Origin of the sequence: Pseudomonas sp. PDM21 (assembly GCF_014852505.2) — a bacterium.
Classification (GTDB): domain Bacteria; phylum Pseudomonadota; class Gammaproteobacteria; order Pseudomonadales; family Pseudomonadaceae; genus Pseudomonas.
The window spans coordinates 3,749,453-3,861,416 of record NZ_CM181223.1 but is presented as its reverse complement, the minus strand read 5'-3'; the positions used below and the strand labels follow the sequence as shown (position 1 = coordinate 3,861,416).

Here is a 111,964-nt window from a genome sequence, read left to right as displayed (position 1 = left end):
CGCTCTGCGATGCCTTGTCCGGGGTCAAGGCCGACGAGCAGCGCAGCGGAAAGGAAGAGGTACCACATGGGCTGGATGTATTCTGAAAATTGCAGCGTCAGTGCAATTCAATTCATTTAAAACCGTTTCGCGAGACGGTCTAGGATGGGCCTTCGCGATGACCTGGGGGCGTCATGTCCGACGATCTGATTGACTGGTTGCAGACCTTGATGCGCGCCGAGCGCGCTGGTGCACGGGTGATGCTTGACAGCCTGCGGCAGGCCGACGAGGCCGTGGCACGCAACCGCCTGGAACGTTTGCACCAGGGCGAGGCGGAAAGCTGCCGGCGCCTGCGTCGTTGCCTGGAACGACTGGGCGCCACACCGGATACCGGCGTGGGCGATTTCCATGCCAGCGCCATGGCCATCGACGACCTGGAGCTGCGCTTCGACTTCATCGGCCGTGGCCAGCGCTGGGTTGCCCGGCAGATCACCCAGCGCCTGCCCCAGATTGACGAACCGTGGCTGCGCGAAGAACTGGAGGCGGTGCTGCGGTTGCATCAGTGAAGCCCTGCAGATCGCGGCGGAATCGGCAACTACCGGGAAACTCCGGCGCTCCTACAGACGGAACACGGGAGCAGGAGAGAGTCATCACACAACGGCTCGGCCATGGCCGCGCGCCATCCCGATGTTGTACGATGACCGCCACTTCATCCATTCCAGCGACCACCATGCCGACCAGCCCGCTTCCCCGCAAACGTTCCCGCAGCCTCGCCCATGACGTGGTCGCCGAGCTTTCCGCGCGTATCCGCGATGGTCGCATCAAGCCCGGCGACAAACTGCCCACCGAGTCGGCAATCATGGCCGAGCAGGGCGTCAGCCGCACCGTGGTCCGCGAGGCGATCTCCCGGCTGCAGGCCGCGGGGCTGGTGGAGACCCGTCACGGCATCGGCACCTTCGTGCTGGACACGCCCAAGGACGGCCCGTTCCGCATCGACCCGGCGACCATCGTCACCCTGCGCGACGTGCTGGCCGTGCTGGAACTGCGTATCAGCCTGGAGGTGGAGTCCGCCGGGCTCGCCGCCCAGCGCCGCAGCCCCGAGCAACTGCAGGGCCTGCGCGATGCCCTGGATGCCCTGGAGGAGAGCCAGGCCAACGGCCGCGACGCGGTGGCCTCGGACTTCCAGTTCCACCTGCGCATTGCCGAAGCAACCGGCAACCCGTACTTCACCGACATCATGAGCCACCTGGGGGCGAGCATCATCCCGCGCACCCGCCTCAATTCGGCGCGCCTGGCCCATGACGACCAGAGCCACTACCTGGCGCGGGTCAACCGCGAGCACGAAGACATCTTCGACGCCATCGCCCGCGGCGACACCGACGCCGCCCGCGCCGCCATGCGCCTGCACCTCACCAACTCCCGCGAACGCCTGCGCCGCGCCCACGAATCGGCCGAAGAAAAACTCGGCTGACGAGCGGACGGAAGAAAAGGTTGTCTGACGACTTGTCGGCTTTTGTTTGTAGTTGTACGATGACAGACAACATGACGCCATAAGCCGATTGTCGTTGCACCTCTTCCTATAAAAATTCGCTTTGCAGGGTGATCGCCAATGAATCCACAAGAACTGAAGTCCACCCTTTCGTCCGGTCTGCTGTCGTTCCCCGTGACGGACTTCGATACCCAGGGCAACTTCCGCGCGGACACCTACGCCCGCCGCCTGGAGTGGCTGGCCCCTTACGGCGCCAGTGCACTCTTCGCGGCCGGCGGCACCGGCGAGTTCTTCTCGCTGGAGCCCAATGAGTTCTCCTCGATCATCAAGACCGCGGTGGATACCTGCCGTGGCCAGGTACCGATCCTCGCCGGCGCCGGCGGCCCGACCCGCCAGGCCATCGCCTACGCCCAGGAAGCCGAGAAGCAGGGCGCCGCCGGCATCCTGCTGCTGCCGCACTACCTGACCGAAGCCAGCCAGGAAGGCCTGGTGGCCCACGTCGAGCAGGTCTGCCGCTCGGTGGACTTCGGCGTGGTGGTCTACAACCGCAACGTCTGCCGCCTCAATGCCGACAGCCTGGAAAAGCTGGCCGACCGCTGCCCGAACCTGATTGGCTTCAAGGACGGGATCGGCGAGATCGAGCCGATGGTTGCCATCCGCCGCCGCCTGGGCGAGCGCCTGACCTACCTCGGCGGCCTGCCGACCGCCGAAGTCTACGCGGCGGCCTACAAGGCGCTGGGCGTGCCGGTGTATTCCTCCGCTGTCTTCAACTTCATCCCGAAGACCGCCATCGACTTCTACAACGCCATCGCCAGCGACGACCACGCCACGGTCAACCGCCTGATCGACGACTTCTTCCTGCCGTACCTGGCCATCCGCAACCGCTGCGAAGGCTACGGCGTGAGCATCATCAAGGCCGGCGCCAAGCTGGTTGGTCATGACGCGGGCCCGGTGCGCGCACCGCTGACCGACCTCACCGGCGAAGAAGTCGAGATGCTCGACGCGCTGATCAAGAAACTCGGCCCGCAGTAAGCCGGAGGTCCCCGTGGCACATCAGTATTCGCACTACGTCGACGGCCAGTGGCTGGCCGTCACCGACGCAACCCCGAACCGCAACCCGTCTGACCTATCCGACGTGGTCGGCGACTACGCGCTGGGCGACGCCGCGCTGGTCAACCAGGCAGTGGAGGCGGCCCGCGCCGCTTTCCCGGCCTGGTCCAACAGCAACGTGCAGGCCCGTGCCGACGCGCTGGACAAGGTCGGCAGCGAGATCCTCGCCCGCCGCGCCGAGCTGGGCGCGCTGCTGGCTCGGGAGGAGGGCAAGACCCTTCCCGAAGCCATCGGCGAAGTCGGCCGCGCGGGGAACATCTTCAAGTTCTTCGCCGGTGAATGCCTGCGCCTGGCCGGCGACCTGCTGCCCTCGGTGCGCCCCGGTGTCAGCGTCGAGGTGACCCGCGAAGCCGTGGGCGTGGTCGGCCTGATCACGCCGTGGAACTTCCCCATCGCCATCCCGGCGTGGAAGATCGCCCCGGCCCTGGCCTACGGCAACTGCGTGGTGATCAAGCCTGCCGACCTGGTGCCCGGCAGTGCCTGGGCGCTGGCGGAAATCATCTCCCGCGCCGGCTTCCCCAACGGCGTGTTCAACCTGGTGATGGGCCGTGGCAGCGTGATCGGCGAAGCGCTGGTCAACCACCCGCAGGTGGACGCCGTGAGCTTCACCGGCTCGGTCGGCGTCGGCCGGCGCATCGCTGCGCAGTGCGTGGCTCGTGGCGCCAAGGTGCAGCTGGAGATGGGCGGCAAGAACCCGCAGATCGTCCTCGATGATGCGGACCTCGCCAGCGCCGTGGAGTTGTCGGTGCAGAGCGCCTACTACTCCACCGGTCAGCGCTGCACCGCGTCGAGCCGGCTGATCGTCACCGAAGGCATCTACCCGCGCTTCGTCGAAGCCATGGTCGAGCGCATGCGCCGGATCAAGGTAGGCAACGCGTTGCAGGACGGCATCGACATCGGCCCGGTGGTCTCCGAAGCGCAGTTGCGCCAGGACCTGGACTACGTCGAGATCGGCCGCAACGAAGGTGCGCGCCTGCTGTTCGGCGGCGAGCGCCTGTCGCTGGCCACCGAGGGCTACTACATGGCTCCGGCGCTGTTCGACGAGACCACCCCCGACATGCGCATCAATCGCGAGGAAATCTTCGGCCCCGTGGCCAGCATCCTCAAGGTGAAGGACTACGACGAAGCGCTGGCCCAGGCCAATGCCACCGAGTTCGGCCTGTCCGCCGGCATCGCCACCACCTCGCTCAAGCATGCCGCGCACTTCAAGCGGCACGCCCAGGCCGGGATGGTGATGGTCAACCTGCCCACCGCCGGCGTGGATTACCACGTGCCGTTCGGCGGTCGCAAAGGCTCGTCCTACGGGCCGCGCGAGCAGGGCCGCTATGCCCAGGAGTTCTACACCACGGTGAAGACCGCCTACGTCGGCGCCTGACCGATAGCAGTACCCGCGGGTGGCGCCTGCCAGCGCCATCCGCTGCACAAGACATGACCCGAACCCCGACACAAGAACAAAGCAGGGGAAATACCATGACCATCGACTGCCCGCCGTCGACACGTACCCGCGAACCCAGGCGCTGACCGCGCCCAGAGCTGTCCCACTCCGCTCAACTTCGCAGGTAGGTCGTCATGCAGAACCGTCCGATCTCACATCGCCGCGCCACCGTGCGCCGGCTTTCCCCGCGCCAGTTCCCTGGCCGCGCCGTGTCGTCTCGCCTGCCCGCCAGGCGTCCGGCGGGGCCCTTTTCTTCGCTCCACGCTCTCTCGCTGTACGCCATCCGGCTGCCTGCCGGCCGTGGCGCGCTATCTGCTGTGTCGCTCGCCGCTGTGCCCAGCGCGCGAGTCGGAACGGACGTACCGGCCGCGCCCGCCGTACGTCGGCAAGGAGGCGGTAACGGCTCGCTACGACGGGCCGGCTGATAATCTGGCCGGCCTGCGCCGGTCGCTCCCATAACAACAAGACACGAGACGCAATCGATGAGCCAAGCAACCGCCAAACCGACGCATGTGCGTTACCTGATCCTGCTGATGCTGTTCCTGGTAACCACCATCAACTACGCCGACCGCGCCACCATCTCCATCGCCGGCTCCAGCCTGCAGAAGGACCTGGGCATCGACGCGGTCACCCTGGGCTACATCTTCTCCGCCTTCGGCTGGGCCTACGTGGCCGGGCAGATTCCCGGCGGCTGGCTGCTCGACCGCTTCGGCTCGAAGAAGGTCTACGCCGCGGGGATCTTCATCTGGTCGCTGTTCACCTTCCTGCAGGGCTTCGTCGGCTACCTGCCGGTAGCCAGCGCGGTGATCGCACTGTTCCTGCTGCGCTTCATGGTGGGCTTCGCCGAGGCGCCGTCCTTCCCGGGCAATGCGCGCATCGTCGCCGCCTGGTTCCCTACCGCCGAGCGCGGCACGGCCTCGGCCATCTTCAACTCTGCGCAGTACTTCGCCACCGCGCTGTTCGCGCCGATCATGGGCTGGATCGTCTTCCACTTCGGCTGGGAGCACGTGTTCGTGGTGATGGGCGTGCTGGGCATGGTCTTCGCCGGTATCTGGATGAAGACCATCTACAACCCCAAGGAACACCCGCGCACCAACGCCGCTGAAATCGCCGCCATCGAAGCCGGCGGCGGCATGGTCGACATGGACCAGAAGCGCGCCAGCGACGGTCCGAAATGGCACTACGTCAGCCAGTTGCTGCGCAGCCGCATGCTGCTGGGCGTGTACCTGGGGCAGTACTGCATCAACGCCATCACCTACTTCTTCCTCACCTGGTTCCCGGTGTACCTGGTGCAGGAGCGCGGCATGTCGATCCTCAAGGCCGGCTTCATCGCCTCGCTGCCCGCACTGATGGGCTTCCTCGGCGGCGTGCTGGGCGGGATCATCTCCGACTACCTGCTGCGTCGCGGCCATTCGCTGACCTTCGCCCGCAAGCTGCCGATCGTCTGCGGCCTGCTGCTGTCTACCACCATGGTGTTCTGCAACTACGTTGACGCCGAGTGGATGGTGGTCGGCTTCATGACCCTGGCGTTTTTCGGCAAGGGCCTGGGCGCGCTGGGCTGGGCGGTGGTGGCGGACACCTCGCCCAAGCAGATCGCCGGTCTTTCCGGTGGCCTGTTCAACACCTTCGGCAACCTCGCCTCGATCACCACGCCGATCGTCATCGGCTACCTGATCAGCGCCACCGGCTCGTTCAAGTGGGCCCTGGTGTTCGTCGGCGCCAACGCGCTGGTGGCCGTGCTGAGCTACCTGTTCATCGTCGGCCGCATCGAGCGTGTGGAGCTGCGCGAAGAAGACCCAAAGGGTCGCCAGGTGCCTGAAAAACGTCTGGCCCCGGCCAATTCCTGAGCAGTTCCGGGGGTATTTCGGAGATGAGTGTCATGCAGTTGATCCCGCACCAGGACTCGCCGCGCTACGTGAAATTACACGCGGACGATAACGTCGCCATCGTCGTCAACGACCAGGGCGTCGCCGCTGGCGGTCGCTTCCCGGATGAGCTGGTGGCCGCCGAGTCGATCCCGCAGAGCCACAAGGTGGCGCTGGTGGATATCGCCGAAGGCGCGCCGGTGCTGCGCTACGGCACGGTGATCGGCTACGCCCTGGCGCCCATCGCCAGGGGGCGCTGGGTCACCGAGCAGTTGCTCAGCCTGCCGGAGCCGCCGGAGCTGGACGTGCTGCCGCTGGCCACCGAGGTGCCACCCACTGCCGAGCCGCTCACCGGCTACAGCTTCGAGGGTTACCGCAACGCCGACGGCAGCGTCGGCACGCGCAACCTGCTGGGCGTCAGTACCACGGTGCAGTGCGTGACCGGTGTGCTGGACCACTGCGTGGAGCGCGCCCGCCGCGAGCTGCTGCCCAGGTACCCGCACGTCGACGACGTGGTGGCGCTGACCCACAGCTACGGCTGCGGCGTGGCGATCAACGCTCCGGACGCGATCATCCCGATCCGCACGCTGTACAACCTGGCGCGCAACCCCAACCTCGGTGGCCAGGCGCTGGTCATCGGCCTGGGCTGCGAGAAGTTGCAGCCGGTGCAGCTGATGGACGGCGACGCACTCACCGCCGGGCAGGACGAAGCGCAGTGGCTGTACCGCCTGCAGGAATCCGGCAACGGCTTTCAGGGCATGGTCACGCAGATACTCGAACTGATCGAGGAGCGTCTGGTGGTCCTCGACCAGCGCCGCCGCGAGACGGTGCCGGCCTCGGAACTGGTGGTGGGCATGCAGTGCGGAGGCAGTGACGCCTTTTCCGGCGTCACCGCCAACCCCGCGCTGGGCGTCGCTGCCGACCTGCTGGTACGGGCCGGCGCCACGGTGATGTTCTCCGAGAATACCGAGGTGCGCGATGGCATCCACCTGCTCACCGCACGAGCCGCCAACCGCGAGGTGGCCGAGCAACTGGTCGCCGAGATGGACTGGTATGACCGCTACCTCGCCCGTGGCATGGCCGACCGCAGCGCCAACACCACGCCCGGCAACAAGAAAGGCGGGCTGAACAACATCGTCGAGAAGGCCATGGGTTCCATCGCCAAGTCCGGCAGCAGCGCTATCGCTGGTGTCATCCCACCGGGCGCACGGGTGAAGGGCAGGGGGTTGCAGTACTGCGCCACCCCGGCCAGCGACTTCATCTGCGGCACCCTGCAACTGGCTGCGGGCATGAACCTGCATATCTTCACCACCGGGCGCGGCACGCCCTACGGGCTGGCCATGGCGCCGGTGATCAAGGTGGCGACCCGCACCGAACTGGCCGAGCGCTGGCCGGACCTGATCGACGTCGACGCCGGCCGCGTCACGTCCGGGCGCATGACCCTGGACGAGCTGGGCTGGGAAATCTTCCAGCTCTACCTCGACGTGGCCAGCGGCAAGGTCCACACCTGGGCCGAGCGGCATCACCTGCACAACGATCTGGTGCTGTTCAACCCAGCCCCCGTGACTTGATGCAACAGCTGGGCTGATCCACCCCTGATCGTGATCGACGGCGCCTCCCGGCGCCGCCGGCCTCCCTTTGCCTGAAATCCCGCGCCTGCCCGCACCACTGGGACGGGTGGCGCTCACCCTGAAATCCACGACCCGGAGACAACAATGAAAAACTCCACCCTGGGCGCTGCCATCGCCTGCGCCGCCCTCGGCCTTCTCGTGCCCGCCGCCCAGGCTGCCGGCTTCATCGAAGACAGCAAGGCCAGCCTGACCCTGCGCAACTTCTACATCAACAGCGACAACCGCAATGGCACGGCCGAGCCGAGCCGCCAGGAAGAGTGGGGCCAGGGCTTCATCCTCAACTACGCCTCGGGCTACACCCAGGGCACGGTTGGGCTGGGCGTCGACGCCATCGGCCTGCTCGGCATCCGCCTCGACAGCGGCGGTGGCACCCATTACGAATCGGCCAGCCAGCAGGCGGGTACGGTGTTTCCGTCGAAAAGCAACGGCGAGGCGGTGAACGACTTCAGCAGCTTCGGCCCGACCCTGAAGGCGAAGATTTCCGGCACCGAACTGCGCTACGGCACCCTGATGCCCAAGCTACCGGTGGTGACCTACAACGACGGTCGACTGCTGCCCGGCACCTTCGAGGGCGGGCAGGTGACCAGCGCCGATATCGACAACCTCAGCCTGGTGGCCGGCAAGCTGGAGCACACCCGTGGGCGCAACTCCAGCGACTGGCGCGGCATGTCGATCCAGGGCGCCAACAGCGGCGCCACGGCTCGCGACAGCAACGAGTTCTACTACGCCGGCGGCGACTACAAGCTGAGCAAGGACCTGACGCTGCAGTACTACTACGGCCAGCTCAGCGAGTTCTACCAGCAGCACTTCCTCGGCCTGCAGCACAGCCTGAACCTCGGCCCCGGCGTGCTGAAGACCGACCTGCGCGCCTTCGACAGCGACTCCGACGGCAAGAACGGCAGCGCCTCCGGCCGCGCCGACGGCTACCTCTCCAGCGGCTACTACGGCAATCGCGTGACCAAGGGCGAAGTGGACAACCGCGCCTACAGTGGGATGTTCACCTACAGCCTGTCCGGGCACAGCCTTGGCGCCGGCTACCAGGTCATGAACGGCGACAGCGACTTCCCCTACCTGAACCGTGGTGATGGTGCCAGCGGCAGCGCCTACCTGATCACCGACGTGCAGATCGGCAAGTTCCTGCACGCAGGCGAACGCACCTGGGTGGCGCGCTACGGCTACGACTTCGCCCAGGCCGGCTTGCCGGGCCTGACCTTCGCGGCGATCTACCTCAAGGGCGACGACATCAAGACCGCCAGCGGCGACCAGGGCGAATGGGAGCGCGACCTGACGCTGTCCTACGTGATCCCCGAAGGCACCCTCAAGGGCCTGGGCTTCTCCTGGCGCAACGCCATGCTGCGCAGCGGCCTGCCCGCCAGCGGCTCCGGCACCCCGACCCAGCGCGACCAGGATGAGAACCGGCTGATCGTCAGCTACACCTTGCCGCTGCTGTGAGTTCAGTAATGCAGAGGCCGTAGGGCGGATAACCTGGAACAGGTTATCCGCCGTCGCCTCCACCAGTGGCGGATAACGCTGGCGCGTTATGCGCCCTACGAGACTGAGGGCGGACGAAGTCCGCCCCTACGTCAGTTGCATCCTCCGCGCGATGCCTTCCAGCGACGTATCACCAGCTTCTCCAGTTCCACCGCGAAGAACACCGCGATACCTATCCCTAACGAGATCAGCCAGCCGCTGAAGGGCAGGGCGACGGTGTGGAAGGCGGTCTGCATGAAGGGCACGTAGATCACGAAGCACTGCAGCAGGATCAGCGCCAGGGTCACGGTGAGCAGCGCGCCGTTGCGCAGCAGCGCGGTGTTCAGCGAAAACTCCTCCTGCAGGCGGCAGTTGAACAGGTAGGCCCACTGCGCCGTGACCAGGGTGTGCAGGATCATGGTGCGGATGTGGTCGGTGTCCTGGCCGTTGCTGACCATCCAGGCTTCCAGCAGGAAGGCCGCGGCGGTCAGCAGGCCACCCACGTAGAGCACCCGCCAGACCGCGAAGCCGTTGAGGATCGACTCCTTCGCGTTGCGCGGCGGGCGGCGCATCATCCCCGGCTCGCCAGGCTCGAAGGCCAGGGCGAAGGACAGGGTGGTGGAGGTCGCCATGTTCATCCAGAGGATCTGCAGCGGCGCCAGCGGGATCACCGCGCCGGCGAGGATCGCCATGACGATCAGCAGACCCTGCGCCATGTTGGTCGGCAGGATGAACAGTACGGTCTTCTTCAGGTTGTCGTAGACCCGGCGGCCTTCGCGCACGGCGCCGGCGATGGTGGAGAAGTTATCATCGGTGAGCACCATGTCGGCGGCTTCCTTGGTCACCTCGGTGCCCTTGATGCCCATGGCGATGCCGACGTCGGCCTGCTTCAGCGCCGGGGCGTCGTTGACCCCGTCGCCGGTCATGCCGACCACTTCCTCGTTGGCCTGCAGCGCGCGCACCAGGCGCAGCTTGTGTTCGGGGCTGGTGCGGGCGAACACCGAGTACTGCATGGCGAGGGCTTTCAGTTGCGAGTCATCGGCCTGCTCCAGCTCCTGGCCGGTCATGGCGCGCAGGTCGTTGCCCATGCCGAGCATGCCGGCGATGGCCACGGCGGTATCCGGGTGGTCGCCGGTGATCATCTTCACCTGGATGCCGGCGCGCTTGCACAGCGCGATGGCCTCGATGGCCTCTGGGCGCGGCGGGTCGAGCAGGCCGGCGACGCCGAGGAAGATCATGCCGTCCCGCACGTCCTCGTGGTCGATCACGCCGTCATCGGGCTGCACTGGCTTGTACGCGGCGGCGAGCATGCGCAGGCCTTGCCCGGCGATGAAGCTCATCTCGCGCTCCCAGTACTCGCGGTCCAGCGGCTCCACGCCGTTGGCGCCGAGCTGTTGTTGGCACATGCGCAGCAGCACGTCGGGTGCGCCCTTGAGGTAGACCAGGCTCTGCCCGGCAACGTCGCAGCGCCGCGCCATGTACTTGTAGGCGGAGTCGAAGGGAATCTTGCCGAATTTCTGGAACTCTATTTCCGGCAGGTTCGCCTTGCGCGCCAGGACCTTCAGCGCGCCCTCGGTGGGGCCGCCGACCACGCCCCAGCGTCCTTCCTCGTTGAGTTGCAGGCTGCTGTCGTTGCAGATGTCCACCGCGCGGATGAAGTCGGCCAGCGCGGCGTGTTGCGACCAGTCCAGCTCATCGCTGGTGCTGCCGAAGGTGATGCGGCCCTTGGGCTCGTAGCTCTGGCCCTCCACCGCGTAGAGACCGTTGGCGAGCAGCACGCTCTTCACGGTCATCTCGTTCATGGTCAGGGTGCCGGTTTTGTCCGAGCAGATCACGCTCATGGCGCCCAGGGTTTCCACGGTGGGCAGCTTGCGGATGATCGCCTTGTTCTGCGCCATGCGCTGCACGCCCAGCGACAGAATGATCGAGACGATCGCCGGTAGGCCCTCGGGCACCGAGGCCACCGCCAGGCTGATCAGCGACAGCAGCAGCTCGCCGAAGGGGTAGTCGTGCCAGAAGAAGCCGATGACGAACAGCACCACCATCATGCCGATGATGAGCTGGAAGATGCGCTTGCCCAGTTCGGCGATCTGCCGCAGCAACGGGGTTTCGCCCTCGTCGACGTTGGCGATCAGCTTGTTGATGCGCCCAAGCTCGGTGGCCGGCCCGGTCTCGATCACCACGCCGCGGGCGTTGCCGGCGCTGACGTTGGTGCCGGAGAAACCGAGGTTGGTGCGGTCGGCCAGCAGCGCTTCCTTGTCCAGCGCGTCGGCGTGCTTGCCCACGGTGAGGGATTCACCCGTGAGCATGGATTCCTCGACCTGCAGGTGGTGCACGTCGAACAGGCGCACGTCGGCGGGAATCTTGTCGCCGGGGCGCAGGATGACGATGTCGCCGGGCACCAGCTGGGCGGCGTCCATCTCGATCTTCTTGCCGTTGCGCACCACATGGGCGGTGCTGCTGAGCATGCCGCGCAGGGCGGCGAGGGACTTCTCCGCCTTGTTCTCCTGGAAGAAGCCGATGCCCGCGTTGATCACTGCCACCAGCAGGATGACGAGAGTGTCGGTCCAGTGGCCCATCAGCGCGGTGGCCACGGCGGCAGCCAGAAGGATGTAGATCAGCACGTCGTTGAAGTGCCGGGCGAAGCGCAGCCAGAGGGGGTCGACCTCCTTGGCCGGCAAGGCATTGGGGCCGACGCGCAGCAGCCGCGCCTCGGCTTCGTCGGGGGAAAGGCCTTCCGCGCTGGTCTGCAGGTCGGCCAGGGTCTGGTCGACGCTCTTGCGGTACCAGTCGGTGCCTTTGGATTCGGTGTTTCGCGGTTTGCCGTCGGTGGTTTGCGGTGCAGTCATGCGCTGACTCCCGGCTCCTGCCTGTTGGGAAAGTGGGACTGCCCCCAGACTAGACCGCGGGAATTACACCGGAACTGTCATACCTCAAAGTTCTTCGATTCCTAGCTGAACGCTTCCTGAACGGCGTAGGAATTGCTCGGAAACCTGTAGGAGCGGGCCATGCCCGCGATCGCGGACAAGGTCCGCGCATCAACCCGGCGAAGAATCCGCCGCCATTTCCTCCGTCCCACCCACCCGACTGGCCTGCCGCCAGCGGTTCGGTGTGCAGCCCACCAGCTTGCGGAAGCTGCGGCAGAAGTGTGACTGGTCGGCGAAGCCGCATTCCTGGCCGACCTGGGAGATCGGCGCATCGCCGCTGGCCAGCAACTCGCGGGCGCGGTCGATGCGCAGGCGCAGCGCCCATTCCCGTGGCGCAAGTCCGGTGGCCTGCTTGAAGGCACGGGAAAAATGGCTGCGTGACATGCCGCATTGCTCGGCGACATCGGCGATGTACAGGCGGCTGAGCAGGCTGCCGGCGAGAATGTCCTTGGCCTTGCGCTCCTGCCAGGGGGCGAGGGCGAGGCGTTCACCCGTGTCCGCCCCGTCGTTGCAGGGCTCGGGCACCCGGTAGTGTTCCAGCAGATGCTGGCAAAGGCGCTGGCTGGCTTGCTGTACGCCGTCGCCCTGGTTTTCCAGCTCCTCCATGAGCTGCCGGACGAGGCGGTGGGTCTGGGGGGCGAGCATGGTCGCTACCTGGTGGGCAGGTGCGGGCATGGCGTCTCTCTTCTCGTTCTAATGGCGGCCGAAATGCCGCTCCGGAATGTAAAAAATTCAAGGTAAATCAAGGTGATCCGATGCTCAATCGGATTAAGCCAAACGGTACGCGAATGAGCACACACGTCCAAGAAAAAAGCCCAGTTTCATGATCGACTGGCGCGACCCTTGTCTTGTGCAAAGATGCCGACTCCCACAGCCCCGAGCGACCAGCCATGAACCGAAACGACCTGCGCCGCCTGGACATGAACCTGCTGGTGATCTTCGAATCCCTGATGCTGGAGCGGAACCTCACCCGCGTCGGCGAGAAGCTGTTCATCACCCAGTCCACCGTCAGCGCCGCCCTGGCGCGCCTGCGCGACCTGTTCGACGACCCGCTGCTGGTGCGCGCCGGCCGCGCCATGGAACCCACCAGCCGGGCGCTGCACATCTTCGAGGAGCTGCGCCCGGCGATGGACGTGATCTCCGCCGCGGTCAGCCGCGCCAAGACCTTCGAACCCGAGAGCAGCTGCAATATCTTCCGTCTGGGCCTGTCCGACGACGCCGAGTTCGGCCTGTTCCCCGCGCTGCTGGCACGCCTGCAGCAGGAAGCGCCGAACATCACCGTGGTGGTGCGCCGCGCCAATTTCCTGCTGATGCCGGCGCTGCTGTCTTCTGGCGAAATCACCGCCGGCGTCAGCTACACCACCGACCTGCCGGCCAACGCCAAGCGCCGCAAGCTGCGCGATATCGGCGTGAAGGTGCTGCGTGGCGATGATCGCCCCGGCCCGCTGACTCTCGACGAATACTGCGCACGGCCGCACGTGATGGTGTCCTTCTCCGGCGACCTGAACGGCGCCATCGACCTGGACCTGGAGCGCATCGACCGCCGCCGTCGCGTGGTGCTGGCCGTGCCGCAGTTCGGCAGCCTGCGCGCGCTGCTGCGCAACACCGAGATGATCGCCACCGTTCCCGACTACGCCGCCTGCGCGTTGGTGGAAGACAGCTGCCTGCGCGCCGAGGACCCGCCGCTGGAGATCAAGCCCGCGGAGCTCTCGCTGGTCTGGAGCGCCGCCCACGACAACGACCCGGCCGAGCGCTGGCTGCGCGAGCGGATGGTCGAGTACATGAGCGCGCCGGTGCCCTGAGGCCCGAGTTTCGGCCTTTGTAGGATGGGTGGAGCCTGAGCGATACCCATGCTGCTGGTGCATGGGGTTGATGGATATCGCTGCGCTCCACGCCATCCTACGGTGTGTTTCTCCTGAAGACTTACCAGGCGCCCTTGTAGCTCGCAGGGCGGATATCCTGGAACAGGCTATCCGCCGGCTCAGCTGCGGCGGACAACGCTGGCGCGTTGTGCGCCCTGCGAACTGAGCAGAGCACCCTTGCAGGTGCGGGCCAGGCCCGCGATCGCGGACAAAGTCCGCGTCCAGCGGAGTGCGTCAGTGCCGGGCATATCCCGCTCCTGCAATGGCTGCTCGCTACGGCGCGACGGCGCTGAACGCCCGGGCGATGGCGTCGATCACCGCCCGTACCCGCGCGGTATGGCGCACGTCCTTGTGGGTCACCAGCCACACGTCGTAGGGCTGGGGCGGGCGCTCCGGCCACAGGCGGACCAGTCCGTCCGCCTCGCCCATCGGCAGCGGCAATTCCCCGACGCCAAGGCCGGCGGCCAGGGCGCGGCGGACCATGAAGCCGGAAGTGCAGGTCATGGCGATGCGTCCGTGGATGATCGGCTCGCAGGCGAGAAATACTTCCTTGCCCGCGTCGATGTACGGCTGATAGACCACCAGGTCGTGCCCGGCGAAGGCGCTCCCCGGTTCGGGAGCCCCGCGTTGCTCGACATACTGCGCGGAGGCGAACAGCCCGCTGCCCCAGCGTGCCAGGCGTCGTACGATCAGGTCAGGGTTTTCCGGCTGGTGGGTGCGCACGGCGATGTCGGCTTCGCGCTTGCTCAGGTTGAGCATCTGCGTGGAGGTCTGCAGTTGCACTTCGATGCCCGGTTCCTCGCGGTGCAGGGCGGCGACCGCAGGGATGATGAAATCGGCGGCGAAGGAGTCGGTGGTGGTGACCCGCACCTCGCCGCTCATGCGGTCGTCCATGCCGAGGATCCGCCGTTGCAGCTCGGCAGCGGACGACTCCATGGCCTGCGCTGCCGCCAGGGCGATCTCGCCGGCGGCGGTCAGGCTGTAGCCGGCCGAGGTGCGCAGGAACAGCGTCGCCTCCAGCGAACGTTCCAGCGACGCCAGGCGCCGGCCCACGGTCGCCTGGTCCACCGCGAGCACGCGGGCGGCGCCGCGCAGGGTCTGTTCGCGGCACAGGGCGAGGAACACCCGCGCGTCGTCCCAGTTCATCATGGCGAAATCCTCTTGATGCAGAAATGCAGCTCTGGCATGAAAACAAGCTGCATTATTTCATCTCTGCGCGACTTTATGATCCCCTCATCACCACTCAACGGCGCCGCCCTGACGGCGCGATAGGGGTTGTCATGAATACCGATGCTTCCCGCCTCGCCAGCCGAGGCTCCCTCTGGTTGCCGATCTGGGCGGGCCTCTGCGCCAGCCTGGTCGGCATCGGCCTGGCGCGTTTCGCCTACACGCCGCTGATCCCGGCGCTGATCGAGGCGCACTGGTTCTCGGCTTCCGCCGTGGTTTATCTGGGCGCCGCCAATCTCGCTGGCTACCTCGTCGGGGCGCTGGCCGGGCGCCCGCTGGCGGCGCGCTGGTCGAGCACGGCGGTGCTGCGCGGCATGATGCTGCTGGTGACGCTGTCGTTCTTCGCCTGCGCCTGGCCGCTGAACCAGGCGTGGTTCTTCTTCTGGCGGCTGGTCTCGGGGATTTCCGGCGGGGTGATCATGGTGCTGGCCGCCAGCACCATCCTCCCGCACGTGGCCGCCAATCGGCGTGGGCTGGCGAGTGGGGCGATCTTCCTCGGCATCGGCCTGGGCATCGCCGCCTCTGGCACCCTGGTGCCGCTGTTGCTGGCGCTGGGGCTGGTGCAGACCTGGCTCGGCCTCGGTTTGTTGGCCCTGGTGCTCAGCCTGAGCAGCTGGTTCGGCTGGCCACAGGAGCAGGCTCATCCCCAGACGCACAGCGTTGAGGGCGTGCGCGCCTCCGCGGGCATCTACGTGTTGTTCGCCCAGTACGCGCTGATGGCCGCGGCACTCGTGGCGCCGATGATGTTCCTGGTGGACTACGTGGCCCGGGGCCTCGGCGCCGGTACCCACGGCGGCGCGATGATCTGGACGCTGTATGGTGTCGGCGCCATCGTCGGGCCGGTGGTCTACGGCTTCCTCGCCGACCATCTCGGTGCGCGGGCGGCGATCCGCCTGGTGCTGGTGGCGCAATGCATTGCCCTCGGCCTGTTGCTGGAAACCGGCGACCTGCGCCTGCTGGGCGTGGCGAGCGTGGTGATCGGTTCGTTCCCGCCGGGCATCGTGCCGCTCGCGCTGGCGCGGGTGCATCAGCTGGTGCCCGGTCACGCCGCGCAGAACGCCACCTGGAGCCGCGCGACGGTGTCCTTCGCCAGCTTCCAGGCCATCGCCGGCTACGCCTACTCGGCGCTGTTCAGTGCAAGCCACGGCCATTACGCGCTGCTCTTCGCGGTGGCAGCGGGCGCCATCGTGCTGGCCCTGCTGATGGAAACAGCGCTGCTGTTCAAGGCGGCGCCGGAAGCCGGCGCCCCGGCCAGCGTCTGACTCAGAACACACCCTTGAGCGGGTACTCGACGATCACGTAGATGCGGTCGATATCCGCGCCACCCTGGGCGTCGTTGGCGCGGTGCGAGACCTGCGCGAAGCTCAGCGCCAGGTCCTTGGCCGGGCCGGACTGGACCACGTAGCGCAGGTCGAGATCGCGCTCCCAGTGGCGCCCGCCGTCGCCATAGGCGGGCTGGCAGGCGCCGCCCTCCATGGGGTTGTAGGCGCCGCCGCACGGGGCGTGAGTGCCGTCGATGCCGCTGCCGCGCACGTAGCGCGTGGAAAAGGTCAGGCCGGCGAGACCGGCGCTGGCGCCGTCCCACTGGTAGCGCGCCTGCCAGGAGTGTTCGCCGGGGCCGTTGAAGTCGGCGTACTTGATCGAATTGGCGAGGTAGATGGAGTCGCCGCCGACGAAGTCGAAGGGCGTATCGCCATCGATCTTCTGGTAGGCGAGGCTCAGAGCATGGCTGCCCAGGGCGACCTTGCCCTGCAGGCTCCAGGCCAGGGTGTCGATCTCGCCGGCGCGGGCGCTGCCGGTATCGCCGGTCTTGTACAGGTTGGCGTCCACCGACCAGCGACCGAAGTGGCCGTTGAGGTTGGCGTAGGCCTGGCGCCAGACGTCGTCCAGCTGGCTGGCGTAGAGCGCGCCGCCCCAGTTGGTGTCGGGCGCGCTCCAGGTGGCGCCAGCCAGGCTCAGGCCGCCGAAGCGGGTGCTGGCGCCGTAGCCTTCGAACTCGCCGTGGCTGGAGCTGGAGTCCTGATTCTTGAAGGCAGTGAAGCGCCCGGCCTGCAGGCGCAGGTTGGGCAGGCTGCGGTCGTCGAGGAACCAGCCGGTGGCGTACTCGGGTTGCAGGCGCTTGTCACCGGTGTCGAACACCGGGGTCTCCACTTCCATCTCGCCCCAGGCGAGGGAAGTCTTTTCATGCACCAGGCGCAGCGCGGCGCCTGCGTCGGAATACTCGCTCTCGCTGCGGCCGTGGCTGTCCAGTGGTAACAGGCCGGTGCCGGCGTGGCCGTGCCCGCCGTCGAGCTTCAGGCCGAGGAAGGCATGGGCATCGACGCCCAGGCCGACGGTGCCGGGTGTGACGTCGCTGCTGAACTTGCCGATGAAACCCTGCGCCCATTCTCGGCGCAGGCTCTGGCCGTTGGGACCGGGGCTGCGGTAGTCGTTGTCGAGAAAATAGTTGCGTGACAACAGCGACCAGTCGGCGGCGTGGGCCTGGACGCAGGCAAGCGCCAGTGCGCAGGGGAGCAGGAGGTTTTTCACGGTCTGGGCTCCGTACGAAGTTCACCCAGGCGGGGCAGGGCGAGGCGATAGCTGCCAGGGCCGGCCATCGCCAGGCCGGCGAAGAGGATCAGCATCCACCAGGCGAACTGGCCTTCTTCCAGCGACCATTGAGGGTGTACGAACAGCAGTGCCACCAGCAGCACGGCGATTACCGGCAGGCAGGCGAGGCGGGCGAACACGCCGAGGATCAGCAGGATCGGGCAGAGCACTTCGGCGAACACCGCCAGTGCCAGGGTCGGCGTGGCGCCGAGGCCGAAGGGGTCTTCGATGTGCTGCAGCTCGTTCTGCCAGTGCAGCAGCTTGGGCAGCCCGTGTACCTGGAGCAGCAGGAGGGCGGCGGCTACGCGCATGAACAGCAGCGCCAGGGCGCCGGAACGGTCTTGGGTCGGCATGGTGGGTATCCCGGAAATGAAAAAGGGGCGGCAATGCCGCCCCTTTCTGCTGCTCAGGCTCAGTGGCCTTCGCTGGCGTTGAACATGGTCTTGGCGTAGATCAGGCCGAGGCCGTAGGCGCCGCCGTGCTCGATGGAGGTCTTCACGGTCGCGTCGTAGGTTTCGCCGCGGGCCCAGTCGCGTTGCAGTTCCAGCAGGTATTGCAGGGAGGTCATGGGGCGCGCGCCCAGCTGGATCATTCGTTGCAGGGCCATCTCGTGGGCTTCGGTGGACACGTCGCCACAGGCGTCGGCGATCACGTAGACCTCGAAGCCCTGGTCGATGGCCGACAGGGCCGGGCCGACGATGCACACGGAAGTCCAGAGGCCGGCCAGGACGATCTTCTGCTTGCCGAACTTGTTTACCTCCACGGCGATGCGCGGGTCTTCCCAGGTGTTCATGCTGGTGCGGTCGATGACGTTGTGTTCGGGGAAGACCGACTTGATCTCGTCGAAGATCGGGCCGGAGAAACTTTTTTCGGCAACGGTGGTGAGGATGGTGGAAACGCCGAATTCCCTGGCCGCCTTGGACACCAGCGCCGCGTTGTTGCGCAGGGTCACCGCGTCGATGGACTTGGTCGCGAAGGACATCTGCGACTGGTGGTCGATCATGATCAGGGTGTGGTCGGTGGGGTTGAGCAGGGTCTTGCCGGGAACGGCTTTGGCGATGGCGGTCATGGTCGGATTTCCTGGTGGATTGCGTGGGGTGGGAAGTGGGCGTCTGGAGTGTTTTTTCGGCCTGCAGGACTTGGCTGCAAACCGTGGACACATCTTTGCCGAACACTGCGAGGCGCGGAACAGACAGCCTTGCAGGGTGGTTTTGCAGTTCTGCAAGGGTGTCCGGGGCGCTTCGATGGGCAGACTATGGTTTTGCCGCCACGGCATTTATTGGACCTGTGTGCTCGGCCCGCGCGGCGCAGAATGATGCAAACGTGCGATTCGCCGGCGCGGCGAATGGGTACAGTGGTTTTTTCCTATACCGGGGCACGCGAGACCGCCAAGCCCCGTTTGCGTGCGAGTAGAAGAATGAAAACAGTGGCCATGGTGCTGTACGACGATGTGCTGGCGCTGGATGTGACGGGGCCGATGGAGGTGTTCTCCATGGCCAACCGCTACCTGCCGCCGGAGCGGCATTACCGTTTGCTCACGGTGGCGGCGAAGCCCGAGGGCGTGCGCGCCTCCAGCGGCCTGAAGATGAGCGCCGACCTGCCGCTGGAAGCGCTGCTCGCCGGCGTGGACCTGCTGCTGGTGCCCGGCGGGCCCGGTGCCTACAACGGCAACAACGAGGCGCTCAACGCCTGGTTGCCGGCGGCGGCGCGCGCGGCGAAACGCTACGGCGCGGTGTGCACCGGCGCCTTCCTGCTCGGCGCCGCCGGGCTGCTCGACGGCTACCGCTGCACCACCCACTGGAACTACCTGGACCGCCTGGCACAGCTGTATCCCCGCGCCGAGGTGCAGGCCGAGCGCATCTACGTGATCGACCGCAACCTGATCACCTCCGGCGGCGTTACCGCCGGCATCGACATGGCGTTGGCGGTGGTCGCCGAGGACCACGGCAAGGACGTTGCCCTGGAAGTCGCCAAGGTGCTGCTGGTGGTGCTCAAGCGCCAGGGCGGGCAGACGCCGTTCGGCCCGCTGCTGGTCTCGGTGGTGCGCGATGGCTCGGTGATCGCCCGCGCCCAGGCCCACGTGGTGGACCACATCGACGAGCCGCTGACAGTGAATCGCCTGGCCGAGCTGGTGGCCATGAGTCCGCGCAATTTCGCCCGCGCCTTCCAGCGCGAGACGAGCATGACGCCCATGCAGTACGTGCAGAGCGCGCGGATCGACCATGCGCGCAAGCTGCTGGAAAGCAGCGACCTGCCGCTCAAGCAGGTGGCCAGCCGCAGCGGCTTCGGCAGCCCCCGGCACATGCGTACGGTTTTCGGCGAGCGGATCGGCATGACGCCGAGCCAGTACCGCGAGCAATTCGGCTTCGCCTGATGGCAGTGCGCCGCATTTTCAGCCGGATGACCGTCCGGCGCACCCAAGTTGGCCGAATCCTTCCCCCCGCGGGAATTGCGCTGTCACACGAGGGCGGGAAAATACCCTGACCAATAATCAGGGGCGCGTCACCTCGGTACTGGCCAGATCGCCTGGAAGACCCGTTGTAGAGCGATCCGTCAGATCCGCAGACGTGAGCAGGACATGAGCGCAAGCACGGAAAACCGCACCGAGACCATCCTGCAGTTCGGTCGCTTCCAGTTCCACCCCTACAAGCGCCAGTTGCTGCAGGGGGATCGCCCGGTGCGCATCGGTAGCCGGGCGCTGGACATTCTCCAGGTGCTGATCCGCCAGCCCGGCGAGATCATCGGCAAGGACACGATCATCGCCCAGGTCTGGGGCGATACGGTGGTCGAGGAGATCAACCTGCGCGTGCACATCGCCGCCCTGCGGCGTGCCCTTGGCGAAGGCCGCACGGGTGAGCGCTATATTGCCAACGTGCCGTTGCGCGGCTACGGCTTCGTCGGCGTGGTGGAGAGCGTGGTCGCTCCGGCGCAGGCAGTAGCGCTGCCGTGCGAAGTGCGCGCCAGCAACCTGCCGGTCCTGCTGATGGGGCTGGTCGGCCGCCAGGTGCTGCTTGAGCGGGTGGTGAAGCAGATGCCCGCCACGCGCCTGATCACCCTGGTCGGTCCCGGCGGCATGGGCAAGACCTCCCTGGCGATCCACGCCGCCGAGCAGCTCGGCAGGCATTTCAGCGAGGTGCGCTTTCTCGACCTGTCCGCCGACCCGGACGGTGTCTCCCTCAGCCAGAGCCTCGCCGTTCTCCTGCGCGAGCCGGCCTATGAACCGACCCTGCTGTTGCTGGACAACTGCGAGCACCTCGCCGACCGCTGCGCCGAGTCGGTGGAGCACCTGCTGCGCCTGCACCCGGCACTGAGCATCCTTGCCACCAGCCGCGAGCCGCTGCGCGCGGAAGGGGAACGCGTGGTGCGCCTGCCGCCGCTGGAGGTGCCCGCGCAGGACGATACGCCACTGGCGCTGGCCATGTGCAGTTCGGCGGTGCAGTTGTTCGTGATGCGCGCGCGGGAGGTCTGCGACCGCTTCGAACTCAAACCGGGCCAGGTGCGCGCAATCATCGATATCTGTCGGCGCCTGGACGGTATTCCCCTGGCCATCGAGATGGCTGCGCGGCAGGTGGGTATCCTCGGCCTCGCCGGGCTGCCGGCGCTGCTGGACACCCCCATGCAACTGCTGATGCCTGGCCGCCGCACCGCCCCAGCCCGACAGCAGAGCCTGCGGGCGACCTACGACTGGAGCTATGCGCTGCTGGACGTCGTCGAGCAGCGCTGCCTGGGCTTGCTCGCGCAGCTGGCAGACGGCTTCACCCTGGACACCGCCGTCGCCTCGCTGGACGACAAACGCTGGTGCCGCGAGAGCGTGTTCGCCGCCGTGCGGCAATTGGCAGACAAGTCGTTGTTGTGGGTGGAGCAGGGCGAGAGCGAGGTGCGCTACCGCGTACCCCATACCGCGCGTGCTTACCTGCGCCAGGTGACCTTGCCCGAGCCGGTCATCACTGCCGCCTGAATCGCTTTCTGCTGCAGGGCGTAGGGCGCATAACGCGCCAGCGTTATCCGCCGGGGCACCGATCCAGCACATGCGTCCAATAGGACGACCGTTGCCGCCGCCATAGTGACCGGACCTCAATCATGAGTCCGGAACACCCATGAGCGCCGAAACCATCGATCTGAACAGCGTGGTGACGCTGGTGGTCCACCACAAGGTGCGTTGCGAAGCCCTGCCCAGCTACGAGGCCTGGCTGCGCCGCACGGTGTCGGCCGCGCGCCGGCAGCCGGGGCATCTGGGCGTCAACGTGATCCGCCCGGACGGCGAGGGCGCGATGTACACCACCGTGGTGCGTTTCGCCGCCGCCGCGCAGCTGCAGGCCTGGATCGACTCCGCCGAGCGCGCCGAGCTGATCGACGAGGTTTCGCCGCTGCTGGAAGAAGGCGACCACCCGCTGATCCACAACGACGCCGAGTTCTGGTTCACCCCCGAACACGGCAACGTGCGCCAGCCACCGAAATGGAAGCAGGCGCTGCTCACCTACCTGGTGATCAGCCCGTTGACCATGGTCATTCCGCCACTCTGGGGACCTGCGTTCGAGCGCTTCCCGGTACTGGCCGGGGTGGTGCCGAGCAACCTGCTGGTGACCCTGTGCATCGTCCTTCCGGTGGTCTACCTGATCATGCCCTGGGTGACCCGTCGCTGCGCTGGCTGGCTCAACGCCGATTGATCCTTTCCCTTGACGTCCCCTCCCGCGGCGCCCGCGTGGCGCCCGTACCCACATCGTCCTGCATGGCAGGCAGAGGAGTTTCCATGAGCACTTTCGTTACCCGCGACGGCACCGAGATCTATTACAAGGACTGGGGCAGCGGCAAACCCGTGCTGTTCAGCCACGGCTGGCCGCTGGACGGCGACATGTGGGAATACCAGATGCAGTACCTGAGCAGCCGCGGCTACCGCACCATCGCCTTCGACCGCCGCGGTTTCGGTCGTTCCAGCCAGCCGTGGAACGGCTACGACTACGACACCTTCGCCGATGACATCGCCGGCCTGATCGAGCATTTGGACCTGCGCGACGTCACCCTGGTCGGTTTCTCCATGGGCGGTGGCGACGTCAGCCGCTACATCGGCCGCCACGGCACCTCCCGCGTCGCCGGGCTGGTGCTGCTGGGCGCCGTCACGCCGATCTTCGGTCAATCCGCCGACTTCCCGCAGGGTGTGGACACTGCCGTGTTCGACGGCATCAAGGCCGGCCTGCTGCAGGACCGTGCGCAGTTCATCGCCGACTTCGCCGCGCCGTTCTACGGCACCAACCACGGCCAGAAAGTCTCCGACGGCGTGCTCACCCAGACCCTCAACATCGCCCTGCTGGCGTCGCTCAAGGGCACCGTGGACTGCGTCAGCGCCTTCTCGGAAACCGACTTCCGCGCCGACCTGGCCAAGGTCGACGTGCCGACCCTGGTGATCCACGGTGACGACGACCAGATCGTGCCGTTCGAGACCACCGGCAAGCTGGCCGCCGAGCAGGTCAAGGGCGCCGAACTGAAGGTCTACGCCGGCGCTCCCCATGGCTTCGCCGTCACTCACACGCAGCAACTCAACGAAGACCTGCTGGCCTTCCTGCAACGCTGAGGGGCATGAGCATGAGCAACGCAGAGCGCAACGCAGACCTGATCCTGTTCAACGGCAAGCTGCACACCGTCGACCCGGAACGCCCCCACGCCACCGCCGTGGCCATCGCCGACGGCAAGTTCCTGGTCGTCGGCACCGACGCTCAGGCGATGGCCTACCGCGACGCCGCGACCCAGCTGGTCGACCTCAATCGCCGCACCGTCATCCCTGGCCTCAACGACTCGCACCTGCACCTGATCCGTGGTGGCCTGAACTACAACCTCGAACTGCGCTGGGAGGGCGTGCCGTCGCTCTCCGACGCGCTGGAAATGCTGCGCCTGCAGGCCCAGCGCACGCCCTCGCCGCAGTGGGTGCGGGTGGTCGGTGGCTGGAACGAATTCCAGTTCGCCGAGCGTCGCCTGCCGACCATCGAGGAGCTGAACAAGGCGGCGCCGGATACCCCGGTGTTCGTCCTGCACCTGTACGACCGCGCGCTGCTGAATCGCGCCGCGCTGCGAGTCGTCGGCTACACCAAGGACACGCCGAACCCGCCCGGCGGCGAGATCGTCCGCGACAGCAACGGCGAACCCACCGGCATGCTGATCGCCCGCCCCAACGCGATGATTCTCTACGCGACCCTGGCCAAGGGCCCGAAGCTGCCGCTGGAGTACCAGGTCAACTCGACCCGCCAGTTCATGCGCGAGCTGAACCGCCTCGGCCTGACCAGCGTGATCGACGCCGGCGGTGGTTTCCAGAATTACCCGGACGACTACCAGGTGATCCAGCAGCTGGCCGACGCCGACCAGCTCACCGTGCGCATTGCCTACAACCTGTTCACCCAGAAGCCCAAGGAAGAACTGGCGGACTTCAAGAACTGGACCTCCAGCGTGACCTACGGCCAGGGCACCGACTTCCTGCGCCACAACGGCGCCGGCGAGATGCTGGTGTTCTCGGCCGCCGACTTCGAGGACTTCCTCGAACCGCGTCCCGACCTGCCCGGCACCATGGAAGCCGAACTGGAGCCGGTAGTGCGCCACCTCGTCGAGCAGCGCTGGCCGTTCCGCCTGCACGCGACCTATGACGAGTCCATCTCGCGCATGCTCGACGTGTTCGAGAAGGTCAACCTGGATATCCCGTTCAACGGCCTGCCGTGGTTCTTCGACCACGCCGAGACCATCACGCCGAAGAACATCGAGCGGGTGAGGGCGCTGGGCGGCGGTATCGCCATCCAGGACCGCATGGCGTTCCAGGGCGAGTACTTCGTCGACCGCTACGGCAAGCAGGCCGCCGAGGCCACGCCGCCGATCAAGCGCATGCTGGCCGAAGGCGTGCCGGTCGGCGCCGGCACCGACGCCACCCGCGTGTCCAGCTACAACCCGTGGACCTCGCTGTACTGGATGGTCAGTGGCAAGACCGTGGGCGGCCTCAGCCTGTACCCGGAGGGCCTGTCCCGCGAGGTGGCGATCCAGCTGTTCACCCACGGCAGTGCCTGGTTCTCCAGCGAGCAGGGCAAGAAGGGCATGCTCAAGGCCGGCCAGCTGGCGGACCTGGCGGTGCTCTCGGAGGACTTCTTCAGCGTCGAGGAAGAGGCGATCAAGACCATCGAGTCGGTGCTCACCGTGGTGGGCGGCAAGATCGTCCACGGCGACCGCGAATTCGACAAGCTGGCCCCGCCGAGCATCCCGGTGGTGCCGGAATGGTCCCCGGTGGCCATGGTTCCCGGCCACTGGCGCCCGCAGGCGCCGCTGCAGCAGGCCGTGCACCAGTGCATCGGCTCCTGCGGTGTACACGGCCACAGCCACGAGCGAGCGCGCACCAGGGATGTCCCGGTGAGTGACTTCGCCGGGTTCTGGGGCGCCTTCGGCTGTTCGTGCTTCGCGTTCTGATGTTGACCTGAGCGCAGGAGCGGGCTTTGTCAGCGATCCCTTTTCGGGTTCGCGGGCGTGGCCCGCTCCTGAAAAAGCGAGGGCGCCGACGCCAGGACTGCAGGAGCGGGCCATGCCCGCGACCCTCCCCGCGCCAATCCTGCCGGCACACCCCTCTGTAACACGGCTTTTCGCCATCCCCGCATCGATAGCCTTTTACCGCTCGAGCCGATCAATAACTGCAATAGCAGCCCGTCCCGTTTGATCTATCTTCTGATGGGTTGTGCGTATACGAAGCGCCACGCCAGGCGCTCACAAGGAGCCTGCAATGAGTGAAGAAAAGAAAGGTAGCTGCCCCTTCCACCAGACCGCCGGTGGTGGCACATCGAACCGTGACTGGTGGCCGAACCAACTGCGGCTGGACCTGCTGCACCAGCATTCTTCCAAGTCCAACCCCATGGGTGAGGACTTCAACTACGCCGAGGCCTTCAAGACCCTCGACCTGGAAGCGGTCAAGGCCGACCTGCGCGCCGTGATGACCGACTCCCAGGACTGGTGGCCGGCCGACTTCGGCCACTACGGCCCGCTGTTCATCCGCATGGCCTGGCACGCCGCCGGCACCTACCGCATCGGCGATGGCCGTGGCGGCGCCGGGCGTGGCCAGCAGCGCTTCGCCCCGCTCAACAGTTGGCCGGACAACGTCAGCCTGGACAAGGCCCGCCGGCTGATCTGGCCGATCAAGCAGAAGTACGGCGCCAAGCTGTCCTGGGCCGACCTGATCGTCCTCACCGGCAACGTCGCCCTGGAGTCCATGGGCTTCAAGACCTTCGGCTTCGCCGGCGGCCGCGAGGACGTCTGGGAACCGGACATGGACGTGTACTGGGGCGAAGAGACCACCTGGCTGGGCGGCGACAAGCGCTACACCGGCGAGCGTGACCTGGAAAACCCCCTGGCTGCCGTGCAGATGGGCCTGATCTACGTGAACCCCGAAGGCCCCAACGGCAACCCCGACCCGGTGGCTGCTGCCCGCGACATCCGCGAGACCTTCGCGCGCATGGCCATGGACGACGAGGAAACCGTCGCCCTGATCGCCGGCGGCCACACCTTCGGCAAGACCCACGGCGCAGGTCCGGCGGATAACGTCGGCGCCGACCCGGAAGCCGGCGGCCTGGAAAGCCAGGGCCTGGGCTGGGTCAGCACCTTCGGCACCGGCTCCGGTGGCGATGCCATCACCAGCGGCCTGGAAGTCACCTGGACGTCCACGCCAACGCGCTGGAGCAACAACTTCTTCTGGAACCTGTTCGGCTACGAATGGGAGCTGACCAAGAGCCCGGCCGGCGCCCACCAGTGGCAGCCGAAGAACGGTGCGGGTGCCGGCAGCATTCCCGATGCCCACGACAAGTCCAAGCGCCGCGCGCCGTCGATGCTCACCACCGACATCTCGCTGCGTGTCGACCCGATCTACGAGAAGATTTCCCGTCGCTTCTATGAAGATCCCGACGCGTTCGCCGACGCCTTTGCCCGCGCCTGGTTCAAGCTGACCCACCGCGACATGGGCCCGCTGGCTCGCTACCTGGGGCCGGAAGTGCCAAAAGAGGAACTGATCTGGCAGGACCCGATCCCTGCGGTCAACCACCCGCTGGTGGACGAGCAGGACATCGCCTCGCTCAAGGCCAAGGTGCTGGCCTCGGGCCTGTCGGTTTCCGAGCTGGTCTCCACCGCCTGGGCCTCGGCCTCGACCTTCCGTGGCTCCGACAAGCGAGGCGGCGCCAACGGCGCACGCATCCGCCTGGCGCCGCAGAAGGACTGGCCGGTGAACCAGCCCGAGCAGTTGGCCAGGGTGCTCGGCGTGCTGGAGGAAATCCAGGCCGAGTTCAACGCATCCGCCGCGGGCGGCAAGAAGATCTCCCTGGCCGACCTGATCGTCCTGGCCGGCGATGCCGGCGTGGAAGAGGCCGCGCGCAAGGGTGGCCACCAGGTCAGCGTGCCGTTCGCGCCGGGCCGCATGGACGCCAGCCAGGAGCAGACCGACGTGCACTCGGTGGGCATGCTGGAGCCGGTGGCCGACGCCTTCCGCAACTTCCAGAAGGCGAAGTTCGCCGTGCCGGCCGAAGCGCTGCTGATCGACAAGGCGCAGCTGCTGACCCTTACCGGACCGGAAGTCACCGCGCTGATCGGCGGCCTGCGGGTGCTGGGCGCCAACACCGGCGGCTCGCAGAACGGCGTGTTCACCGCGCGCCCCGGAACCCTCAGCAACGACTTCTTCGTCAACCTGCTGGACATGGGGACCGTGTGGAAACCGACCTCGGCGGACAACACCGAGTTCGAAGGCCGCGACCGCAAGACCGGCGAAGCCCGGTGGACCGGCAGCCGCATCGACCTGCTACTGGGTTCAAACTCTCAGCTGCGGGCGCTGTCGGAGGTCTATGGTTGCTCGGACGGCGAACGCAAGTTCGTCCATGACTTCGTCAAGGCCTGGACCAAGGTGATGAACCTCGACCGCTTCGACCTGCCGCGCTGATCGGGTAGACGCAAGCAAAGGGCCCGCGGGCGAGCGATCGTCCGCGGGCTTTTTCATTGGGTTTCGGGTCTGGTCGCAGGTAGCGAGCCTGGAGATTGGAGCATTCTGCTCCAGATTTCGTCCTCTGCTTTGGTCGCGATTGCAGTGAATTTGTAGTTCGAGGCATCAGTGACGAAGAAGTAGCGCTTGAGCACCACTCGATAAGGAGAGGGATCGGCAGGGAATTCGAGGCTGGAGGCGACATAGGCCTGCAGTCCTTGCTGTGATACGGCCAGGGCGAAGGCGGGGTAGCTGGATTCGGCCAATACGCCGAGCACGACTCCGGAGCGTGGCTCGTAGGCATAGTAAGCCTGCACCTCACCCTGGACGTGGCGTAGCAGCGCTTCGCGGGGGAAATTCGGCTTCGGAAACGCCACATCATAGGGATTGAGTGCCTGACGTGCCAGGTGCATTGGCTCTGGTTCCCGGTACGGCACTGGTGGTGGCCTGTGGTCGGGTTGCGGTACCGACAGCTGTAGCGGAGTGGACAGATGAGCCAAGTCGGCAGCGTGATCATCAATGAGCCGGTGGGGGCCACCGTTGGGCTCACTGCTGACACTGCATCCTGCAAGTGCGCAAGCGAGCGCGCAGATGTTCCCTGTTTTGGTCGTTAGCATGAGGCTCGTCGTGGCAGTTTGATGGCGAGCGCTTTTATAAAGTAGTTCGCCTACGCTGCCAAACGGTCACGGTAAAACGGACGGAATTACGCCAGGCGACCAGAGTCCTACGCTCGTGGCCCGATACAGGTCCCTTGGCACCGATCGCACAAGGTTCATGCTCCAGCGCCAGACTGATCCGCTTTTTCGTAACCCATCGAAGGGGTTTCGCACATGCGCCGTCGCATCATCGCTTTACTGGGCACCATCGTACTGGCCGCCTCCAGTTTCACCGCCAGCGCCGAGGACTCACCCGGCCGCGCCCTCAGCGAGGCCGCCGGCGTTCCCTGGCCGACGGTGATCGCCCACCGCGGCGCTTCCCACGATGCGCCGGAGGAAACCGCGCCGGCCTATCTCGCCGCCCGTGACCTGGGCGCGGACTACCTGGAAGCGGACCTGCAGCGCACCAGCGACGGCGTGCTGGTGGCGGTGCATGACGACACCCTGGAGCGCACCACCAACATTGCCAAGGTCTTTCCCGGCCGCGAGAAAGACCCGGTGAGCAAGTTCACCCTGGCCGAACTCAAGCGCCTGGACGCCGGCAGCTGGTTCAACGCCACCTATCCCGAGCGCGCCCGCTCCAAGTACGCGGGGCTGCGCATCCTCACCCTGGATGAGCTGATCGACATCGCCGAAGGTGGCGCTGAAACCCCCGGCCTGTACCTGGAAACCAAGGCGCCGGGGCAGTTCCCCGGCATCGAGGAAGACCTGCGCAAAACCCTGGAGAACCGTGGCTGGCTCGATGCGCAGGGCGAACCGCAAGGCAAGATCGTCCTGCAGACCTTCGAGAAGAGCAGCCTCGAGCTGCTGCACAAGAGCATGCCGAAGGTGCCCAAGATCCTGCTGCTGTGGACCGGTGACGGCTACATGGCGGCGAAGAGCCCGACGACTTTTGCCCAGTCCGGCGAGAAGATCAAAGCGGACTTCTATGCCCGGCAGGAGGTGAAGTCCAGGGAAGAGTTCTTTGCCTGGCTGGACTGGGCCAAGGCCCATGGCGCGCTGGGCACGGGCCCTTCGGCGACCCTGACCGCCCGTGGCGACCAGAGTTACATGGACCTGGTGCAGCCGTGGATGAACCAGGCCGCCCACGAGCGTGGCCTGTTCGTGCATGCCTACACCGTCGACGACTCGGTGGACTTCGATAAGCTCACCAAGGCTGGCGTGGACGGCTTCTTCACCAACCGTACCGACCAGCTGCTGATGTTCCTCGGCCGGCCGCCGAGCCTCGACGTGGACGAGGTACTGAAGTCGGTGGGCTACTGAGCCGACTTCAATCAGGCTGCCGTAGTCGGGGCCAGCGGCAGGGGCAGGTGTACGCTGACCGACGGGCCCTGGCCCGGAGGGCTGGCCAGGACCAGTTCGCCCAGCAGCAGGTTGACCAGGCGCTTGGCGACGATCAGCCCGACCGGGGCATCCTGCAGCAGTTGCCGCGCAGCGTCGGCAGCCAGTTCCTCCAGCGAGTAGAGCGCCAGTGGATCCTGCTCCGGCGTGCCAGGGCCGGCGGCGTTCAGCCGAACCGCCACACGGGACTCCTCGACCTGTCCGTGCAGGCTGATGCGCAGCGGACCGGCAGCGGTCTCCCGGATCAGGTAGGCCAGCAGGTATTCGAGTACTCCCCGCAGCAGGGCGGGGTCGCCCAGCAGGGTGCAGCCCAGCTCGGGCGCTACGTGCAATTCCAGCGCCAGGCCCTTGCCGTGTGCCGAAGGGGTTGCGGCATCGATGGCTTCGCACAGCAGTTCGTCCAGCCGGAGGGGCACTGCCTGCGGTCGCTCCTCGCCACTCTCCAGGCGCGCGACCTGGCGCAGGTCGGCGGTGAGCTTGAGCAGGCCGCAGCTGGTGCTGTCGATCCACTCCAGCGCCTCGCGGTCCGCCGCTGCCAGCGTCGCACGCTGCAGGACCACCTCCAGCATGCCGTGCATGGCGCCCAGGGGCAGGCTGAACTCGTTGCTCGCGCGCACCAGGAAATTGAGCTTCTGCCGGTTGCCCAGTTCGGCCTGCAGCTTGTCCGCCTCGATGGCGCGCAGGCGGTCCTGGCGGCCGGTGATGTCGGCGCTGCCGCAGATCATGCCGAGCAGCCGCCCGCTGGCGTCGCGGTAGGGCTTGCCCCAGTGGTGCAGCACCCGCCGGTGACCATGGATGCGCAGTTCGATGTCGCGGGCGAAGGGCTGCTCGGTCGCCACCGCCTGGAGGAAGTACTGGTGCAGCAATTCCGCCTGTGCCGGCGCGTACCAGTCCACGTCCATGGCGCGGGTGCCCAGTACGTCGCCCAGTTGCACGTCGTACAGACGCAGGAAGGCCAGGTTGGCGTGAACCAGGCGGCCGCCGGTGTCGCGCACGTAGAGGGCATCGGGAAGGCCGTCGACCAGGCTGCGCAGCATCACCAGCTCATCGTTCTCCGGCGCCGCCGGTGCGGGCTCGGCCTGGGGCGCGGCGACGAGTGCGTTGCGCCGGGCAAAGTCGATCAGCTCGGGCAGGCTGCGCAGGTTGAGCTTGTGCTGCAGGCGCGTGCGGTAGGTGCTGACGGTTTTCTCGCTGATGGTCAGTTCGTGGGCAATCTGGTGGTTGTTGCGCCCGCTGGCGAGGAAGTACAGCACCGACAGCTCGCGGTTGGACAGGCTGGCAACCCGCTCGCGCTCGCCACTGCGTACTTCTGGCAGGTTGACGTTGCCCAGCAGGCGCATGGGGAAGTAGCTGCGCCCGCGCAGCAGCATTGCCACCGCCAGGCTCAGCTCGCGCAGGTCGTCGTGCTTGCTGACGAAGCCGGAGGCGCCACCCTGCAGGAAGCGCCCGACGATGTGCTCCGAGTCCTGTGCGCTGAACGCCAGCACCGGCAGGTTCACCCCGTGCGCCCTGAGCCGCGCCATGACGTCGAGGCCGTTCAGGCGCGAAAGGTCGATGTCCAGGATCAGCAGGTCGGCCAGCTGCTCCAGGCCCAGGCGCAAGGCTTCCAGGCCGTCCTCGGCCTCGCCGACGATGGCGTGCCCCTCGCTTTCCAGCAGCATGCGCACGGCATGGCGGGTGACGGGATGTCCGTCGGCGATCAGCACCTGGCCCATGGCAATGCCCTTAATCGAAGTCCCGTTCAACGCTAGGTCATTTTCTGTAGGTCTGCAGGATTTGTGTAGGAAGTTTCCTACTTAACGCTAAATGCTTTCCCATCTTCGTGGAGCCTGGCTCCGCGAAAAATTGCCCCCAGAGACCGGCTCACGCGCCGGCCGGACATGGATTCTGGAGGGCAACCAGATGAACACCCGCACTACGCAACCGGCGGCCCGGCATGCGCCGCCATTCCTCCCCACGCTACTGGCGGCCGTGATCACCGCACTGGCGGGGCTGCCGGCGGAAGCCGACGACTTCGACACGCCGCAGGTCTTTTCGCCGTGGGAAAACAACACCAGCGAACTCAATGATGCCCATATCGATGTGAACGCCGGGCAGTCCGCCGTCACGGTCAACGACATGGTCTTCAGCATGGACGGCGGCTGGGTGCACAACACCGGCAATGGCGGCGGCCTGCTGTTTTACCTGTGGAGCGGCAGCCAGGATCAGTTGCTCCACCTGGAAGTCGACAGCGCCGGTAGTTTCGGTGTGCAGACCAACGGCGGCACGGTTCGCATCCTCGACTCGCAGGTGCACACCCAGGGTGGTGGCGCGGCGGGCCTGGATGCCCAGAGCAACGGCCAGTTCGAGTTGAGTGGGAGCAGCGTCGCCACGGATGGCGACAATGCTGCAGCGGTGCATGCGCACAACAACGGTGGCGCCTGGGTCCGTGACAGCAACCTGAGCACGCTGGGCGATCAGAGCGCCGGGGTGCTGCTGGACAACAACGGCAGCCTGGTGCTGAGCGATAGCCAGCTCTCCACCCGAGGCAACGGCAGCACCGCTATCCAGGCCAACAACGGTGCCGCGCTGCAGATCAGCGGAGCCACCCTGGAAACCTCCGGGCAAGGCAGTCATGGCGTGCACGTCTCCAGCAATGGCGCGGACAACGTCATCGCAGGTTCCAGCATCCTCACCCACGGCGCCGGCAGCATCGGCGTGATCGTCAACAACGCCAGCGGCACCGTGGCCGTACGCGCCAGCCGGGTCACCACCGAAGGCGAGGGCAGCCATGGGCTCTATACGCGCCAGGGCACCCATATCGACCTGAACGACGGTAGTCATGTGCAGACCAGCGGCGCCAACGCTGACGGCGCGTGGACGGCCGAGGGCGGCACCATCACGGTGGCCGGCAGCCGCCTGGATGCCACTGGTGCAGGTTCCGCAGCGGTGCATGCGGCAGCTTCGGGCAGCATCAGCGTCGACGCCAGCCAGCTGTCCAGCAGTGGCAGCCAGGGCGCGGCGCTGCATCTGGACAATGGCGGGAGCATCGACGTCGGCGATAGCCAGGTGGATGCGCGCAATGGCTCGGCGATCCTCTTCAGCCAGGGCGAGCAGCCCTATGGCTCGGCGCAACTGGAGATGACCGACAGCGAGGCGGCCAGCGATGCGGCGCTGCTCAGCGCGCAGGTCGGCAGCGTCGGCACCTTCAACGCCAGCGGCAGCCAGCTGCGCTCTGGCAACGGCATCGGCTACGCGATCGCCGAAGGCGCCAGCGTGGACTCCACCCTTACCGATTCGAGCCTGGACGTAGGTGACAGCGGCCTGCTGGCGGACGTGGCCGGCAATGGCGCGCTGACGCTGACCAGCCAAGGCAGCGATCTGCACGGTGACACCCGGCTGCAGGACGGCGAGCTGGGCACCCTGGACCTGAAGCTTGGCAACGCACACTGGCAACTGAACGCCGACTCCAACCTGAGCCGGCTCGACCTGGACAACGCCCGCGTCTCCTTCGGCGCCAATGGCTACCACACCCTGTTCGTGAGCGGCGACCTGACCGGCTCCGGCACCTTCGACATGCACACTGATCTGTCCAGCCTGCAGGGCGACCTGATTCTGGTGGGCGGGCAGGCTTACGGTGAGCACACCCTGGTCGTCGCCGACAGCGGCAAGGACGCGGGCGGCGACCAGCTGCGGGTGGTCGGCACCCAGGGCAGCCCCGGCACTTTCGGCCTCTATGGCGAACACGTGGACGCTGGCGCCTACCGCTACACCCTCGAACAACAAGGCAACGACTGGTACCTGGTCGCGGCCGGCAAGAATGTGGTCGACCCGGGCGAGCCGACCGATCCGGAGGAACCGGATCAGCCCTCCACCGGCCCCGGTGACGGTGGCGAGCCCGGGACGTCCACCCCCGACCCCGACCCCGATCCGCAGAACCCTGGCGGCTCCGGTGGCAGCGAGGAGGGCAACCAGGGCGGCAGCGAAGGCAGCACCGGGGGCGGCAATGGCGGCGGCGTCAGCCAGCCCGACGTGATCTCCAAGGGCTCCAACGTGGCGCTCGGCATGCAGAGCGCCGCGGCCAGCCTGTACTACGCCGAACTGGGCACCCTGGTACAGCGCCTCGGCGAGCTGCGCCTGAGCCAGGACGAGGGCGGCGTCTGGGTTCGTGGCATCGGCAAGCGCCTGCGCCTGGGCGAGCACTACAGCCGTGCGTACGAGCAGAACCTCGACGGTGTCGAGATCGGCGCCGACAAGGCGATCCACCTCGACGGCGCGCGGCTGTACGTAGGTGCCATGGTCGGCGCCAGCGAGTCGCGCATCCGTTTCACCGAAAACAGTCGCGGGCATATCGACAGCACCAGCGTCGGCGCCTACGCCACCTACCTGCGGGACGACGGCTGGTACCTCGACAATGTCATCAAGTACAGCCACATGGACGGCGACGTGAAGGTGCCGACCAACCTCGGGCAGCCGGTGAAAGGCGACTACAAGGCAGATGCCTGGGGCGCCAGCGTCGAGGGCGGCAAGCATATCGACCTGCAGGACCAGTGGTTCGTCGAGCCGCAGGTGCAACTCAGCGCCACACACTTCGAAGGCCCGCGCTACACCAGCAGCGATGGCCTCAAGGTGCGCGCCAGCGACACCGACTCGCTGCAGGGGCGCGTGGGCCTGCGCGGCGGCAAGGAAATCCAGCTGGACCGCGAAATGCGCCTGCAGGCCTATGCCGTCGCGTCGTACATCGACGAACTGGCCGGCAACACCCAGGTGCGCGTCAACGGCGAAAAACTGACCAACCAGCTGCCCGGCTCGCGCGGCGAACTGGGCGCCGGCGCCGCCCTGCAGGTCAGCCGCCAGCAGAAGGTCTCGCTTGAAGTGGACTACGCCAAGGGCGACCACCTCGAACAGCCCTGGGCCGTGACCCTGGGCTACCGCTACCTCTGGTAGGCGGCCTGACAGCGGGGAGGGCGGTGACGTCCTCCCGACCATTCCCCAACCTCACCGACATTCCACGGCGAACCGCAACCGCGGTTCCACGGAGGTAATCATGTACAGGAAACTTGCGGCCGAGCTGATCGGCACCTTCTGGCTGGTCCTGGGCGGCTGCGGCAGCGCCGTCCTCGCCGCCAACTTCGGCGGCCACGGTATCGGCCTGCTCGGCGTGGCACTGGCGTTCGGCCTGAGCGTCGTCACCATGGCCTACGCGATCGGGCCGATCTCCGGCTGCCACCTCAACCCGGCGGTGAGCGTCGGCCTGATGTTCGGCGGGCGCTTCCCGGCGGCACACGTGCTGCCCTACATCCTTGCACAGATCGTCGGCGGCCTGCTGGCCGGTGGCGCGCTGTACCTGATCGCCAGTGGCACTGCGGGCTTCGATGCGGCCGCAGGGTTCGCCGCCAATGGCTACGGCCAGCATTCGCCGGGTGGCTACAGCCTGGCGGCGGTACTGCTCTGCGAAGTGATCATGACCGCCGTGTTCCTCTTCGTGATCATGGGCGCCACCGACCGTGACGCCCCGGCGGGTTTTGCGCCGCTGGCCATCGGCCTGACGCTGGCGCTGATCCACCTGATCAGCATTCCGGTCAGCAATACCTCGGTTAACCCGGCCCGCAGCCTGGCCGTGGCCTTCTACGCCGCCCCCTGGGCTATGGAGCAGCTCTGGGCCTTCTGGCTGGCCCCGCTGGCCGGCGGTAGCCTGGGCGCGCTGGTCTATCGGGTAGTCCGTGGCCGTTGATGTCTACACTCGCAGTGGCGCTTCGTGCCGCGTCGGACGCAACCAGGAGCGCCCCATGAACAGGAGAATCCCATGAATGCCCGCAAACTGATTCCCGCAGTCCTCACCGCCGCGTTGCTGCCCTGGTCGATGACCCAGGCCGCCTCCCTCGGCGATGTCGCCGGCCAGCTCGGCGGCCTTGGCAGTCTGCCATCCGCGTCGTCCAGCAGCAGCAACGTTGCCGGCTTGCTGGAGTATTGCGCGAAGAACAATTACCTCAACGCCGACGCTGCCACCCAGGTGAAGGACAAGCTCCTGGGTAAGCTGCCGGGCAACACCACCACCAGCGACAGTGGCTACAAGGATGGCGCCAAGGGCATCCTTACCGGCAGCGACGGCAAGAGCCTCGACCTGTCCGGCAGCGGCATCAAGGAAAAGGTCACCAAGCAGGTGTGCGACAAGGTCCTCAGCCAGGGCAAGTCGCTGCTCTGAACGGTTGCAGGGGAGGCCCTGCTGTAGGAACGGGCCACGCCCGCGCACAGCACCGGTAAGGCGCTGTCTGGAAACAATGATGACGTTCGCCTGACATTCAGCTGTTTGATCCGCCGCCTGACCTGCTGGCGGATCGCGGGCAGGGCCGGCTTCTACAGTGAGAGTTCAGGCTCAGACTCGAGACTTCTCGTACCGTACATCCCGTTCATCCACGCGCTCGGTGACTTGCCAGCCGTGGCGGCGGTAGAAGGCGTTGGCGCGAATGCCGTCGCCGCCATCGGTCACCAGCCAGATACTCCCGTGCTCGCGGAACAACTGCTCCTCGGCCGCCGCCAGTAACAGGCGACCCATGCCCAGGCCCTCGCACTCCGGGCGAACGAAGAGGGCGAAGAGTTCGCCCTCTTCGGTATCCACCATGGCGAAGCCGCCGGTAATACCGTCGACCTCGGCGACCCACGCGCAAGGCGCAGATTCAATGGCCTCGGCCAGCACCTGCGGCGTGATGCCCAGCTCGGCCATCTGCTCGCGGCTGAGGTGGTTTTCCCGCACGCTGGTGCGGATATCGAAGAGGGTGTCTATGTCCGCCGGGGTGGCGGGGCGGATCGATAGCGGCATGCGACTGTTCTCGTCTTCAGGTGGCGGAGAAACCGCTGTGGTAGGCAACCTGTCCGGCGGCTTTCGAGCCGTCCAGCGACAGTGCCATGAAGTATTCCGGCGGCACGCCCGCGTACTGGATCGCCGGGTCCCGGCGGAAGCCGAAGCGCGGGTAATAGGCCGGGTCGCCGAGTACCACGCAGCCTTTCGCGCCCATGGCGTTAAGGCGCTCCAGTCCGGCGCGAATCAGCGCCGCACCGATGCCCCGGCCGTGCAGGTCGGGCCGTACCGAGACCGGCCCCAACCCGTACCAGCCGAGGTCCGCGCCGTCCAGGGTGACGGGCGAGAAAGCCGCGTGGCCGACGACCTCGCCATCCACCGTGGCGACCAGGGAAATACTCAGCGCACCGGCTGCGCGCAAGCCGTCGATGATGGCGCTCTCGGCACCGTTGCTGTGCTCGGCCACGGCGAAGGCGGAGGTGGTTACTTCGGCAATGACGGCGGCGTCTTCGGGCCGTTCCAGGCGAATCTCGTAAGGCATGGTGTAGTTCCCTTGTGCAGGTGGCCGGGCGCGCGAAGCCGGCCCGGCCATTGGTGGGTCAGCGGTTGTCCAGTTGTGGGCGCACGGCGCCCAGGCCTGTGGCGTTGATCCGGTAGGGTGAGCCGCCACGCGAGATGATCAGGCGCTTGTCCCTGAGCTTCCTGAAGACAGCCAGGGTGCAGTCGGCCAGTACATACCCGTCACGGGTATAGCACTCGACGAAGACGACGCGCCCGGCGTCGTCGCGCTGGAAGGAAATGTGGCCGCCCTTGGCGAGGACGTGCAGAGTCCGTTGTTCCGGTCTGGAAATATTCATGATGGAAACCTGAATGCAGTAGGTGCGTAGAAACCGCAGACACGAGGTGGTGTCTGCCAGTGTTTGTGCGCATCGATAACCGGCCCGCCTTGTCGGCAAGGCGAAGGGGTTATCGGGTTACTGCTATCTCCAACATGAAGCCTGTCTCAACGGATCAGAAAGGATGCCCGGTAATCGAGCCCGGTGATTCTAGGTGCGACGGCCGAGGCCGATCAACCCGGCGTTTGTTGCCACGTCTTTCAAACAGGCTGCTCGTCACCGGCTCTGGAGCGCGCGGGCGACGAGGCTGCTGCGGATCGGCTGGCCACTCAGCGCTTCCAGAAACCGGGCGGACCCTTTGGCTTGTCGTTGACGCGAGTGAGGGTTGGCAGGTCGTCCAGCGGAACCCAGACTTTGCCCTGCCAGTTCGAGCACGGTGACGAAGCCGTCCAGCCAGGTCATGCGCATTCGCCGTGGCTGGTGCGGGCATTGCGTGTGCTCGTCGCGCAGCTGCGGGATCGCCTCAGGGAGGCGGACCGCGCGGGGTTGGTGAACCAGAACCAGAGCCGGCAGGCCCGACGTCAGGTCTTGCGCCAAACGCTCGCCAGCCAGGGCTGCTGCTCCCGCGGCAGGCCCGCCGGGCGATAGTAATGCTCCAGCTCTCGAAAACCGGCGTCTTCCAACAGGCGCGTCCAGTTCTGCAGGTCGTGGTAGGAGCCGTAGCGCCCGCCATTCCAGCCTTCCTGGTTCTCCCCGCGCGGATTGGAGCTGAACAGCACGCCACCCAGCTTCAGCGCCCCATGCAGTTGGCGCAACACACGCGACAGCTCGCTGCGCGGTACGTGGAACAGGCTGGCATTGGCATAGATGCCGTCGAAGCGCTCGACGGGCAGGTCGAGAGCGAGGAAATCCTGCTGCCAGACTTCGCAGCCGCTGGCCTCGCGCGCCATGGCGACGAAGTCGGCGCAGCCGTCCAGGCCGACCGGTGCATGCCCCATGCGTTTCAGCTCGCACAGGTCGCGCCCCGGACCGCAACCAAGATCGAGCAGCACGAACGGCGCCTCGCCCTGGATGTGCCGCAGCAATGCGGCGATGTTCTGGGTGACGTCGTGGTTCCAGGTACCCTCACGAAAGGACTGGGCGCTGTCCTGATAGTGCTGCAGGGTGACGCGCGAGATATCGCGCAGGATCGGGTCTTCGGTGCTCATGGCAGTCGTCGGTCTGGGGGGGATGCCTGTGATTCTACAATGCGTCACGGTAAGCGGCCCGCTCCTACAGGGAAGTTTGAAAGTCGGTTCTGGGGCGCGGATGGCAAGGGGGCGGTCCCAGACTGGGGCATCGCCATCATGGATCGCCAGAATGTCCCTCTCCCGAACTCCGTGCGCCCTGGATTGGCCCGTACTCACCCGCCAACTCGACGCCGATGGCCATGCGCTGATCCCCGGCCTGCTCGACAAGTCCCAGTGCGAGGCAATTCGCGCGTTGTACGACCAGGACGCGCCGTTTCGCGGCCGCGTGAACATGGCCCGGCATAACTTCGGCCTCGGTGAATACCGCTACTTCACCTATCCCTTGCCGGCACCGCTGCAGGAGCTGCGCGAAGCCTTCTATCCGCCGCTGCGGGCCATCGCCAACACCTGGCAGGAGCGCATGGGCACCGGCATCCAGTACCCGCCGGAGCATGCCAGCTTCCTCGACCAATGCCACGCCGCCGGCCAGCGGCGGCCGACGCCCCTGCTGTTGCGCTACCGTGCTGGCGACTACAACTGTCTGCACCAGGACCTCTACGGGGAACTGGCCTTCCCCCTGCAGATGGCAATCCTGCTGTCTCGGCCGGGCGAGGAGTTCTCGGGCGGCGAATTCGTCCTCACCGAGCAGCGCCCACGCTTGCAGTCGCGGGCGACCGTGGTGCCGTTGTGGCAGGGCGATGCCGTGGTGTTTGCCGTGGCCCAGCGCCCGGTGCCCGGCTTGCGTGGCTATTACCGGGTCAACCTGCGCCATGGCGTCAGTCGCCTGCCTACCGGCGAGCGCTTCACCCTCGGGGTGATCTTCCATGATGCGCTGTGAGGAGTAGCATGGATCGGTCCAGGGAACCGGGAGATCGACATGCACTACGAAGTGATTCAGCGTCACCGCAGCGAGTACCCCGCGCCCATCACCTTCGCCAAGGGCGCACCGCTGTTCGTCGGTGAACGTTATGAAGGCGCCGAGGGCTGGGAAGACTGGTACTTCTGCTCCACGCCCGGCCAGCGCGAGGGCTGGGTGCCGGCGCAGGTCTTCAACATGACTGCGCCGGGCGCGGGGGTGGCGATGGAGGACTACACCGCCCGCGAACTCGACGTCGAAGTCGGCGAGCGCCTCGAAGGCGGCCGCGAGCTGGGCGGCTGGCTCTGGTGCGTCCGCTCCGGTGGCGAGGCCGGCTGGGTGCCGCTGGATTGCCTGCAGGAAGTCAGCGCCTGATCTGGCAACGCCTGATCCGCAATGGAGTCAGGCCTTGTAGCGGCGTCCGGTGTGCTGCTTGAGCCAGGCCATCAGCCCGCGCTGCTGCACCACCGTGGGTTGCTCCACCAATAGCGCGGCGCTGGCCTTCTGGCGGAAGTCCAGCAGGCGGCCCATGGCCTCGGCGATCTCCTGGCGCGCCTCCATGCAGGGGGCGAGGGTTTCCTTGTCGATGTAGTAGGCGGCGCCATCGCTGATCGCGGTGAACTCAGCCTGCCAGGCCGAACCAGTCAGCACGCCGGCCTCGCCGAACACTTCGCCGGGCCCCATGCGGCCGGCCTCGATGGTCTGGCTTTCGTGGGGCAGGGTGACGCTGACCACGCCGGAGTCGATGATCAGCAGGCGGTCGCTGACATCCCCCGGCGCCAGCAGTACTTCCCCGCGCTTGAAGGGCCGGCGCTGCATGCGGTTCGCCAGTTCGTCGCGCTCCTCGTCACGCAGCGCATCGAACAGGCCCGAGCGCACCAGTAGCGCTCGTGCCCGCGAGGCGCTCTCGCGCATCGGCGCGTCGGCCTCGGCCAGCAGGTTGATGCCTGCGGCCTGCAGGTGGCGGTAGGCGAGGTCGAACAACTGGTTGCGCACCTCGCGCTTCTCGCCCATGGCGGCGACGAAGCCATTCATTTCGTACTCCGCGCCATCGGGTTCGGATTTGCGCATGCTGACCGTCGGCGCAGGGCTGGCGAGCAGGGCGCGACAGCCGCCCAGAGCGTGTTCGAGGGCATCCAGCACCTTGCGCGGACGGATGTGCGGGCTGACCGTCAGGCTCACGCTGACGCCGTAGAGGTTCGCCGGACGGCTCAGGTTGAGCACCTTGGCCTTGGCGGCGAGGGAGTTGGGCACCACCGCCAGCGTGCCCTGGGAGGTCTGCAGGTAGGTGGAGCGCCAGTCGATCTCGGTGACCTTGCCTTCGATGCCGTCGATGGAGATCCAGTCATCCAGCTGGTAGGGCTTGGTGGTGTTCAGCACGATGCCGGAGAACACGTCGCTCAGCGTGCTCTGCAGCGCCAGGCCGAGGACGATTGCAACCACTCCGGAAGTGGCCAGCAGGCCCTTAACCGGCAGCTCCAGCACGTAGCCGGCGGCGGCGATGATGGCGACCAGGAAGATCAGCGCGCCGACCACGTCCTGCAGCAACCGACCGCCGTGGCCAATGCGTTGCACCAGCAGGAAGCCCAGCACCACCGTCAGGCAGCGCGCGGCGAACAGCCACCAGAAGATCTGCACGGCAGTGGCGACCATGTGGCTGGGCAGGTCGTCTGGCCAGGGTGCGGCGCGCAGCGGGTTCATTCCGGCGTTGAACAGCAGCAGGCTGAACAGCAGGAAGCACAGGATGCGCGTGGCCAGCCGCCAGTGCGGATGGGCCGGGCCGACCAGCCGCCAGAGCAGCAGGTCGATCAGCAGCAGGACGGGGGCGGCGAACAGCGGGTGGGCAGTGAGCAGGGCGGGCATCGAGCCTCTCCTTGGAACGATCGCAAGAAGATGGCACAGAAAGCGTTTTCTGGCAGCGGCCTCAGCTCGGGTTGTGCGAGTCCACCAGCGTCAGCCACTCATCGGTCTCGACTTCACCGGCGATCCGCAGCTTGGGTTCGCTCTCGTCGAAAAGCACCAGAGCGCTGCCGTACTCGGGGGTGTCGGTCTCGCGCACCTTGAGGTTCTCTCGCAGGAGGTCGAAGCATTCGCTGTGGGTGACCAGTACGAGGTTGCGGTGCGCGGCCTTGTGCTGGCGGATCTGCTCGGCGAGGTCGCCGTCCTTGCAGGTGAGTAGCCAGTCCTGGCGTGCCACGTTGCGGTCGAACATCAGGTCGGCGGTCTGCACTGTGCGGTTGGCCGGGCTGCTGTAGATGTCGGTGGCGGTCAGGCCCAGGCGGGTGATGCTCTCGCCCATGCTCCGGGCGAGGGCGGCGGCGCGGGCGGTGATGCCGTCGGCGGCGCCCAGGCATTCGGCGGTGGAGCGGTCGCAGCGCTCCATGTGACGCACCAGCAGGACGACCCCGCCGCGGGCCCAGTTCTGCGCGAACAGGCTGCTGCTCGGCACGTCTTCCAGTGGCGTGGGCAGCGAGCGCCAGGCCACCAGGGCGAGAGTGGTGCAGGTCAGCAGGGAAGCGGCCAGAAGGCGAAGGCGGGGCAAGGGTCATCCTCGTGCGCAGGCGTCCGCGCGGGATGCGGGAAGCTGAATGCATGCTGCACCGGGCGGGTGACAATCACGCGATGGGTTGATGACGGGGCGGTGATGAAAGTTCCCCCTGCCCATCGGAAGATCGGGGTCTAGCGAGCGCCTTCGACCACGCTGACGGTGGCAGTGGTGCCGGCGCGCAGGCGGTCGCGGCCCTTGTAGTCCGGGGCGATGGCGATGCGCACGGGGATGCGCTGGGCGAGTTTCACCCAAGTGTAGCTTGGGTTGATGTTGGCCAGCAGCCGCGCGCCGGCGACGTTCTCGCGGTCGGTGATGGCGAAGGCGATGCTCTCGACGCGACCGTCGAAGCGCTCGCCACTCATCAGCTGCACGTCCACCCGATCCCCCTCGCGGATACGCGGCAGCTTGGTCTCCTCGAAGTAGCCGCCGACGTAGAAGGAGTCGCTGTCCACCAGCGCCACCAGTGAATGGCCGGCGGTTGCGTAATCGCCGGCGCGGGTCAGCAGGTTGGTCACGTAGCCGTTCACCGGCGCCACCACCTGGGTGCGCTCCAGGTCCAGGCGTGCCTGCTTCTGCGCGGCCTCGGAGAGCGCCACATTGGCCTGCGCCAGGCCCAGGTTGGCCTGTTCGCGCAGCAGCTGGGCCTCGGCCACGGTGACGTCGGTCTGGGCCTTCTCCCATTCCTCGTTGGAGATCGCCGAACGCGCCTTCAGCGCCCGGCGGCGGACTTCCTCGCTATGGCGCTGCTGCAACAGCGCCTGGTTGGCAGTGATGGCCGCCTGGGACTGGCCGAGTGCGGCGCGGGCAACTTCCACTGCGCGGTCGGCGTGCAGCACCGCCAGCTCGTAGCGCGCCGGGTCGATGCTCAGCAGCAGTTCGCCCTTGCTGACGTGCTGGTTATCCTTCACCCGCAGTTCGACGATACGCCCGGTGACGTCCGCCGAGAGCGTCACCACGTCGGCGCGCACGCGGGCGTCGCGGGTCCAGGGCGCGCGGGTGTAGTAGGTCCAGGCGAAGTAACCGAGGATCAGGGCGAGGGCGACCACGGCCAGGGTGATCAGCGGCGGCAGGGCTTTGCGCAGGCTGGCCATTCAGTGCAGGGCTCCCATGAGCAGGATCAGGCCTGCGCAGATGCAGGCATAGAGCGCGCCTTCGAACAGCGCTTCGTGCCAGACCAGACGCAGGACGCCGAGGCGACGCAGACTCCAGTCCAGCAGTAGGAAGATCGGCAGGGCCAGCAGCAGCGCCTGGGCCAGCGGCGGCAGGTAGACCCCGCCCAGTTCGATATCAACGGGCATGCAGCGCGGCTTCCCCGTGGTCGTCGTGGAGGTCGGCGGATTCGCCGTAGAGGTCACGGAAGCGTTCCAGCAGGTCGGCGGCCACCAGCAGTGCGACGCCGCTGACGAACACCGGGCGCATGGCATCGCCGCTGGGGTAGTTGCCGTGGCTTTGCAGCTCGTCCAGCTCGTTGCCCAGCTCGCGGATGGCCGGCAGTACCCGGTGCAGCGGCGCGGCGGGTGGCTGGTCGAGGCAGGCGGCAAGTTCATCCAGCAGCAGCGACAGCCGCTCGCGCAGGGCTTGCGGCAGGCCGTTGGGGTTCAGGCTCTCGCGGCGCAACTGATGCAGCACCACGCCCAGCGTCATGCTCGCCAGGCTGCACTGGAAGCGTTCGCCGGACTGGCTGTCGCGCGCCGCCGGCAACAACCCGAGCATGATCGCCAGGCGATCCACCATGCGGCTCTCGAACAGGAAGCGGCGAGCTTCGCTGGGCTTGGACAGCAGTACCGAGCGCACCTCGGCGCGGGTGCGGCGCGACTGGCGGCGCAGACGCGCATCGGCGTCAAAGGGGAACACCCAGGCGTAGACCAGCAACGCCAGCACACCGGCACTGACGTAGCCGCCGGCGAACTCGAACCATTGCAGCGAGGTGTTGATCCACGCGCCCTGGTTCTGCGGGCCGACCAGCAGGAAGGTCGATAAGCCCAGACCGATGCCGATCCCGGCTGTCTGCGGGTTGGCCAGCCCGACTGCGATCACGTACAGCAGCGGCGTGAGGAACAGCGCGAGCATCTCGAAGTCGCCAACGCTGGGCAGCAGCAGGAACTGCAGCAGCGCCGCCGCCACCAGCGCCATCGCCAGCCCGCGCATGTAGGCCAGGCTCGCCATCAGTGGGCGTGGGAAGGTGGCGAGCAGGGAGCAGAGGATGCCGATCAGGATCATCCCGGCGCGGGCACCGTCCCAGGCGGTCTCGATCCAGATCCAGCCCGCGCAGCACAGCGCGACGAAGGCGCGGGTGGCGTTCATCGCGGCGAGGTGAAAGTCCAGGTGCAGGGCGTGGGCCTGGCTCTGCGGATAGGAGCTGCTGCCGGGGCGGCCTTCCTGAATCGCCTCGCTCAGCTCGATCATCTCATCGAGTTGCTGCATCAACCGCGCCTGCTCGAAGCGCAGCGCCCAGGCCAGTGAACGCAGTGACGTGGGCAGGCCGTCGGCCAGTTCTTCCGCCTGCCGAGCGGCGGCGTCGAAGCGCTGGCGCAGCTGGGTGATGCGCTTGCGGGTGGCGCCGGGCAGGTCGCGGCCGAACTCGGCCAGCTCGGCAAGGCAGGCCAGTTCATCCTCGCGCAGGCGCCGCACGGATTCGGGCAGCGGGCCGCTCAGGCGCGCTTCGATCAACTTGCGCTGGCGCCGCAGGATGGCCAGGCGCGAGGTCATCAGCACCAGTTGGTTGGCCAGTTGCTGCACCAGTTCATCGGCGCCGCGCAGGCGCGGGGCGTCGAAATACAGGTGGCGGCGCAGCATTTCCAGGGCTGCGATCTCGCCCAGCAGTTGCTTCTGCCGTTGCTGGAAGTCTTCCTCCAGCTCCTCGCCACGGATCACCGCGGCGGCGTGCACGGCAATCAGGCGGATCAACTGGTCGACCTTGGCGAAATAGCCGCGCGCCACACTCTGCGGGCGGGCAAAGAACAGACTGACCAGGGTCACGCAGGCAACGCCCAGCAGGGTTTCGGTGACGCGGGTGATGGCCAGGGTGTAGGTGGATTCGGGCGCCGGCTGGGCCAGCAGCGCGACGATCACCGCGGTGAAGCCGCTGAGGACGAAGGCGTGGGAGTAGGTGAAGCGCATCAGGGTGCCGCCGGCCGTACAGAGCGCCAGCCAGAGCGCGAGGGTGACGATGAAAGGCAGTGGCGCCTGGGGGAACAGCGCCATGATGGCCACGGCGACCATGGCGCCGATGGTGGTGCCGATCACCTGGGCGAAGCTTTTCTGCAGGGTCATGCCGGCCAGCGGGGTACTGATGATCACCACGGTCATGGTCGCCCACTTGGGCTGGTCGAGGTCGAGCAGGAACGCCAGGTACAGCGTCAGCAGCCCCGCGAGCACGGTGCGCAGGGCGAACAGCAGGGTATCGCGGCCAGGATGGATGATGGCGCGCAGGTACAGCAGCATGGGTGACATGCCAGGCCCTCGATCTCTGCGGGAAGACGCCCCGGCGGTGGAGCGTCGCGAACCCTGTTGAGTGTGGTCGAGGTTTTCCGGCTGTGGGAAATTTCTTGGCTTAGCCGGTGGCGTGCAGCGACTGCGCCAGACGCTCCTGGATGAAGTCGAGGAAGCACTGGATGCGCAGCGCCAGCTGCGAGTTGCGGTAGTACACCGCGTGGATCGGCTGGCGGCGCTCGCTGGTCATCTCCGGCAGCACGCGCACCAGCCGCCCGGCGCGGATGTCGTCACAGGTCATGAAGCTGGCGAGGCAGGCGATGCCCTGGGCGCCGATGGCCAACTGGCGCAAGGTCTCGCCGCTGGAGGCGGACAGCGACGGGTCGACCGTGAGGGTGTCGCCCCCTGCGTGGCGGATCGGCCAGACGTTCAGTGCCTCGGGCTGGGTAAAGCCCAGCAGCGAGTGGCCGAGCAGCTCTTCCAGGTTGGTCGGGGTACCGTGGCGCTCAAGGTATTGGGGAGCAGCGAGCAGGTTCAGGCGGCTGCTGCCCAGCGGACGGGCGTGCAGGCTGGAGTCGGCGAGATGGCCGATGCGGATGGCGATGTCGGTGCTCTGTTCCAGCAGGTCGATGTTGAGGTCGTTGGTGTTGAGCTGCAGCTCGATGTCCGGGTAGCGCTCGCGGAAGGCGCCGATATGCGGCACTACCGCGTGGAGCATGAAGGGCGACGCCGCGTTGATCCGCAGGCGCCCGGCCGGGGATTGCTGGCGCAGGGCCAGGCGTTCTTCCAGGGCGTCCATCTGTTCAAGGATGTGGCGGGCGTTCTCGAGAAAGAATTCGCCTTCCTCGGTCAGCTTCATGCGCCGCGTGGTGCGGTTGAGCAGGGTGGTGCCGAGCTTTTCCTCCAGCTTCGACAGCGCCCGGCTCACCGCCGAGGGCGTCAGCCCCAGCTGTTCGGCGGCGGCGGTGATGGAGCCGCAGTCGATCACCGTGGCGAAGGTCTTGAGTTCGTCGGAGTGGGCTTTCATCGGCAGGCCTGTTCGGGAGCGGCGGGGGAATTGTAGAGCTTGGGGAAGTGATCGCAGGAGCGAGCTTGCTCGCTCCTGCGAAAAGCAACCGGTGCGGGATATTTCAGTAGGTGCCCGGATAAGCGCCGCCATCGAGCAGCAGGTTCTGCCCGGTCAGGTAGCCGGCATGGGCGCTGCAGAGGAAGGCGCAGAAAGCACCGAACTCCTCGGCGCTGCCGAAGCGCCCCGCGGGGATTTCCTGTTTGCCCGCATCCACCAGTTCGCCTTCGTCGCGGCAACTGAGGGTCGCCGCGCGGTGGAAGCCGCTGCGCAGGCGGTCGGTGTCGAAGGAGCCGGGCAGCAGGCCGTTGATGGTCACGTTGTTGCCCGCTACCTGCGGCTGACGTGCAACGCCGGCGACGAAGCCGGTCAGGCCGCTGCGCGCACCGTTGGAGAGACCCAGGGTGGCGATCGGCGCTTTCACCGAACCGGAGGTGATGTTGACGATGCGTCCGAAGCCGCGCTCGGCCATGCCGTCGATGGTGGCCTTGATCAGCTCGATGGGCGTGAGCATGTTCAGCTCCAGGGCGCGCAGCCAGTCTTCGCGTTCCCAGTCGCGGAAATCCCCGGGCGGGGGACCGCCGGCGTTGTTGACCAGGATGTCCACCTGCGGGCAGGCGGCGACCAGTGCGGCGCGCACCTCCGGCTGACTGATGTCGCCGGCCACTTCGCGCACTTCCACGCCCAGCTGGCGCAGCTCGGCGGCAGTGGCGGCGAGGGTGTCGACGTCACGGGCGTTGATCGCCAGGTTCACGCCCTCGCGGGCCAGCGCCAGGGCGCAGCCCTTGCCGAGGCCCTTGCTGGCGGCGCAGACCACGGCCCAACGGCCCTTGATGCCCAGATCCATGATGTTCTCCTGTTCGTTCTGAGGATTGTCCGGGGAGCGCTCTTGTAGCATGGGTGGAGCGCAGCGATACCCATGCGGCGGGTGCACGGCATCGATGGGTATCGCTGCGCTCCACGCCATCCCAAGACGTGTTCATCCTGCCAGATGGAGATTCGGCTTTACCCCGAAGCGGTCCGGTCAGGCAATGACCATCGGTGCCGGCAGGCGACTGATCGATTTACCGCTGCCTGCGCCGGACTTCAAGTGGCGAAGTGCTTCTGGCAGCTCGGCGAAGTCGAAGAACCGCTTCGCCGGCGCCTGCAACTGGCCGCTGGCGACGCTTTGCATCAAATGCTCTGCGCCGGCGCGCAGCTCTTGCCAGTCGAGGGTTTCGCCGTGGGCGTGGATGCTGTTGAGCGCCACTTCATGCAGCGAGATGGCGGTGCTGAAAGCCGGCAGCGGGGCGCCTTCCTGGCGGTCCTGGATGCACACCAGGTGGCCGTTGTAGCCCAGCAGCGGGGCGAGGCTGGCGGCGTGGTTACCGCCGATGGTGTCGAAGATCCCGTGCAGGCGACGCGGGCCGAGGGCTTCGAGCAGGTGCTGGGTCCACTGGCCGTCGCGGTAGTCGAAGACTCCGGCGACACCCAGTTGCAGCAGGTGCTCGCGGCGTTTCGCCGAGGCCGTCACCCACACGCGCAGGCCGCGTTGCAGGGCGAGTTGCGCCAGCAGGTAGCCGACTGCACCACCGGCCCCGGTCACCAGCACGTCGCGGTTGTTGCAGGCCGGCAGCTTGTCCAGCGCCTGCCAGGCGGTGAGGCCGGGGCAGGGCAGGCTGGCGGCGGTGGCGTCGTCCAGCGAGTCCGGAACCGGGTAGACGGCGCGGGCGCGCAGCAGGGTGTATTCGGCAAAACTGCCGCCGCGGGTCAGCGCCTGGTGATAGGCGACGCGGGTACCGGCGCGCAGGTTTACCTCGCTGCCCACTGCGATGACGATGCCAACACCATCCACGCCGGGCACCTGGCCTTGCTGCCAGTCGTCGCGGCCCCAGTCGATCATCTTCCAGTCCACCGGGTTCAGTGCGATGGCGGTGTTGGCCACCAGCACTTCGTCCGGACCCGGCGTGGGCACCGGCAGGCGGGCGAGGCTCAGCCCGTCGAGGCTGGCGCCGGGCGTCCAGGTCCAGGCGGCGTAGTCGTTTGCACGGGTATGGTCGGGGGCGCTCATGAGTACTCCTTGGAAACGGGACAGCCGCCCCGAAGGGCAGCTGTCAGGCAGCGATGAATCAATCCCAGGCCGGTGCCAGGCTTTCCGGGCTGGTGATGCGCTCGTTGCGCTCCAGCGCGGCGATAGCGGCCATGTCGGCGTCGGTCAGGCGCAGGTCGACGGCGCGCAGGTTGCCTTCGAGGTTCTCGCGTTTGGTGGACGAGGGGATTACCGAGTAGCCCAGCTGCATGGCCCAGGCCAGGGTGACCTGTGCCGGGGTGACGCCGTGGCGCTGGGCGATCTCGATGATTACCTCGTCGCTGAGCACCTTGCCGTAGCCCAGGGTCATGTAGGAGGTGATGTGGATGCCCTGGCTTTTGGCGAAATCGACGACCTTGCGGTTCTGCAGGTACGGGTGCAGTTCCACCTGGTTGGTGGCGATCTGGCCGGCGCCCACGGCGGCGACGGCTTCCTGCATCAGCGCGATGGTGAAGTTGGAGACGCCGATCTCGCCGGTCAGGCCCTGGGCCTTGGCTTCGGCCAGGGCGCCCATGAATTCGCCGACCGGGACTTCGCCCTTGGGCGAGGGCCAGTGGATCAGGGTCAGTTCGACGCGGTCGGTGCGCAGCTTGTGCAGGCTGTCCTTGAGGCTGGGGATCAGCTTGTCGGCAGCATAGTTCTCGGTCCAGATCTTGGTGGTCAAGTACAGCTCGTCACGCTTGACCCTGGCGCCGGCAATGGCCTCGCCGACGTCGGCTTCGTTGCCGTAGATCTGCGCGGTGTCGATGGCGCGGTAGCCCAGGTCCAGCGCGGTGCGGATGGAGTCGATGACGGTCTGGCCCTTGAGGCGGAAGGTGCCGAGGCCGAATGCGGGAACGCTCATGGGAAGTCTCCTTGGTCGATCAGTGAGTGGGAACCGCGCCAGCGGCGGCCGGTTCCATGGAATTTCTGCGGTCCAGACGGCCACTCAGGGCGGTCAGGCCGAAGGCGGCGAGGGTGACGACGGCGGCGATCCAGGGCGTGTGGCCCAGCCCCAGGTGGCTGACGACCAGACTGCCCGCCCAGGAACCGCCAGCCACGCCGAGGTTGAACGCGGCGATGTTGAAGCCGGCGGCCACGTCCACGGCATCCGGCGCCACGCGCTCGGCCTGTTGCACGACATACACCTGCAGGCCGGGCACGTTGCCGAAGGCCACTGCGCCCCAGGCCAGCACGGTCAGCACCACCAACCACGGGTTGCCGGCGGTGAAGGTCAGCACCAGTAGTACCGAAGCGAGCAGGCCGAAGATGATCTTCAGGGCGCTGACCGGGCCGCGCTTGTCGGCCAGGCGGCCGCCCCAGATATTGCCGATGGCCACCGAGACACCGTAGGCCAGGAGCACGGCGCCGACCATGTTCGGGCTGAAACCGGCCAGGTCCTGGAGGATCGGCGCGAGGAAGGTGAAGGCGATCAGCGAGCCGCCGTAGCCCACTGCAGTCATCGCATAGACCAGCAGCAGACGCGGTTGCAGCAGCACGCGGGCCTGGCGCAGCAGTGGTGCCGGCGGGGTATGCTGGATGCTCTTCGGCACGAACAGCAGGCTGCCCAGCAGGGCGACCACGCCGAAGGCGGCGACTACCAGGAAGGTCACGCGCCAGCCCAGGTGCTGGCCGATGAAGGTGCCCAGCGGGATACCGGTGACGAAGGCGACGGTCATGCCGCTGAACATGGTGGCGATGGCGCTGGCGGCCTTGTCCTTGCTCACCAGGTTGGTGGCGATGATCGATCCGACCGAGAAGAACACACCGTGGGCCAGGCCGGTAAGGATCCGCGCGATGATCAGCGATTCGTAGCTGGGTGCCTGCCAGGCCACCAGGTTGCCGAGGGTGAACAGTGCCATCAGGCCGACCAGCAAGGCCTTGCGCGGGATGCGCCCGGTCATGGCGGTGAGCAGCGGTGCACCAATGGCGACGCTCAGGGCGTAGAGGCTGACCAGCAGGCCGGCGGAGGGCAGGGTGACGCCCAGGTCGGTGGCGATGGTCGGGATCAGGCCGACGATGACGAACTCCGTCGTGCCGATGGCGAAGGCGCTGAGCGTCAGCGCCAGGAGTGCGAGGGGCATGGTGTGGGGCTCCGGACGAATGGGATGCGATGGGAGGCATTGTCCGGAAGTCAGTCATTGAGAAAAACGTGGTAAACAGCAAAGGATAGTTGAGTCGGAGTCACGAATACTCGGGTGTCTACGCTGATGTATTCATGAGGGGCAGCGATGAAGGGCATCCCCGAGGAGGATTCAGCCATGCATTACACCGGCACCTGCCACTGCGGCGCGGTGGCTTTCGCCTTCGACTCGGAGCTCGATGAGCTGGTGCGCTGCGACTGTTCGCTGTGCGGCAAGCGCAACGCCCTGATGGCGACCGTGCCGAAGGACAGCTTCCGCCTGACCCGCGGTGATCAGGCCTTGCACCTGTACCGCTGGAACAGCGGCGTCGCGCTGCATTACTTCTGCGGAACTTGCGGCATCTACGTCTACCACCAGCGCCGCAGTAATCCGGCGCTGCTCAGTGTGAATGCCTGCTGCATCGACGGCTTCGACCCGGAGTCGCTGCCGTTGCGGCGGGTAGACGGCAAGAGCATGACTACCGTGACCGGTTAGAGCCTGCAGCGGGCTTTGCCCGCAAGCAGATTCCCCGCTTGCACCGGTACTGCGGCGAAGCACCAACGCAGGATGGCGTGGAGCGCAGCGATACCCATCGATGTCCCTGCATCTGCAGCAGGGCCGGAGGGCATATAACGCGTCAGCGTTATCCGCCTTGAGGCAATCGGCGGATAACCCGTTCCGGGCTATGGGCCTACGTTCTGTGCGAGGCGGATGCCCACAAAAAAACCCCGCACAAGGCGGGGCTTCTTCTTTATCTATTGCGTGATCAGTTGGCAGCGGCAGCGGCGGCCATCTCCGACACGCTCTCGCCACGGTGCTGGCTGAACTGCGGGGCCAGGGAGCCGGCGATCATGCCCAGGGCGCTGCAGATCAGGCCCACCAGCTGCGGCGGCCAGAAGTCGCCTTCCTGGTGGCCCAGTTCCAGCGATACCCAGCCGATCAGGCCACAGGCGATGGCGGTCAGGGCGCCCTGGGTGGTGGCGCGCTTCCAGAACAGGCCGAAGAACAGCGGCACCACGGCGGCGACCAGGGTCACCTTGTAGGCGTTGCCGACCATCTCGTAGATGCTGGCGTTGGACAGCAGGGCGAACAGGCAGGTGGCGACGGTCATCGCCAGTACGCTGCAACGCATGGCCAGCAGGGCCTGGCGGTCATTCATGTTGGGCAGGAAGTGCTTGACGATGTTCTCGGTCAGGGTCACCGACGGGGCCAGCAGGGCGCCCGAGGCGGAGGACATGATGGCCGAGAGCAGGGCGCCGAAGAACATGATCTGGGCGAACAGCGGGGTACGCTCCAGGATCAGGCGCGGCAGGATCTGCTGGGAGTCTTCGGTCAGCCAGTGCTTGACCATCTCCGGCTCGATCATCTGCGCGGCGTAGATCAGGAAAATCGGCAGCATGCAGAAGACCAGGTAGCAGCAGGCACCGGTCATGGTGGCGCGCTTGGCGATCGTCTCGGTCTTGGCCGACATCACGCGGGCATACACGTCCTGCTGCGGAATGGAGCCGAACATCATGGTCACCGCGGCGCCGAGGAAGGCGACGATGTCCTTGGCCGAGGTGCCGTGCAGGAAGGTGAACTTGCCTTCGCTGGCGGCGTGGCTGATCACGTTGACCGGACCGCCGGCCATGTCGCCGATCAGCCAGACCAGGTAGAACAGACCGCAGACGATGATGATCATCTGCAGGAAGTCGGTCAGCGCCACCGACCACATGCCACCGAACAGGGTGTGCAGCAGGACGATGATGGTGCCGATGATCATGCCCTGGGTGGTGGTGATGCCGCCGTCGGAGAGCACGCTGAAGACCACGCCCAGCGCGGTGATCTGCGCGGCGACCCAGCCCATGTAGGAAATGATGATCACCAGGCTGGTGAAGATTTCCACGTGCTGGCCGAAGCGCTTGCGGAAGAAGTCACCGATGGTGAGCAGGTTCAGGCGGTACAGCGGGCGGGCGAAGACGACGCCGACCAGCATCAGGCAGCCGAAGGAGCCGAAGGGGTCTTCGATGATCCCGGCGAAGCCTTCTTCGAGGAAGGTGGCGGGAATGCCCAGCACGGCTTCGGAGCCGAACCAGGTGGCGAACACCATGGTCACGACGAGGGGGAAGGACATGCTCCGGCCAGCGGCGGCATAGTCCGAGGAGTTGTGCACGCGGGTGGTGGCGTAGAAACCGACAGCTACGGTGATCACCAGATACACCGCTACAAACCAGATCAGCATTTGTTCGTTCCGTTGGCTCGCCGGGAACCGTACTGCCGAGACGAAGCTCGGGCAGGTGGGCCACGACTGACAAAGTTGTTTTTGTTGGGTTGCGCGGCCGAGGTCATCCGGTGCACCAGGCAGTGGGAGCCGGAAAAACGTAACCAGTTGCGACAACGGGCCGCAGTCTGCCAAATCCGTCAAATATGTCAAACACTTGAATTGCTCATGAGCGAAAAAAATTACATCTCAAGACGAATGGCGCAGTTAAAGGATTGATTTGATTGGTTGCTAACGATCCTGACTGACCAGTTAGTCGTTTATTTTTTACAGACCATGTTCGATAAGCAGAACATTCGCCAGGCCGCTAGGCTCTTGGCACAGCACGTTTTCGAAGGACCTTCATGTTCGAGCATCTCGACCTCGCTCAACTGCTTTCCAGCTACGGCTATCCGGTGCTTTTCCTCGGTTGCCTGCTGGAGGGCGAATCCATGCTGCTGTTGGCGGGCATCGCGGCGCACCAGGGGCTGCTCGGCTTCACTCCGGTAGTGGTCTGGGCGACGCTGGCTGGCACCCTGGGCGATCAGTTGCTGTTCTGGGGCGGCCGCCGGGCGGGCGACCGTGCCGTGCCCTGGCTGCAACGGCATGGGCTGGCCATCGAACGGGCCACCGGGTTGATCGAGCGTTATCCGCACCTGTCGATCTTCGCGGTGCGCTTTCTCTACGGCATGCGCCTTGCCGGGCCGTTGCTGATTGGCGCCAGCCGGGTAGGGCCACTGCGTTTCCTGCTGATCAACCTGCTCGGCGCCTTCTGCTGGGCGCTGCTGTTCGCCAGCGTCGGGTACTGGGCCGGCGAGTTGCTGGAACAGTGGCTGGGCAACCTGCGGCCGTACCGTCTGCCGGTGTTCGTCGCGGTGCTGCTGGTGTTCGGCGGCCTGGCGTTGTGGCGCTACGGGCGGCATCGGCACAAGCGCAAGCAGGGCACATCCGCGAACTGATCGCCAAGTCCTTGATACAGAGCGGTTTGGATTCGCGCGCAGCGCGATTAGAATCGCCGCTCTTTCGTTCAAGGACGCTGTCATGAGCCTTTACCAGCCCGGCATTCTCGCCACCCCGGTTCCCGCCCACGCCCGCCATCTGTTCTTCGATCTGAAGTCGCTGCAGGACCTGCCCGCCGCGCTGGATCGCCTGATGCAGTTCGCCGATGGCGAACGCGCGGTGGTCGGTTTCGGCGAGTCGCTGGTGCGTGCGCTGGGCCGCCGCATCGACGGGCTTCGCGAGTTCCCGGCGATCTCGGGCGTGGGCGTCGACAACCCGTCCACCCCGCATGCCCTGTGGGTCTGGCTGCGTGGCGAGGAGCGTGGCGAGCTGCTCCTGCGCACCCAGGAAGCCCAGGCCCTGCTGGCTCCGGCGCTGGAGCTGGGTAGCCTGACCGAGGCTTTCCGCCATGGCAGCGGCCACGACCTGACCGGCTACGAAGATGGCACTGAAAACCCGCAGGACGACGACGCCAGCGCCGCCGCCATCATTGAGGGCGACGCCGGCCTGTCTGGTGGCAGCTTCGCCGCGATCCAGCAATGGCGCCACCAACTGCAGGACTTCGCTGCGCTGCCGCAGCACGAGCGCGACGACATCATGGGGCGTCGCCTGAGCGACAACGAGGAGCTGGACGACGCGCCGGAATCCGCCCACGTCAAACGCACCGCCCAGGAGAGCTTCGAGCCGGAAGCCTTCATCGTGCGCCGCTCCATGCCCTGGACCCACGGCCAGGACGCCGGGCTGATGTTCCTCGCCTTCGGCTGCACCCTGGATGCCTTCGAAGTGCAGCTGCGCCGCATGAGCGGGCTGGAAGACGGCATCACCGACGCGCTGTACCGCTTCAGCCGGCCGCTGACGGGCGGTTACTACTGGTGCCCGCCGCGCAAGGATGGGCTGCTGGACCTGAGCGCGTTGCTGGGCTGATTCTGCCGCCGCGCAGCCGAAGCCCCTCCGTAGTGCGGGGCTTTTTTTGTGGCCGCTGCGCGGCCATATCGCGGGCATGGCCCGCTCCTACAGGGGGCCGCGTGCTGTTGTAGAAGCGGGCCACGCCCGCGAAGCCGGTGTGGCACAAACCCGCCGGCGACCTCAATGGCACCCCGATCTTCCGCCGAATTGGCTGTTGGCCCTACTGGCCGCCGGGCGTAGCGTGGACTCACCTTCCCACTGCCGAGAACGCCGCCATGCCTGCCACTACTTCCCTGAAATGCCTCCTCGCCGGCTTCGGCCTGGCCCTGAGCCTGCCGCTCTTCGCCCACGACGCCACCCAGGAACAGATCGAGGTCCAGCAGGAGCACAAGCTTCCCGACGCAGCAGGCAAGAAGGGGCTGATGATCACGGTCTCCTATGCCCCCGGGCAGTCTTCCGGGGCCCACGTGCACAGCGGCTCGGTGTTCGCCTACGTGCTCGAAGGCGCGGTGATCTCCCAGCTGGAGGGGCAGAAACCGGTGACCTACCAGGCTGGCCAGTCCTGGTACGAGGCGCCGAACACGCCGCATCTGGTCTCGCGCAACGCCAGCAACGAGAAGCCGGCCAAGCTGCTGGTGTGGATGCTGCTGGACGAGAAGGCCCCGGTGCTGACACCGCTGAAGCAGTGAGCGCAAAACGCAGAACCCCGCCGATTGGCGGGGTTCTTCGTCACTGCCTCGACCCGTAGGGCGCATAACGCGCCAGCGTTATCCGCCGCACAAGACCTGGCGGATATCCTGTTCCAGGTTATGCGCCCTACGCAGTTTGAGAGTCAGGTCGCAGCGCCGGGCACCTTGCGCGGGGCCATGAAGAACATCCAGGCCAGGGCCAGGAAGTACATGGTCGGGATGATGGTGAAGAGGATCGCGTAGTTGTTGTGGGTCGCGGTGAGGATGTAGCCGACGATCTGGGTCATGAACATGCCGCCAATCGCCGCGAACATGCCGCCAAAGCCGAATACCGTGCTCATCAGGTGCTTGGGCGTGTAGTCCATCACCAGGCTCCAGATGTTCGCCGTCCAGGCCTGGTGCGCCCCCACGCCCAGGGCGATGGCGGCCACCGCGACCCACAGGCCGCTGGCCTTGGCAGCGAAGATCACGCCGATGATGGCGCAGGCGCAGATGAACATCGACAGCAGACGTGCATGGATGGAGTTCATACCGCGGCCGATCAGCCAGGACGAGAGGATGCCGCCGCCGATGCTGCCGAAGTCCGCGGTCAGCCAGATCAGCATCAGCGGGATGCCCATCTGGGTGACGCTGATGCCCAGGCCGTACTGCTGGTTGAGGAACGGCGGCAGCCAGTAGAGGTAGAACCAGAACACCGGCGCGGTCAGCGAGTAGGCCAGGGCAAAGGCCCAGGTGCCACGCATGCGCAGGATGGCGGAGAAGGGCACGCGCTCGGCTGGCGGCTCGTCGGCTTCCTGGATGTAGTCCAGCTCGCTCTGCTTCACCGTCGGGTGTTCTTCGGGGTTGAAGTACTTCAGGCTCCACAGCACCACCCAGACGAAGCCCAGTGCGCTCATGCACAGGAACGCCGCCTGCCAGCCCCAGGCCGCGAGGATCAGTGGCAGCAGGGCGGGGGTGACCATGGCGCCGACGTTGGTGCCGGCGTTGAAGATGCCGGTGGCCATGGCCCGCTCGCCGGCGGGGAACCACAGGCGCGTGGTCTTCACGCAGGCCGGGTAATTGGCCGCCTCGGTCAGGCCGAGGATGAAGCGGCAGACCATGAAGCCGGCCGCCGAACTGGCCAGGCCGTGGGCGCCGGTGGCGAAGCTCCACAGCAGCACGGCGAAGAAGAACGCGCGCTTCACGCCGATGCGGTCGATCAGCCGGCCCTGCAGCACGAAGCCGATGGCATAGCCGACCTGGAACCAGAAGTTGATGTTGGCGTAATCCATGGCCGTCCAGGCCATTTTCTCGGCGAGTACCGGCTGCATCACGCCCAGCGCGGCGCGGTCGATGTAGTTCAGGGTGGTGGCGAAGAACACCAGGGCGAGCATGCCCCAGCGCACCTTGCCGACGGCCATGGCGCCACGCACCTTGCCGAAGAAGGAGGAACCGTGCGGGGCGACCGCAGCGAGGGGAGCGGATTGCGTATGGATCATGATCGGGGCCATCCGTTATCGGGCTGACGCGCAGCCTCAGGAATTATTGTCGTGCCGCAGGCATTGCGCGTGGTCCGCCGCCGATCGGCGTGGACTGACACAAGGACGTGCGGTGGCTGGCGAAAATCAGTGCGCGCGACTGCGCCCGAGCAAGCAGCACAGGCCTGGCATCAGGCGGGCCAGGACGGTTTTCCGGTGGGGGATGGAGGCGGCGAGGCGAGGGTTGGGGAGGTACATGAGCATTTACCCGTTCTTGAAATTGTTATGGATGACACGCAGGCCATCTCGCAGCGGCTTTTGGGGGACTTCTCCAGGCAAAGGCAGGTGGCTGGAGAACAGCCGGATTGCGTCGACGTGGCTAAATCTTGAGCAGCGGCTGGAACAGCGTCAATTCGATAAACGGCCTTTGGTTCGGTAATCGAACACAAAACTAACCAGTTAGTACACTTTAAATTGCCGGCAACCCGGACCGCCAGAATAATCAGACTCAGCCGGAGACCGATTCCAACAAGCCCCTCAGCACACCCGGCAGGAGTCAAAGAAATGCAACGTTCGATCGCCACCGTTTCCTTGAGCGGAACCCTGCCGGACAAACTCGAAGCCATCGCCGCCGCCGGTTTTGATGGCGTGGAGATCTTCGAGAATGATCTCCTGTATTACGGCGGTAGCCCGCGCGACGTGCGCCGGGTCTGCGCCGACCTGGGGCTGGCGATCACCCTGTTCCAGCCGTTCCGCGACTTCGAGGGCTGCCGCCGCGACCGCCTGCCGCGCAACCTTGACCGCCTGGAGCGCAAGTTCGACCTGATGCAGGAGCTGGGTACCGACCTGGTGCTGATGTGCAGCAACGTTGCCGCCGACTCTCTGGGCGAGCGCGAATTCCTCCTCGAAGACCTCGGCCTGGCCGCCGAGCGCGCCGGCGCCCGTGGCCTGCGCGTGGGCTACGAAGCCCTGGCCTGGGGCCGCCATGTGAACACCTGGCAGCAGGTCTGGGACCTGGTGCGCGAGGTCAATCACCCGGCGCTGGGCGTGATTCTCGACAGCTTCCACACCCTCTCGCTGAAGGGCGACCCGGCGGGCATCGCGCAGATTCCGGGGGAGAAGATCTTCTTCGTGCAGATGGCCGACGCGCCGGTCCTGGCCATGGACGTGCTGGAGTGGAGCCGGCATTTCCGCAACTTCCCCGGCCAGGGCGAGTTCGATCTGGCGGGTTTCCTCGCGCCGATACTGAAGAGCGGCTATCGAGGCCCGCTGTCACTGGAAATCTTCAACGACGGCTTCCGCGCCGCGCCGCCGCGCGCCAATGCCGCGGACGGACTGCGCTCGCTGCTGTACCTGGAAGAGAAGACCCGCGAACGCCTGATCGGCGAAGGCACGCCGCAGGAGCAGCTCGACTGCCTGTTCGCGCCGCCGCCGGCCAGCCAGCTGGAGGGTGTGGAGTTTCTCGAATTCGCCGTCGACGAGGCCCTCGGCGCGCGCCTGGGTAACTGGCTCGAGCGCCTGGGCTTCGCCCGTGCCGGTGAACACCGCTCCAAGGCGGTGAGCCTGCTGCGCCAGGGCGATATCAATATCGTGCTCAATGCCGAGCCCTATTCCTTCGGCCACAGCTTCTTCGAGGCCCACGGCCCGTCACTGTGTGCCACCGCCTTGCGCGTGCGTGACGCCGCCAGTGCACTGGAGCGTGCGCAGGACTACAAGGGCCAGCCGTATCGCGGGCTGGTCGGCCCCAACGAGCGGGAGATTCCCGCCGTGCGCGCACCGGACGGCAGCCTGATCTATCTGGTCGAAGAACGCGCCGCCGGACACACCATCTATGACATCGACTTCCACCTCGATCCTGGCGCCCAACCCAGCGGCCAGTTGCAGCGCATCGATCATATGGCCATGGCGTTGCCGGCGGACGGGCTGGACAGCTGGGTGCTTTTCTACAAGGGCCTGTTCGACTTCGAGGCCGACGACGAAGTGGTGCTGCCTGATCCCTACGGCCTGGTGAAAAGCCGCGCCCTGCGCAGCGCCAACGGCAGTGTGCGGTTGCCGCTGAACATCTCGGAGAACCGCAACACGGCGATCTCCCATGCGCTGTCCAGTTATCGCGGCTCCGGGGTCCATCACATCGCCTTCGCCTGCGAAGACATCTTCGCCGAGGTGGCGCGGGCGAAGGACGCCGGGGTACCGCTGCTGGAAATCCCGCTCAACTACTACGACGATCTTGCTGCGCGCTTCGACTTCGACGACGAGTTCCTCAGCGAGCTGGCCTACTTCAACGTCCTCTACGACCGCGACGCCAGCGGCGGCGAGCTGTTCCACGTGTACACCGAGCCCTTCGAGGAGCGCTTCTTCTTCGAGATCATCCAGCGTCGCGGCGGCTATGCCGGCTACGGCGCGGCCAACGTCGCCGTGCGCCTGGCGGCCATGGCCCAGGCGCGCAACGGCACCACGCGCCGCCCCAAGGTGTGAGCCGCCACGCTTTGCCTGAAGGGTGCGGGGGCGCGCATAATCCGCGCACCCCTTCACCACAGCAGGCGCCCCTGGCGCCTGCCTGACGATGCAGAGCCATGACCGACAGCGCCACCCAGCCGATTCCCGCCGAAACCGCCCGCCGGGGCCGCAAGAACAACCCGGAGAAGACCCGCGAGGACATCCTCCAGGCGGCCATCGTCGAGTTCGTCCAGCAGGGGCTCTCCGGCGCGCGGGTGGATGCCATCGCCGAACGCATGAACACCTCGAAGCGGATGATCTACTACTACTTCGGCAGCAAGGAGCAGCTCTACCAGGCGGTGCTGGAGAAGCTCTACGGTGACATCCGCGGCACCGAGCAGACACTGCACCTGGCCGAGCTGGAGCCACTGGAAGCCATGCGCCGGCTGGTGGACTTCACCTTCGACCACCATGACCGCAACGTGGATTTCGTGCGCATCGTCAGCATCGAGAACATCCACTATGGCCAGTTCGCCTCTGGCTCCGAGGCGATCCGCTCGATGAACAGCAACATCCTGCGCACCATCGAGGACATCCTCCAGCGCGGCGCTGCCAGTGGTGCGTTCCGCGCCGGCCTGCAGGCCATCGACGTGCACATGCTGATCAGTGGGTTCTGCTTCTATCGGGTGTCCAACCGCCACACGGTGGGGTCGCTGTTCCAGGTCGAGCTGGAAGACCCGGCTATCAAGGCGCGGCACAAGGACATGATCATCGAGGCGGTGTTGCGCTACGTGCAGCCCTGAGCAGCGCTGCCACGATTGCATCAGGCGCTGGCCTTGCCGCGCCTACAGGTCGGTTCCAGCTGACTTGGAATGGTGTGGAGCGATACCCATCGCGGGTAGCGCTCCATGGTCCGATTACATCGCGCTGAAATGCGCCAGCATCCGCTCGCTGTCCGCTTCCAGGCCGCTGAACAGCTCGAAAGCCTTCACCGCCTGGAACACCGCCATGTTGCCGCCATCCAGCGTGCGGCAGCCAAGGCTGCGGGCATGCCGGAGCAGCTCGGTCTCCAGCGGGAAGTAGATGATCTCCGCCACCCACAGGCCCGAGTGCAGTAGCTCCAGCGGAAGCGGCGCGCCGGGCAGCTTGGCCATGCCCACCGGGGTGGTGTTGACCAGCCCGTCCGCCTCGGTGACTGCTCCAGCCAGGTCGAGTCCGACCCGCGCGCGCTGGCCGCCGAAATGGGCGTTGAGATTGTCCACCAGTGTCTGAGCGCGGGCCGAATCCACCTCGAAGATCGTCAGTTGCTGCACGCTTTCGCTGAGCAGTGCATGGGCCACTGCAGCGCCTGCGCCGCCGGCACCCAGCTGCACCACGCGTTCGCGCGGTGCGTCGCTGAGGTTGCGCCGGAAGCCTTCGGCAAAGCCCAGGCAATCGGTGTTGTGACCGATGCGCCTGCCATCGCGGAGCACCACGGTATTCACCGCGCCGATGCCGCGGGCTTCGTCGGATAGCTCGTGCAGCAGCGGAATCACTGCCTGCTTGCAGGGGAAGGTGATGTTCAGCCCGGTGTAGCTCATGCGCTCGGCGGCGGCGAGCAGGTCGGGCAGGGCGCCGGCATCGACGCCGAGGGAGTCCAGGTCGATCAGCCGGTAGAGGTAGCGCAGTCCCTGGGCGTCGCCCTCGCGCTCGTGCAGGGCCGGAGTGCGCGAGGCCTGGATGCCGGCGCCGATCAGGCCGGCCAGCACGGTGCGGTATTCGGTCATGGCGCTCACCCCTTGAGCCGCTTGGCGAAGTGCTGGATACCGGCGCGATAGCCGTCGCTGCCCAGCCCGGCGATAACGCCCAGGGCGATGGCGGAGACGAACGAGTGATGGCGGAACTCCTCGCGCTTGTGCACGTTGGACAGGTGCACTTCGATCACCGGCAGTTCCACGGCGGCGAGCGCATCGCGGATGGCTACCGAGGTGTGTGTCCAGGCGGCGGGGTTGATCAGGATTCCGGCGCAGCGGCCGCGCGCCTGGTGGATCCAGTCGATCAGCTGGCCTTCCTGGTTGGTCTGGCGGAATTCGATTTCCAGGCCGTGCTCGGCGCCGGTGCGCTGGCAGAGGGCAGCGATGTCGTCGAGAGTTTCGTGGCCGTAGGTCGCGGGCTCGCGGGTGCCGAGCAGGTTCAGGTTCGGCCCGTTGAGTACGAGCAGGGTGTGTGGCATGAAAGGTGGCTCCGTTGTTTTTGTATGGCCGTGAGGGGAAAGGCCTGTAGGAGCAAAATGTACCAAATGGTTAATTTGGTCAATGTCGCGAGGTTCTGTTCGTTATTGCCGTGAAATCGCAGGCTTAGACGGTAAAATAGACGCAAACGGCTGTGAACTGGTGCGTAGGTGCAGATCGGCCGGGTGGCGGTAATGCCACAATCCGTGCGGTGATCGGCCACGGTGCGTAGGAGCGGACTCTGTCCACGATTGGTCAGGTCCGGCAGAGAACCCCGACGGCGGACGTTGTCCGCCGTTCGCGGCCATGGCCAGCGCTGAACCCGTAGGCAAAAAAGACCCGCCAGCGGGCGGGTCAGGAGGGGGAAGCCTGGAGGCCAGGCCAGTTGGAGAGATCAGACTTCAGACGTGCAAGGCATGCCCCAGCGCGCGCAGCGCTGCTTCCTGCACCGCTTCGCCGAGGGTCGGGTGGGCGTGGATGGTGCCGGCGATGTCTTCCAGGCAGGCGGCCATTTCCAGCGACTGCACGAAGGCCGTGGACAGCTCCGAGACCGCCTTGCCCACGGCCTGCCAGCCGAGGATCAGGTGGTTGTCCTTGCGGGCCACCACGCGGACGAAGCCGTCGCTGGATTCCAGGGTCATGGCGCGGCCGTTGGCGGCGAACGGGAAGCTTGCGGTCAACATCTCATAGCCGGCGGCCTGAGCCTGTTCCGGCGACAGCCCGACCACCACCACTTCCGGATCGGTGAAGCACACCGCCGGGATCGCCGTGGGGGTGAAGGCGCGGCGCTTGCCGGCGATGATCTCGGCGACCATTTCGCCCTGGGCCATGGCGCGGTGCGCCAGCATGGGTTCGCCGGCGATGTCGCCGATGGCCCAGACATCGCGCATGGAGGTGCGGCACTGGTCGTCGATCTGCACGGCGCGGCCGTTCATGTCCAGGCGCAGGGTGTCGAGGTTCCAGCCGGCGGTGTTGGGGTGGCGGCCGACGGCGACCAGCACCTGGTCGGTCTCGATCACCCGCTGGGAACCGGCGCCGTCCTGCACGCGCAGGCCTTTGCCGTCCGGCTCCAGGCCCATCACGCTGTGGCCCAAGTACAGCTCGATGCCCAGCTTGCGCAGGGAATTGGCCACCGGTCGGGTCAGTTCCTCGTCATAGGTCGGCAGGATCCGCGGCTGCGCTTCCACCACCGTGACTTCCACGCCGAGCTTGCGATAAGCGATGCCCAGCTCCAGGCCGATATAGCCGCCGCCAACCACCGCCAGGCGCTTGGGCAGCGCCTTGGGTGCCAGCGCCTCGGTGGAGGAGATGACATTGCCGCCCACCGGCAGGAAGGGCAGTTCCACGGATTTCGAACCGGCTGCCAGCAGCAGGTGCTCGGTATGGATGTGCTGGGTGCCGCCTTCGGCAAGGTCGACCTCGACGGTCTTGCCGTCGACGATCTTCGCCCAGCCGTTGACCACGGTGACGCCATGCTTCTTCAGCAGTGCTGCAACACCGGTGGTCAGGCGGTCGACGATGCCGTCCTTCCATTCCACGGTGCGCTGGATGTCGATGCTCGGCGCCTGCACGCTGATGCCCAGCGGCGACTTGCCGGCGAACTCGCGGGCCTTGAGGTATTCCTCGGCAGCGTGGATCAGCGCCTTGGACGGGATGCAGCCGATGTTCAGGCAGGTGCCGCCCAGGGCCGCGCCTTCCACCAGTACGGTGCGGATGCCCAGCTGGCCGGCACGGATCGCCGCGACGTAGCCGCCGGGGCCGCCACCGATCACCAGCAGGGTGGTTTCGAGAGTCTGGTTCTGTTTCATGTCAGCGGCTTCCGTCAATCGATGAACAGGGTGGCGGGGTGTTCGAGCAGGGCGCGCACGGCCTGGATGAAGGCTGCCGCGTCCATGCCGTCGACCACCCGGTGATCGAAGGACGAGGACAGGTTCATCATCTTGCGCACGACTACCTGGCCGCTGACCACCATGGGCCGCTCGACCATGCGGTTGACTCCGACGATGGCCACTTCCGGGTAGTTGATCACCGGCGTGCTGACGATGCCGCCCAGGGCGCCGAGGCTGCTCAGGGTGATGGTCGAGCCGGAGAGCTCCTCGCGGCTGGCCTTGCCATGGCGCGCGGCTTCGGCGAGGCGCGCCACTTCCGCCGCATTGCCCCACAGATCGCGGGATTCGGAGTTGCGCAGCACCGGCACCATCAGCCCGTTGTCGCTCTGGGTCGCGACGCCCAGATGCACCGCGCCGTAGCGGGTGATCACGTCGGCTTCGTCGTCATAGCGCGCGTTGAGCTGCGGGAAGTCGCGCAGGGCGACGACCATGGCGCGGGCAATGAACGGCAGCAGGGTCAGTTTGCCGCGTGCCGCCGCGTGCTTGGCATTGAGGTGCACGCGCAGCGCTTCGAGGTCAGTGACGTCGATTTCCTCGACATAGCTGAAGTGCGGGATGCGCCGCTTGGCCTCGGCCATCTTCTGCGCGATCTTGCGGCGCAGGCCGATCACCGGGATCTGGTGTTCGTCGTGGCGCGCGGCATAACCGGAGGCAATGGTCGCGCCGCCGTGTTCCAGGAAGTGCTCCAGATCTTCACGCAGGATGCGCCCGGCCGGGCCGCTGCCTTGGACGAACTGCAGCTCCACGCCCAGATCACGGGCACGCTGGCGCACCGCCGGTGAGGCCAGCGGCTTCTCCCCCGGCGCGCGGCGCGGCGCCGGCGACGGAGCAGGGCGCGCGGCCGGGGCGACCGGTTTGCTTTCGACGCGCAGTGCAGGCTTGGGGGCTTCGGCGACGGGGGCCGGCTTGGCTTCCGGCTTGGCCGGCTCTTCTTCGTGGGCCTTGGGTTGCGCGGCTTCACGGTGGTTGCCGTGGCCTTCCACTTCCAGGCGGATCAGCTCGCCGCCCACGGCCATCACCTGGCCGGGCACGCCGCCCAGGGCGATGATCTTTCCGGCCACCGGCGAGGGGATTTCCACGGTGGCCTTGTCGGTCATGACTTCCGCCAGCAGCTGGTCCTCATGGACCTCGTCGCCGACCTGGACATGCCACTCCACCAGCTCGACCTCGGCGATGCCTTCGCCGATGTCCGGCATCTTGATGACGTGAGTGCCCATTCAGACCTCCATGGCGCGCTTGAAGGCCGCGCCGACGCGCGCGGGCCCCGGGAAGTAGTCCCATTCCTGGGCGTGCGGGTAGGGAGTGTCCCAGCCGGTCACGCGCGCAATGGGGGCTTCGAGGTGGTGGAAGCAGTTTTCCTGGACCAGCGACATCAACTCGGCGCCGTAACCGCAGGTGCGGGTGGCCTCGTGGACGATGACGCAGCGGCCGGTCTTCTTCACCGACTCGACGATGGTGTCCAGGTCCAGCGGCCAGAGGCTGCGCAGGTCGATGATCTCGGCATCGATGCCGGTTTCCTCGGCGGCGGTCTGGGCCACGTAGACGGTGGTGCCATAGGTCAGCACGGTCAGTTCGGAGCCGGGGCGGGCGATGGCCGCCTTGTCCAGCGGCACGCTGTAGTAACCCTCCGGCACCTGGCTGGCCGGGTGCTTGGACCAGGGCGTCACCGGGCGGTCGTGGTGGCCGTCGAACGGGCCGTTATACAGGCGCTTGGGTTCGAGGAAGATCACCGGGTCGTCGTTCTCGATGCAGGCGATCAGCAGGCCCTTGGCGTCGTACGGGTTGGACGGCATGACGGTGCGCAGGCCGCAGACCTGGGTGAACATTGCCTCCGGGCTCTGGCTGTGGGTCTGCCCGCCGTAGATGCCGCCGCCGCAGGGCATGCGCACGACCATGGGTACGGTGAAGTCGTTGACCGAGCGGTAGCGGATGCGCGCGGCTTCCGAGACCAGCTGGTCGGTGGCCGGGTAGACATAGTCGGCGAACTGGATTTCCACCACCGGGCGCAGGCCGTAGGCGCCCATGCCGACGGCGGCGCCGATGATGCCGCTCTCGGAGATCGGCGCGTCGAACACCCGCGAGGTGCCGTACTTCTTCTGCAGGCCTTCGGTGCAGCGGAACACGCCGCCGAAGTAGCCGACGTCCTGGCCGAACACCACGACGTTGTCGTCGCGCTCGAGCATCACGTCCATGGCCGAGCGCAGCGCCTGGATCATGGTCATGCTGGTGACCGCCTGGGCGTTCTCGTGTTGCTGGTTCATGGCATTCATACCCCGAGCTCCTGGCGCTGCCGGCGCAGGTGTTCCGGCAGGTCCTTGTAGACGTCGTCGAACAGATTGGCGGCGCTGAACACATGGCCGTCCACCAGTGAGCCGTGGCGTTCGGCTTCCTTCTGCGCGGCGATCACTTCGGCTTCCAGTTCCTTCTTCAGCGCTTCCTGCTGCTCCTCGGACCAGATGCCGAGGCCGATCAGGTGCTGCTTGAGGCGGGCGATGGGATCGCCCAGCGGGAAGTTGGTCCAGTCGTCGGCGGGGCGGTACTTGGATGGATCGTCCGACGTGGAGTGCGGGCCTGCACGATAAGTGACCCACTCGATCAGGCTCGGGCCATGGCCACGGCGGGCGCGCTCGGCGGCCCATTGCGAGGCGGCATAGACGGCGAGAAAGTCGTTGCCGTCCACCCGCAGCGAGGCGATGCCGCAGCCCACGCCACGGTTGGCGAAGGTGGTGCCTTCACCGCCGGCGATGGCCTGGAAGGTGGAGATCGCCCACTGGTTGTTGACCACGTTGAGGATCACCGGCGCGCGGTAGACGTGGGCGAAGGTGAGGGCGGTGTGGAAGTCGGATTCGGCGGTGGCGCCGTCACCGATCCAGGCGGACGAGATCTTGGTGTCGCCCTTGATCGCCGAGGCCATGCCCCAGCCGACGGCCTGGATGAACTGGGTGGCGAGGTTGCCGGAGATGGAGAAGAAGCCCTTCTCGCGGCTGGAGTACATGATCGGCAGCTGGCGGCCCTTGAGCGGGTCCTGCTCGTTGGAGAGCAGCTGGCAGATCATGTCCTTGAGCGGGTAGTCGCGGGTGATCAGGATGCCTTGCTGACGGTAGGTCGGGAAGGTCATGTCACCGTCGCGCAGGGCCATGGTGTGCGCGGTGGCGATGGCCTCTTCACCCAGGCACTGCATGTAGAAGGACATCTTCTTCTGGCGCTGGGCAGTGAGCATGCGCGCGTCGAAGATGCGCGTCTTGAGCATCAGGCGCATGCCGCGCAGCAGTTGCTCGTGGCTCAGGTCCGGAGCCCAGGGGCCGACGGCGTTGCCGCTCTCGTCGAGCACGCGCACCAGGCTGAAGGCCAGGTCGGTGGTCTGCGCGGGTTCCACGTCGATGTCGGGCTTGCGCACCTCGCCGGCGGGCGACAGGTGCAGGTAGGAGAAGTCGGTCTTGCAGCCCGGGCGTCCGGTGGGCTCGGGGACGTGCAGGCGGAGCGGAGCGTAGTCGGTCATGGTCGGTCTCCAGTTGTGATCGTGGGTGTGGATCAGCAGACGGAAGAGGCCATGCCTGGCGGGCGCACCCGGCCGGGTAGGGCTACGGTGCGGGTGCCGCGCGGGGTCGCGTGGCGGGGGGTGACATCACTCATGGTGAGGTCCTCGGTTGTTGTAGTTGTGGTTTCAGTATAGGTGTGACCGGTTGGTTTTTTGCTCCAAATTGACTAGCTATAAGCTTCGGGATTAGTGTGTTTGAACTATAAAAACAACCTTCCGTAGTACTGAGGAAAAATGGCTGATCTGGACCGCACCGACCTGAAAATCCTCCGCGCCCTGGCCGATGACGGCCGCCTGTCCTGGCGCGATCTGGCGCAGAACATCGGCCTGTCGCTGACCCCGACCCTGCGCCGGGTGCGCCGCCTGGAGGAGGAGCACTACATCCAGGGCTACTTCGCGCGCCTCGACGAAGAGCGCCTGTCCGGCGGCATGAGCGTGTTCGTCTCGGTGTCCCTGGAAAAACAGACCGGCGATTACCTCGCCCGGTTCGAAGAACGCATCGTCCAGGCGCCGCAGGTGATGAGCTGCTTCCAGATGACCGGCGACGCCGACTACATGCTGCGAGTGGTGGTGAAGGACCTGTCGGCTTACCAGCTGTTCCTCACCAACACGCTGACGCAGATTCCCGGCGTGGCGGGGATCAAGTCGGCGTTCGCGCTGAAGTCGGTGATGCTGCGCTCGGCGCCGCCGATCTGAGCCCGCGCAGGAGCTATCAGTGAGCGCATGGGTAGGATGGGTGGAGCGCAGTGATACCCATGCTGATCGTGCGTCGGATTGATGGGTATCGCTGCGCTCCACGCCATCCTACGACGAGGCACGCCGGACACTTTGGCGTGGAGGATCAACCCTCGCGGCGGAACTGCTCGCGATACTGCGTTGGCGTGACGCCCAGGCGCTGGGCGAACACCAGGCGCATGCGTGCCGCGCTGCCGAAGCCGCAGCGCCAGGCGATCACTTTCAGCGCCAGATCGCTGCCTTCCAGCAACCCGCGAGCGGCGTCGATGCGGGCGCGCTGGACGAACTCGGCCGGTGTCACGCCCGCCTCGCGGACGAACACGCGGGCGAAGCTGCGCGGGCTCATCGCCACTTCGGCGGCCAGTTGCGGCACCCCCAGCGGCTGGTCGAGATTTTCCTGCACGTAGCGCTGGATGCGCGCCACCGGCGAGCCTTCATCGGCCGGGGCCTGCAGGAAGGGGCTGAATTGCGACTGCCCGCCCTGACGCTGTGCGACCACCAGCAGCCGTTTCGCCACCGCCAGCGCCACCGCCGCGCCATGGTCCTCGGCGACCAGAGCCAGCGCCAGGTCGATACCGGCAGTCACGCCGGCCGAAGTCACCAATGCACCATCGCGCACATGAATCCGGTCGGGCTCGACCTGCGCGAGCGGGAACAACTCCGCAAGCCGTCGCGCATCGCTCCAGTGGGTCGTCACGCGCTTGCCGTCAAGCAGCCCGGCATGGCCTAGCAGGAAGGCCCCGGTGCAGATCGAGCCATAACGCGGCGCCTGGGGACAGGCCGCGCGCAACCAGTCGAGCAAATCCGGCGCAGGCGACTCATCCGGCAAGGCCGGCCCGCCCGGCACCAGCAGGATGTCGGCGGCGCCGTGGCCCTGTTCGAGGCTGAAGTCGGCGCCGAGCCACTGGCCGTTGGAGGCGCGCAGCGGGAAGGACGGGGCGGCGAGGGTCACCACCTGATAGCCCTGGCCGGCGGGGACGAAGGCATTGGCTTCGGCGAACACGTCCAGCGGGCCGGAAACATCCAGCGCCTGCACGCCGGGGAACAGCAGCATGGCCACGCGCTTCATGGCGCCTCCCGATCCGATCGATGGCATTCATTCTTGCGGGAGAAAGTGCTGGCCGCAAACGCTTCGGGAGTTCGAATGCTGCCAGTCAGACAACAGTCGGCGTGATAATCACAAGTCGGGGTGGCTCGCAAACCGCCATTGTTACGCAATCTGCAGAAATTCATTGTCGAACTCGCGCTGTGTCCCGAGCGGCCGCTCGGCTAGATTTATGGCTGTGGGCCACGATCGACGCGACCCGCGTGATCCCTGAGGTTCCTGCCATGAAATCCACCCTTAGCGCACTCTTCGCCATCCCCGCCTTGCTGCTGTCCTTCAGTGCTTTCGCCGACGATGCTGCCGTGTACCACTACGGCATGCCGCTGGATGTGGCCAAGGTACTGAGCATCTCGCAACCCAACGAGCGCTGCGAAGTCAGCCAGGCCACCATGGTCTACCTGGACTCCAAGGGCGAGCAGCACACCGTCAAGTACCTGCGCCAGACCCCGATGTGCAGCAAGGTCTGACTCAGGCGCGGAACTGCTCCACCAATCCCTGCTGCCGGCTGGCCAGGTCGTTCAGTGAACGACTGGCGCTGGCGGCCTGCTGCGCGTGATCGGAAATGGTCTGAGTGACGTCGCGGATGCCGGCGATGTTGCGATTGATCTCCTCGGCGACGCTGCTCTGTTCCTCCGCCGCGCTGGCGATCTGCAGATTCATTTCGCTGATCAGATTCACCGCCTCGCCGATCCGGCGCAGGGCGTCGATGGCCTGGCGCGCCTGATCGACGTTGCCCTGGGCCTGGGCAAAGCTGCCCTGCATCGCGCTGGTCACTGACTGGCCGCGCGCCTGCAGGTTCTCGATCACTTCGCGAATCTCTTCCACCGATTCCTGGGTGCGCCGGGCCAGCCCGCGTACTTCGTCCGCGACCACGGCAAAGCCGCGCCCGGCGTCGCCCGCGCGCGCCGCTTCGATGGCGGCGTTGAGGGCGAGCAGGTTGGTCTGCGCGGCGATGCCGCAGATGACTTCGAGGATCGAGCCGATCTGCTCGTTGCTCGCCGCCAGCTGCTGCAACTCGGCCATCGCCTGGTTCATCCCGGCGGCCAGCAGGTCGATGCCACTGTTGGTGGCGTCCAGGGTGCGGAAGCCATCGTCGCAGGCCTGCTCCGCGGTGTGCGCGGCTTCGGCAGCGCGGGCGGCGCTGCGGGCGGAATCCTGGGCGGTGGCGGACATTTCCTGGAGCGCCGTGGCGACCATGTCGATCTCGCGGAACTGTTGCTGCATGCCGTCGCTGGTCTGCCGGGCGATCTGCGCCGAGCGGTCGGCGGTGGAGTGTGCCTCGCGGGTCGCCGACTGCACGGCGGCGATACTCGGCTGCAGCTTGTCGAGGAAGCGGTTGAAGGCGGTGGCCAGCCGGCCCAGTTCGTCGCGGCGCGGGTAATCGAGGCGGCGGGTGAGGTCGCCTTCGCCGTCGGCGATATCTTCCAGCATCCGTGCCAGGCGCAGGATCGGCCGGCTGATGCCGAGCGCGGTGAGAGCCACCAGCAGCATGCCGAGCAGCCCGGCGGCGATGCCTACGCCGGTTTCCAGCGCGGTGCTTTTCCAGCGCAGGTCATCCAGCGTGCCCTTGAGGCGTTCCGCCGGGGCGAGCATCACCGCGCGCGGCACGCTGAGCAGGATGCCCCAGGGCGCGGCGTCCGGCACCGGCGCGAGGCTGTGCAGCACGCTGATGGATGCACCGTCATCAAAGAACTGCGAGCGCCCGGCGACAATCTCGGCGAGCACGGTTTTGTCTGCGAACTTCTGCCCCAGCTTCGAGGCGTCGCCGCTGTCGCCTGCGATCAGGCCGTTGGGGCTGAGGATGCGAATGCGGCCCTGGCCGTCGAACAGGCTGCGGCTGCCTTCCGCGCTGCTTTGCTGCAGCGCCGCCAGGTCGATGTCGAAGCCCACGGCAGCGATGGCCTTGCCGTTCTCCAGCAGCGGCAGGGTGACGCTGGTGACCAGCCGGCGCTGGCCCGAGGCGTCGTCGAAATACGGGTCGAGCACACAGGGGCGGGCATGCCCGGTGGAGCAGGTGAAGAAGGCGTTGTAGGGCTGGCCGCTGGGGCCGGGCGTGGTGTCGCCGAGAACCTGCTCGGTGCCGATCACCCGCTGGATATCCTTGCCGTTCTGCAGCAGGTAGAGGGCGAAGCGGCCGGTCTCGTTGCTGCCCAGGTCTTCGCGGGCGGCGAACTGGCTGTCGGCGGCGTCCAGCGCATCGGGCTGGAACACCAGGAACAGGCCGAGCAGCTCCGGGTGTGCGCCGAGGGTATCGGCCATCGAATGATTGAGGGCGGTGCGCAGCGCGGCGGGGTCGAGGACGCCCTGCTGCTGTTGCGCGCGCAGGCTCTGCACTGTGCGCAGCAGGCCTTCACCGAGCAGCAGGTTGTTCTGCAGGCGTTCGCGGATCAGCAGGGCCTGCACCTGGCCCTGGGTTTCCAGGTTGTGCCGTGCGGCAACGGCGAACAGCTCGCCGCTGTCGTGCTGGATGGTGCGGCTGTCCTGCCGCGCCTGGTACAGCGAGAGGCCGATCAGGACGCTGGCGACCAGAATCAGGCAGAGGCCCGCCAGCCAGGTGATACGGCCCTGGATGGACGTCAGGAGGCTGGGCATGGCGGGCTTTCCTTAGGCTTTGAATCCGTGGATCAGAACGTGGTGGAGAACAGCAGCTGGCTGTAGAGGTTGCTGTTGTCGTTGCCGATCTGGGTGCCGCCTTCGGCTGCGCTCTTCTTCGGCTGGTACAGGCCCACCAGCGGAATGATCACCAGGTGCTCGTTGATCGCCCACTCGGCGTAGAGATCCAGCTCGCGACCGTCAGTGTTGCCCAGGTCGGTGTCCAGGGTGTGGAAGTCGAAGTACTGCGCGCCGATGGAGAGATTCTCCAGCGGGGTGACCTTGGCGCCGACGTTGTGTACGCGCGTGTTGTTGTTGAACGGGCCGGAGTAGTTGCCCGCCACCTCGCCCTGGAACCAGGTGCCGAAGCCACGGCTGAAGCCGTAGAAGAGGGTGTCGTAGCCTTCGGAGAAGCGGCTGAAGCGGTAGCTGATATAGGGCTTCCAGGTGACGTCGGAGAAGGTCCAGCCGGCCTCCAGGTACCAGGCGTTGGCGGTGTCGTCGGTGTACTGGGCGTCGCGCTTGTCCTGCCAGGCGTACTCGCCGGAGAGGAACAGGTTCTCCACGCCGGCGTTGCCGGTGCCGCGCAGGCTGTAGGTCTTCATGTCCTTGCGGTCGAGCTGGATGGGCGAGGCGTAGCGCTCGTCCACGTCGGTGACGTCGATGTAGGTCAGGCCGAAGGTGGCTTCCGGGGCGACATGTTCGAGGGTGGCGACATACAGCTCGGAGTTGGCCTGGGCGCGGTTGTCCGACTTCAGGCGCATCAGGTCGCCGCGCCAGCCTTCCTTGCCGCCGATGCGCAGCACGGCGGTTTCGTCGAAGTCGCGGCGCGCCGCCAGGTAGTAGCCGCCGCCACGGTTGTATTCGCCGTCGGCCAGGCCCTTGCCCATGTTCAGGGCGTCGCCGTCGATCAGGAAACCATCGCCGACCACGATGTTCTGGCGACCGAAGGACAGGTCGATGCCATCGTCACCCAGCACCGGGAACAGCCCGGCCGAGCGCCAGCCGGCATAGGCGTCCTCGATCTTGGTGGTGCGTTCGGAACCGTCGCTGAAGCCGGCGGCGTCGCCGTCGCCCCAGGTGCCGGAGCTGAGCAGGTTGAAGGCGCCGTAGGCGGTGCCCGCGCCGCCCAGCTTCTGGTCGCCGCTCAGGCCGTACTTGATGAAGCCTTCCTGCCAGGACGAAGAGCCTTCATCCAGGGTGCCGGTCATGTTGTAGCGCTCCTGGCTGTGGAACAGCCCGAAGGTCGCCGAGAGGTCGGCGTTCAGGTGCGTGTCGTCGGTCGCGTACAGCTCGTAGGCGCTGGCGGAACTGGCCCCGGCGATGAGCAGGGCGAGCAGGGTGGGGCGCAGCACGGCGGCGTGGGTCATGGTGAAGGCATCCGTTTCGTTATTGTCGATTGAGGGGATGTGACTTCTGCCGATGCTAAGTAAGGGCTGGCCCCGTGCCGTTGCTCCTGTCTGCCAAGTGATTGGGTGTGGTTGCCAGATCGCCCAAGGCTTCTATTTCCGGGAAAAGTGGGCTCGCTGCGCCGAAAAAGTGCAGATAGTCGGAATTCGTGCCGATCAGCGCGAACGCGAGATCAGTGACGGTTGCTCCGCATACAGGCGTTTGTACAACGCCGAGAAGTGACTGGAACTGGCGAACCCCAGGTCCAGTGCCAGGTGGGTGATGCTCTGCTGCGGCTCCTGCTTGAGCCGGCGGCGCGCCTCGGCCAGGCGCAGGCTGAGGAAGAACTGTTGCGGCGTGCTCTGGCAGATCTGCCGGAAGCAGTACTGCAGGGTACGCTGGCTGGTGTTCAGGCGCTGGCTCAGTTCCAGCAGCGACAGCGGCTCGGAGAGGTCGGCCTGCATGCGCTCGATGGCTGCCAGCACCAGGCGGCGATGTTGCTGCAATGAGCGCGGCGCGCCTTCGCGGTCGTTGCCGGGGAGGATTTCTTCCAGCGCCTGCAGTACGTGGCTGAGCACCAGGGCGACTGCATGCCCGGCCTGCTGCGGATCGTCCACCCGCCACAGCTCGCCTTCGAAGCCGGCGAGGGCGTCGCACAGGCTGCGGCGCAGGCCGCCGGCGCCAGTAGGCGAAAGCTCCAGGCGTCGTTGCTGCAGCGCGCGTTCGAACAGCTCGCGCTCCTCTGCGCCGAGCAGGCGTTCCAGCTGTGGCTGGCTGAAGGTCAGGCCGAGCATGTGGATTTCCCCGGCGGCGCAGATTTCCAGCTCGCGACCGCCTTCGAGCACCAGCAGGGTGTCGTCGTGCAGGGCCTGGCCGTTGAAGCGCGAATCGGCACTGGCGCGCAGGGGGATGCCGATCACCAGGTGGCCGGCGGGCGGCGCCATGTTCTCGTGCAGGTGCAGGTTGGAATGTTCGTAGATCAGCGAGGCGTCGGGCAGTTGCACATGCAGCAGCTCCGCCTGCAGGCGGCCGTGGCCGAGCTGGGTGTAGTCCTGGCTCCAGCCGGCGAGGGCGCAGGCCAGTTCATCGGAGTCGGTTGCCTGATGGCGGGCGATGCCGGTCATTGCGGGTCACCTCGGTTGTGCGCCGAGTATCGGTCAGTGCTGGCGGGCAGGCTTGTGCCTGCGCGCCAGGGTGTTGCGGCGCTCTGCCAGTTTCAGCGGCCGGCGAGGTAGGCGGCGGCCAGTGTACAGGCGCGCTCGATCAGCATGGGCGCCAGTTCCCGGGCGGTTTCGCTGGTGGGCCGGGTGTGCACCCAGCCCAGGTAGGTGGTGCCGCGCAGGGCGAGGAACAACGGCAGCGCGGCGCGGTCGGCTCCGGACAGTGGCTTGACCGAGTCGTAGCCGGCCAGCAGCGCCGCCTGGATCTGCGCCAGGCGCGGGTCGTCCAGACAAAAGTACAGCGCAGTGGCCAGCTCGAACATGTGCCAGCCGAAGCCGGCATCGTCGAAGTCGATCAGTTGCAGTTCGCCGCCTTCGAGCAACAGATTCTCCGGCACCAGGTCGGCGTGGATCATGCCGAAGTTGCCTAGGTTGCGGCCGTAGCGGCGCAGGTCGAGGCGGGCTTCCTGTCGAGCTCTCTGCAGAAGCTCGCGTTGCCCATCGCTGAGCAGCTCCAGCTCCCAGAATCGCCCCCAGAACGGGTTGGCGCCGACTAGGCCTTCCTCGTCCCAGGCGTGCCGGGTGAATTCGTTGGGCTGGCGCCACTGGGCTGAATTCAGGTGGATGCGCGCGGCCACGACGCCGGCCTGATGGAACAGCGCCTCGATGTCGCCATCGGCGCTCAGGCCCTGCTCGGCGGAGCCCAAAGTGCTACCGGAAAGCCAGCCGAGCATGTCGACGAAGCGTGATTCTTCCAGAGCAGTGCTGCGTACCTCGGCCAGGTGCTCGCCGCTGCGGGTGCGGATGATGCTCGGTACGCCGATACCGCCGGCGGCCAACTGCTCCATCCAGGTCAGCTCCGAACGCAGTGCCGCTTCGCTGTGGTAGCCGCCGCGGTGCACGCGCAGGGCGCTGCGCGTGCCGTCGCTACGGGTGGCGCAGAACACTGCGTTCTCGCGGTACTTGAGCAGCTCCAGGCCGACGAAATCGCCATCCCAGTGGTGCAGGGCGTCCAGTGCCAGGTCGCGAAGGCAGGCGATCTGCTGGTCGTGATCGAGCTCTGTGAAACAAGCCTTGGAAAAGTCGTTCATGGTAGCTCCTCAGAGTTCGCTCAGGACCTGGTTCAGGGTGTCGATGAACAGCTCGCCGTGCTCGGCCTCGAACACCAGAGGCGGGCGAATCTTGAGGATGTTGTCGTCGCCGCCGATCTTGCTGATCAGCACGCCACGCTGGCGCATGCGGTTGACGATGCGTCGCGCTTCGAGCCCGGCCGGCTCGCGGCTGGCGCGGTCGCGCACCAGTTCCACGGCGAAGAACAGACCCTGGCCGCGAACGTCGCCGATGATCGAGTGGCGCTCGACGAGGCGATGCAGTTCGGCGCTGAGCTTCGCGCCCTGGCGCCGGGCGTTGCCTTGCAGGTCCTGCTCGGTGATCACGTCCAGCACCGCCTGGCCGACGGCAGCGGCCACCGGCGAGCCGCCGAAGGTGTTGAAGTACATGTTGCTGCGGCCGAAGGTCTCCACGCGCTCGCGGTTGGTCACCACGCCCGCCAGAGGGAAGCCGTTGCCCATGGGTTTGCCGAGGGTGACGATGTCCGGCACCAGCGGGTGCGACTGGTGGCCCCACATATGGTCGCCGGTGCGGGCAAAGCCCGATTGCACCTCGTCGGTGATCAGCAGGCCGCCGGCATCGCGCACCAGCTTCGCCACGCGCTCCAGGTAGCCGGCCGGCAGGCGCGGAATGCCTTCGTTGGCGAACAGGGTGTCGATCAGCATGGCCGCCAGGCCGACGCCGGCCGTCTGCAGCTCGGCGATGGCTTCGGCGACCTTGGCCACGTAGCGGTCGGCGATTTGCTCGGGCGTGCCGTCGGCATGGTAAAGGCAGGGGATCGGCACGGCCCGCGCGTGGGCGGAGAACGGCTCGGAGCTGGGCAGCGCGGTGGTCACTGCCGCCAGGCTGGTGGTGTTGCCGTGGTAGTTGTAGTCGCTGACGATCACGCCCTTGTTGCCGGTGGCGAAGCGCGCCATGCGCAGGGCCAGCTCGTTGGCCTCGCTGCCGGTGCAGGTGAACATCAGGCTGTCCAGCGGTTCGGCAAAGGTCGCGGTGAGGCTCTCGGCGTAGCGCACCACGCGCTCGTTTAGGTAGCGGGTGTGGATGTTCAGCGTCGCCGCCTGTTCGGCCATGGCCGCCACCACCCTGGGGTGGCAGTGGCCGACGCAGGGCACATTGTTGTAGCAGTCCAGGTAGCGCTTGCCGGCGGCGTCGATGAGCCAGACACCGTCGCCTTTCACCAGCTCCAGCGGCTCGTCGTAGAACAGCGGCGAGGCATCGCCCATGACCTGGTGGCGGCGTTGCAGCAGGGTCGATTCAGACATTCTCGGCATTCTCCAGGGGCTTGCCGGCGCGGTTGGCGGCGCGCAGCAGGTAGTTGAGGATGAGGGCGGCGACCACCAGGGCCAGGGCGCTGAGCATCGCCACTTCGAGCTGGAAGCAGGCGGCGATCACCACCAGCGTCAGCAGCATGCCGACGCTGGCCACGAGCGGGCCGCCGCGCAGGCGGAACGGGCGCGCCAGGCCGGGCTGGGTGCGGTGCAGACGCAGGTAGGCGGCGAACAGCACCAGATGGCAGCTGCCCAGCAGCAGGACGATGCACAGCAGGAGCTTTTCCGGCGGCACCAGGGTCAGCGGCAGGCCGATCACGGTCAGCACCAGCAGGGCGACGTAGGGCGCGCCACGGCGGTTGGTGCGCGCCATGGCGGCGGGGAAGAAGCCGTCACGGGCCAGGGCGAACAGCTGGCGGGAGGCGGAGAACACCACCGAGAAGAAGGTCGCCAGCAGGCCGCATACGGCGCCGGAACCAACCAGCAGCGGCAGCCAGTCACGCTCGCCGTAGAGTCCGCCGTGGGTCATGGCGGCGTACAGCGGGTCGCCGGCGTTGCCGACCACTTCTACCCCGGCGGCGCCCGGCGCGCTGATCACCACGGTCAGGGCGGTCAGCAGCAGGGTAGCGACGGCGGCGATGATCCCGCGCGGCATGCTGCGGCCCGGTTCGGCGGCTTCCTCGGCGGCGGAGGCGACCTGCTCCAGGCAGATGAACATCCAGATGGCAAAGGGCACGCAGGCGAACACGCCGCCGACGCTCACACCCGGCAGCGCGCTGGCGGCGTTGGGCAGCGGGCTGCCGGTAGTGGCCAGCAGGTTTTCCCAGTGTACGTGGGGCAGCATGGCGCCACCAAAGGCCAGCAGCGCGATGGCTGCCACGGCGCCGGCCAGCAGGGTCAACCCGAGGGCTTCGCCAACGCCAACGATGTGAATGCCGATGATTACCGCGAACAGGCCGATACGCACCGGCCAGCCGCCGAAGCCGAACACTGACTCCATATAGGCGGCGAGGAAGTTGGCAGCCGCGCCGGTGCCGATGGTCAGCGCCAGTGCACAGGCCGCGCCGACCAGATAGCCGACGAAGGGCCCGAAGGCCAGCTGCGCGTAGGCGAACACACCGCCAGCATGGGGCCGCGCGGTGGAAAGTTCGCACACGCACAGCGCCAGGCCGCCGCAGAGCACGGCCATCAGCAGGGTGGCGACGAGCATGTTGGCCCAGCCGCTGCTGGCCAGGCCGTAGTTCCAGCCGGAGAACTGCCCGGCGATGACCAGTGAAATGCCGAGCCCGGCGATCTGGGGCCAGCGGAGTACGCCTTGTTTGAGCATGGTGGGTGTCCCTTGCCTGTGAATGATGAGGGGTGAACGGCAGTCAGCCGCGCGCGCCGGAGCGCAGCGGGCAAGGGAGGGCGTCGGCGGTTGCCGACGGTTGGATGCGTGGAGTCATGGGGCGGCCCTTCTTGTTGTTTTGTGGGTTGCACGCGCCGGCCGTCAGGTGCGGCGGGCAGGGAGAAGGTACGAAGGGCGCGGGGTGGGGCGATATCAGAAATGCGCAAAGTCGCTGCGCTGGGGAGCAACCCTGCAGGAGCGGGCCATGCCCGCGATCCGTCGGCAGGAGAGCTTGAGCCAAAGCCTGAAGAACGGGCTGTAGCGGATAGCAAGTCTTCGCGCGAGCGCGCAGCGCCCGCCAGAATGAAAAAAGGCGGCCAATCGGCCGCCCTTTCTGTCTTGCGCCAGTCCGACTTACGCCAGGCCGACGTAGAGGTTCTGCACGTCGTCGTTGCCGTCCAGGGCGTCGAGGAAGGCTTCGACTTCCTCCAGTTCCGCGTCGGACAGGCTCACCGGGTTCTTTGCCTTGTAGCCGAGCTTGGCCGAGGCGACCGTGAAGCCGTGCTCGGGCAGGGCGCGGCAGACGGCGTCGAGGTCGGTGGAGTCGGTGAGGAACAGGGTGTCGCCGTCTTCCTCGCCCGGCTCGAAGTCCTGGGCGCCGGCTTCGATGGCGGCCAGTTCCGGGTCGGCGTCAGCGCTGGCCGGGGTGGCCTCCACCAGGCCCAGGTAGTCGAAGTCCCAGGACACCGATCCGGAGGCGCCCAGCTGGCCCTTGCGGAACAGTACGCGGATTTCCGCGATGGTGCGGTTCACGTTGTCGGTCAGGCACTCGACGATCACCGGCACGCGGTGCGGGGCGAAACCTTCGTAGACCACGCGCTCGAAGGTAGCTGCGCCGTCCAGCAGGCCGGCGCCCTTCTTGATGGCGCGCTCCAGGGTATCGCGCGGCATCGAGGCCTTCTTGGCCTGCTCGACGACCAGGCGCAGTTTCGGGTTCATGTCCGGGTCGGCGCCATTGCGCGCGGCGATCATGATTTCCTTCGACAGTTTGCCGAAAATGCGGCCCTTGGCGTTGGCGGCGACTTCTTTATGTTTGGCTTTCCACTGGGCGCCCATAGTGATCTCTTGCTGGCGGTTGCTGATGGGCGGCAAGTCTAAGGCCTCGCGCGGCCGCTGGCGATATCCGGCGGATCAGCGCGGGACCGCGAATACCGCGCTGGCCTGCGCCACCACCTTGTCGCCCACCGACAGCAGCGCATTGGCAAAGGCCATCTGCCGGCCCTGCCGGCTGTGCAGCAGGCGGATGCTCAGCCAGTCACCGACCTGGGCACTGGAGACGTAGTCCAGGGTCAGGCTGGCGGTGACCAGCGGTTGCGGCGGTTGGCTGGAGAAGGCCATGGCGTAGCCCATGCCGATGTCCGCCAGGGTGGCGAGGATGCCACCGTGTACGCCGCCGCGGCTGTTGGTGTGGCGTTCGTCCAGCAGCAGGCCGAGTTCCAGTGAATCACCTTCGCCGCGCACCAGGAACGGGCCGAGCAGGTCCAGCAACGGATTGCGCCGCTGCAGCGGCTGGAAGCCTTCGGGGTAGTCCAGATCGGCGAGTGCGTTCATTGCCAGCCTCCGGTGTGCTGCTGCAGCACGGCGCGGACGGTTTCGATGACCCGTTGCGGGACGTGGTAATCCGGGTGGCCGCGGAACACTGCTGCGGCATCGGCCAGGCGGGTGAGGGCGAGCAGCTCGCTCTCGGCCTTGCGGGTATCGCTGGCGCCCGCCGGCAGGGCCAGTGCCTGGCGCTCGCAGGAGCAGGCGGCCTGCGCGTTGACCAGCCCGCAATGCTGCTGCATGAACTCATCCAGTCGCTGGCGTGCCCGTGACAGGCGCTTGCGGTAGGCCGCCGGTTCGATCTCCAGCACCTCCGCCGCCGTCTCCGAGTCCAGCCCGAAGGCGATGTCGAGCACATAGGCCAGGCGCTGCTCGCGCTCCAGGCACATCAGCATGCCCTGGGTGCAGGCCAGCGCGATGCGCTCGGCGGTAAGCTTGTCGGCCGGTTCAAGCGGGCGCTCATTGGCTTCGGCCAGGCGCAGACCGAGGTCGAGCTTTTCCGCCAGAGCTTCCAGCGACACGGTGGGCGTCTCTCGGACCTTGGTGCGCGCAGTCAGCAGCGCGTTGCTGGCGATGCGGAAAGCCCAGGTGGAGAACTGGCTGTCGCCGCGGAAGCTGGCGAGGTGCGTGGTGATGCGCAGGAGGATTTCCTGGCTGGCGTCCTGGGCATCTTCACGGCGGCCGAGCATGCGCAGGGCGAGGTTGTAGACCGGTGATTGCAGGGCCACCAGCAGTGCGTCGAGGGCGGCGGGGTCGCCTTGCTGGGCGCGTTGCAGTTGCTGCGGGTCGATGGCGGGAAATTTCATGGTGTCCTCCTGACGTGCCGGACGAAAGACCGGCTGTTCTTCCTTGGACTCGGCTCCACTGATTGTTGTGACCATCAACCCTGTGCGGAGAGAAAGGTATACAGCCGCTCATCCAGCGAGTGCGCGACGTTGAAGCGCATCCACGGCACGCTGCGGCCGTCGGGCATGAACAGCTGGCCGGGGAACAGCAGAATCTTGGCCTCCTTGGCGCGGCTGGCGAGCAAAGTGGCGTCGTCGACCGCTCGGTGCCGGGCCCAGAGGAACAGGCCGGCGCGGGGTTCGTGGAAGATTTCCAGGCCGGCGGCTTCCAGGCGCCGCGCCACGCTGTCGTGGGCGTCGCCGAGCTGGTCGCGCAGCTGGCGCACGTGCTTGCGGTGGCGGCCCTGCAGGAGGATGTCCAGGGCCAGGGTCTCGGTGAGTTCCGAGCTGGTCAGGCCGCTGACCATCTTCAGCGGCACCAGCTCCTCGATCAGTTCCGGGTGCGCGGCGATGAAACCGGTGCGCAGCGCCGGGGCGATGACCTTGGACAGGCTGCCGATGTAGATCACCCGCGCCAGCTGGTCGAGGTTGGCCAGCAGCAGCTGGCCGGCGGGGTCGAGTTCGGCGTAGATGTCGTTCTCGACGATGAGGAAATCGTACTTCTCCGCCAGTTGCAGCAACCGGTGAGCGGCGGCCAACGACAGGCTGCCGCCGGTGGGGCTCTGCAGACGAGCCTGGGTGAAGTAGACCTTGGGGCGGTGCTCGCGGGCCAGTTGCTCCAGGCGGTCGAGGTCAAGCCCGTCGGCGCTGCGGGGTACGCCCAGCAATTGCGCGCCCTGCAGGCGCAGGTTGAGGAACAGGTTGTGGTAGCCAGGCTCGTCAACGAGCACCGGATCGCCGCGCTGTACCAGGTAGCGCACAGTCAGATCCAGCGCCTGGCTGGCGCCGGCAGTCAGCAGGATCTGCTCGGGGCTGGCGGCTACCCCCGCATCGCCCAGGCGGTCGGCGAGCTTGCCGCGCAGCTTGGGGTTGCCCTTGCTGTGGCCGTAGTTGCCGAACTGAGTCGGCTCTTCCCGCGCCAGGCTGCGCAGGCCGCGCAGCAGGCCTTCGCCGTCGAGCCAGTGCTCGGGCAGCAGACCGACGCCGGGGCGAAGTTCCATCCCCAGCGGCTGGAAGACCTTGTGCAGCAGCAGGTGCGCATCGAAGTCGAACTCGGTGGGCGCCTCGTCGCTGATGCTGCCCTCGACTACCGGGCCGCGCACATAGAAGCCGGCGTTGGGCACGGCGCTCAGACAGCCGCGCGCCACCAGTCGGTCGTACGCCTCGACCACGGTGAAGTGGCTGACGCCGTTGGCCTGGGCGAACTTGCGGATCGAAGGCAGCTTGGCGCCGGGGCGCAGGCGCTGCTCGTCGATGGCCTGGGCGATACCGTCGACGATCTGGGTGACCAGGGGAATGTCCGAGGTGGGGTCGAGCAACAGCATCCGAAGGTCCGATTATGGTGGGGAAGGATCTGTACAGGTCCGCGGACCATAACAGCACTGCAATTTCTGCGTTGTCCCTGTGCATGGTGCGGGCGGGGCGCGCCCAGCACACTCGGTCCCAGACGGCGGCAATACGCCGCACAGCCTGAAATAAGAACCCCCGAACAAGAACAGGGACAGCCCGTCATGCGTGACACAGCTTACAACATCGATCCGTCGAGTATTTCCGCCGAAGAGTGGCAGGCGCGCTGCGACCTTGCCGCGCTGTACCGGCTGATCGCGCACTTCCGCTGGACCGACCATATCGACACCCACATCTCCGCGCGGGTGCCGGGCGAACCGGGCCACTACCTGATCAACCGCTACGGCGTGATGTTCCATGAAATGCGCGCCTCCGACCTGGTGAAGGTCGACCACGCGGGCGACGTCATCGACCCACGCTTCGGCCCGAAGAGCGTCAATCGCGCCGGCTTCAACATCCATTCCGCGGTACATGCCGCCCGCGAGGACGTGGCCTGCGTGATCCACACCCACACGGCCGCCGGTATCGCGGTGTCTGCCCAGGAAGACGGCCTGCTGCCGATCAGCCAGCATGCGCTTAAGTTCTACGACCGCCTGGGCTACCACGACTACGAAGGCATCGCCCTGGACCCGGAGGAGCGCTCGCGCCTGGTCAACGACCTGGGCAGCCACATGGTGATGATCCTGCGCAACCACGGCCTGCTGGCCACCGGGCGCTGCATCGCCGAAGCCTTCAACCAGATCTACTTCCTCGAGCGCGCCTGCCAGGCGCAGGTCCAGGCCCTGGCCGGCGGCCGCCAGCTGCGCTACCCGCCGCACGCGGTGTGCGAGCGCGTCGCCTTGCAGGAGGAGGAAGCGCTGGTCGACGGCCTGCACCTGCTGGCCTGGGAATCGGCCCTGCGCCTGATCGAGGACGGCGAGGCCGCCTATCGCAGTTAAGACAAACGGGCGCACCTGCCCCTGTTATCGTGCCCCGGTCCGCAGAGACCGGGCGCCTGCGTGCTTGAACCATCTGCCAACAACAAAGCCAAGAGGTGGAAATGAAAAACCCGATTCTGGGAGCCCTGCTCATGGGCGTGGCGTCCGGCGCCATGGCTGCTGATCTGACCGTGATCTCCTTCGGTGGTATCAGCAAGGACGTACAGACCGAGGCCTTCTACAAGCCCTTCGAGAAGAAGGAAGGAATGAAGGTGATCGCCGGCGAGTACAACGGCGAAATGGGCAAGATCAAGGCCATGGTCGACACCGGCGGCGTCAACTGGGACGTCGTCCAGGTGGAAGGCCCTGAGCTGCTGCGCGGCTGCGAAGAAGGCCTGTTCGAGCAACTCGATCCGGCGATCCTCGGCAAGGCCGAAGATTACGTGCCCGGCACCATCTCCGACTGCGGCGCCGGCCTGCTGGTCTGGTCGATGGCCATGGTCTACGACGGTAAACGCCTTGCCAACGGCCCGACCGGCTGGACGGATTTCTGGGACACGAAGAAATTCCCCGGCAAGCGCTCGCTGCGCAAGGGCGCCAAGTACACCCTGGAGATCGCCCTGCTGGCCGATGGCGTGAAGAAGGAAGACCTGTACAAGGTACTGTCCACCAAGGAAGGCGTGGACCGCGCGTTCAAGAAGCTCGATGAGATCAAGCCATCGATCCAGTGGTGGGAGTCCGGCGCGCAGCCGATGCAGTTCCTCGCCAGCGGCGACGTGGTCATGAGCACTGCCTACAACGGCCGCGCCTTCGCTGCGCAGGAGGAGGGCGTGCCGATGAAGGTGGTGTGGAACGGCAGCCTGTATGCCATCGACTCCTGGGCGATCCCCAAGGGCAGCCCGAACAAGAAGGCCGCCGAGGACTTCATCGCCTTCTCGCTGTCGCCCGAGCAGCAGAAGATCCACACCGTGAAGCTGGGTTACGGCTCGGTGAACCTGGGGACCAACAAGCTGATCGATCCCAAGCTGATCGAGCGCCTGAACACGGCGCCGGCGAACCTCGAGCAGGCGGTGCCGGTGAACTTCGAGTTCTGGGTCGACCACGGCGAGGACCTCGAGCAGCGCTTCAACGCCTGGGCGGCGAAGGGCTGATCGGCGGTTTGACGCGGGTGGCAACACCCGCGTGATCGTGTCGCTGGTACGGCCCGCCCCTGCGAGGAGTCGTGTTCCCCAGCAGGGGCGGGCCTTGCCTGCGGCCGCGCCCATGGGACGCTACTGCAGACCCGCACCGACGCTTTCCGCTCGCAGGAGCGGTTGACTCCATTCTCCCCGTACATGACCGCCGCAGCATGGCTGGCGCGTGCCGCATCACCTGATACGGTAAGCTGCGCAGCTTTCCCAGCGTTCCAGGCGGAGAACAACCCATGGAAGACCTCAACACCCTCTATTACTTCACTCAGGTGGTGGAGCAGGGTGGGTTCGCCGCTGCCGGCCGCGCGCTGGACATCCCCAAGTCCAAGCTCAGCCGGCGCATCGCCCAGTTGGAGGAACGCCTGGGCGTGCGTCTGCTGCACCGCACCAGCCGGCACTGCTCGCTGACCGAGATCGGCCAGGAGTACTACCAGCGCTGCGTGGCCATGCGCATCGAGGCGGAAGGTGCTTCGGAGGTCATCGAACGCAACCGCGCCGAGCCACGCGGACTGGTGCGGCTGGCCTGCCCGACGACGCTGCTCAACTCCTGGGTCGGGCCGATGCTCACCCGCTACATGCTCAAATACCCGCTGGTGGAACTGTTCATCGAGAGCACCAACCGCCGCGTCGACCTGCTCCACGAGGGTTTCGATATCGCCCTGCGGGTGCGCTTCCCGCCGCTGGAGAACACCGACATGGTGATGAAGGTGCTGGGCAACAGCACCCAGTGCCTGGTGGGGCGCCCGGATTTCCTCGAACGCATGACCGGCGACAGCTCGCCGATGGGCTTCGGCCAGCTGCCCAGCCTGCACTGGGGCGGCATGCAGCGCGAATACCAGTGGGAGTTGTTCAACGAGGAAGGGGAGCGCCTGTTGATCTCTCACAAGCCACGCATGGTCACCGACGACCTGCTGGCCCTGCGCAATGCGGTGATCGCCGGTGTCGGCATCGCCCACGTGCCGCGTGTGGCGGTGCGCGAGGACCTGGCTGCCGGCCGGCTGGTCGAGCTGCTGCCGGACTGGTCGCCCAAGTGCGGCATCGTCCACGCGATCTTCCCCTCGCGCCGTGGCCTGCTGCCCTCGGTACGCACACTAATCGACTTCCTCGCCGAGGAATTCAGCAACAGCGACATGGCCTGAACCGTCGCGCCGGCAGGCAGCGTTGCGTTTCGCGCACCGCTGTATTGCCGGCCCGACCGATTCTGCGCGGGAGGCTGCCGGCATAGGCTGGCGCCACTGTTTTTCCCACAAGGAATGGTCATGAACCCCGCTTCGAATTCCCTTCCGGCCGACCACACGCAGCCGACCCTGTCCTCAGCGATGGTGGTGCTGCTGGCCTTCTGCTGCGGCGCCGTGGTCGCCAACCTCTACTACGCGCAGCCCATCGTCGAGCTGATTGCCCCGGCAATCGGCCTCTCCACCGAAAAAGCCAGCCTGATCGTCTCTTTGACGCAGTTCGGCTACGCCATTGGCCTGCTGTTCCTGGTGCCGCTGGCGGACCTGCTGGAAAACCGCAAGCTGGTGATCGGCTTCACTCTGGCCGTGGCGCTGTGCCTGGCCGGCGCCGGGCTGGCGAATTCGCCTTCGGTGCTGCTGGCCTGCGCACTGCTGATCGGCCTGACCTCGGTGGCAGTGCAGATCCTCGTGCCGCTGGCCGCGCACCTGGCGCCGGAAGAGGCCCGTGGCCGCGTGGTGGGCAACATCATGGGCGGCCTACTGCTGGGCATCCTGCTGTCACGGCCGGTGTCCAGCCTGGTGGCGGAAGTCTTCGGCTGGCGCGGGGTGTTTCTCGCCGCGTCCGTGCTGATGCTGGTGATCGCGCTGGTGATGGCGGTGGCGCTGCCGCGCCGCGTACCAGCCCACAGCGCGACCTACCCGCAGCTGATCGGTTCGGTGTTCTCCCTGGCGCGGCGCTACGCCGTGCTGCGTGAACGCGCGCTCTACCAAGGGCTGCTGTTCGCCGCGTTCAGCGCCTTCTGGACCATCGCCCCCATCGAGCTGATCCGCCACCATGGCTTCAGCCAGACTCAGGTCGCGCTGTTCGCCCTGGTAGGCGCCGTCGGCGCCGTCGCCGCGCCCATCGCCGGACGGCTGGCGGATGCCGGGCATACCGTCAAGGGCACCCTGGTGGCGCTGCTGCTGGCGCCGTTCGCGCTGTTGCTCGGTGCGCTGCCCGGTGCGGGATTCTTCTGGCTGGTGGTGTGCGCGGTGCTGCTGGATTTCGCGGTGCAGCTGAACATGGTGCTTGGCCAGCGTGAGGTGTACGCCCTTGACCCGCACAGCCGTGCGCGCCTGAACGCGGTGTACATGACCAGCATCTTCGTCGGCGGTGCGCTCGGCTCGCTGGTTGCCAGCCCGCTCTACGAAGCCATCAGCTGGACGCCGTTCGCCATCGGCGCGGCGGTCATCCCGACCATCGCCACCTTGCTCTTCCTGCTGCGCGGCGACAGCCACGCCTGAGAGCACAGGCGTGCAAGGCGAGCGCAGGGGTGATTGGGTACACTCCGGGGTTTCCCGCTCCCGGAGTGCCGCCATGGACAAACTGCAGGCCCTGTCGATGTTCGTCGAGACCGTCCGTTGTGGCGGTTACTCGGCGGCGGCCCGCAAGCTCGGCGTGGCAACCTCCTCGGTGACCCGCCAGGTGGCGGCGCTGGAAGCGGAGCTGGGCGCCACGCTGCTCAACCGCACCACCCGCCACAGCAGCCCGACGCTCGCCGGACAGGCGTACTACGACAAGGCCGTGGAAATCCTCGAGGCGTTGGTGGAAGCCGACGGACTGGTCAGCGACCGTGGCCGCGAGGCGAAGGGGCGGTTGCGCGTCAGCGTACCGGTGGAATTCGGTCGCCGAGTCATCGCCCCGCACCTGGGAAGCCTGCTGGCGCAGTACCCGGAGCTGGAAGTCAGCCTGTCCCTCAGCGACCAGATCACCGACCTGCCGAAACAGCAGATCGACCTGTCCGTGCGCCTGGGTTCGAGCCTTACCAGCGACGACATCATCAGTCGCCCCATCGGCCAGTTCCAGCGCTGGCTGGTGGCGAGCCCCGACTACCTGCAACGCGCCGGCACGCCGGCCCACCCGCTGGACCTGATGGAGCACCAGTGCCTGCGCTTCGACTACGGCGGCGCGCACCTGACCTGGACCTGTAGCGACGGCCAGGACACCTGGCCGCTCAACGTGCAGGGCCGCCTGCAGAGCAACAATGCCGATGTCCTGCGCGAGACCGCGCTGGCCGGCGGTGGCATCGCGCTGCTGTCGGACTGGCTGGTGGCCGAAGACGTTCGCGCCGGAAGGCTGGTGCGCCTGCTGCCCGAGTACGACTCCTATCCCGGCAACACCGTGGGCAGCATCAACGTGCTGTACCCGCCGAGCCTGCGTGAATCCAGCCGCATCCGCGTGTTCGTCGCCTTCCTCGAGGAGCTGATGGCGGCTCAGTGATTGTCTGCGCTGGGCTGCGTGGGCGGGGCGATCCTGCGCATCAGCGGCACCAACAGCAGCGTCACCGCGAAGCACGCGCCGACCAGCAGGAAGGCATCGGCGAAGGTCAGTGTCTGCGCCTCGCGCCAGGTCAGGTTCCACAGGTGCTTGAGCGCCTGCTGCGACGGTTCGCCGTTGAGCTCCATGGATGGCGCCAGCCAGCGGTTGAGCGCTTCGTTGCCGCTGTTCAGGTGCTCCGCCAGGCGCAGGAAGTGCAGGTTGGCGCGGTCGTTGAGCACCGTGGCGCAGGCGGCGATGCCGATGGCGCCGCCCAGGTTGCGCATCAGGTTGAACAGCCCGGAGGCGAGCTTCAGGCGCTCCGGCGGCAGTGAGCCCAGTGCCAGCGTCACGGTGGGCGCTACGCAGAACTGCTGCGCCATGCCGCGCAGGGCCTGCGGGAACATCAACTGGCCCGCGCCCCAGTCGTGGGTCAGCGGGGCGAATTCATACATCGACAGGGTGAACATCACCATCCCCAGCAACAGTATCCAGCGCAGGTCGACGCGCCGGGCGAGGGCGGCGTAGAGCGGAATGCTCATGATCTGGAAGATGCCCGTGGAGAAGATCGCCAGGCCGATGTCCAGCGCACCGTAGCCGCGCACCCGGCCGAGGAACAGCGGGGTCAGGTAGATGGTGGCGAAGATGCCGATGCCGGTGACGAAGCTGAACAGGCAGCCGAGCGCGAAGTTGCGTTCCCTCAGGGCGCGCAGGTCGACGATGGGGTGCGCGGCGGTCAGGCTGCGGTAGATGAAGGCGATGCCGCACAGGCCGGAAACCCAGGCGGTGACGACGATGGTGTCGTCGCTGAACCAGTTCCAGCGCGGGCCTTCCTCCAGGGTGTATTCCAGGCAGCCGAGGAACAGCGCCATCAGCAGAATCGCCGGGTAGTCGGCGCCCTTGAGCAGCGACAGGTCGGGCTTGTCGATGCGCACCATGATCGGCACTACGATGGCGACGAACAGCCCCGGCACCAGGTTGATATAGAACAGCCAGGGCCAGGAGGAAATGTCAGTGATCCAGCCGCCGATCACCGGCCCGAGGGTCGGCGCGAGGGAGGCGATGGCGCCGATGGTGGCGGCGACTATCACCCGCTGCTTGCCGTCGAAGTAGAGGAAGCCGGTGGTGAACACCATGGGGATCATCGAACCACCGAGAAAGCCCTGCAGCGCGCGGAAGGCGATCATGCTCTGGATGTTCCAGGCCATGGCGCAGAGCAGACTGGTGAGGGTGAAGCCCAGTGCCGAGGCGGCGAACAGCCAACGGGTGGAGAGCACCTTGGACAGCCAGCCGGAGAGCGGGATGACGATGATCTCGGCGATCAGGTAACTGGTCTGCACCCAGGCCAGTTCATCGGCACCGGCCGATAGCCCGCCGCCGATGTCGCGCAGCGAGGCGGAGACGATCTGGATGTCCAGCAGGGCGATGAACATCCCCAGGCACATGCAGGCGAAGGAGATGACCTTGCGGCCGGTGGAAAGGCTCTCCACCGGCACCACTTCGCTGCTCCAGTGCTTTGCGATCCACAGCTTGCTGCCGGAGAGGTTCACGGCTGGTTGCTCAGGGCGACGCGCTGGTCGGCGTCGCCATGCTCGTGGGCGCGGGTGTCCACTTCCACCAGCACGGAAAGGCCGGGGCGCAGGTTGCCGAGGCGGCCGTCGGCGTCGTCCAGGTGCACGCGCACCGGCACGCGCTGGACGATCTTGGTGAAGTTGCCGGTGGCGTTCTCCGGCGGGAGGATGCTGAACTGCGCGCCGGTGGCCGGGGCGAGGCTGTCCAGGTGGCCGTGGAAGACCTTGCCGGGGAGGATGTCGGCCTCGATGGTCACCGCCTGGCCGGGTTGCATGCGCGCCAGTTGGTCTTCCTTGAAATTGGCGTCCACCCACAGGCCCTGCGCGGGCACCACGGCGAGCAACTGGGTACCGGCGGCGACGTAGCTGCCGACCCGCGCACGGCGGTTGCCGATGTAGCCGTCCACCGGGGCTCGCAGTTCGGTGTAGCCAAGGTCCAGGTGCGCCAGGTCACGGGCGGCGACGGCCTGCTCCAGCGCGGCCTGGGCCTGCTGGCGCTGGCTGTGGATCACGTCCAGCTGGCGACGCGCGGCAAGCAGGCTGGCACGGGCCTTGTCGCTGTTGGCGCGGGCGGATTTGAAGCTGGCGTCGGCGCGCTGTGCGGCTTCCACCGACACGGCGTTGGTGCGCACCAGGGTGGCGTAGCGGCGTTGGTCGTCGCGGGTGCGAACCTCTTCCGCAGCGGCGGCGTCGATCTCCGCCTGGCTCTGGCGGATCAGTGCGTCCTGCAGCGAGGCCTGGGCGTCGACATTGCCCAGCGCCGCTTCCTCGGCATGCACCGCGCCCTCGGCTTTTGCCAGAGCGGCGCGGTAGTCACGGTCATCGATGCGCGCGAGCAGGTCGCCGGCATGCACCCGCTGGTTATCGCTGACCTTCAACTCGGCGATGTAGCCGGCTACGCGCGGGCTGATGACGGTGACGTCGCCGCCGACGTAGGCATCGTCGGTCTTCTCCAGAAAGCGCCCGTCGAGCCACCAGTGCCCGGCGTAGGCGGCTGCGCCGAGGATGGCTGCGGTGGCGATGCCCAGCCTGAGCGCCTTGCGGGATTTCGGTCTGGCCGTGTCGACGGCTGGCGTGGTGGGGAGGGTGAAGGGCTGGTTCATGGCGGCCTCGCTCAGGCGTGATCGGCGTGGGGAGTGTTCTGGGGAATGTTCTGGGGAATTGCTTGCGGGAAGACGGGGACGAGTCGGTCGCCCTCGCGGCGGTGAATCTGGTGCTGCGGACCGATGGGCTCGCCGCTGTCGGCATCCACCAGGGCGATACGCACGGGGCGGCCGTTGCGGGTGTCCACCAGCTCGGCGGCGCTGGCCATGCCGGCGTGGCGCTTGCCCCACTGCAGCAGGGTCAGCAGCACCGAGCGCAGGTCGCGGCCGCGCTCGGTGAGCAGGTAGTCGAAGCGCGGCGGGTGGTCGTTGTACTGGCGGCGCTGCAGCAGACCGCTGTCCACCAGGGCGCGCAGGCGGCGGGTGAGCACGTTGCTGGCAATGCCCAATCGTGCGAGGAACTGATCGAAGCGGGTGGAGCCGTAGAAGGATTCGCGCAGGATCAGCATGTTCCAGCTGTCGCCGATCAGGTCCAGCGCCTGGGCGACGGGGCAGGGCAGGTGGTCGAAGCTGGTTCTGCGCATGGCTGCACCTCTTTAAATTAATCTCATCATCCAATCGGGCCGCCTTGTCACGGGCCTGGCAATGCCACAGGCAAGGCTCGGTCGGAAAAGATTATGATCGTAATCTAAAACGGTCACTTGCTTTGCGCAAGTGAGTCGTTGGGGGAGGGACGGCGCAGGGGATGAACGGCGTGCCGGGTGAACTTCCGGCGGGCGAAATAGTTGCCTGATCCTGCGGAAATTGCCCGGATAAGTTCAGGGGAAGTTAGCGGGAAATACCGTGCGAATAACTTGGGAGGTGGCCGGGATAATTATCCGGTAAATGGTCTGGAACGGCTGTTCCACAACTTTTCTTCAGGCAAAAAAAGGCCGCCTGGGGAGGCGGCCAAACCAAAGGATGATGAAGTGGAGCAATCCTCCGGACGCTCTGGAGCGGGCGTCCGGGACTCATGTGCTTCATCGGGGCGCAAGCTTAATGGCGATATCGGCAAATGCTGAATCATTCGTCTCGATATCGACTATCGACAAAGCTGGTTTGAGGCGCGGACGAGGGATTGTTATCTCTTCGCTGGCTCTGCCTAGGGCGGGGAAACATAAGAAAGTTGTTCAGAATTCAATCGATACACCTGCCAAGACAAGTCCAACAAAGGGGTAGCAGATGTCCGCGTTCCGTCTTTCAATGCTCGGTGCCTGTGTCAGTGCATCGCTCGCCGGCATTCCGTTCCAGCTGGCGCACGCCGCCGCCGTTTCCGACCAGTCCGAAGCCACCGGCTTCATCGAAGGCAGCACCGCTTCGCTGCTGATGCGCAACTACTACTACAACAGCGACCGCAAGTCCGGGGCCGGTGACCGCAAGGACTGGACCCAGGGCTTCACGCTGAATTACAGCTCCGGCTTCACCCAGGGCACCGTCGGCTTCGGTGTCGAGGCCTTCGGCAACTGGGGCATCCGCCTGGACGGCGGTGCCGGCACCTCCGGCACCGGCAACCTGCCGGTGCGTGACGACGGCTCGCCGGAAAGCGAGTACGGCCGCGCTGGCGGCGCGGTGAAGCTGCGCGTCTCCAGGACCGAACTGCGCTGGGGCGACCTGCAGCCCACCGCACCGGTGTTCGCCGCCGGCGGCACCCGCCTGTTCCCACAGACCGCCACCGGCTTCAACGTGCTCAGCAGCGAGATCGAGGGGCTGGACCTGGACGGCGGCCACTTCACCGGCGGCAACGGCCCGGTGACCACCAACGGCGACCACGGCATCTGGGCCTCCTACGCCAACGTCGAGGCCAGCAGCATCGACTACGTGGGCGGCAAGTACGCGGTCAACGACGCGCTGAACTTCTCGCTGTATGCGTCCAAACTCGAAGACGTGTGGCGCCAGTACTACGGTAACGCCAACTACACGCTGCCGCTGGCGGATGACCAGTCGCTGAACTTCGACTTCAACCTCTACCGCACCAATGACGACGGCAGCGCCAAGGCCGGCGAGATCAGCAACACCACCTGGTCCGCCGCCGCCGCGTACACCTTCCTCACCGCGCATACCCTGACGCTGGCGTATCAGAAGGTCCACGGCGATACGCCGTTCGACTACGTGGCCTTCGGCGTCAACGGCCCCGGCGACACCGGCGATTCGATCTTCCTCGCCAACTCCATCCAGTACTCGGACTTCAACGGTCCGGAAGAGAAGTCCTGGCAGCTGCGCTATGACCTGGCGATGGCCACCTACGGCATCCCCGGCCTGAGCTTCATGGCCCGCTACGTCAACGGCCATGGCATCGACGGCACGAAAATGGCCGCCGACAGCCCGTACCGCGGCTATGGCTACGGTGAGGACGGCAAGCACCACGAGACCAACCTGGAAGCCAAGTACGTGGTGCAGTCCGGGCCGGCGAAGGACCTGTCCTTCCGCCTGCGTGAGGCGATCCATCGAGGCAACGCCGACCAGGCCGAGGGCGACGTCAATGAGTTCCGCCTGATCGTCGACTACCCGCTGTCGATCCTGTAATGGCTGGCACCGGCGCCTCGTTCTGGGGCGCCGGTGCGGCACGTAGCGTGTCTAACAGGCGAGGTGGGAAATTGCCTGCGCCAGGCCATCCGGGTTGTCGTAGGCGATCATGTGCCCGCTATGGGCAACGATCTCAACCCGGCAGCCGGCCTGGTGATACAGGCGGATGTCGTTCAAGGGGGTGTTGTCCGAGAGGATTACGGCCTTTTTGGGGGTACGCAGCACTTTCAGGGCCTCGATCCACCGCCCAGTGTCGTAGTCGGCGAGCGCCGCGCCGGCCCACTGGTAGATGGCCTGCGGCGAGCTGACCTGGAAGGGGCCGAGCCAGGCTTCGTTGTCTCCGTCTTCCCTGAGTCGTTCAAGCAGTTGTGAAAAGCCGATGGCGACAAACTCGCTTTCACCCATGGCCGTGATGGATTCGAGCAGGGCGACGCCATATTCGGTGAGGCCGGGTTGGCAGAGGATCAGCTTGTTGACCTTGGTTGGCAGCGCGGCCGCGAGCTTGAGCGCGATGAAGGCGCCGGCGCTGTGACCGAACAGGCCGCAGCGGTTGACGCCGGTGCTGAGAATCCAGTTTTCCAGTGTCTGGGCTTGGGCCGTTGTGCCGTAGAGGGTAGCGTCGGGCTTGTCGCTGAAACCGGCGCCGGGCAGGTCGACCAGCCAGGAGCGGCGCCGGCAATAGGCGTCCGACGCGATGACCGCGGGATAGTCGCTGGTCGATGCGCAGCCCAGGCCGTGAATGTAGATCAGGGGTGACGCTCCATAGCAGACATCTTGCCAACGCAGCAGGTCCTTCTGCTCGTCAAAGGGGTAGGTGTTCATGTCTCACACTCCCATTGGGATTGCAGAACCCGGAGGCTTGCGGAAGACGCACGAGACGGCATGGCAGCTTCTTCGTGCGTACCGCCATGGGCATGGCAGTGAGGTCAGGGTAGGGGGCGGAGCAGGGACGCAGGGTGGCAGTTCGGGCGAGGTTGAAGTCGATCAAATTCGGATCTGCTTTTGTTGTGGGAAGCGTCAGTTTGTTCGTCATTCGTTTGCCACTCCCGATGAAGGGGAGAACGACATTCGATCTGCTGTTGTCCTGGCGGGCCCGCAACGGGCCTTGCGTGCCATGACGCGGGAAAGCGACGGTTCTACAATGCGGGTTCCCTCCCTTCCCAAGGAAATCCGATGCCCGCCGAAGAACAGCGCAGCACACAACTGATCGATGGCCCGGTGGGCAAGCTGCAGTTGCTGATCGACCGGCCGGACTTGCCGGTGCAAGGCATCGCGCTGATCAGCCATCCGCAGCCGCTGCTCGGCGGCAGCCCCAAACACCGCGTGCCGCTGACCCTTTCGCGCAAGCTCTGTGGCGCCGGCTGGATGACCGTACGGCCGAGCTTCCGGGGTGTGGATGGCAGCCAGGGCGAGTACGCCGAAGGCATCGGCGAGGCGCAGGACATGCTCGCGGTGATCGCGCACCTGCGTAGCGAGTATCCGCAGCTGCCGCTGGCGCTGGTGGGCTTTTCCTTCGGCTCGTATGTATTTGCCCGCATAGCCAGCGAGCTGTCGCCGCCCGCGCAGGCCATCGCGCTGATGGGTTTGCCGGTGGGCACGGTGCCCGGTGGCCGGGACTACGAAGCACAGGACCTGCCTGCCGATTGCCTGCTGCTGCATGGCGAGGCGGACGAGATGGCGCCGCTGGCGAACCTGCTCGACTGGGCGCGCCCGACGCAGCGCGAGGTGGTGCTCTACGCCGGCGCGGACCACTTCTTCAAGGGTTGCCTGGAGCGCGCGGTGGAGCGCGTGCTGGAGCACCTGTCCCGCGCGATCACCTGAGTTATCTCCGTCCCAGTTCGCGCAGGTAGGACCAGGGGTAGATACCCCGGTCGTGGCCATCGTCGAACACCAGCTGTACGCCATAACCCTGCAGGTTCAGTTCCTGCAGGACGACTCCGGCGCAGACCAGCTCGATGCGCCCCTGAAGGCGCGCCGCACGGCACTGCGAGCAGGGGCAGGCGCCGCGCAGGCGGGTGAAGGCGATGCACTGCTCGACGCCGTCGTCCCAGCGGATGCGCAATTCCCTGTCGGCGCTGGAGCGGTGCAGTGCGACGGGTGTGTTCACGCTGGCTGCCCCAGTTGGGTGAGCGCGATACGCACGGCCTTGCGAACTTCCGGGTCGCCGTCGATTTCGGCGTTGCGCAGCGCGTCGATGGCATCGCCGCTGCCCAGCTCACCCAGAGCCAGTGCCGCTTCCTTGCGCAGGTTGCTGATGCCGTGGCCGAGGACGACTTTCAGGCCTTCCAGCGCCGGCAGATAACGCAGCTTGCCCAGCGAGCGGGCGGCGCGCAGGCGCACCTGCCAGAAGTTGTCTTCCAGTGCCTGTACCAGCGCATCACCGGCTTCGGGCAGAGCCAGTTTGCCGAGGGTGCCGGCGGCTTCCTCGCGCACCTGCCAGGCCGGGTCGGCCAGCGCCGCTTGCAGGGCTGGCAGCACGCTGGCGTCGATGGCCAGGCCGAGGGCGCCGGCAGCCGCACGGCGGACTTCGGCGTCCGGGTCGTCACGGGTCAGGCGCGCCAGGTGCGGCAGCGCGTCAATGCGCTTGAGCCAGCCGAGGATGCCCACGGCTTCGCGGCGCACGCCGGCGTCGCTGTCGTCCAGCGCTGCCAGGGCCGGTTCGGCGGCCACTTCCAGACGCAGTTCGCGCAGGGCGCGCAAGGCGCTGCGGCGGACGAAGAGGTCGGCATGGGTCGCCCAGGGCAGCAGGCGCACGCCGGCCTCGGCGGTCTTCAGTTCGCTCAGGCTCTGGGCGGCGGCTTCGCGCACTTCATTGTCGCTGTCGGCCAGGGCCTGGCAGAGGGCGTCCACCACCTCGGGTTCTTCCCAGGCTTCCAGCAGGCGCGCGGCCTCGGCGCGGACGCTGGCGGCGGAGTCATGGTTCAGCGCGTGGGCGAGCCAGGGCAGGCCATCGGGTTCTTCCAGATCGGCCAGTTCGATCAGGGCGATGCGCCGTACGCCGGCGTCGGCGTCCTGCAGGCGTGGCTGGAGGTCGAGGATGTCGGGATTGTCGGTGCTGATGCTGGATGAGGGATTGAAGTCGGTCATATGGCGAATCGCGGTATCCGTTGTGGAGTGGGCAGGCCCAGTGGCGTCAGGCGCGGCAGCTGGCGGCCGTCTTCGTGGCGCAGCAGTTCCAGGCAGTGGCGCTTGAGCCGGGAGAATTCCGGGCTGGTGAGCAGGTCGGCGTGGCGCGGGCGCGGGAAGTCGAGGCGGATGTCCTCGAGGATGCGTCCGGGGCGCGGACTCATCACCAGGATGCGGTCGGCGAGGAACAGCGCCTCGTCGATGTCGTGGGTGATGAACAGCACGCTGGTGCGCAGGCGCGTCCAGATGTCCAGCAGCAGCTCCTGCATCATCATCCGCGTCTGCGCATCGAGGGCGCCGAAGGGTTCGTCCATCAGCAGCAGGCGCGGCTGGTTGATCAGCACACGGGCGATCTCCACGCGCTGCTGCATGCCGCCGGAGAGCTGCGATGGCCAGCGCCCCGCAAAACCGTTCAGGCCCACCAGCTGGAGCATCTCGTCCGCCTGGCGATGGCGCTCGGTGCGGGGCACGCCGCGCATCTTCAGGCCGAAGGCGACGTTGTTGCGCACGGTCCGCCAGGGCAGCAAGGTGTGGTGCTGGAACACCATGCCGCGCTCGGGCGACGGCCCGGCGACGCTCTGGCCGTCCACTTCCAGCTGGCCGGCGCTGGGCCTCAGGTGCCCGGCCAGGGCGCCGAGCAGGGTGGACTTGCCGCAGCCGGAGGGGCCGAGCACGCAGACGAACTCGCCGGGCTCGATGGAGAAACTCAGGGATTGCACGGCCTCGAAGGCGTCGCGGCCGCTGCCCAGGTGGATCGACAGACCGTCGACGCGTACGCGCCCCGGTGCGCTGGCGGGCAGGGTCATGGCTTGCCTCCGGCCTGGCGCTGCCAGGGCGTGACCAGTGCGCCGAGCTGGCGTACCAGCAGGCTGCTGGCCATGCCGAGCACGCCGATCAGCAGCATGCCGACGACGATGTCGGGGTAGTTCTGCAAGGTGTAGGACTCCCAGGTGTAGTAGCCGATGCCCCATTGCCCGGAAATCATCTCGGCGGTCACCAGGCAGAACCACGAGGTGCCCATGCCGATGGCCAGGCCCGTGACGATGCTCGGCGCGGCGCCCGGCAGCACCACTTCGCGCAGCAGCGCCAGGCGCCCGGCGCCGAGGCTGCGGGCGGAGGCGAGCAGGCGCGGGTCGACGGCTTCGACGCCATGGATGGTGTTGAGCAGGATCGGGAACAGCGCGCCGGTGAAGGTGATGAAGATCATCGACAGTTCGGAGCTGGGGAACATCAGGATCGCCAGCGGAATCCAGGCCACCGCCGGGATCGGCCGCAGCACTTCCAGCGGTGGCAACAGGCTGTCGCGCGCCCAGCGCCCACGGCCGATGACGAGTCCGAGGAGGATGCCGGCGAAAGCCGCCAGCAGGTAACCGGCGAGCACCCGCAGCAGGCTGCTGCCCAGGTGGCGGCCGAGCTTGCTCGATTGCGCGAGGTCCCAGGCGGCGTCGAGCACGGCACGCGGGCCGGGCACGTTGGCGAAGGTGACCACGCCGAGGTTGACGTGGCGCGCGCTGAGCACCTGCCAGAGTGCGAGGCAGACCAGCAGAGAGGCCAGGCGCAGGCTCCAGCGGGTGAGGGGGGGGGTGTTCATCTGCGGTCTCCGCCCGCCCCGGCGCGTGGGCGCCGGGGCGGGTTGTCGATTCAGCGGCTGGCCACGGCCTGCTGGCTGGCGGCGGCGAAGTCAGCGACCTCACCACCGTGCTGACGGGCGAAGGCATCGGCCTGTTCGCGCAGCAGGAAGGCATCCAGTGCGCCGTCCTCGCCACGCACGAACCAGGCCTGCCCGGCGAGCAGCTTGATGCCGCTGTCGCTGGCCTGGGCGTACACCGCGCGGATGTCCTTGCCCTGTTGCTTGAGTTCGGCCAGCTGCCCCAGCGCCTCCTTGGCGGTCGCGTAGCTACGCACTTTCTGCTCACCGCGCACCCAGATCTGCGCGACCTTGCGGGTATCGCTGATCGGCTGGTTGGTCAGCGCGTCATTGCCCAGCAGCGGCTGTTGCGCGTAGTTCTTCAGCGCGGCGTCGTAGTCGGCACCGGAGGCCTTGAAGGCGGCGCGGAGGTAGCGGTCGTCGACGAACTGGTCGACGTTCAGCCCGCGGTCGGCCTTCTTCAGCAGCTTCAGGGTGTCGATGGCGGTGGCCACGGCCTGGCGGTATTCGGGTTTCCAGGTCAGGTCGCGGGTCTGCAGGCCGAGCGGGCCGTGGAACAGGTAGTTCACTTCGGCGGGAATGCCGGCGACCTTCTCGATCAGCTCGCTGTATTTTTCCGGGTCTTGCGCCAGCAGCTGGTTGGCTTCGTAGGTGGCGCGCAGGTAGGCCTCGACGATTTCCGGGTACTTCTGCGCGTAGTCGGCTTCCACCAGCGCGCCGTGGAAGGTCGGCGCCTTGGCCTGGGAGCCGTCGTAGATCTTGCGGGCGATGCCACGGCTTTCGAACAGCTCGGCGAAGGGTACGAAGTCGGCGTGGGCGGCGATCTTGTTGGCCTGCAGCGCGGAACCGGCGACTTCCGGCGGCTGCGCGATGATGGTGACGTCCTTCTCCGGGTCCCAGCCTTGCGCGGCGATGGCGCGCAGCAGCAGGCCGTGGGCGGTGGAGGCGAAGGGCACGGAGATGGTCTGGCCCTTGAGTTCGGCCAGCGATTGCACCCTGGACGCGGCGGGGACGACGATGCCGTTGCCGCTGCCGTCGATGCTCCCTGAGAGCACGCTGATGAACAGGCTGCGCTTGCCGGCGGCCTCGTGGGCGACGCCGTTGAGGGAGCCGGGGAAGTCGGCCATGGCGCCGAAGTCGAGCTTGCCGGCGACCATCTCGTTGGTCAGCGGCGCGCCGCTGGTGAAGTTCTTCCACTGCACGTCGTACTGCGCGTCCTTGTATGCGCCGTCGTGGGGCAGGTACTTGTCGAGCAGGCCGAGTTCGCGGATCAGCAGGCCGCCAGCGGCGCAGTTGATGGTGGTGTCCTGGGTGCCGATGGCGACGCGGATCGTTTCCGAATGGGCGGAAAGACTGGCAATGGCGAGCGCAAGGCCGGCCAGGGTGGTGCGCAAGGTCATGGGTGTTCCCCTCGAATCATCAGTGTTGGAATCGTCTCCGCCGCAGGCCTTGCGGTGGGAAACGAGGGGCGGTGCATCAGGCGTCCGGCGGTGGGGCCGGATGGCGTTTCTGGTTATCGGTGTCGTCCTGCGTTCACCTGCAGGAGCCGCGTCGTAGCACCGTAGGGCGCATAACCTGGAACAGGTTATCCGCCGATGGATCCATGGCGGATAACGCTGGCGCGTTATGCGCCCTACGGAGCTGCACGGGACGGCGGTCTCAGCGCAGGAGGTAGGGAATCTCGACCTTCACCGCGCCGGTCGGGCAGTCCTTCTCGCAGGGCATGCAGTACCAGCATTCGTCGAAGGCCATGTAGGCCTTCTGGGTGGCGGGGTTGATCGCCAGCAGGTCCATCGGGCAGACCTCGACGCAGACGGTGCAGCCCTTGTCGGCGATGCACTTGTCCTCGTCCACCGTCACCGGGGCGCTGGAGCGGAAGAAGATTTCCTGGGGTTGGTAGGCCATTGCACGCGGTCCTCATCGTGTTGCTTGCCGGCCGTCGTGGCGGCGGGCTGGTTGTTCAGGTCGAAGGTTCGGCGCGGTGGCTCGTTACCCTCTCCCCAGCCCTCTCCCTGAAGGGAGAGGGGGCTTGATCGTGCCGGCGGATACCGCTGAACTCGCCGGATAGCTCTTTTTCCGTTCGGTCTTGCGTGTACTCCCATGCCCGCTGGCTGACTCCATGATTGCCGCTGGCACCGGACAGCTCCCTCTACCGCTTGCGGGAGAGGGCGGGGGGAGAGGGGCTCTTCGGCCTGCCGGCGGACATCAAGCCGCCTCGCTCTTCACCCGCAGCCGCTCGTAAGCCTGCTGCTCATCCTCATCGAGAGCGATCACGTACGGCTCGATCGGCTTCTTGAAACTCGTCATCGCGCCGTCTTCGCCCTTCTTCAGGTGCGCATGGCAGAACCACTCGGCATCGTTGCGCAGCGGATAGTCGACGCGATGGTGGTACAGCCCCCAGCGGCTCTCGGTGCGGAACAGCGAGGCGCGGGCGGCCATCTCGGCGCAGTCGCGGATCACGCTGGCTTCCATGGCGCGCATCAGTTCGTGGGGGTTATTGGCCTTCATCTGGTCGAGGTCGCGGGCAATTTCGGCGAAGCGCTGCAGGCCGATCTCCATCTTCTTCGTCACCTTGGGCGGCTGCAGGTAGTCGTTGACCATCCGCCGCAGCTTGTACTCGACCTGCGCCGGCGGCAGGCCGTGCTCGCGCTTGAGCGGGGCGAAGACGCGTTCGCGCTCGCGCTCGACCTGGGCGGCATCGACTTCGCTGAACCCGCGCCCGGCCACGTACTGCGCGGCGTTGGCGCCGGCGAACCAGCCGTAGGTAAAGGCCCCTAGCATGTAGTTGTGCGGTACGGCGGCCATGTCCCCGGCCGAATACAGGCCCCTGACGCTGGTCTCGGCCCGCTCGTTGACCCAAACGCCGGAGGCCGAATGGCCGGAGCAGAAGCCGATCTCGGAGATGTGCATCTCCACCATCTGCTGCCGGTAGTCGGTGCCACGGCCGGCGTGGAACTGGCCACGGCTGGGGCGTTCGTTGCTGTGGAGGATGTCCTCGATGGTCTGGATGGTTTCCTCGGCCAGGTGGTCGAGCTTGAGGAACACCGGGCCGCTGCCGCCTTCGAGTTCCTGGTGGAACTCCCACATCATCTGGCCGCTCCAGTAGTCGCACTCGATGAAGCGCTCGCCCTTGCTGTTGGCGGTGTAGCCGCCCAGCGGGCCGGTGACGTAGGCGCAGGCCGGGCCGTTGTAGTCCTTGATCAGCGGGTTGATCTGGAAGCACTCCAGGTTTGAGAGTTCCGCCCCCGCGTGGTAGGCCATGGCATAGCCGTCGCCGGCATTGGTGGGGTTCTCGTAGGTGCCCATCAGGTAGCCGGACGAGGGCAGGCCCAGGCGGCCGGCGGCGCCGCAGGCGAGCACCACGGCCTTGGCGCGGATTACCTGGAACTGTGCAGTGCGACAGTCGAAGCCGAGCAGGCCGTTGACCGCGCCGTCTGCATCGGTCAGCAGGCGGGTGACCACCAGGCGGTTGGTGATCTCGATGCGCGCGCGCTTGAGCTGGCGGTACAGCACCTTCTTGATGTCGTGGCCCTCGGGCATCGGCAGCACGTAAGCACCCATGTGGTGGACCTTCTTCACCGCGTAGTCGCCGACCTCGTCCTTCTCGAACTTCACGCCCCAGCGGTCCAGCTGCTGCAGGGTCTCGAAGCTGTGGGTGGCATAGGCGTAGACCGCCGCCTGGTTGACGATGCCGTCGTTGGCGACGGTGATTTCCTTGGTGTACTGCTCGGGCGTGGCGTGGCCGGGAATGATCGCGTTGTTCAGGCCGTCCATGCCCATGCTGATGGCGCCGCTGCGCTTGACGTTAGCCTTGTCCACCAGCAGCACGCGCAGCTCGCGGTTGGCTTCCTTGGCCTTGATCGCCGCCATCGGGCCGGCGGTGCCGCCGCCGATCACCACGATGTCGTAGGCGAGTTCCTTGTCCTCGGGTACCTGGGAGAGGTCGAACTGGCTCATTGGTGCTGTCCCTTGTGGCGGTCGATGCGCAGGCGGTACTGGAAGGCATCGCCGCGGTAGTAGAGGTGTTCGTAGTCCAGCGGCGCGCCGTCGGCGGTGTGGGTCAGGCGCTCGATGCGCATCACCGGCGAGCCTTCTTCCACCTCCAGCGCGCGGGCCAGTTCGGCGTCGGCGAGGATGGCGTCGATGGCCAGGTCCGCGTGCCCTAGGGGCAGGGCGCAGTCGTTCTCGAGGATCAGGAAGATGTCGCGGCTGACCAGGTCGGCCTTCTCCAGGCGTTTGCCGACGTGCTCGGGCAGCCAGGTGATCTCCAGCGACACCAGCTCGCGATTGACCAGGCGGGCGCGCTTGATCTGCACCACGTTCTCGCCCTCGGCCACCTGCAGGCGGGCGGCGACCTGGGCGTTGGCCGGCACGGTCTTGAAGCTGCGCAGGCGGTTGATCACCTCATAGCCGCGCTGGGTCATGGATTCGCCCAGGCCCTGCAGCGTGCTGACGTTCTGGAACGCCTTGGGCTTGGCGACGAAGGTGCCCTTGCCGTGGATCTTGAAGATCAGCCCTTCCTTCTGCAGGTCGCCCAGCGCCTGGCGCACGGTGATCCGGCTGACTTCGAAGGCCTTGCCCAGCTCGGCCTCGGAGGGCATCCGACTGAGCGGCGGATAGGTGCCGTCGAGGATGCGCGTGCGCAGGACTTCCTTGAGCTGGCTGTAGAGGGGAACGGGGGAGAGGGGAAGTAGTTCGGCCATAGTTCATAACTTGTTATGACGAGTTGCCGAAACTATAAAAGGAATAATTGATTCAGGACAAGAAACGATTTGGCATAAGCATAGAGAGCGTTGTCTCCAGGGCTTTTCGGGGGATTGCGGCGGATATCGCTGGCGCGTATTCACCCTACGGGGCTGGAGGTTCCTACAAAATCAAAGGCCCCTCACCCTCACCCTAACCCTCTCCCGCAAGCGGGAGAGGGGACTGTCCTGAGCGGTTCTGAAATCGGCGCTCGCCGGGTGACTTCATTTTCGCCAATCGCACCGAACGGCCCCCTCTCCCTTTGGGAGAGGGCTGGGGTGAGGGCAAGTCTCGCCGCGGATACTCCGGTTCGTAGGGCGCATAACGCGCCAGCGTTATCCGCCGCAGGTGGGACGGTGCCTCAGAACGGCCGGCTGCCGGAGAGACTGATGCGCTTCAGGCGGCGCTTCTCGCTCGCCGGGAACGCATTGCGGCCATGCAGCACGGCCTGGTTGTCCCACCAGACGATGTCACCGACCGACCACTTGTGGCTGTAGATCAGCTCGGGCTGCTGCAGGTGCTCGCGCAGTTTCTCCACCAGCGCCGCGCCCTGTTGCGGATCGGCGCCGGGGATTTCAACCTCGGTGTGCACGGAGAGGAACAGCACGCGCTTGCCGTTCTCCGGATGGGTGCGCACCAGCGGGTGTTCGGTGCCCTGGATCGGCTCGATATCCGGGGTGCGGTAGCGCACGAAGGTGCCGTTGTAACCGCCACTCTTCAGGCGGATGAACGGGTTGTAGTTGATCAGGCGCAGCGGCACGATCTCGGCGCGGGTTGCTTCATCCAGCGTCTCGTAGGCACGGGCGAGGTTGGTGAACTGGGTTTCGCCGCCGGTCCTGGGCACCTCCAGCGCGTAAAGGAAGGAGCCGGACGAGGGCACCGGCGTCCACTGGTGGTCGATGTGGGCCGGCAGGGCAAAGTTGCCCAGCTCGCCGTCCTCGGTGTTGGCCACCTTGACGATATCCGGGGCCTTGCCGTCGGCTCCGGAAGACAGCACCGGGATGTCCGCCGGCGGCTGGAACACCGCGCCGAACAGGGTGGCGAAGCGCAGGTACTGCTGATCGTCGAGTTGCTGGTCCTTGAAGATCAGGATGTGGTATTCGCGGTGGGCCTGCTTGATCGCCAGGATCTGCTCCGGGGTGAGCGGCTCGCGGGCGTCCAGGCCGCGTACTTCGGCGCCCAGCGGGGCGTCGAGGGGGACGATGACGAAGGGTTCGGGGGTGGATTTCTGCAGGGCGGATTGGGTCATGCTTCAGTGCTCCGTTCAGGCATGGGCGGCCCTCTCCCTAACCCTCTCCCTGAAGGGAGAGGGGACTGGATCGGTGCCAGGCGAAACCAAGTGGCAGTCCTGCACCCGAGGTAGCAGGGCTGCACAACAAGAGGTGCGCTTCAATCGGATACTCCCTCTCCCTTCAGGGAGAGGGCTGGGGAGAGGGGCTCTGGCTCGCAGTGCTAGAACTCAAACCTTCTTGATCGTCCGGCTGCGCTGCCCGTCGACACCCACCGGCACATCGCCGTCGAGGGTCACGCGGCGCACGATGCGCGGCTGGGTGCCGTAGTCGTCCACGGCGTAGTGCTGGGTCGCGCGGTTGTCCCAGATGGCCACGTCGCCCGGCTGCCAGCGCCAGCGCACGGTGTTCTCCAGGCGCGTGACGTGGCTTTGCAGCACGGCGAACAGGTGCGCCGAGTCATGCTGCGAGAGCCCCTTCAGACGCTTGACGAAGTGCCCCAGCAGCAGCGTCTTCTCGCCGCTGACCGGGTGCACGCGCACGACTGGATGCTCGGTCTCGTAGACGGTGGAGGTGAACACCTTGCGGTACTCCTCCAGGCGCGCGGGGTCGAAGTTCGGGCGGATGCCGGCGTAGTCGTACTCGTTGCTGTGCACCGCCCAGAGTGAATCGGCCAGGGCCTTGAGCTCCGGCGTCAGGTCGTCGTAGGCGCTGGCGGTGTTGGCCCACACGGTGTCGCCGCCGGACTCGGGGGCCACCACGTTGCGCAGGATCGAGGCCTTGGGATAGGCGTCGACGAAGGTCACATCGGTGTGCCAGGAGTTGGCGCGGCGGCCCTGGGCACCGTCCAGTTCCAGCAGGTAATGGGTGCCTTCCTGCACCGGCACGGTCGGGTGGGCCACCGGGTTGCCGAGCAGCTGGGCGAAGGCCTCCTGGCCCTGGTCGTCCAGGTGCGTCTGGCCGCGGAAGAAGATCACCTTGTGCTTCACCAGCGCGGCCTGGATGGCGTCGGTGGTGGCGGCGTCCAGCTCGCCGGACAGCTTCACGCCGCGAATCTCGGCGCCGATGCGGCCGGCAACCGGGTGGATGTCGAGGCTTACTGCGTGCTGCTGGATAGCTTGTGCTGCGTTGCTCATCTCATCGTCCTCTTGCTGTGGCAATAGAGCCGCGCGCCGGGGCGCGGCAGATGGGGATCAGAAGTCATAGCGAACCGAAGCGCCCAGGGTGCGCGGCTGCCCCACCGAGGCGGTGTAGGAGCCGTTGATGCTGGCGAAGGCGGCCAGGTAGTAGTCCTTGTCGAAGGCGTTCTTCAGCCAGACCGAAGCATCCAGCTGGCCGTCGCCGAGGTCCTTGCGCACGCCGACGGAGAAGTTCGCCAGGCCGTAGCCGTCGATCTTCGAAAGCTCGGAGTTGTCCAGCGTGCCTTCGGCCTCGGAGCGGTAGGAGTAGCTGCCGGTCACGTAGGGGCGGATGCCGTCGTCGAGGTTCCAGGCGTATTCGCCGTTGAGGTTGGCGATCCACTTCGAGGCGCCGACCACGCGGTCCCCGGTGAGGTCGCAGGTGGCCGGGGCATTGGGTTGAGTGGAGATTTCCGCCGGGCACGGGGCGTCCTTGAACGACAGGTAGGTGACGTCGTTGTAGGAGCCGTTGAAGTTCAGCGTCAGGCCGCGAACGGGCAGGGCGGTGGCCTCGAACTCCAGGCCGCGCGAGCGCACGCTGCCGGCGTTGGAGAGCACCGAGACCAGCTGGGTCGAGCCTGGCGGCTGGTACAGGGTGGTCGCCTGGTAGCCGTGGATGCCCGTCCAGAAGAGGTTGGTGTTGAGCTGCAGGTGGTTGTCGAACAGGGTCGTCTTGATCCCCAGTTCGGCGTCGTTGGCGCGTTCCGGGCCGACCAGCAGCGAGTCCGCGCCCGCCGTCGGGGCGCTGGCCACGGCCAGGTTCACGCCGCCGGATTTTTCGCCATGGGACAGCGAGGCGTAGCCGAGGAAATCATCGGTGAACTGGTAGCTCAGGCTCAGCAGCGCCGAAGGCGCGAAGCTGTAGAGACTGAGGTCGCCCGAGTCATAGGCGCCCAGCTGGTTGCGCCGTACCACTGCGCCGACGCCGGTTACCGGTGCGCCGCCGACCGGGTCGAAGCGTTCGACCTTGGCATCCTTCTCCTCGTAGGTGCCGCGCAGACCGGCGGTGAAGTCCAGCTTGTCGGTAAGGTGCCAGGTGCCCTGGGCGAACAGCGCGAAGCTGTCGGTCTCGATCTTGCCGTTGGCTTTCGAGTAGGTGTTGTTCAGCGCATTCAGGTCGGTGCCCAGCAGGTAGCGGTCGGCCAGCGGGCCGTAGCTGGTGAAGGTCTTGTTGCCCAGGTTCTGGTTGAACGCATAGGCGCCGAGCACGTAGTCGAAGAAGCCGCCGGTGGGCGAGGCCAGGCGGACTTCCTGGGAGAACTGGCGGTCGTGGACTTCCACGCCGGTGTTGTTGATCGCCGAGACGTTGAGCTGCTCGTCGTTGGCCGGGGTGAAGTGCCAGTAGCGGTAGGCGCTGATGGAGGTCAGCTTGTAGCCGCCATTGAGGTTCCAGTTGGCCTCCACCGAGCTGCCGCCCTGGTGCACGCTGACGTGCTGGCGGGCGTTGATGTTGACTTTGTGCCGGTCCGGATCGCGCACTGGCGAGGCACCTACCGAGGCGGCGCGCTGCCAGAAGCGGTCGGCGGCGCCGTACACCACCATGCTGCCGTTGCTGGAGTCCTCCTCGTTGTAGTCGTTGATCCAGCGCAGGTCGAAATCCTCGTTGGGCTTGAACAGCAATTGCCCGCGGATGCCCTGGCGCTCGCCGCCATTGAGGGTGTTGTCGTCGTGGATGTTCTTGATGTAACCGTCATCGCGGGTGCGGTAGGCCGAGACGCGTCCGGCCAGGGTGTCGGTCAGGGCGCCGGAGACGCTGCCCTTGCCCTGGAAGTAGCCGTCCTGGCCGCCGGAGACCTCGACGCTGCGCTCGGGGGTGAAGGTCGGCGCACGGGTGCTGATGTTCAGTACGCCGGCCGTGGTGTTCTTGCCGAACAGTGTGCCCTGCGGCCCGCGCAACAGCTCAAGCTGCTCGATGTCCAGCAGGTCGAACACCGCCATGCCGGGGCGGCCGAGGTAGACGTTGTCCAGGTAGACCCCGGCGCTGCCTTCCAGCCCGTCGCTGGCCGGGTTGTTGCCGATGCCGCGCACGGCAATGCTCGATTGCCGCGCGTGGATGAAGGCGACGTTAACGCTGGGCAGGATCTGCTGCAGGTCCTGCACCTTGTAGACGCGCTGGGTCTCCAGGGTCTCGCCGCCGACCACGGTGATCGGCGTGGGCACCTTCTGCGAGTCTTCCTCGCGGCGGCGAGCGGTGACGGTGACCTTGCCCAGGGTGGCGTCGGCCTTGGCGGGCGCTGCGCTCACGGGCTTGGCAGTATCACTGGTAGTGCTGCCGTCCTCGGCTTCCTCGGCGAATACCGGCAGGGCGCCGCCCAGGGCCAGCAGGAAAATGGCCTGGCGCAGCCGGTGGGGCTTAAAGGGGAAGGGCGAATGTCTCGAAGTCATGCTGTGTCCTTGTCTCTGCACGCTGTTCGCGGGCAAAACGGGGCCGCGCCAGGCAAAAGTGGCGAACGACGTTTTTCGTTGTGGTTGGGTGCGGCTTTGGCTGTCAGCGACAGCGGGACAGGCACATTCGCGAGGAAAGGAGGTGCAGGGCTGGCATCGGGCGACTCCTGGTCTGAGCTATATTCTTAGTTCATAAAAGAATAGATGTTTGTTTTATTCTTCGTTGACGGAATAAGAGCTTGCATTTAAAACCAGCGCATACCCAGCGGCAAATGCCTTTGCCCACTTTTTTCAATGCCGGAAATGCATCATGGATCTGCGCCAGCTCCGCTACTTCATCGCCCTCAACGAACACCGCAGCTTCGTTCGCGCCGCCGACGCCATGGGCATCACCCAGCCGGCGTTCAGCCGCAGCATCCAGGGCCTGGAGCAGGAGCTGGGCTGCCGTCTGGTGGACCGTGGCAGCAAGGACCTGCGCCCGACCCCCGAGGGCCAGGTGGTGCTGCAGCACGCGCTGAGCCTGGTGCAGGGCGCCAATAACCTGAGCCACGCGGTGGCCCGTCTGAACAAGCTGGACTCCGGCGAGCTGCGCTTCGGCAGCGGGCCGGCGCCGGCGCAGAAGCTGGTGTCCGATGCGGTGTCACGCTTCGTCCAGCGCTACCCGCGCATCCATATTCAGTTCGGCGTGGACAACTGGGAGCGCCTGGCGCGCAGCCTGAGCCGCGAGGAGATCGAGTTCTTCGTCGCCGACATCCGCCATTTCGAAGCCGACCCGAACTTCCAGACCCGCGCGCTGAAGCCGCGCAGCGGGCTGTTCTTCTGCCGCGAGGGGCACCCGCTGCTGGCTAAGGAGAGTCTCTCCACCAACGACATGTTCGCCTACCCGCTGGCGGCCACGCTGATTCCGCCCAGCGCGCGGAAGATGCTCGCCAACCTCAGCGGCAAGATCGACATCAGCACCAACGTGCAGTGCGAAGACATGGCTTCGCTGGTGCGTATCGTCAGCCAGACCGACGCCATCGGCATCGCCGTGGAAGAGGCGCTGAGCGAACCGATGGCGCGTGGCGAACTGGTGCGCCTGCACTTTCGCAACCTGCCGCAGAACGTCGACATCCTCCAGGCACGCTGCGGGATCGTCACCCGCAGCGGCGACCGCCTCTCGGCGGCGGCGCGGGCGATGATCGAGCTGCTGGTGGACCTGGATGCGGGCGTGGAAAGCGAGGTGGCGTGAGGCAGCGGCAGAGTGCCTGACGCCGGTCCTGCCGGTGGATCGCGGGCGTGGCGCGCTGCCGCGACTTGAGCCAAGACCGTGCCGGAAGGATTTACCGAACCTTTACAGAGCGCCCAAGAACTCGCTCGGACAGTGCATGTCAATCTGATAGCAATCCCAAGGGTCCTGTTTACAGGCAAACCAATGGAGTGGTCAGGAGCATTGCATCATGCGCTTCCCATTCGTCGTGGTCCTGCTGGCCGCGCTGGGTTTCAACACCGCGCAAGCCGAGATCTACAAGTGCACTGTCGAAGGTCGAACGACTTTTTCCCAACATCCCTGCTCCGCCGATGCAATCCTCGTCAAACCCGCTATTTCTCCCCAGCCGACCGACGAAGAGCTCACGCAGCAGGAGGCCGCCAACCAGTCTGTTCGCGTCGCAGCAATGGGGCGCTGGAAATTCCACAAGGTGACGTTCCTGCGCAAGAGACTCAGCAGCCTCGATGGCCGCATTGCCGCCTTATTAAGGGAGCGGAGCGCGCGCCTGGATGATCTGCAGCAGGATGCGCTGGCTGAAAATGACGTCGTGAATCTGCAATACAGCGTGGATCTGCAGCGCTTGATGGAGGAGCGAGCGGACGTCAAATCACGCCTGGAAGGTATGCTGAGTGCGCCGAGATGAGATTCGGTCGATTCTGCCAGTTGCCACCGAGACCTGACGGATGCGATGGTCAGGTCGTATTGCTTGTTCCTGCCATGGAAACTGCAATGAGCCTTTCGCTCCGCCCCGCCCGCATCACCGATGTCCCCTTCGTCCAGCGCGGCGAAGAGGCCTATATCCGCCAGTGGGAGCCTGCCCATGAGGAGCGCTGGCGAGAAGACTTCGACCGCCACCTGGCGCGCTGGCTGGAGCACTTCGAGCGGCTGACCATCGCCGAGCTCGATGGCGAGAGCGTCGGCTACAGCCTCTGGTTGCCCGAAGCGGGCAGCGCGGAGCTCTGCACCCTGGGCGTCAGCGAGGCTTGGCGGGGAAAGGGCGTCGGTGCAGCGCTGTTGCAACGCTACATCGCCGATGCCCGGCAGGAGGGCTACCTGCGGCTGAAGCTCAGCGTGCGCCCCGACAACCCGGCGCGGCGCCTTTACGAACTCGCCGGATTCGAACCGCAGGGCAGCGACGCCCTGGGTTACCGGCAGTACGAATTGCGCATCGACTGAAGCGTCAGACCCACTCGGTGCTGCGTTTGCGGCGCACGCGCAGCATGGTCGGCAGGATCAGCCCGGCGAGCAGGCCGGCGCCGGCGATGCTGCCGCCATAAGCCATGTAGCGCATCAGCACCTGCTTGTTCTCGTCGCCCAGTTGCGCCTGGGTATCGCGCAGCTGCGAGCGCGCCTGGTTCAGCTCGGCGTCCAGCGCGCTGCGCGCGGCCTGCAGCTCATCGATGAGCTTCTTGCGCGCGTCCAGGGTTTCCTGCATGCCCTGCACACGGTTCTTCCAGGAGTCGTCGATGGTCTGCAACTGGGTGGTCAGCTCGGTGACCTTCTGTTCCAGCGAGGGCAGGCGTTCTGCCTGGCCGGGCTTCTCCTGCAGGTCCTTGCTGGCGATCCACACGGTGCTGCCGCTGTCGCTGCGCACCTGGCTGTAGTCGCCGGAGGTGCTGACCAGCTGGACCTTCTGCCCGGAGGTCAGAGTGCCGACGATGCGGTAGCCGTCGGTGGGGCCGCTGCGCACGTAGGTACTCAGACTGTCGTTCACCCAGCGCGCGTTGCTGGCGGGCTCCTCGGCCTGGGCCGGAGCGCCGGCGGCCAGCAGGCTGGCGAACAGGCAGGCACCGAGGGCGCGGGTCTGGAGGGGAGAAACTCGTGCGGGGAAGCGACGCGATAGGGACATGGGCAATCTTCACATGACTTGGAACGAAACCCGCCTTGCGGGAGCGAAAACGTCGGCCGGGCAACTTATTGAGAACTGGCCGGGTGGCCAATGGCCAGGAAACCCACCCGGGGGGCCGACAGCACACAGACAGTTGTCGGACGCCGAGAGTTCACCGCTGGGAAAATGCACGGATGAGTGGTGGGAAATTGCCTGCTTTGCCGCAGTGGCCCGTACGCCGGATAACCGAATCGTCATCCTTGCCTCAGCTTCCCGTTAGCGGCGGCCTCTTAAGGTGGAATCACTTTCAACCACCACGAGGTGACTGCCATGAAACTCTCCCGCATCTTCCTGACCGCCGCCCTGCTGGGCGCTTCCTCCCTGGTCCTGGCCGACGGTGGCGGCGACATCACCTTCGCCCGCATGGAGCAGGCCCGTCAGCAGGTCATGCAGGCGCGGCAGAGCGCACCGTCGCCGACGCAGATCGCCGAGGCCAAGCAGTACACCTACGGGATGAACCTGGACATCGCCGAAGTCGTGGCGGTGACGCCGATGAGCAGCGACTGCGGCGTGGTGCCGGTGCAACTGCGCTACAAGGATTCCTTCGGTGACGAACAGGCCATCGAGTACCGCACCGAGCGCGTCGCCTGCCGCGCCACCCGTTGATCTTGAGCTGGGTGGAGGTCAGTCGGGTGACGAAGGAAACGTCAGGAGGAAGCGCGTCGGCCCTTCCTCCGCACTCTGCGCGCTGGCCGAGCCCAGGTGCAGCTCCATGATCGAACGCACGATGGCCAGCCCCAGGCCGGTGCCGCCCTGTGCCCGCGAACGGCCCTTATCCACCCGGTAGAAGCGCTCGAACAGGTGCTCCAGGTGTTCGGCGGCAATGCCTGCGCCGGGGTTCTGCACCTGTAAGGTCACGGCTTCGCCGTCGTCGCGCACCTGCACGCTGATGCGCTCGCCCCCGGGCGTGTGGCGGATGGCGTTGGACAGCAGGTTGGATATCGCGCGCTGGATCATCAGGCGGTCACCGACCACCCGCCCGTGACCTTCGATGACAATGGAGAGCGACTTCTCCTCGGCGCTGAAATCGAACAGCTCGGCGACCTTCGCCGCTTCCTCTTCCAGCCGCACCGGCTCCTGCGGCAGCAGCGCGCGCGGATGGCTGACCTGGGCGAGGAACAGCATGTCGCTGACGATCCGCCCGACCCGTTCCAGCTCCTCGGTACTCGCCGCCAGCACCGTCTCGTACTCCTCCTTTTCCCGTGGCCGCGACAACGTCACCTGCGCCTTGCCCAGCAGGTTGCCGATGGGTGAGCGCAGCTCGTGGGCGATGTCGTCGGAGAACTGTGTGAGTTGCTGCACGCCGTCATCCAGCCGGTGCAGCATCAGGTTCAGTGCCCGCGCCGCCTTGCCCAGCTCACGTGGCAGGTCCTGCAGTGGAATGCGGTGGCTGAGGTCCTGGGTGGTGACCCGCGAGGCCACCTGGCCGAACTGGCGCAACGGCAGCAGGCCGCGCTTGGCCACCAGGCGCGCGCCAAGGGCGATAAGCAGCAGCAACGGCGGCACGGCCAGCCAGGCCGAACGCAGGAAGGCGCCAAGCAGGGCGTCGTCGTCGCGCCGATCCAGGGTCAGGAACACCCGCAGGCTGTTGCCGTCGCGCAGACGAATCAGGCTGCGTTCGGTGAGCAGACGGCGGCCGTCCGGCGCGGTCCAGCCGAAGGCACGGCCATTGCCGGCGAACCCATCGAGTATTGGCAGGTCGGCATTCGGCCCGCTGCTGAACTGCGCCGGCCGCCCGCGCTGCTCATCGAGCAGCGCGGCGCTGAGGTTGTCGTGGCCCATCAACTGGTCCTGCAGGGCATGGCCACGCAGGGGCAGGGCGGCGAGGCCGGGGTCGGCCTCCAGCGCGTGGCGCAGTTGCCCGAGCTTGTCCTCCAGCTCCCGGTGGGCGCGCAGGTCCAGCTGATGGTCGAGGGCGAGGTAGGCGAGGGTGAGCAGCAGGGCAATCAGCACCGACCCCAGCATGCCAACCCACAGGCCGATGCGCAGCGACAGGCTGGCCGGCTTCATGCGCGGGACTCCAGCACGTAGCCGACCCCGCGCAGGGTGTGGATCAGCTTGTCGGGGAAGGGCTCGTCGACCTTCGCGCGCAGGCGGCGGATGGTGACTTCCACCACGTTGGTGTCGCAGTCGAAGTTCATGTCCCAGACCAGCGAGATGATCTGCGTGCGCGAGAGCACTTCGCCGCTGCGGCTCATCAGCAGGTGCAGTAGGGCGAACTCCTTGCTGGTCAGGTCGATGCGCTGGCTGTCGCGGTAGGCGCGATGGCGACCGGGGTCCAGCTCCAGCCCGCCGATCTGCAGCACCTGCGGCTGGTCGATGCGTTCGCTGCGGCGCATCAGCGAGCGCA

100 protein-coding genes and 1 pseudogene (1 of these 101 only partly in view) are annotated in these 111,964 nt (G+C 66.6%); 40 read left to right on the top strand and 61 right to left on the bottom strand.

Annotation, left to right across the window (positions count from 1 at the left end):
* The first annotated feature begins 173 nt into the window (after positions 1 to 173).
* The 7 genes from IB275_RS17685 to IB275_RS17655 all read left to right on the top strand — a co-directional run bounded on the left by IB275_RS17685 (position 174) and on the right by IB275_RS17655 (position 8,961).
* Positions 174 to 545 carry a DUF6306 domain-containing protein gene (locus tag IB275_RS17685; RefSeq protein ID WP_192295801.1) on the top strand — a complete coding sequence of 124 codons (372 nt, stop codon included), beginning with the start codon at positions 174 to 176 and terminating at the stop codon, positions 543 to 545.
* A gap of 164 nt (positions 546 to 709) precedes the next feature.
* Positions 710 to 1,450, top strand: coding sequence for a FadR/GntR family transcriptional regulator (locus IB275_RS17680; RefSeq protein WP_192295823.1), 741 nt, complete (start codon positions 710 to 712; stop codon positions 1,448 to 1,450).
* Positions 1,451 to 1,588: 138 nt separating this feature from the next.
* Positions 1,589 to 2,500 carry a 5-dehydro-4-deoxyglucarate dehydratase gene (gene kdgD, locus IB275_RS17675; RefSeq protein ID WP_081519705.1) on the top strand — a complete coding sequence of 304 codons (912 nt, stop codon included), beginning with the start codon at positions 1,589 to 1,591 and terminating at the stop codon, positions 2,498 to 2,500.
* A gap of 13 nt (positions 2,501 to 2,513) precedes the next feature.
* Complete coding sequence (locus tag IB275_RS17670) at positions 2,514 to 3,953, top strand: aldehyde dehydrogenase family protein (RefSeq protein ID WP_192295800.1); 1,440 nt, start codon at positions 2,514 to 2,516, stop codon at positions 3,951 to 3,953.
* 542 nt (positions 3,954 to 4,495) lie between these two features.
* Entirely contained in the window at positions 4,496 to 5,860 is a 1,365-nt protein-coding gene (locus IB275_RS17665) for an MFS transporter (RefSeq protein ID WP_081519707.1), read from the top strand.
* Positions 5,861 to 5,892: 32 nt separating this feature from the next.
* Positions 5,893 to 7,449 (top strand): galactarate dehydratase, encoded by a 1,557-nt coding sequence (gene garD / locus IB275_RS17660; protein WP_192295799.1) that lies wholly within the window; start codon positions 5,893 to 5,895, stop codon positions 7,447 to 7,449.
* A gap of 144 nt (positions 7,450 to 7,593) precedes the next feature.
* On the top strand, positions 7,594 to 8,961 hold the full coding sequence (locus IB275_RS17655; RefSeq protein ID WP_192295798.1) for an OprD family porin: 1,368 nt from the start codon (positions 7,594 to 7,596) through the stop codon (positions 8,959 to 8,961).
* A 131-nt stretch (positions 8,962 to 9,092) separates the two neighbouring features.
* On the opposite strand, the gene IB275_RS17650 is transcribed toward IB275_RS17655, so the two are convergent.
* Entirely contained in the window at positions 9,093 to 11,828 is a 2,736-nt protein-coding gene (locus tag IB275_RS17650) for a cation-transporting P-type ATPase (RefSeq protein ID WP_192295797.1), read from the bottom strand.
* 189 nt (positions 11,829 to 12,017) lie between these two features.
* The gene (locus tag IB275_RS17645; RefSeq protein ID WP_192295796.1) at positions 12,018 to 12,581 is read right to left on the bottom strand and encodes an AraC family transcriptional regulator; all 564 of its coding nucleotides are present in this window, start codon (positions 12,579 to 12,581) and stop codon (positions 12,018 to 12,020) included.
* A 215-nt stretch (positions 12,582 to 12,796) separates the two neighbouring features.
* On the opposite strand from IB275_RS17645, the gene IB275_RS17640 reads away from it, so the two are divergent.
* Positions 12,797 to 13,708 carry a LysR family transcriptional regulator gene (locus IB275_RS17640; protein WP_192295795.1) on the top strand — a complete coding sequence of 304 codons (912 nt, stop codon included), beginning with the start codon at positions 12,797 to 12,799 and terminating at the stop codon, positions 13,706 to 13,708.
* A 333-nt stretch (positions 13,709 to 14,041) separates the two neighbouring features.
* Here the strand turns inward: IB275_RS17640 and IB275_RS17635 are convergent, their stop codons facing one another.
* On the bottom strand, positions 14,042 to 14,914 hold the full coding sequence (locus IB275_RS17635) for a LysR family transcriptional regulator (RefSeq protein ID WP_192295822.1): 873 nt from the start codon (positions 14,912 to 14,914) through the stop codon (positions 14,042 to 14,044).
* 134 nt (positions 14,915 to 15,048) lie between these two features.
* On the opposite strand from IB275_RS17635, the gene IB275_RS17630 reads away from it, so the two are divergent.
* Positions 15,049 to 16,257 carry a YbfB/YjiJ family MFS transporter gene (locus tag IB275_RS17630; RefSeq protein WP_192295794.1) on the top strand — a complete coding sequence of 403 codons (1,209 nt, stop codon included), beginning with the start codon at positions 15,049 to 15,051 and terminating at the stop codon, positions 16,255 to 16,257.
* A 1-nt stretch (position 16,258) separates the two neighbouring features.
* Here IB275_RS17630 and IB275_RS17625 read toward each other — a convergent pair whose 3' ends face one another.
* Genes IB275_RS17625 through IB275_RS17615 form a run of 3 tightly spaced genes read right to left on the bottom strand, consistent with a single transcriptional unit; the run spans position 16,259 to position 18,653 of the window.
* Positions 16,259 to 17,524, bottom strand: a complete 1,266-nt coding sequence (locus tag IB275_RS17625; protein ID WP_192295793.1) for an OprD family porin — start codon at positions 17,522 to 17,524, stop codon at positions 16,259 to 16,261.
* Entirely contained in the window at positions 17,521 to 17,937 is a 417-nt protein-coding gene (locus IB275_RS17620) for a DoxX family protein (RefSeq protein ID WP_081520540.1), read from the bottom strand. The genes IB275_RS17625 and IB275_RS17620 overlap by 4 nt, the downstream gene beginning before the upstream one ends.
* 59 nt (positions 17,938 to 17,996) lie before the next feature.
* The gene (locus IB275_RS17615) at positions 17,997 to 18,653 is read right to left on the bottom strand and encodes a hydrolase (RefSeq protein WP_151187302.1); all 657 of its coding nucleotides are present in this window, start codon (positions 18,651 to 18,653) and stop codon (positions 17,997 to 17,999) included.
* A 348-nt stretch (positions 18,654 to 19,001) separates the two neighbouring features.
* On the opposite strand from IB275_RS17615, the gene IB275_RS17610 reads away from it, so the two are divergent.
* The 6 genes from IB275_RS17610 to katG all read left to right on the top strand — a co-directional run bounded on the left by IB275_RS17610 (position 19,002) and on the right by katG (position 27,518).
* Positions 19,002 to 19,958, top strand: a complete 957-nt coding sequence (locus IB275_RS17610) for a GlxA family transcriptional regulator (RefSeq protein ID WP_167523198.1) — start codon at positions 19,002 to 19,004, stop codon at positions 19,956 to 19,958.
* A gap of 204 nt (positions 19,959 to 20,162) precedes the next feature.
* Positions 20,163 to 21,542 (top strand): ATP-binding protein, encoded by a 1,380-nt coding sequence (locus tag IB275_RS17605; protein ID WP_192295792.1) that lies wholly within the window; start codon positions 20,163 to 20,165, stop codon positions 21,540 to 21,542.
* Between the two features lie 139 nt (positions 21,543 to 21,681).
* On the top strand, positions 21,682 to 22,251 hold the full coding sequence (locus tag IB275_RS17600) for a putative antibiotic biosynthesis monooxygenase (RefSeq protein ID WP_138216777.1): 570 nt from the start codon (positions 21,682 to 21,684) through the stop codon (positions 22,249 to 22,251).
* An 83-nt stretch (positions 22,252 to 22,334) separates the two neighbouring features.
* The gene (locus tag IB275_RS17595) at positions 22,335 to 23,153 is read left to right on the top strand and encodes an alpha/beta fold hydrolase (protein WP_192295791.1); all 819 of its coding nucleotides are present in this window, start codon (positions 22,335 to 22,337) and stop codon (positions 23,151 to 23,153) included.
* A gap of 11 nt (positions 23,154 to 23,164) precedes the next feature.
* A complete protein-coding gene (locus IB275_RS17590) occupies positions 23,165 to 25,018 on the top strand; it encodes an amidohydrolase (RefSeq protein WP_192295790.1) in 1,854 nt (617 codons plus the stop codon).
* A gap of 307 nt (positions 25,019 to 25,325) precedes the next feature.
* Positions 25,326 to 27,518, top strand: coding sequence for a catalase/peroxidase HPI (katG, locus tag IB275_RS17585; protein WP_192295789.1), 2,193 nt, complete (start codon positions 25,326 to 25,328; stop codon positions 27,516 to 27,518).
* Between the two features lie 53 nt (positions 27,519 to 27,571).
* Here katG and IB275_RS17580 read toward each other — a convergent pair whose 3' ends face one another.
* Positions 27,572 to 27,970, bottom strand: a complete 399-nt coding sequence (locus IB275_RS17580) for a hypothetical protein (RefSeq protein ID WP_192295788.1) — start codon at positions 27,968 to 27,970, stop codon at positions 27,572 to 27,574.
* Positions 27,971 to 28,387: 417 nt separating this feature from the next.
* On the opposite strand from IB275_RS17580, the gene IB275_RS17575 reads away from it, so the two are divergent.
* Positions 28,388 to 29,476: a glycerophosphodiester phosphodiesterase gene (locus IB275_RS17575; RefSeq protein ID WP_192295787.1), complete on the top strand. Its 1,089-nt coding sequence runs from the start codon at positions 28,388 to 28,390 to the stop codon at positions 29,474 to 29,476.
* Between the two features lie 11 nt (positions 29,477 to 29,487).
* Here IB275_RS17575 and IB275_RS17570 read toward each other — a convergent pair whose 3' ends face one another.
* Complete coding sequence (locus IB275_RS17570; RefSeq protein ID WP_192295786.1) at positions 29,488 to 31,269, bottom strand: response regulator; 1,782 nt, start codon at positions 31,267 to 31,269, stop codon at positions 29,488 to 29,490.
* A 187-nt stretch (positions 31,270 to 31,456) separates the two neighbouring features.
* Here IB275_RS17570 and IB275_RS17565 point away from each other — a divergent pair, with 187 nt between their 5' ends.
* The 3 genes from IB275_RS17565 (at position 31,457) to IB275_RS17555 (ending at position 35,738) form a co-directional block, all read left to right on the top strand.
* Positions 31,457 to 34,480, top strand: coding sequence for an autotransporter outer membrane beta-barrel domain-containing protein (locus IB275_RS17565; protein ID WP_192295785.1), 3,024 nt, complete (start codon positions 31,457 to 31,459; stop codon positions 34,478 to 34,480).
* 100 nt (positions 34,481 to 34,580) lie between these two features.
* Complete coding sequence (gene aqpZ / locus IB275_RS17560; protein ID WP_192295784.1) at positions 34,581 to 35,267, top strand: aquaporin Z; 687 nt, start codon at positions 34,581 to 34,583, stop codon at positions 35,265 to 35,267.
* A 72-nt stretch (positions 35,268 to 35,339) separates the two neighbouring features.
* Positions 35,340 to 35,738, top strand: a complete 399-nt coding sequence (locus tag IB275_RS17555; protein ID WP_192295783.1) for a YjjA family protein — start codon at positions 35,340 to 35,342, stop codon at positions 35,736 to 35,738.
* A 171-nt stretch (positions 35,739 to 35,909) separates the two neighbouring features.
* On the opposite strand, the gene IB275_RS17550 is transcribed toward IB275_RS17555, so the two are convergent.
* The 5 genes from IB275_RS17550 to IB275_RS17530 form a co-directional block, all read right to left on the bottom strand.
* Complete coding sequence (locus IB275_RS17550; RefSeq protein ID WP_192295782.1) at positions 35,910 to 36,353, bottom strand: GNAT family N-acetyltransferase; 444 nt, start codon at positions 36,351 to 36,353, stop codon at positions 35,910 to 35,912.
* Between the two features lie 16 nt (positions 36,354 to 36,369).
* Positions 36,370 to 36,873 (bottom strand): GNAT family N-acetyltransferase, encoded by a 504-nt coding sequence (locus tag IB275_RS17545; RefSeq protein WP_192295781.1) that lies wholly within the window; start codon positions 36,871 to 36,873, stop codon positions 36,370 to 36,372.
* 58 nt (positions 36,874 to 36,931) lie between these two features.
* Positions 36,932 to 37,189, bottom strand: a complete 258-nt coding sequence (locus IB275_RS17540; RefSeq protein WP_081517008.1) for a YjhX family toxin — start codon at positions 37,187 to 37,189, stop codon at positions 36,932 to 36,934.
* A 255-nt stretch (positions 37,190 to 37,444) separates the two neighbouring features.
* Positions 37,445 to 37,630, bottom strand: coding sequence for a hypothetical protein (locus IB275_RS17535; protein WP_192295780.1), 186 nt, complete (start codon positions 37,628 to 37,630; stop codon positions 37,445 to 37,447).
* 119 nt (positions 37,631 to 37,749) lie between these two features.
* Positions 37,750 to 38,376 carry a class I SAM-dependent methyltransferase gene (locus IB275_RS17530; protein WP_192295779.1) on the bottom strand — a complete coding sequence of 209 codons (627 nt, stop codon included), beginning with the start codon at positions 38,374 to 38,376 and terminating at the stop codon, positions 37,750 to 37,752.
* Between the two features lie 151 nt (positions 38,377 to 38,527).
* Between IB275_RS17530 and IB275_RS17525 the strand changes: the two genes are divergently transcribed.
* Complete coding sequence (locus IB275_RS17525; RefSeq protein ID WP_225601670.1) at positions 38,528 to 39,235, top strand: 2OG-Fe(II) oxygenase; 708 nt, start codon at positions 38,528 to 38,530, stop codon at positions 39,233 to 39,235.
* A gap of 39 nt (positions 39,236 to 39,274) precedes the next feature.
* A complete protein-coding gene (locus IB275_RS17520; RefSeq protein WP_045207447.1) occupies positions 39,275 to 39,628 on the top strand; it encodes an SH3 domain-containing protein in 354 nt (117 codons plus the stop codon).
* A 27-nt stretch (positions 39,629 to 39,655) separates the two neighbouring features.
* Here the strand turns inward: IB275_RS17520 and IB275_RS17515 are convergent, their stop codons facing one another.
* From IB275_RS17515 to IB275_RS17470, 10 genes are all read right to left on the bottom strand, one after another.
* The gene (locus IB275_RS17515) at positions 39,656 to 41,116 is read right to left on the bottom strand and encodes a mechanosensitive ion channel domain-containing protein (RefSeq protein ID WP_192295777.1); all 1,461 of its coding nucleotides are present in this window, start codon (positions 41,114 to 41,116) and stop codon (positions 39,656 to 39,658) included.
* A gap of 61 nt (positions 41,117 to 41,177) precedes the next feature.
* Positions 41,178 to 41,795, bottom strand: coding sequence for a lipopolysaccharide core heptose(II)-phosphate phosphatase PmrG (pmrG, locus tag IB275_RS17510; protein WP_192295776.1), 618 nt, complete (start codon positions 41,793 to 41,795; stop codon positions 41,178 to 41,180).
* A gap of 137 nt (positions 41,796 to 41,932) precedes the next feature.
* The gene (locus IB275_RS17505) at positions 41,933 to 42,892 is read right to left on the bottom strand and encodes an HlyD family secretion protein (protein ID WP_192295775.1); all 960 of its coding nucleotides are present in this window, start codon (positions 42,890 to 42,892) and stop codon (positions 41,933 to 41,935) included.
* Positions 42,893 to 43,099 (bottom strand): DUF1656 domain-containing protein, encoded by a 207-nt coding sequence (locus IB275_RS17500; RefSeq protein ID WP_045207441.1) that lies wholly within the window; start codon positions 43,097 to 43,099, stop codon positions 42,893 to 42,895. It lies immediately after the preceding gene.
* Positions 43,089 to 45,254, bottom strand: coding sequence for an FUSC family protein (locus tag IB275_RS17495; protein WP_192295774.1), 2,166 nt, complete (start codon positions 45,252 to 45,254; stop codon positions 43,089 to 43,091). Before IB275_RS17495 ends, IB275_RS17500 begins: the two co-directional genes overlap by 11 nt.
* Positions 45,255 to 45,354: 100 nt before the next feature.
* Positions 45,355 to 46,260: a LysR family transcriptional regulator gene (locus IB275_RS17490; protein WP_081520426.1), complete on the bottom strand. Its 906-nt coding sequence runs from the start codon at positions 46,258 to 46,260 to the stop codon at positions 45,355 to 45,357.
* 103 nt (positions 46,261 to 46,363) lie between these two features.
* Entirely contained in the window at positions 46,364 to 47,146 is a 783-nt protein-coding gene (locus IB275_RS17485) for an SDR family oxidoreductase (RefSeq protein ID WP_192295773.1), read from the bottom strand.
* A gap of 177 nt (positions 47,147 to 47,323) precedes the next feature.
* On the bottom strand, positions 47,324 to 48,349 hold the full coding sequence (locus IB275_RS17480; RefSeq protein WP_192295772.1) for a zinc-binding dehydrogenase: 1,026 nt from the start codon (positions 48,347 to 48,349) through the stop codon (positions 47,324 to 47,326).
* A 58-nt stretch (positions 48,350 to 48,407) separates the two neighbouring features.
* Complete coding sequence (dkgB, locus tag IB275_RS17475; RefSeq protein WP_192295771.1) at positions 48,408 to 49,211, bottom strand: 2,5-didehydrogluconate reductase DkgB; 804 nt, start codon at positions 49,209 to 49,211, stop codon at positions 48,408 to 48,410.
* Between the two features lie 19 nt (positions 49,212 to 49,230).
* Positions 49,231 to 50,430, bottom strand: a complete 1,200-nt coding sequence (locus IB275_RS17470; RefSeq protein ID WP_192295770.1) for an MFS transporter — start codon at positions 50,428 to 50,430, stop codon at positions 49,231 to 49,233.
* A gap of 177 nt (positions 50,431 to 50,607) precedes the next feature.
* On the opposite strand from IB275_RS17470, the gene IB275_RS17465 reads away from it, so the two are divergent.
* Positions 50,608 to 50,964, top strand: coding sequence for a GFA family protein (locus tag IB275_RS17465; protein WP_225601671.1), 357 nt, complete (start codon positions 50,608 to 50,610; stop codon positions 50,962 to 50,964).
* Between the two features lie 271 nt (positions 50,965 to 51,235).
* Here the strand turns inward: IB275_RS17465 and IB275_RS17460 are convergent, their stop codons facing one another.
* Positions 51,236 to 52,690, bottom strand: coding sequence for a high affinity choline transporter 1 (locus IB275_RS17460; protein WP_192295768.1), 1,455 nt, complete (start codon positions 52,688 to 52,690; stop codon positions 51,236 to 51,238).
* Between the two features lie 383 nt (positions 52,691 to 53,073).
* Between IB275_RS17460 and IB275_RS17455 the strand changes: the two genes are divergently transcribed.
* From IB275_RS17455 to IB275_RS17445, 3 genes are all read left to right on the top strand, one after another.
* Positions 53,074 to 53,667: a DedA family protein gene (locus IB275_RS17455; protein WP_192295767.1), complete on the top strand. Its 594-nt coding sequence runs from the start codon at positions 53,074 to 53,076 to the stop codon at positions 53,665 to 53,667.
* Positions 53,668 to 53,749: 82 nt separating this feature from the next.
* Positions 53,750 to 54,631, top strand: coding sequence for a Dyp-type peroxidase (locus tag IB275_RS17450; RefSeq protein ID WP_192295766.1), 882 nt, complete (start codon positions 53,750 to 53,752; stop codon positions 54,629 to 54,631).
* A gap of 257 nt (positions 54,632 to 54,888) precedes the next feature.
* A complete protein-coding gene (locus tag IB275_RS17445) occupies positions 54,889 to 55,302 on the top strand; it encodes a cupin domain-containing protein (protein WP_192295765.1) in 414 nt (137 codons plus the stop codon).
* Between the two features lie 143 nt (positions 55,303 to 55,445).
* Here the strand turns inward: IB275_RS17445 and IB275_RS17440 are convergent, their stop codons facing one another.
* A complete protein-coding gene (locus IB275_RS17440; RefSeq protein WP_151186998.1) occupies positions 55,446 to 56,780 on the bottom strand; it encodes an MFS transporter in 1,335 nt (444 codons plus the stop codon).
* A 543-nt stretch (positions 56,781 to 57,323) separates the two neighbouring features.
* Between IB275_RS17440 and quiC the strand changes: the two genes are divergently transcribed.
* The gene (gene quiC / locus IB275_RS17435) at positions 57,324 to 59,234 is read left to right on the top strand and encodes a 3-dehydroshikimate dehydratase QuiC (RefSeq protein ID WP_192295764.1); all 1,911 of its coding nucleotides are present in this window, start codon (positions 57,324 to 57,326) and stop codon (positions 59,232 to 59,234) included.
* A 98-nt stretch (positions 59,235 to 59,332) separates the two neighbouring features.
* Positions 59,333 to 59,998 (top strand): TetR/AcrR family transcriptional regulator, encoded by a 666-nt coding sequence (locus IB275_RS17430; RefSeq protein WP_192295763.1) that lies wholly within the window; start codon positions 59,333 to 59,335, stop codon positions 59,996 to 59,998.
* A 114-nt stretch (positions 59,999 to 60,112) separates the two neighbouring features.
* Here IB275_RS17430 and IB275_RS17425 read toward each other — a convergent pair whose 3' ends face one another.
* From IB275_RS17425 to IB275_RS17400, 6 genes are all read right to left on the bottom strand, one after another.
* On the bottom strand, positions 60,113 to 60,961 hold the full coding sequence (locus tag IB275_RS17425) for a shikimate dehydrogenase (RefSeq protein WP_192295762.1): 849 nt from the start codon (positions 60,959 to 60,961) through the stop codon (positions 60,113 to 60,115).
* 5 nt (positions 60,962 to 60,966) lie between these two features.
* Complete coding sequence (aroQ, locus tag IB275_RS17420; protein ID WP_192295761.1) at positions 60,967 to 61,407, bottom strand: type II 3-dehydroquinate dehydratase; 441 nt, start codon at positions 61,405 to 61,407, stop codon at positions 60,967 to 60,969.
* A gap of 399 nt (positions 61,408 to 61,806) precedes the next feature.
* Complete coding sequence (gene lpdA, locus IB275_RS17415; protein WP_192295760.1) at positions 61,807 to 63,213, bottom strand: dihydrolipoyl dehydrogenase; 1,407 nt, start codon at positions 63,211 to 63,213, stop codon at positions 61,807 to 61,809.
* Between the two features lie 14 nt (positions 63,214 to 63,227).
* Positions 63,228 to 64,511, bottom strand: coding sequence for a dihydrolipoamide acetyltransferase family protein (locus tag IB275_RS17410; RefSeq protein WP_192295759.1), 1,284 nt, complete (start codon positions 64,509 to 64,511; stop codon positions 63,228 to 63,230).
* Positions 64,512 to 65,564, bottom strand: a complete 1,053-nt coding sequence (locus tag IB275_RS17405; protein ID WP_081519779.1) for an alpha-ketoacid dehydrogenase subunit beta — start codon at positions 65,562 to 65,564, stop codon at positions 64,512 to 64,514.
* The gene (locus IB275_RS17400; RefSeq protein ID WP_081519780.1) at positions 65,561 to 66,793 is read right to left on the bottom strand and encodes a 3-methyl-2-oxobutanoate dehydrogenase (2-methylpropanoyl-transferring) subunit alpha; all 1,233 of its coding nucleotides are present in this window, start codon (positions 66,791 to 66,793) and stop codon (positions 65,561 to 65,563) included. The genes IB275_RS17405 and IB275_RS17400 overlap by 4 nt, the downstream gene beginning before the upstream one ends.
* A gap of 273 nt (positions 66,794 to 67,066) precedes the next feature.
* Between IB275_RS17400 and IB275_RS17395 the strand changes: the two genes are divergently transcribed.
* The gene (locus tag IB275_RS17395; RefSeq protein ID WP_024762520.1) at positions 67,067 to 67,528 is read left to right on the top strand and encodes an Lrp/AsnC family transcriptional regulator; all 462 of its coding nucleotides are present in this window, start codon (positions 67,067 to 67,069) and stop codon (positions 67,526 to 67,528) included.
* A 145-nt stretch (positions 67,529 to 67,673) separates the two neighbouring features.
* Here IB275_RS17395 and IB275_RS17390 read toward each other — a convergent pair whose 3' ends face one another.
* On the bottom strand, positions 67,674 to 68,636 hold the full coding sequence (locus IB275_RS17390) for a GlxA family transcriptional regulator (RefSeq protein ID WP_192295758.1): 963 nt from the start codon (positions 68,634 to 68,636) through the stop codon (positions 67,674 to 67,676).
* 260 nt (positions 68,637 to 68,896) lie between these two features.
* On the opposite strand from IB275_RS17390, the gene IB275_RS17385 reads away from it, so the two are divergent.
* Positions 68,897 to 69,139, top strand: coding sequence for a DUF2790 domain-containing protein (locus IB275_RS17385; RefSeq protein ID WP_081519782.1), 243 nt, complete (start codon positions 68,897 to 68,899; stop codon positions 69,137 to 69,139).
* A 1-nt stretch (position 69,140) separates the two neighbouring features.
* Here IB275_RS17385 and IB275_RS17380 read toward each other — a convergent pair whose 3' ends face one another.
* From IB275_RS17380 to IB275_RS17330, 11 genes and pseudogenes are all read right to left on the bottom strand, one after another.
* A complete protein-coding gene (locus IB275_RS17380; RefSeq protein ID WP_494514447.1) occupies positions 69,141 to 69,845 on the bottom strand; it encodes a methyl-accepting chemotaxis protein in 705 nt (234 codons plus the stop codon).
* A gap of 201 nt (positions 69,846 to 70,046) precedes the next feature.
* Positions 70,047 to 70,103 (bottom strand): annotated as a pseudogene (locus IB275_RS17375) (hypothetical protein); the annotation flags it as partial.
* Between the two features lie 1,193 nt (positions 70,104 to 71,296).
* On the bottom strand, positions 71,297 to 72,634 hold the full coding sequence (locus IB275_RS17370) for an alginate export family protein (RefSeq protein WP_192295756.1): 1,338 nt from the start codon (positions 72,632 to 72,634) through the stop codon (positions 71,297 to 71,299).
* A 195-nt stretch (positions 72,635 to 72,829) separates the two neighbouring features.
* On the bottom strand, positions 72,830 to 73,777 hold the full coding sequence (locus tag IB275_RS17365) for a helix-turn-helix domain-containing protein (protein ID WP_192295755.1): 948 nt from the start codon (positions 73,775 to 73,777) through the stop codon (positions 72,830 to 72,832).
* A gap of 92 nt (positions 73,778 to 73,869) precedes the next feature.
* Complete coding sequence (locus tag IB275_RS17360; RefSeq protein ID WP_192295754.1) at positions 73,870 to 74,904, bottom strand: phosphotransferase enzyme family protein; 1,035 nt, start codon at positions 74,902 to 74,904, stop codon at positions 73,870 to 73,872.
* Positions 74,905 to 74,913: 9 nt separating this feature from the next.
* Positions 74,914 to 76,188: an aspartate aminotransferase family protein gene (locus IB275_RS17355; protein ID WP_192295753.1), complete on the bottom strand. Its 1,275-nt coding sequence runs from the start codon at positions 76,186 to 76,188 to the stop codon at positions 74,914 to 74,916.
* Positions 76,181 to 77,521 (bottom strand): amino acid permease, encoded by a 1,341-nt coding sequence (locus tag IB275_RS17350; protein ID WP_192295752.1) that lies wholly within the window; start codon positions 77,519 to 77,521, stop codon positions 76,181 to 76,183. The genes IB275_RS17355 and IB275_RS17350 overlap by 8 nt, the downstream gene beginning before the upstream one ends.
* A gap of 414 nt (positions 77,522 to 77,935) precedes the next feature.
* Entirely contained in the window at positions 77,936 to 78,637 is a 702-nt protein-coding gene (locus IB275_RS17345) for a YebC/PmpR family DNA-binding transcriptional regulator (RefSeq protein WP_192295751.1), read from the bottom strand.
* A 75-nt stretch (positions 78,638 to 78,712) separates the two neighbouring features.
* Positions 78,713 to 79,132, bottom strand: coding sequence for a PaaI family thioesterase (locus IB275_RS17340; RefSeq protein WP_138215555.1), 420 nt, complete (start codon positions 79,130 to 79,132; stop codon positions 78,713 to 78,715).
* Positions 79,129 to 79,929: an RNA polymerase sigma factor gene (locus IB275_RS17335; protein ID WP_192295750.1), complete on the bottom strand. Its 801-nt coding sequence runs from the start codon at positions 79,927 to 79,929 to the stop codon at positions 79,129 to 79,131. The genes IB275_RS17340 and IB275_RS17335 overlap by 4 nt, the downstream gene beginning before the upstream one ends.
* A 74-nt stretch (positions 79,930 to 80,003) precedes the next feature.
* Entirely contained in the window at positions 80,004 to 81,392 is a 1,389-nt protein-coding gene (locus IB275_RS17330) for an aminotransferase-like domain-containing protein (protein ID WP_192295749.1), read from the bottom strand.
* A gap of 186 nt (positions 81,393 to 81,578) precedes the next feature.
* Between IB275_RS17330 and IB275_RS17325 the strand changes: the two genes are divergently transcribed.
* From IB275_RS17325 to IB275_RS17305, 5 genes are all read left to right on the top strand, one after another.
* Complete coding sequence (locus IB275_RS17325; RefSeq protein ID WP_192295748.1) at positions 81,579 to 82,352, top strand: class II aldolase/adducin family protein; 774 nt, start codon at positions 81,579 to 81,581, stop codon at positions 82,350 to 82,352.
* 101 nt (positions 82,353 to 82,453) lie between these two features.
* Complete coding sequence (locus IB275_RS17320; RefSeq protein WP_138215559.1) at positions 82,454 to 83,482, top strand: ABC transporter substrate-binding protein; 1,029 nt, start codon at positions 82,454 to 82,456, stop codon at positions 83,480 to 83,482.
* A 272-nt stretch (positions 83,483 to 83,754) separates the two neighbouring features.
* On the top strand, positions 83,755 to 84,660 hold the full coding sequence (locus IB275_RS17315) for a LysR substrate-binding domain-containing protein (RefSeq protein WP_192295747.1): 906 nt from the start codon (positions 83,755 to 83,757) through the stop codon (positions 84,658 to 84,660).
* A gap of 120 nt (positions 84,661 to 84,780) precedes the next feature.
* The gene (locus tag IB275_RS17310) at positions 84,781 to 85,980 is read left to right on the top strand and encodes an MFS transporter (RefSeq protein WP_192295746.1); all 1,200 of its coding nucleotides are present in this window, start codon (positions 84,781 to 84,783) and stop codon (positions 85,978 to 85,980) included.
* Between the two features lie 73 nt (positions 85,981 to 86,053).
* On the top strand, positions 86,054 to 86,956 hold the full coding sequence (locus tag IB275_RS17305) for a LysR family transcriptional regulator (protein WP_192295745.1): 903 nt from the start codon (positions 86,054 to 86,056) through the stop codon (positions 86,954 to 86,956).
* Here IB275_RS17305 and IB275_RS17300 read toward each other — a convergent pair.
* The 3 genes from IB275_RS17300 to IB275_RS17290 form a co-directional block, all read right to left on the bottom strand.
* Positions 86,950 to 88,437: a DHA2 family efflux MFS transporter permease subunit gene (locus IB275_RS17300; RefSeq protein ID WP_225607890.1), complete on the bottom strand. Its 1,488-nt coding sequence runs from the start codon at positions 88,435 to 88,437 to the stop codon at positions 86,950 to 86,952. The genes IB275_RS17305 and IB275_RS17300 overlap by 7 nt on opposite strands.
* 101 nt (positions 88,438 to 88,538) lie before the next feature.
* A complete protein-coding gene (locus IB275_RS17295; RefSeq protein WP_192295744.1) occupies positions 88,539 to 89,666 on the bottom strand; it encodes an HlyD family secretion protein in 1,128 nt (375 codons plus the stop codon).
* A gap of 11 nt (positions 89,667 to 89,677) precedes the next feature.
* The gene (locus IB275_RS17290; RefSeq protein WP_192295743.1) at positions 89,678 to 90,190 is read right to left on the bottom strand and encodes a winged helix-turn-helix transcriptional regulator; all 513 of its coding nucleotides are present in this window, start codon (positions 90,188 to 90,190) and stop codon (positions 89,678 to 89,680) included.
* A 637-nt stretch (positions 90,191 to 90,827) separates the two neighbouring features.
* Between IB275_RS17290 and IB275_RS17285 the strand changes: the two genes are divergently transcribed.
* Positions 90,828 to 92,168, top strand: coding sequence for an OprD family porin (locus IB275_RS17285; protein WP_405308171.1), 1,341 nt, complete (start codon positions 90,828 to 90,830; stop codon positions 92,166 to 92,168).
* A gap of 51 nt (positions 92,169 to 92,219) precedes the next feature.
* Here the strand turns inward: IB275_RS17285 and IB275_RS17280 are convergent, their stop codons facing one another.
* Complete coding sequence (locus tag IB275_RS17280; protein WP_192295742.1) at positions 92,220 to 92,990, bottom strand: alpha/beta fold hydrolase; 771 nt, start codon at positions 92,988 to 92,990, stop codon at positions 92,220 to 92,222.
* A gap of 351 nt (positions 92,991 to 93,341) precedes the next feature.
* Here IB275_RS17280 and IB275_RS17275 point away from each other — a divergent pair, with 351 nt between their 5' ends.
* Positions 93,342 to 93,989, top strand: a complete 648-nt coding sequence (locus tag IB275_RS17275; protein WP_192295741.1) for an alpha/beta hydrolase — start codon at positions 93,342 to 93,344, stop codon at positions 93,987 to 93,989.
* Between the two features lies 1 nt (position 93,990).
* On the opposite strand, the gene IB275_RS17270 is transcribed toward IB275_RS17275, so the two are convergent.
* The 11 genes from IB275_RS17270 to IB275_RS17220 all read right to left on the bottom strand — a co-directional run bounded on the left by IB275_RS17270 (position 93,991) and on the right by IB275_RS17220 (position 106,477).
* Positions 93,991 to 94,275 (bottom strand): gamma-butyrobetaine hydroxylase-like domain-containing protein, encoded by a 285-nt coding sequence (locus IB275_RS17270; protein WP_081517018.1) that lies wholly within the window; start codon positions 94,273 to 94,275, stop codon positions 93,991 to 93,993.
* Positions 94,272 to 95,255, bottom strand: a complete 984-nt coding sequence (locus tag IB275_RS17265) for a HEAT repeat domain-containing protein (RefSeq protein WP_192295740.1) — start codon at positions 95,253 to 95,255, stop codon at positions 94,272 to 94,274. The genes IB275_RS17270 and IB275_RS17265 overlap by 4 nt, the downstream gene beginning before the upstream one ends.
* Positions 95,252 to 96,100, bottom strand: a complete 849-nt coding sequence (locus IB275_RS17260) for an ABC transporter ATP-binding protein (RefSeq protein ID WP_192295739.1) — start codon at positions 96,098 to 96,100, stop codon at positions 95,252 to 95,254. The genes IB275_RS17265 and IB275_RS17260 overlap by 4 nt, the downstream gene beginning before the upstream one ends.
* The gene (locus IB275_RS17255) at positions 96,097 to 96,885 is read right to left on the bottom strand and encodes an ABC transporter permease (RefSeq protein ID WP_192295738.1); all 789 of its coding nucleotides are present in this window, start codon (positions 96,883 to 96,885) and stop codon (positions 96,097 to 96,099) included. The genes IB275_RS17260 and IB275_RS17255 overlap by 4 nt, the downstream gene beginning before the upstream one ends.
* A gap of 50 nt (positions 96,886 to 96,935) precedes the next feature.
* Positions 96,936 to 98,342 carry an ABC transporter substrate-binding protein gene (locus tag IB275_RS17250; RefSeq protein WP_192295737.1) on the bottom strand — a complete coding sequence of 469 codons (1,407 nt, stop codon included), beginning with the start codon at positions 98,340 to 98,342 and terminating at the stop codon, positions 96,936 to 96,938.
* A gap of 259 nt (positions 98,343 to 98,601) precedes the next feature.
* Positions 98,602 to 98,847 carry a 4Fe-4S dicluster domain-containing protein gene (locus IB275_RS17245; RefSeq protein ID WP_081517023.1) on the bottom strand — a complete coding sequence of 82 codons (246 nt, stop codon included), beginning with the start codon at positions 98,845 to 98,847 and terminating at the stop codon, positions 98,602 to 98,604.
* 300 nt (positions 98,848 to 99,147) lie between these two features.
* Positions 99,148 to 100,899, bottom strand: coding sequence for a fumarate reductase/succinate dehydrogenase flavoprotein subunit (locus IB275_RS17240; protein ID WP_192295736.1), 1,752 nt, complete (start codon positions 100,897 to 100,899; stop codon positions 99,148 to 99,150).
* The gene (locus tag IB275_RS17235) at positions 100,896 to 101,645 is read right to left on the bottom strand and encodes a GntR family transcriptional regulator (RefSeq protein ID WP_192295735.1); all 750 of its coding nucleotides are present in this window, start codon (positions 101,643 to 101,645) and stop codon (positions 100,896 to 100,898) included. Before IB275_RS17235 ends, IB275_RS17240 begins: the two co-directional genes overlap by 4 nt.
* Positions 101,646 to 102,046: 401 nt before the next feature.
* Positions 102,047 to 102,934: a TauD/TfdA dioxygenase family protein gene (locus tag IB275_RS17230; RefSeq protein ID WP_192295734.1), complete on the bottom strand. Its 888-nt coding sequence runs from the start codon at positions 102,932 to 102,934 to the stop codon at positions 102,047 to 102,049.
* Positions 102,935 to 103,144: 210 nt separating this feature from the next.
* On the bottom strand, positions 103,145 to 104,050 hold the full coding sequence (locus tag IB275_RS17225) for a TauD/TfdA dioxygenase family protein (protein ID WP_192295733.1): 906 nt from the start codon (positions 104,048 to 104,050) through the stop codon (positions 103,145 to 103,147).
* A gap of 57 nt (positions 104,051 to 104,107) precedes the next feature.
* Complete coding sequence (locus tag IB275_RS17220) at positions 104,108 to 106,477, bottom strand: TonB-dependent receptor (RefSeq protein ID WP_192295732.1); 2,370 nt, start codon at positions 106,475 to 106,477, stop codon at positions 104,108 to 104,110.
* 310 nt (positions 106,478 to 106,787) lie between these two features.
* Between IB275_RS17220 and IB275_RS17215 the strand changes: the two genes are divergently transcribed.
* The 3 genes from IB275_RS17215 to IB275_RS17205 all read left to right on the top strand — a co-directional run bounded on the left by IB275_RS17215 (position 106,788) and on the right by IB275_RS17205 (position 108,902).
* The gene (locus tag IB275_RS17215) at positions 106,788 to 107,708 is read left to right on the top strand and encodes a LysR family transcriptional regulator (protein WP_138525469.1); all 921 of its coding nucleotides are present in this window, start codon (positions 106,788 to 106,790) and stop codon (positions 107,706 to 107,708) included.
* A 208-nt stretch (positions 107,709 to 107,916) separates the two neighbouring features.
* Complete coding sequence (locus IB275_RS17210; protein WP_192295731.1) at positions 107,917 to 108,369, top strand: DUF4124 domain-containing protein; 453 nt, start codon at positions 107,917 to 107,919, stop codon at positions 108,367 to 108,369.
* Positions 108,370 to 108,455: 86 nt separating this feature from the next.
* Positions 108,456 to 108,902 (top strand): GNAT family N-acetyltransferase, encoded by a 447-nt coding sequence (locus IB275_RS17205; protein WP_192295730.1) that lies wholly within the window; start codon positions 108,456 to 108,458, stop codon positions 108,900 to 108,902.
* Between the two features lie 4 nt (positions 108,903 to 108,906).
* Here the strand turns inward: IB275_RS17205 and IB275_RS17200 are convergent, their stop codons facing one another.
* On the bottom strand, positions 108,907 to 109,575 hold the full coding sequence (locus IB275_RS17200) for a TIGR04211 family SH3 domain-containing protein (RefSeq protein WP_081517032.1): 669 nt from the start codon (positions 109,573 to 109,575) through the stop codon (positions 108,907 to 108,909).
* 309 nt (positions 109,576 to 109,884) lie between these two features.
* Here IB275_RS17200 and IB275_RS17195 point away from each other — a divergent pair, with 309 nt between their 5' ends.
* Positions 109,885 to 110,220 (top strand): co-regulatory protein PtrA N-terminal domain-containing protein, encoded by a 336-nt coding sequence (locus tag IB275_RS17195; RefSeq protein WP_192295729.1) that lies wholly within the window; start codon positions 109,885 to 109,887, stop codon positions 110,218 to 110,220.
* 18 nt (positions 110,221 to 110,238) lie between these two features.
* Here the strand turns inward: IB275_RS17195 and IB275_RS17190 are convergent, their stop codons facing one another.
* On the bottom strand, positions 110,239 to 111,624 hold the full coding sequence (locus tag IB275_RS17190; protein WP_192295728.1) for a heavy metal sensor histidine kinase: 1,386 nt from the start codon (positions 111,622 to 111,624) through the stop codon (positions 110,239 to 110,241).
* Positions 111,621 to 111,964, bottom strand: the 3' portion of a protein-coding gene (locus IB275_RS17185; protein ID WP_192295727.1) for a heavy metal response regulator transcription factor. The gene runs 331 nt beyond the window's last position; only the last 344 of its 675 coding nucleotides appear in the window; the start codon falls outside the window, past its right edge; its stop codon occupies positions 111,621 to 111,623. The genes IB275_RS17190 and IB275_RS17185 overlap by 4 nt, the downstream gene beginning before the upstream one ends.

Excerpts from the sequence above, each read along its gene's own strand:
- IB275_RS17220 (WP_192295732.1), bottom strand. The coding sequence starts at position 106,477 with ATGACTTCGAGACATTCGCCCTTCCCCTTTAAGCCCCACCGGCTGCGC.
- IB275_RS17620 (WP_081520540.1), bottom strand. The coding sequence starts at position 17,937 with ATGCCGACCCAAGACCGTTCCGGCGCCCTGGCGCTGCTGTTCATGCGC.
- IB275_RS17240 (WP_192295736.1), bottom strand. The coding sequence starts at position 100,899 with ATGAGCCAGTTCGACCTCTCCCAGGTACCCGAGGACAAGGAACTCGCC.
- IB275_RS17685 (WP_192295801.1), top strand. The coding sequence starts at position 174 with ATGTCCGACGATCTGATTGACTGGTTGCAGACCTTGATGCGCGCCGAG.
- IB275_RS17290 (WP_192295743.1), bottom strand. The coding sequence starts at position 90,190 with ATGCGCAGAACCAGCTTCGACCACCTGCCCTGCCCCGTCGCCCAGGCG.
- IB275_RS17395 (WP_024762520.1), top strand. The coding sequence starts at position 67,067 with ATGGCTGATCTGGACCGCACCGACCTGAAAATCCTCCGCGCCCTGGCC.
- IB275_RS17210 (WP_192295731.1), top strand. The coding sequence starts at position 107,917 with ATGCGCTTCCCATTCGTCGTGGTCCTGCTGGCCGCGCTGGGTTTCAAC.
- IB275_RS17310 (WP_192295746.1), top strand. The coding sequence starts at position 84,781 with ATGAACCCCGCTTCGAATTCCCTTCCGGCCGACCACACGCAGCCGACC.
- IB275_RS17535 (WP_192295780.1), bottom strand. The coding sequence starts at position 37,630 with ATGACCTGGCTGGACGGCTTCGTCACCGTGCTCGAACTGGCAGGGCAA.
- IB275_RS17260 (WP_192295739.1), bottom strand. The coding sequence starts at position 96,100 with ATGACCCTGCCCGCCAGCGCACCGGGGCGCGTACGCGTCGACGGTCTG.
- IB275_RS17230 (WP_192295734.1), bottom strand. The coding sequence starts at position 102,934 with ATGACCCAATCCGCCCTGCAGAAATCCACCCCCGAACCCTTCGTCATC.
- IB275_RS17265 (WP_192295740.1), bottom strand. The coding sequence starts at position 95,255 with ATGACCGACTTCAATCCCTCATCCAGCATCAGCACCGACAATCCCGAC.
- IB275_RS17320 (WP_138215559.1), top strand. The coding sequence starts at position 82,454 with ATGAAAAACCCGATTCTGGGAGCCCTGCTCATGGGCGTGGCGTCCGGC.
- quiC (WP_192295764.1), top strand. The coding sequence starts at position 57,324 with ATGCAACGTTCGATCGCCACCGTTTCCTTGAGCGGAACCCTGCCGGAC.
- IB275_RS17280 (WP_192295742.1), bottom strand. The coding sequence starts at position 92,990 with ATGAACACCTACCCCTTTGACGAGCAGAAGGACCTGCTGCGTTGGCAA.
- aqpZ (WP_192295784.1), top strand. The coding sequence starts at position 34,581 with ATGTACAGGAAACTTGCGGCCGAGCTGATCGGCACCTTCTGGCTGGTC.
- IB275_RS17570 (WP_192295786.1), bottom strand. The coding sequence starts at position 31,269 with ATGGGCCAGGTGCTGATCGCCGACGGACATCCCGTCACCCGCCATGCC.
- IB275_RS17245 (WP_081517023.1), bottom strand. The coding sequence starts at position 98,847 with ATGGCCTACCAACCCCAGGAAATCTTCTTCCGCTCCAGCGCCCCGGTG.
- IB275_RS17650 (WP_192295797.1), bottom strand. The coding sequence starts at position 11,828 with ATGACTGCACCGCAAACCACCGACGGCAAACCGCGAAACACCGAATCC.
- IB275_RS17550 (WP_192295782.1), bottom strand. The coding sequence starts at position 36,353 with ATGCCGCTATCGATCCGCCCCGCCACCCCGGCGGACATAGACACCCTC.
- IB275_RS17495 (WP_192295774.1), bottom strand. The coding sequence starts at position 45,254 with ATGTCACCCATGCTGCTGTACCTGCGCGCCATCATCCATCCTGGCCGC.
- IB275_RS17500 (WP_045207441.1), bottom strand. The coding sequence starts at position 43,099 with ATGCCCGTTGATATCGAACTGGGCGGGGTCTACCTGCCGCCGCTGGCC.
- IB275_RS17410 (WP_192295759.1), bottom strand. The coding sequence starts at position 64,511 with ATGGGCACTCACGTCATCAAGATGCCGGACATCGGCGAAGGCATCGCC.
- IB275_RS17285 (WP_405308171.1), top strand. The coding sequence starts at position 90,828 with ATGTCCGCGTTCCGTCTTTCAATGCTCGGTGCCTGTGTCAGTGCATCG.
- IB275_RS17315 (WP_192295747.1), top strand. The coding sequence starts at position 83,755 with ATGGAAGACCTCAACACCCTCTATTACTTCACTCAGGTGGTGGAGCAG.
- IB275_RS17445 (WP_192295765.1), top strand. The coding sequence starts at position 54,889 with ATGCCTGCCACTACTTCCCTGAAATGCCTCCTCGCCGGCTTCGGCCTG.
- IB275_RS17480 (WP_192295772.1), bottom strand. The coding sequence starts at position 48,349 with ATGAGCGCCCCCGACCATACCCGTGCAAACGACTACGCCGCCTGGACC.
- IB275_RS17615 (WP_151187302.1), bottom strand. The coding sequence starts at position 18,653 with ATGACCGCCATCGCCAAAGCCGTTCCCGGCAAGACCCTGCTCAACCCC.
- IB275_RS17515 (WP_192295777.1), bottom strand. The coding sequence starts at position 41,116 with ATGCCCGCCCTGCTCACTGCCCACCCGCTGTTCGCCGCCCCCGTCCTG.
- IB275_RS17645 (WP_192295796.1), bottom strand. The coding sequence starts at position 12,581 with ATGCCCGCACCTGCCCACCAGGTAGCGACCATGCTCGCCCCCCAGACC.
- IB275_RS17195 (WP_192295729.1), top strand. The coding sequence starts at position 109,885 with ATGAAACTCTCCCGCATCTTCCTGACCGCCGCCCTGCTGGGCGCTTCC.
- IB275_RS17440 (WP_151186998.1), bottom strand. The coding sequence starts at position 56,780 with ATGATCCATACGCAATCCGCTCCCCTCGCTGCGGTCGCCCCGCACGGT.
- IB275_RS17530 (WP_192295779.1), bottom strand. The coding sequence starts at position 38,376 with ATGAGCACCGAAGACCCGATCCTGCGCGATATCTCGCGCGTCACCCTG.
- IB275_RS17605 (WP_192295792.1), top strand. The coding sequence starts at position 20,163 with ATGAGCGCAAGCACGGAAAACCGCACCGAGACCATCCTGCAGTTCGGT.
- IB275_RS17600 (WP_138216777.1), top strand. The coding sequence starts at position 21,682 with ATGAGCGCCGAAACCATCGATCTGAACAGCGTGGTGACGCTGGTGGTC.
- IB275_RS17225 (WP_192295733.1), bottom strand. The coding sequence starts at position 104,050 with ATGAGCAACGCAGCACAAGCTATCCAGCAGCACGCAGTAAGCCTCGAC.
- IB275_RS17295 (WP_192295744.1), bottom strand. The coding sequence starts at position 89,666 with ATGAACCAGCCCTTCACCCTCCCCACCACGCCAGCCGTCGACACGGCC.
- IB275_RS17385 (WP_081519782.1), top strand. The coding sequence starts at position 68,897 with ATGAAATCCACCCTTAGCGCACTCTTCGCCATCCCCGCCTTGCTGCTG.
- IB275_RS17205 (WP_192295730.1), top strand. The coding sequence starts at position 108,456 with ATGAGCCTTTCGCTCCGCCCCGCCCGCATCACCGATGTCCCCTTCGTC.
- IB275_RS17400 (WP_081519780.1), bottom strand. The coding sequence starts at position 66,793 with ATGACCGACTACGCTCCGCTCCGCCTGCACGTCCCCGAGCCCACCGGA.
- IB275_RS17555 (WP_192295783.1), top strand. The coding sequence starts at position 35,340 with ATGAATGCCCGCAAACTGATTCCCGCAGTCCTCACCGCCGCGTTGCTG.
- IB275_RS17580 (WP_192295788.1), bottom strand. The coding sequence starts at position 27,970 with ATGCACCTGGCACGTCAGGCACTCAATCCCTATGATGTGGCGTTTCCG.
- IB275_RS17330 (WP_192295749.1), bottom strand. The coding sequence starts at position 81,392 with ATGCTGTTGCTCGACCCCACCTCGGACATTCCCCTGGTCACCCAGATC.
- kdgD (WP_081519705.1), top strand. The coding sequence starts at position 1,589 with ATGAATCCACAAGAACTGAAGTCCACCCTTTCGTCCGGTCTGCTGTCG.
- IB275_RS17470 (WP_192295770.1), bottom strand. The coding sequence starts at position 50,430 with ATGCCCCTCGCACTCCTGGCGCTGACGCTCAGCGCCTTCGCCATCGGC.
- IB275_RS17405 (WP_081519779.1), bottom strand. The coding sequence starts at position 65,564 with ATGAATGCCATGAACCAGCAACACGAGAACGCCCAGGCGGTCACCAGC.
- IB275_RS17635 (WP_192295822.1), bottom strand. The coding sequence starts at position 14,914 with ATGAACTGGGACGACGCGCGGGTGTTCCTCGCCCTGTGCCGCGAACAG.
- IB275_RS17200 (WP_081517032.1), bottom strand. The coding sequence starts at position 109,575 with ATGTCCCTATCGCGTCGCTTCCCCGCACGAGTTTCTCCCCTCCAGACC.
- dkgB (WP_192295771.1), bottom strand. The coding sequence starts at position 49,211 with ATGAGCGTTCCCGCATTCGGCCTCGGCACCTTCCGCCTCAAGGGCCAG.
- IB275_RS17655 (WP_192295798.1), top strand. The coding sequence starts at position 7,594 with ATGAAAAACTCCACCCTGGGCGCTGCCATCGCCTGCGCCGCCCTCGGC.
- IB275_RS17255 (WP_192295738.1), bottom strand. The coding sequence starts at position 96,885 with ATGAACACCCCCCCCCTCACCCGCTGGAGCCTGCGCCTGGCCTCTCTG.
- IB275_RS17490 (WP_081520426.1), bottom strand. The coding sequence starts at position 46,260 with ATGAAAGCCCACTCCGACGAACTCAAGACCTTCGCCACGGTGATCGAC.
- lpdA (WP_192295760.1), bottom strand. The coding sequence starts at position 63,213 with ATGAAACAGAACCAGACTCTCGAAACCACCCTGCTGGTGATCGGTGGC.
- IB275_RS17360 (WP_192295754.1), bottom strand. The coding sequence starts at position 74,904 with ATGAACGACTTTTCCAAGGCTTGTTTCACAGAGCTCGATCACGACCAG.
- IB275_RS17630 (WP_192295794.1), top strand. The coding sequence starts at position 15,049 with ATGAATACCGATGCTTCCCGCCTCGCCAGCCGAGGCTCCCTCTGGTTG.
- garD (WP_192295799.1), top strand. The coding sequence starts at position 5,893 with ATGCAGTTGATCCCGCACCAGGACTCGCCGCGCTACGTGAAATTACAC.
- IB275_RS17380 (WP_494514447.1), bottom strand. The coding sequence starts at position 69,845 with ATGTCCGCCACCGCCCAGGATTCCGCCCGCAGCGCCGCCCGCGCTGCC.
- IB275_RS17300 (WP_225607890.1), bottom strand. The coding sequence starts at position 88,437 with ATGTGCCTGGGGATGTTCATCGCCCTGCTGGACATCCAGATCGTCTCC.
- IB275_RS17305 (WP_192295745.1), top strand. The coding sequence starts at position 86,054 with ATGGACAAACTGCAGGCCCTGTCGATGTTCGTCGAGACCGTCCGTTGT.
- IB275_RS17455 (WP_192295767.1), top strand. The coding sequence starts at position 53,074 with ATGTTCGAGCATCTCGACCTCGCTCAACTGCTTTCCAGCTACGGCTAT.
- IB275_RS17665 (WP_081519707.1), top strand. The coding sequence starts at position 4,496 with ATGAGCCAAGCAACCGCCAAACCGACGCATGTGCGTTACCTGATCCTG.
- IB275_RS17640 (WP_192295795.1), top strand. The coding sequence starts at position 12,797 with ATGAACCGAAACGACCTGCGCCGCCTGGACATGAACCTGCTGGTGATC.
- IB275_RS17680 (WP_192295823.1), top strand. The coding sequence starts at position 710 with ATGCCGACCAGCCCGCTTCCCCGCAAACGTTCCCGCAGCCTCGCCCAT.
- IB275_RS17505 (WP_192295775.1), bottom strand. The coding sequence starts at position 42,892 with ATGGCCAGCCTGCGCAAAGCCCTGCCGCCGCTGATCACCCTGGCCGTG.
- IB275_RS17235 (WP_192295735.1), bottom strand. The coding sequence starts at position 101,645 with ATGGCCGAACTACTTCCCCTCTCCCCCGTTCCCCTCTACAGCCAGCTC.
- IB275_RS17190 (WP_192295728.1), bottom strand. The coding sequence starts at position 111,624 with ATGAAGCCGGCCAGCCTGTCGCTGCGCATCGGCCTGTGGGTTGGCATG.
- IB275_RS17355 (WP_192295753.1), bottom strand. The coding sequence starts at position 76,188 with ATGTCTGAATCGACCCTGCTGCAACGCCGCCACCAGGTCATGGGCGAT.
- IB275_RS17390 (WP_192295758.1), bottom strand. The coding sequence starts at position 68,636 with ATGAAGCGCGTGGCCATGCTGCTGTTCCCCGGCGTGCAGGCGCTGGAT.
- IB275_RS17275 (WP_192295741.1), top strand. The coding sequence starts at position 93,342 with ATGCCCGCCGAAGAACAGCGCAGCACACAACTGATCGATGGCCCGGTG.
- aroQ (WP_192295761.1), bottom strand. The coding sequence starts at position 61,407 with ATGCCACACACCCTGCTCGTACTCAACGGGCCGAACCTGAACCTGCTC.
- IB275_RS17565 (WP_192295785.1), top strand. The coding sequence starts at position 31,457 with ATGAACACCCGCACTACGCAACCGGCGGCCCGGCATGCGCCGCCATTC.
- IB275_RS17545 (WP_192295781.1), bottom strand. The coding sequence starts at position 36,873 with ATGCCTTACGAGATTCGCCTGGAACGGCCCGAAGACGCCGCCGTCATT.
- IB275_RS17370 (WP_192295756.1), bottom strand. The coding sequence starts at position 72,634 with ATGACCCACGCCGCCGTGCTGCGCCCCACCCTGCTCGCCCTGCTCATC.
- IB275_RS17350 (WP_192295752.1), bottom strand. The coding sequence starts at position 77,521 with ATGCTCAAACAAGGCGTACTCCGCTGGCCCCAGATCGCCGGGCTCGGC.
- IB275_RS17520 (WP_045207447.1), top strand. The coding sequence starts at position 39,275 with ATGCACTACGAAGTGATTCAGCGTCACCGCAGCGAGTACCCCGCGCCC.
- IB275_RS17465 (WP_225601671.1), top strand. The coding sequence starts at position 50,608 with ATGCATTACACCGGCACCTGCCACTGCGGCGCGGTGGCTTTCGCCTTC.
- IB275_RS17425 (WP_192295762.1), bottom strand. The coding sequence starts at position 60,961 with ATGACCGAATACCGCACCGTGCTGGCCGGCCTGATCGGCGCCGGCATC.
- IB275_RS17250 (WP_192295737.1), bottom strand. The coding sequence starts at position 98,342 with ATGACCTTGCGCACCACCCTGGCCGGCCTTGCGCTCGCCATTGCCAGT.
- IB275_RS17345 (WP_192295751.1), bottom strand. The coding sequence starts at position 78,637 with ATGGGCGCCCAGTGGAAAGCCAAACATAAAGAAGTCGCCGCCAACGCC.
- IB275_RS17610 (WP_167523198.1), top strand. The coding sequence starts at position 19,002 with ATGAAAACAGTGGCCATGGTGCTGTACGACGATGTGCTGGCGCTGGAT.
- IB275_RS17450 (WP_192295766.1), top strand. The coding sequence starts at position 53,750 with ATGAGCCTTTACCAGCCCGGCATTCTCGCCACCCCGGTTCCCGCCCAC.
- IB275_RS17325 (WP_192295748.1), top strand. The coding sequence starts at position 81,579 with ATGCGTGACACAGCTTACAACATCGATCCGTCGAGTATTTCCGCCGAA.
- IB275_RS17485 (WP_192295773.1), bottom strand. The coding sequence starts at position 47,146 with ATGGATCTGGGCATCAAGGGCCGTTGGGCCGTGGTCTGCGCCGCCAGC.
- katG (WP_192295789.1), top strand. The coding sequence starts at position 25,326 with ATGAGTGAAGAAAAGAAAGGTAGCTGCCCCTTCCACCAGACCGCCGGT.
- IB275_RS17595 (WP_192295791.1), top strand. The coding sequence starts at position 22,335 with ATGAGCACTTTCGTTACCCGCGACGGCACCGAGATCTATTACAAGGAC.
- IB275_RS17575 (WP_192295787.1), top strand. The coding sequence starts at position 28,388 with ATGCGCCGTCGCATCATCGCTTTACTGGGCACCATCGTACTGGCCGCC.
- IB275_RS17430 (WP_192295763.1), top strand. The coding sequence starts at position 59,333 with ATGACCGACAGCGCCACCCAGCCGATTCCCGCCGAAACCGCCCGCCGG.
- IB275_RS17335 (WP_192295750.1), bottom strand. The coding sequence starts at position 79,929 with ATGAAATTTCCCGCCATCGACCCGCAGCAACTGCAACGCGCCCAGCAA.
- IB275_RS17460 (WP_192295768.1), bottom strand. The coding sequence starts at position 52,690 with ATGCTGATCTGGTTTGTAGCGGTGTATCTGGTGATCACCGTAGCTGTC.
- IB275_RS17525 (WP_225601670.1), top strand. The coding sequence starts at position 38,528 with ATGTCCCTCTCCCGAACTCCGTGCGCCCTGGATTGGCCCGTACTCACC.
- IB275_RS17590 (WP_192295790.1), top strand. The coding sequence starts at position 23,165 with ATGAGCAACGCAGAGCGCAACGCAGACCTGATCCTGTTCAACGGCAAG.
- IB275_RS17215 (WP_138525469.1), top strand. The coding sequence starts at position 106,788 with ATGGATCTGCGCCAGCTCCGCTACTTCATCGCCCTCAACGAACACCGC.
- IB275_RS17340 (WP_138215555.1), bottom strand. The coding sequence starts at position 79,132 with ATGAACGCACTCGCCGATCTGGACTACCCCGAAGGCTTCCAGCCGCTG.
- IB275_RS17365 (WP_192295755.1), bottom strand. The coding sequence starts at position 73,777 with ATGACCGGCATCGCCCGCCATCAGGCAACCGACTCCGATGAACTGGCC.
- IB275_RS17540 (WP_081517008.1), bottom strand. The coding sequence starts at position 37,189 with ATGAATATTTCCAGACCGGAACAACGGACTCTGCACGTCCTCGCCAAG.